The sequence below is a fragment of the Streptomyces sp. NBC_01317 genome (genome assembly GCF_035961655.1).
Taxonomy (GTDB): Bacteria; Actinomycetota; Actinomycetes; order Streptomycetales; family Streptomycetaceae; genus Streptomyces.
The window spans coordinates 5,711,695-5,826,551 of record NZ_CP108393.1 but is presented as its reverse complement, the minus strand read 5'-3'; the positions used below and the strand labels follow the sequence as shown (position 1 = coordinate 5,826,551).

Sequence of the window (114,857 nt, the reverse complement as noted above, 5' to 3'; positions counted from 1 at the left end):
AGGTGGGTGTCGCTGTTGCCCATCGCCGGCCGCCATCGTCCCTGGTGGATGTCGGCCGCCAGGGCGCGGCCCCATTCGGCCAGGGCCGCCTCGCACAGCCCACCGGCTCGGTGGACCTCCTCCACACGCTGGTCGACCCGCCCATCCCGGACTCCGTAGCGCCAATTGACCACCACCCCGGGGTCGAGCCCTAGTGCCAGCCAGTGCCCGGCCCGGGTGGTGACCTCTTCGCCCAGGATCCGCCCGCGTGCCGGGCCCAGGCGCGATGCCCGTCAGCGGAGTTGTGCTCGGTGGTCGCGAGAAAATCGAGCCCTACGGAACGGGCACCGACCGCCAATTGTCCTGTGCGGACAGAGCCTCGTCCGGGGAGCGGGGCCACGGTGTGCCCTCGACCTTGCGGGGGAAGGTTAAAAGGGTCAGCTGCAAATGTAAATAAACCCGGTAGGGGCTGACAAACACCGGCCGCATAACCAGAGGGGACTGCCTCACTCGCCCCTTCCGGCGAGAACTAGTGAGGGGCAAGCGACGATCGGATCAGACCTCGATCACCTTAAGTACTTCGTCGCCAAAGTGGTTGACCACCTTGACTGCGATTTTCCCAGACTCCGGCTTGTCAAAGGGACGAGAGATCGTGGTGTAAAGGGACTCCCATGCCTCTTGGTCGACCTCCGCTTTAAGAGCGACCTTGAGTCGCTTGTACGGGTCAAGCGTGCTGTCACCGGAGAAGTAGACATGACGGACGAAGAATGCCTCTTCGTTGTAATCAGTGTCCAACGACCAGAGCATGATTTCCTTGGCGCCCTCCGCCCGAATATCACCGGTGGTCGGGTTGAAGACGTCCAGGCCCTTGATCTCGGCAATGAGCCGGCCGTCGGAGGTCTCCGTGACCTCGATGTCGGGTTCCCCGAAGACTGTAAAAAGGTTCCCGCTTCCAGTGTTCGCCAGTTCCTCGCCCATCGCGAGGTCGGCGTTCATACGGACCAGCATCACCGGCATCCGACCGACCCGCCGCTCCTTCACGACGGAGGCGAAGTCCTTGGAGATCGGCTTGTGATCGTCGACTGCCTGGACCGCGGTCGGATCGAAGGCGAAGCCCAGTACAAGGAGAAGGTCAATTTTCCTGTCTTCAATTGCCTCGCGCGCGGCCTGCTTGATGTATCTCGAGTCCACCGTCCCGTACTCGGGGCCGAGCGCAATGGCAACACGCGTCGGCGTACCTTCCTCAGCATCCTTGCGGATACCCACAGCCGTCAGAGTGCGACCCGAGATAGGCTCTACGGACTCGAAGCGGAGACGCTCGTTCTTGTAGCCGTTCTGTACACCGGCTTTGGCGATGTGCTCCAGGATAGTCTCGGTGTATGACGCACCGGAGGGCATTTGCTCGGCGGCGCGCTCGGAGGCGGGAAGGTCCGTCTCGAAGGCGATGGCCCGGTGCGGAGACAGTGATTCCACGGTAAACGGGCCGGCGACACGGATGGCCTTCTTATTCTCGTACGGGCGATCAAATAGCGTCTCATAGCCAGCGTGCTTCTGGATCGCCGCATCGATCTCGCTGCGAGACATTCCTTCCTTGATATCTGGGTTGTTAGCGATTGCCTTTAGAGTGATATGAGGGACACGCTCGCAGACAAAACCACGTCGAATATCATTGCCGGAGACCGTTCGATCCGGCACCTGCCGTCTAACCTTAGCTTCCTGAGCTTTTCCCTCCGAAGAATCGGCAAGGAGATATGCGGGATACTTGGCACCCATGATGCGGTGTCGCGCAAGCGCGATAGCAACGCGCGAGGTATCGATTGTGATCCAGCGACGCCCCCACTGCTCCGAGACTTGAGCAGTGGTACCCGAGCCGCACGTCGGGTCGAGAACTAGATCTCCGGGATCCGTACACATGAGTACACAACGCTCGATAACCTTAGTATTTGTTTGAACAACGTAGACCTTGTCTGCACCAAATCCCGCAGTCGTCGTATCATCCCACAAGTTATTCTGCGGAAATGCCGGGAAGTCATTGAAATATCGCACGTAACGGAGCGTCCGCCCCAGTCCAATTAGGCGATTGGCGGCTTTGAGTCGATTCATCCCTACTTGGTTGGTCTTCCACCCACCCTTTGAAGGTCGGTACGTAGTGCCGTCTACCTCAACAGGGAAAACCGTAGTTTGCCCAATGCGAGTGGTCTGGCTAGTCAGATTGTCGGCCGTAAAGACCCGTGCACCTTCAGGGGGATTACCAGAGAAACGTTCGCGTTTCCCATCCTGCAACTCTGCAAAGTTATATCCGCTTGAACCAGCTTCACCGAGCTGCTTCAATGTGTAAAGCTGGCGATATTTTACGCTATCCAAGTTGCGCGCGTACCAAATGATGTAGTTATTGATCGCAGCGAGGACGGTTGTACCTCCTGCAAAACTTCCCGCGCCTGAAGTCGTTTTAAATGTGATCAACGATACGAAATTTTCTGGTCCAAAAACTTCATCCAGTAGAGATCGCACGAGGTGAACATTCTCGTCACCGATCTGCACGAACACCGAACCCGAGTCAGTGAGAAGGTCCCGCGTCGCTACCAAGCGATCGCGCAGGTACGACAGGTACGAGCTGATTCCCAGCTCCCACGTATCGCGAAAGGCCTTGATCTGCTCGACTTCTTTCGTTGCGTCGTCGAGGTTGCCGTCTCGCACCCTTGGTTTATCTGTCTTGGCTTGCCAATTAGATCCGAACTTGATCCCGTATGGTGGGTCCAGATACGCCATCTGCACTTTGCCCCGGAGGTTCTCCCGTTCCGCAAGGCTTCCCATGACCTGCAGTGAATCGCCCAGGATCATGCGATTGGTCCACTTCATCGGGTGGTTGTACCAGTCGATCTTGTCGAACTCGTCGGCGATCCCATCGTCGAAAGCACTCAGTCCGAACAGTGAACCTTCGTCCGGATCCTCATGTACGCCGACCTTCCGTCGCCTGGTCTCAGCCATTAGTTCGTTGACCAGATAATGTGGTTCAATACGCTCCTGCCGATAAATCGGCGGGGCGGGCACCTCTAGGTTGCCAGAATCCTGCTCATCCTTCCCCTGCCAAACTAGCTGTGGGTCGAGTGCGGGATCGCGGCGATACCTGACCATTATCGGGGCTGCGAGCTCGTCTGTCACCAGGTCGGGAGCATCTGCGGTCGGGTTGTTGGGCCTTGTTTCGTCGTGCATTATCGTCTGCACACTGGCGCCATTGGCCGATGTGGAAGCGTTGCTGTTCCTTGAAGTCGCCATGGCGCGTGCTACTTCCCTTCCATGAGGCCTGCGGACTGGGGTGGAGAGTACCCCTGATTGATGAAGAAGTTTGCTTCATTGAAAAGTGCATCGAATTCTACAGGGACATCTCCAGGCAGTGCGTCTGAATACCGGCCTGTCACCGTGCCATCGTTGTAAAGGTCCTCGATTGCTCGGTCAATGTGGTACTTGAACGTTGCCGGGTTCTCGCCGACCTCCACGTAACCCCACACCCCGTAGCCACCATGATTGTTCACGGCCGAACACCACAAGTTGCGCGCCGTCTCCGCCTTAATCGACCGCTTGCCGGCAGACTTGCGAGTGCCGGACACCTCAACAATGAGATACCGGTCAATCTCGCCCTCTTGGCGCGGATTGAGACGGACGATAAAGTCTGGCACATATCGGTGTGACCGAGCAGCATGGTGGTACGGGATGTTGAACTCCAAGTGATCGTTCTTGACGTAGGAGTTGACTGCCTTATGGCCCTCTAGAACGAGCGCCATCACCTGCTCCCAGGTGTTACCGGCCAATCCGTCCAGTACTATGAAATTGACTGGACACTTGTCCGGCTGGGATGCGAAGTGCTGCTTGGTAGTGAAGAAGTCGATCGCATCCGTCGAACCTTCAGGAGCATACCTCTGAAAAATCGGCAGAATCTTCGACTGCGTGTTCGCTTCCTGTCGGTTCAGTGCGGCAAAGAAAAGTTCCACCGCCCGAGCCCTTTCCAAATCGAGTTGGGCAATCACCTCTAGAGCGCGAGTGTTGTCCACTCCCACACAGGCGGCGATCCAATCCTTTGCCAGGGCAACTAGGTTCGGGAACATCCAAGGCTTTGGGGAGCCGAGTGGGTCTGTAAGGTAACGCTGGAGTGTCTCGCCCGCAAGTTTGAAAGCCACCTGTTGTATCCGGACGGCGCTACCGTCGCCGATGCGAAGCGTTTCCTTCTGACCGAAGATGCTTTCGTTTTCGATCTGAGTCGCGACCGCCTCGTTCACCTTAAACTGCGGCGCTTCTGTGAAGTCGGCGAAGAATTCAGCATCAGCCACTTCGACACGATAACCCTCCAAGCGGGGAAAAATGATCCGCTGAAGCTCGCGGTCAACCATCGATTGGATTCGAATTGGCTGGGGTCGTGGCTTGGACTGCAGAGTCTGATTCGGGTCTGTCTGGATGAACTGAAAAGGAATGCCGTAGACGTCAGCGAACTCCGGCTCCAGCAAACCGCTCTGGCCTACCGTGTATGAAACACGCCTGAGCCCACGCCCGACCACCTGCTCGCAGAGCAGGTGACTGCCGAAGGCTCGAACTCCCAGAACATGGGTCACGGTGTTGGCGTCCCAGCCCTCTGTCAGCATGGAGACGGAGACGACGCAGCGCACATGCTGCCCGAGCTTGCCCTTTTTGCCCACAGTGTTGAGGACCTCACGTAGCAGGTCCGCGTCGGTCAGAGCGTCGACGTCTCGGTCAGGGAAGCGTGCGTGGTACTCGGTCTTGAACGCCTCAAGTTCCTCGGCTGCTGCAGCTTTGAATTCCGTGGAGAGCTGTGGATTGCCTGACTCGAGCTGCGCCGAGTCGACGATGATGGTACGTGGGACGGTATACCGCTGACCGTGCTCGTCATAGTTCGAAAAGAGCGGAAGATCACCGCGAGCGCCACTCCGGTTGCCCTGCGCATCAACAACTTCGTGGCCAGCAATGCGGTCGTATACCCATTTGGAGACTGCGGTGTTGTTGCACACCACGATAAACACCGGAGGTGTCGCCCCGAGTTGGGACTCGTCATTGCCCCAACGCTCGAAAGACTTCTCATAATGCCGGTACAGGCTGAGGGCCGCGCCGTTGAGAACCGGGGGGAGTTTCTCGTCCTCTCGATTGACTCCTCTCTGTGTGCGCGAGGGCATGTCGTCCTTGATATGTTCCCAGAGGTTCAGGTACGAGACGTCCTTCTGCTCCGCGTCGTCATCTACTGGCACGCGAGGAATCTTTACGAGGCCGGACTCGATTGCGTCTAGCAGTCCGAAATCGCTCACCACCCAGGGGAAGAGAGTCCCCTCCGGGTAGCCGGAGCCGTTGAGGTAGAACGGAGTGGCAGATAGGTCGTAGACGGTCTTGATCCCCGTCTTCGCCATCACGTGCCGAAGCCCGTCAAACCAGCGACGCGCGTCCTCATTGCTCTCTGCCGCTTCCCGCTTCTCATCGCCCGCGAGGTCGTCGAGAGTAACTGCACCATCCGTGGCTGCCGCGCGCGTTTGGTAACAGTGGTGAGCTTCATCGTTGAAAACGACAATCTGCCCCTTGCCACCTCCCCCGAGATCCTTGAGGACTCGGAGGGCCATCTTCTCCGGGGTCTCAACAAAAGGGTCCTCCGTTTTGCCACGGAGCAGGAGCTTCTTTGTTTTCGAGTTGAGGCCCTGGCCCTCGTGGGTCGTCTTCAGCATGAACGCGTGGTAGTTAGTGATGGCAACCTGGGCCTGGCTGAGGGCCGGCCACAAGTCGGCCGGAATGATGTCGCGCTGATGGTAGTAGTTCTCAGGGTCTGAGGGCATAAGGACCCGCAACCGATCCCGGATGGTGACCCCGGGCGCAATCAGCAGAAAACGCTTGGCGAATCGGGCGTCTTGGGGTGTGGCGCTTTTGTTAAGCGTGTGCCAGGCGATGAGCATCGCCATGACCACAGTCTTTCCGCTGCCGGTCGCCATTTTCAAAGCTACTCGGGGCAAGCCGGCATTATGCTCGGTGTTGGCCAGGTCAAGTTGGTCGCCAATCCATGACTTGCCGAGCTTCACGCCGACCTCGGTGAGGTAGATCGCTGTCTCAACAGCCTCCACTTGGGCGAAGAAGAGCTTTCGCTCACGGTCGACGTTGGTCCAGTACTCCAGCAACCTTCTCGTCGTCGGAGTGACGTTGGGATAGCCGGCTTTGCGCCAACGATCCACCTCGGCGCGAATGTTACCGATGACGCTCTGCCCCTGGCGGGTTTCCAAGATGCCGTCGAAGCCAGAGAGCTCATCCTGTCGGGCGGCATGTCTGGCTGAGCCTCGCTTGCCCCCCTTCCTTGAGCGCGGGATAGGCAACCAGGTCTCGCTCGGCCGGCGCCCCTGGACAAGGTTTCCGGTCGGCTGCCCCCTGTTGTCCAGCTCCCAGTGCTGGGTCGGCTCAGCGAAGGGTGGATTGATAATCGGGTTCTCGATCACACCTGACATCGTCTGCTCTGCTCCCTCACTACCCGAACCGACCCCAGGACCGTACCGCGTGCTACCGACACGTCGCACTCGCACTCGCTATGGATCACAAGATGGGCCCCCTGCGCCAACTGCCCGCCCCTCCACCGCCGCCACAAGTCGGCCCTCGTCTCGTCCGACATCCCGGGCAACCCGATCTCGCTATGCATACCGTCCTCGACCAGCAATGTTGCCTTGACCCCTTTCCTGTAACGTCGTTGCTGCAGGCCGACACGTCTACAGACGAGCTGTCGACCCAGGGCGGTTGCAAGTTCCGGGATCGTGCGGCAGGTCAGGTAGCGGCCGGTTGGGATGCATGGCAGGGCAGTAACGGGCTTCGTGATCACTGTGTGTCCAAGCCCAATGATCATGAGGTTGCGCGCGCCTGCTGCTGCATCTTTTTTCCCCCCACTGCCGTGCTGGTGAACCTAGGTTCACTGGACGCGGTCCGGGTCAAGGACCTACGCCCCTGTTTCGGCTCGGTGTCCGACCGCCCTCGCGGCAAGGCCGGTACTACTCGCTGACAGCGATTCTGCCGGCGTCGTCCGCCGCCTGGGCCAAGGCGCCAATGCGCCGGACTCCACCCTCCGCAGCCGCGTCCCCACAGGCCCAGCACGCTCCTCGCCTACTGGCCCACGCGGCTCCACCACGGCCTACAGCCCCGTCGCCGGAGACCAGCCCCTGACTGCCATCGGGCCCGCACTGGGCATCCGACGACACCCCCGGAGGATCAACGGCCCGACCGAAACTCCTCAGCCCGACCTCGCTGTCCGCCGCCGCCTCGACCTGCCCCCGGGGTGCCAGGTCGCGACGGTGTACCTCCTGCCACCCTGACCGCTATGCGGACTGAGATCCTGCGCGTCACCGTCAGCGAGTCCGCAATGGGCAACGCCATCCTCCTGGTCTCCACCACGCGCATCTGCGTCAAGGTTCGCCACGCAGATGACGCACTCGGGGGGGTGCCTCTATGTTCTTCGTCAACCGTGCGGAGGGCTTCGGTCCGGGTTCGATGTTCTCGGTAGGGCATGAGATTGTCTGGCTGTGCCGGAGTCGATGATCGGGCTGCAGGCGGCCTTGGATAGGGCGTTGTCCCCTTGTTCGTCGCTGCGTGTTCGTGCAGGTCGTGACCTTGCGCCCTTCGCTGCTGCCCCTGAGGCTGCGGAAGTGTTGTTGGGTCTCCTGCTGGACGTCGCGGACACGGCAGTGACTCGATGGACGGCAGAGGCCCTGGCCCGGGCGGGGACGGTGGCTGCGGTGCGAGTCATCGCTCTGGCACTTGCCGAAGCCGACGATAGTCATGCGGATTGGATGCAGACCGGGGTGCAGGACGTGCTCTGGATGCAGACCGGGGTGCCTGATGTCGCGGCAGTCTGCGTGCAGCTTGCTCGGGACGGGGAGACGGCTGTCCGTCAGGGTGCCGCGGAGATCTTGGCGTGGACGGGCGACGCAACACGCTGACGTCGGCTCCGACGGCTGCTGGATTGTTGTGCTGGCGGGCCGGACTGCTGGTGGGCTGGTCATGCGACGGCTGCTTCGGGGGCTCGCTATTCGTAGAAGGTGCCGTCGCGGAGCATGGCGAACAGGACGCTGATGCGTTGGCGGGCGAGGCGCAGGAGTGCTTGGGTGTGGGTTTTGCCGCGGGCGCGGTGCTTGTCGTAGTAGGTCCGGGAGGCTGGATCGGCGTTCATGCAGGCGAAGGCGGAGAGGAACATGGCGCGTTTGAGCTGTCGGTTTCCTCCTCGGGGTGCGTGTTCGCCGTGGATTGAGGTGCCGGAGGACTTGGTGGTGGGGGCGAGGCCGGCGTAGGAGGCGAGGTGGGCGGCGCTGGGGAAGTTGGTGCCGTCGCCGACGGTGGTCAGCAGGACGGCGGCGGTCCTGACGCCGACGCCGGGCATCGAGGTCAGGACCTGGGAAAGAGGGTGGGCCTCCAGCAGGGTGTTGATCTGGGCTTCCAGGGCCCGGCACTGTTCGTGGACGGCTGAGAGGGAGCGGGCCAGGGAGGGGATGACGGTGTCGAGGGTGCCGGTTCCGGGCACGACGACGGTCTGCTCGTCCAGGGCGTCGAAGACGTGGTCGATAAGCCGGGTGGCCATGCGTGGGGCTTTGGGGCGGATGAGCTCGACGAGGCGTCGGCGGCCTGCTTTCCGCAGAGCTGCGGGGGAGCCGTGGCGTTCCAGCAGCCAGGTGACGGCCTGGTGGTCGAGGCGTGGCCCGAGTACGCGTTCCAGGCTGGGGTGGAACTGGGTGAGCAGGCCGCGTATCCGGTTGGAGGTGCGGGTGGCCTCGGCGGCGAGGTCCTGGTCGAAGCCGGTGAGCACGGTCAGTTCGGCGGTGATCTCGTCGGTCAGTTCCAGGGAGCGCAGGGTGTGCGGCATGGTGCGGGCCGCGTCTGCGATCACCGCGGCGTCCTTCGCGTCTGTCTTGGCCTCGCCCGGGTAGAGGTCGGCGATGCGGCGCATGGCCAGGCCGGGCAGGTAGGCGACCTTGCAGCCCGCGTCGCGGGCGACGGTCAGGGGGAGGGCGCCGATGGAGGCGGGCTGGTCGACGATCACCAGCACGGTCCCGAACTTCGCGGCCAGCTTGTCGAAAACGGCCCGGAGCTTGGGCTCGCTGTTCGGGAGCGGCTTGTCGAAGACCTTTTTCCCGGCCGGTGTGAGCCCGTGACCGTGATGAGCACTCTTGCCGACGTCCAGGCCGAGGAACACGCCCACGTCTTCGGCATCGAACATCGCGCCCCTCCAGGCGAGTTGAACGTGCCGGCCTCGGCTGTGGTGTCGTACGCGCGCATCCACGTTATGCAGACCTGCCGCCCGCGAACTATCCGGCATTGCGCCGGACCGGACGGTGGCCGGACCTCTCATTAGCGTCTCCGACGGCACCTCCCGGGCCCGGTGACACCACCCCCCAGGTCATGCCTTCGACAGGGGGACACAGTCATGCCGGGCCCGGAGGCCAGCGGTCCCGTTGCAGGACCGCGAAAAACATAACGGGGAACCCGCCTCCAACTCTTAGACCGTGTCCTATGTGGGGTTGGCTCGTTGGGTCGGGCATGGGGCGGGGCACGTGGAGTTGGATTGTTCCGGACGGACTGTGGGAGATCGCGGAGCCGCTGATCCCTCCGTCGAAGGTGCGGCCGCAGGGCGGCGGGACGCAGGACACGCCTGATGAGACGCTGTTCGCGGCGATCATCTACGTCCTGGTCAGCGGATGCGCCTGGCGGGCGTTGCCACCGTGCTTCGGGATATCGAAGTCCACGGCTCACCGCAGGTTCCTGATCTGGTCGAGAGCCGGCGTCTGGGGCCGGCTGCACGAGGAGATCCTGCACCGATTGGACGACGCCGACCTGCTCGACCTGTCACGGGCCGTGCTCGACTCCGCCCACGTGAGGGCTAAAAAAGGGGCGAACTCACAGGTCCGAGCCCCGTGGACCAGGGCAAGCCAGGTTCCAAGATGCACGTCCTGTCCGACGCGAACGGACTGCCCCTCCTCGTCGGCCTCTCCGCGGCAAACACCCACGACAGCCTCGCCCTGAAGCCCATGATCGAGGGTCACCAAACGAGACACGACCCCCACCGCGGCCGCTACTTCAAGCCCCAACGCCTGCACGCAGATAAGGCATACGACGTCCCCCACCTGCGAAAATGGCTACGGGGCAAACGCATCGGCGTGCGCATCGCCCGTAAAGGCGTCGAGTCCAGCGAACGGTTAGGACGCCGACGATGGGTCATCGAACGCACCATGTCCTGGCTGACCGGCTACCGCCGTCTCAACCACCGTTACGAACGCTACCCCCGCAACTACCTGGCCTTTCTCGGCCTCGCCGCCGCTATCTGCTGCTACAAACGACTCGCCCCCCTCACCACGTAGGACACGGTCTTAACCGTCAATGTCGACGGCGGCGTCACCCGCCTGGTCGGCTCCTAGCGGGGCCCCGGACACCGGCGGATAGTGGATCTCCGGCACCACCTTCACCTGGACGGTGGGAACCGCGAACACGTCATTGGAAAATGGGGCCGCGAACGAGGACGTGGTCCCGAGGCATCTCAGTGCCATGTCCGTGCCGGGCACTGGCATCACAGCGGGAAGTAGAATGTCGGATGCGGCGGACGACGGGTTCACCGGCGAAACCGCAGGGCGCCAGGATGCTGCACCTCGCAGCCGAGGAGAACATCGCGCTCTCACGGACCAGTCCTTCCCCCCCCATGGCCAGGATGGGACCGCAGCGCCCCAAGACCCTCCTCAACCGGCTGGAAGAGGCAGCGGACGCCAAACGCCCGGACCCTCTCGAACCCCGAGACCGGCTCGGGCTGCGCTGCCGCGCGCACTGCCCCCTACAACTAGACACTCGGCCTAGCCCTCGACTACATCGCGGAGGGCAAGATCGCCCCACCGCTGGACCCTGCCGACAACCAGACAGTCTGCAACCACCGCAGCATGAGCCGGGTGAACGGCTCTGCCGACTGGATCGTCGTCACTGAGGGAACCCTGTCCGTCGCACTGTCACAGGACGGCATCGGTGGCTACGACGACACCGTGCCCCTCAACCTAGAAGACATGCGGTTCTTCCCTCTTCGGCAGGGCGGTGAGGCGAACCTGGATGCCCGCGCCGAGCATCTGGGTGCCTTCATGAACTGCTTGACTTCGTGCACGCTCTGCCGTGGCATCAGTTCGATTGGCCGTCAGATTCCGCTGACCATGATCGTCAACGCTTCGGCTGAGCGTGGGCCGAGCAGAACGCCTTCGGCGTGTCTGCCGGGGATGACCCGTTGGCGTGTGCATCCTGGTAACACCTGGTCAAAACGATCCTGCTCGCAGGGCGCGGAGTGGGGCGGGTGGGACTCGAACCCACGGCCGACGGATTATGAGTCCGCTGCTCTAACCGGCTGAGCTACCGCCCCTTACGGCGCGTCGCGCACATTTGTGCGCGCCCGTCAGCCGCAGCATAGCCGCTCATACGATCTCCTGCCTCGGATGGTCGGCAACGCCTGACCTTGAGGACCGCACTCCGCGCCGGACGGTTCCAGGGAAACGAAAAAGGACCCCAAAGGGTCCTTTTTCTTCGCTGCTCCCCCGGCTGGACTCGAACCAGCAACCCTCCGGTTAACAGCCGAATGCTCTGCCAATTGAGCTACAGGGGATCGCGCTCCCCCGACTGGACTCGAACCAGTAACCTGCCGGTTAACAGCCGGCTGCTCTGCCAATTGAGCTACAGGGGATTGCTGTGTTTGCACCGAACGCACCTACCCCGGGCGTCCCGGGCGGCGCACGTTCGCTGCGACACATACATTAGCGCAAGCAGGGGGGTGCTCCGCCAATCGGTATCCCCGGGGTCACGTCGGGTGATGCCCGGTCCTGGCGGGGTACGCGGTAGACAGGGCCCGACGGTCCGACGCTGGGGACTTTGACGCTAGGGAAGGGTGGCAGCCATGCGGTACCGCCTCACGTTCATCGCTGGAGTGGCTCTCGGGTACGTGATCGGCACGCGGGCCGGGCGCGAGCGCTACGAGCAGCTCAAGAAGTCGGCACGTCAGGTGTCGCAGAACCCGGCCGTACGCAACGCCGCCGAGACCGCGAGCACGGTCGGGCGGGAGTACGCGGGCAAGGCGTACCACTCGGTCAGCGCCGTCGTCGGCGACAAGGTCGGGGACAAGATGCCCGGCTCCGTCGCCTCGCGCGTGCGCTCGCTCCGGGAGCGCAGCCAGAACGGCCGCGCGAACGGGAGCGGGCAGGACGACTGGGGTAGCAGCGCCACCTGAGCACCTGAGAGACGTGGGTGGGGCGGTCCCCCGGCCGCCCCCCGATACCCGGCACGTCCCGGGATCGTCCCGAGCGGTGCTCGTGGGGCAGAATCGGGTGCCATGGGAATAGTCGCCGGGTTGGACAGTTCGTCCGGGTTCACACGCATCGTCGTCTGTGACGCGGACACGGGCGTCGTGCTGCGCCAGGGTTTCGCCGCGCATCCCGTCGAACCCAAGGCCACCGAGGTCGATCCGCAGGCCTGGTTGCTGTCGCTCGGCGAAGCCGCGTCCGGCGGGTTGCTGGAGGGGGTCCAGGCCATCGGCGTGGCCGCGCAGCAGCACGGCATGGTCGCGCTGGACCGGCAGGGGAATCTCGTACGGCCCGCCCTGCTCAGCAAGGACAAGCGCGCCCAGGTCGCCGCCGCCGACCTGGTCGACGCCCTCGGCGGCAGACAGGCGTGGGCCGAGGCCGTCGGGTCCGTACCGCAGCACGCGCAGCTGATCTCCAAGCTCCGCTGGATGGCACGGGCCGAGCCGGAGGCGGCGCAGCGCACCGCGCTGGTCCTCCAGCCGCACGACTGGCTCGTCTGGCAGCTCCTCGGCCGGCCGGCTCGCAGGACCACCGACCGGGGCGCGGCCTCCGGGACGGGTTACTGGTCGGCGCGGACCGGTTCGTACCGTCCCGATCTGGTCGAGCTGGCCCTGGGCCATCAGGCCGCCCTCCCCGAGGTGCTCGGCCCCGCCGACTCCGCCGGCACCACCCCGGAGGGGCTCCTGATCTCCGCCGGCACCGGCGAGACCATGGCCGCCGCCTTCGGCCTGGGCGTCGGGGTCGGGGACGCCGTGGTGTCGCTGGGCGCCTCGGGGTCCGTGATGGCCGTCCACCACGAGGCGCTGGCCGATCCGTCCGGGATGATCACGTCGTTCGCGGACGCCACGGGGATGCACCTCCCGGTCGTCCACACGCTCAACGCGGTACGGGCCCTGCGGGGCACGGCGGAGATGGTGGGCGCCGGCGACCTCGCGGAGCTGTCCGCCCTGGCGCTCAAGTCCACGCCCGGCGCCTCCGGGCTGGTGATGCTCCCGTACCTGGAAGGCGAGCGGACCCCCCAGCTCCCGCACACCGCGGGCACGCTGACCGGGCTGCGCCGCGAGTCGATGAAGCCGGAACACCTGGCGCGGGCCGCCTTCGAGGGCATGCTCTGCTCGCTCGCCGACGCGATGGACGTACTGCGCGGGCGTGGGGTGGAGGTCCGGCGGGTGTTCCTGCTGGGGGCTGCCGCCGAGCTGCCCGCCGTACAGGCCGCCGCTCCGGCGATCTTCGGGGCGCAGGTGGTCGTACCGCAGCCCGCCGACTACACCGCGCTCGGCGCGGCCCGTCAGGCGGCCTGGGCGCTGGGGGTCTCGCGGGGGACGCTCGACCCGCGCACCCCGCCGCTCTGGCAGGGCGCGGCGGCGCAGGTCTTCGAGCCGGGCGAGGACGCGGCGGTCGGGACGGCCGTACGGCAGCAGTACGCGGCGACGCGCGAGCAGATCCATCCGGGGGCGTTCGGCCCCGGGATGTGACGGACGTAGGGAAGCAGCAAGGCCGTTCTTGTACGGGGGTCGCGGGGCCCTGTTGTACGGGACCGGCGCCCCGGCGCCTCCAGGTGTGATACACCGCACACTTGGCGCCTGCCCGCGCGCCCCACGCCCAGTACAGCGCGCTTCTTGACCCGGCCTTGGACGTAAATCCATACGGTTCCGCCGCCCGGGTGTCGCAAGATGGGTCCGACCCCCGATCTTGCCGACCCCGAGAGACTCCGCGTGCTGCTACGACTCCTGCGTACCCATCTCGCCCCGTACAAAAGAGCGATAGGTCTGCTGGTCGCGCTCCAGCTGCTCCAGACCGTCGCCACCCTCTATCTGCCCACGCTCAACGCGGACATCATCGACAACGGTGTCGTGAAGGGGGACACGGGCTACATCCTGCGCTTCGGCGGGATCATGATCGCCGTCAGCGTCGGCCAGGTGATCTGCAACATCGGCGCGGTCTACTACGGCGCCCGTACCGCCTCAGCGCTCGGCAGGGACGTCAGGGCCGCCGTATTCGGGCGGGTGCAGAGCTTCTCCGCCCGCGAGGTCGGGCAGTTCGGGGCCCCGTCGCTGATCACGCGTACCACCAATGACGTGCAGCAGGTCCAGATGCTGACGCTGATGTCGTTCACGCTGATGGTGTCGGCGCCCATCATGTGTGTCGGGGGCATCATCATGGCGCTCGGCCAGGACGTGCCGCTGTCGTCCGTGCTGCTGGCCGTCGTGCCGGTGCTCGGGATCTCGGTGAGCCTCATCGTCAGGAAGATGCGGCCGCTCTTCCGGACCATGCAGACCCGGCTGGACTCGGTGAACCGGATTCTGCGCGAGCAGATCACCGGCAACCGTGTGATCAGGGCGTTCGTCCGGGACGACTACGAGAAGAAGCGTTTCGGGGAAGCCAACACCGAGCTGACCGACGTCGCGCTGTCGACCGGCCGGCTGATGGCGCTGATGTTCCCGACGGTGATGACGGTCGTCAACGTCTCGTCGATCGCCGTCGTCTGGTTCGGGGCGCACCGCATCGAGAGCGGCGGGATGCAGATCGGCGCGCTGACCGCGTTCCTCGCGTATCTGATGCAGATCGTGATGGCCGTGATGATGGCCACCTTCATGTTCATGATGGTGCCGCGCGCCGAGGTGTGCGCGGAGCGCATCGAGGAGGTGCTGGACACGCGGTCCAGCGTCGTACCGCCGGAGGCTCCCGTGACGGAGCTGCGGCGGCACGGTCATCTGGAGGTACGGAGCGGGGAGTTCCGCTTCCCCGGGGCCGAGGAGCCCGTGCTGAGGGACGTCTCGCTGGTGGCGCGCCCCGGCGAGACGACCGCCGTCATCGGGTCGACGGGCAGCGGCAAGTCGACGCTGCTGAGCCTGGTCCCCCGGCTGATCGACACCACCGGCGGGGAGGTGCTCGTGGACGGCCAGGACGTACGCGGGCTCGATCCGGCGCTGTTGGCGAAGACCGTGAGCCTGGTCCCGCAGAAGCCGTACCTCTTCTCCGGGACGGTGGCGACCAACCTGCGGTACGGCAAGCCGGACGCGACCGACGAGGAGCTGTGGCACGCGCTGGAGGTGGCGCAGGCCAAGGACTTCGTCTCCGCGCTGGAGGGCGGCCTGAACGCCGCGATATCCCAGGGCGGTACGAACGTCTCCGGCGGGCAGCGCCAACGCCTGGCCATCGCCAGGACGCTGGTGCAGCGGCCGGAGATATACCTGTTCGACGACTCGTTCTCGGCGCTGGACTACGCGACCGACGCGGCGCTGCGGCGCGCGCTCGCGCGGGAGACCGCGGAGGCGACGGTCGTGATCGTCGCCCAGCGGGTGTCCACCATCCGTGACGCGGACCGGATCATCGTCCTGGACGAGGGCCGGGTGGTCGGCAGCGGCCGGCACCACGAGCTGATGGCGGGCAACGAGACATACCGGGAGATCGTTCTCTCCCAGCTGACCGAGGCGGAGGCTGCCTGATGAGCGGTCCTGGCGGACGCATGATGATGGCCGCGGGCCCGACGCAGCGGTCCATGGACTTCAAGGGATCGAGCAAGCGGCTGCTGAAGCTGCTCGCCGTGGAGAGGACCACCCTCTGGTGGATGCTCGGCGCCGGGGTGCTGAGCGTCGCCTTCTCGGTGACCGGGCCCAAGATCCTGGGCCGGGCCACCGACCTGATCTTCGCGGGGGTGGTCGGCGGGCAGATGCGGGAGGGCACCACCAAGGCGCAGGCCATCGACTCGCTGCGGGACAAGGGCGACAACGGTCTCGCCGACCTGCTCTCGGGGGTGGACTTCACCCCGGGCCACGGCATCGACTTCGACGCGATCGGCGAAGTGCTGCTCGTGACGCTGCTGATCTACCTGGGCGCCGGGCTGCTCATGCTGGTGTCCACGCGCCTCTCGATCCGGGTCATCAACGGCACGGTCTTCCGGATGCGCGAGGCGGTGCAGGCGAAGATGTCGCGGCTGCCGCTGTCGTACTTCGACCAGCAGCCGCGCGGCGAGGTGCTCAGCCGGGCGACGAACGACGTCGACAACATCTCGCAGACCATGCAGCAGACGATGGGGCAGCTCATCAACTCCGTGCTGACGATCGTCGGCGTGCTGGGGATGATGTTCTGGATCTCGCCGCTGCTGGCCCTGGTGGCGCTGGTGACCGTACCGGTGTCGATCTTCGTGGCGACGCGGATCGGCAAGCGGTCGCAGCCGCACTTCGTGCAGCAGTGGAAGGTCACGGGCACGCTGAACGCGCACATCGAGGAGATGTACACCGGCCACGCGCTGGTGAAGGTCTTCGGGCGCGCCGAACAGTCCGCGGAGGCGTTCCGCGAAGAGAACGACAAGCTCTACGAGGCCGGGTTCAAGGCGCAGTTCAACAGCGGGATCATGCAGCCGCTGATGCTCTTCATCTCGAACCTGAACTATGTGCTGATCGCGGTCGTCGGCGGGCTGCGGGTCGCCTCCGGCACCCTGTCGATCGGGGACGTACAGGCGTTCATCCAGTACTCGCGGCAGTTCTCGATGCCGCTGACGCAGGTCGCGTCGATGGCGAACCTGGTGCAGTCCGGGGTCGCGTCGGCCGAGCGGATCTTCGACCTGCTGGACGCGCCGGAGCAGGAGGCCGACACCCCGGCCGTGGAGCGGCTGCGGAAGGAGTCGCAGGGCCGGGTGGCGCTGGAGCACGTGTCCTTCCGGTACGACCCCGAGAAGCCGCTGATCGAGGATCTGTCGCTGTCGGTGGAACCGGGGCAGACGGTCGCGATCGTGGGGCCGACGGGTGCGGGCAAGACCACGCTGGTGAATCTGCTGATGCGGTTCTACGAGGTCACCGGTGGGCGGATCACCCTCGACGGGGTGGATGTGGCGCGGATGTCCCGGGAGCAGCTGCGCTCCGGGATAGGCATGGTCCTCCAGGACACGTGGCTGTTCGGCGGGAGCATCGCCGACAACATCGCGTACGGGTCCTCCCGTGAGGTCACGCGCGAGGAGGTCGAGGAGGCCGCGCGGGCCGCGCACGCGGACCGGTTCGTCCGCACGCTGCCCGACGGGTACGACACCGTCATCGACGACGACGGTACGGGCGTCAGCGCCGGCGAGAAGCAACTGATCACCATCGCGCGGGCGTTCCTGTCCGACCCGGTGATCCTCGTGCTGGACGAGGCGACCAGCTCGGTCGACACCCGCACGGAGGTCCTCATCCAGCGGGCGATGGCGCGCCTCGCCCACGGCCGTACGAGCTTCGTGATCGCGCACCGGCTCTCCACGATCCGTGACGCCGACGTCATCCTCGTGATGGAAAACGGCTCCATCGTCGAACAGGGCACACACGAGGAACTGCTGGCGGCGGACGGGGCGTACGCGCGGCTGTACGCGTCGCAGTTCGCGCAGGCGGTCGCCGAGGTCGACTGAGGCAGGACGCGGTACGTGACGGTGCGGCGCCGTACCCGGGTTCACGGGGTGCGGCGCCGCTGTCAGTCCAGGTAGCCGCGCAGTTGATCCGCGTAGGTGTGGTTACGCAGTTTGCCGAGGGTCTTCGCCTCTATCTGGCGTATGCGCTCCCGCGTGACGCCGAAGATGCTGCCGATCTCCTCCAGGGTGCGGGGCCGGCCGTCGTCCAGCCCGTACCGCAGCTGTACGACCTTGCGTTCGCGCTCGCCGAGGGTGGAGAGGACCGCGTTCAGGTGCTGGCGCAGCAGCAGGAAGGCGGCGGACTCGACGGGGGACGCGGCGTCGCCGTCCTCGATCAGGTCGCCGAGCGCCACCTCGTCCTCCTCGCCCACCGGGGTGTGGAGGGAGATGGGCTCCTGGGCGAGGCGCAGCACTTCGCCGACACGCTCGGGCGAGACGTCCAGCTGGGCCGCGACCTCCTCGGCGCTGGGCTCGTAACCCCGTTCCTGGAGCAGCCGGCGCTGGACGCGGACGACCCGGTTGATCAGCTCGACCACGTGGACGGGGACCCGGATGGTACGGGCCTGGTCGGCCAGCGCCCGGGACATGGCCTGGCGGATCCACCAGGTCGCGTACGTCGAGAACTTGAAGCCGCGGGCGTAGTCGAACTTCTCGACGGCCCTGATCAGCCCGAGGTTGCCCTCCTGGACGAGGTCGAGCATGGTCAGGCCGCGGCCGATGTAGCGCTTGGCGACGGAGACGACGAGGCGCAGGTTGGCCTCGATCAGCCGGCGCTTGGCCATCCGGCCCATGACCACGAGGCGGTCGAGGTCCAGGGCGAGGCGGGAGTCCAGGTCAGTGGCGGTGCCGAGCTTCTCCTCGGCGAAGAGCCCGGCCTCGACGCGGCGGGCCAGTTCGACCTCCTCGGCGGCGGTGAGCAGGGGGATGCGGCCGATCTCGCGCAGGTACTGGCGGAACAGGTCGGAGGTGGGGCCGCTGTCGGCGCGGCTGCCCCGGCGGGGCTCGGGCACGTCGTCCACGGGGTCCTCGGTGAGGGTCTCCACGACGGTCACCTGGCGCGGGTGGAGTGGGTGGAGCGGGGGGAGCGTCTCAGGGTGGTGCGCGGCGCGGTTTTGCGCCGGGACGGCCGGTGAGAGGGCCGGGACGGCCGGAGACAAGGCCGGGACGGCCGGTGACAGGGCCGGTTGTTCGGTCAGGTAGGCCGTGAGGTCTTTGGTCAGCGTCAAGGCCGGGCTCACGGACTGGGTCTGGGTCTGCACGGGGGGCGACCTCCAGGGTGATCACTGCCGGTTCGGGGGCGTGCGGCAGCGGGACGCAAACGGCCGGGCCGCATCCGTCCCGTACACGATGAGCGGATCCCGCGGGGGTGCGGCGCCCGACGTGCGTAGCCGGGCCGCGCCCCGGGGACTCAGGGACCGCAACCAGTGTGGGGTACGACACATCACCGCCACGAGGGGCGTGCGGTGTTTTTCTGAGTCCCGTGCGTGACCGGGCCGTTACGGAAGGGGGTCGTCCGGGGGGCGGCCAACGGGCCGCGTGGTGGCGGCCGTACGCGTCAGAGCGCGGCCGCGCCCTGGTTGCGCAGGGACTGGCCGTACTGCTGGAGCACCCACAACTCGTTCTGTACGGCGGCGTAGTGCTCCGGGTCCGAGTGGGTGCCGAGGCGGGTCAGGGTGCCCGTGACGTCGCGGATCCGCAGGTCGACCGCGCGCAGCCGGACCTGGACGAGCTGCTCCCCCGCGTAGGTCTCGTCGATCGTCTTGCCGTGGAAGACCTCGACCGCCAGCTCCGTGACCATCGCGCGCACCGCGTCGTTGGGCGCGGCGTCGCGGACCCGGGCCAGGTACTCGAAGGCGGCCCCCACGCCCTGTTCGGCCCCGCCCGCGTCCTCGATCGCGCGGCGCACGGCCGCGTACGGCTGGGCGGTGAACTCGTCGCCGCCGTACGCGTCGAAGGCCGGGGAGACCAGCTCCGGCCGCTGGAGGGCGAGCTTGAGCAGCTCGCGCTCGGTGCGGTGGGCGGGGCTGCGGAGATTCAGCGCGGGTCCCGAGGGGCCGCGGCCGGCCGGTGCCTGGGCGCCCTGAGGCCCCTGCGGGTCGTTGCGCCGGGCGCCGCGCTCGGGGGGCGCCGCCGGGCCGCGCCCGCCCCGGTCGCGCGCCCAACGCGCCACCTGCGCGACCCGCTTGACCACGAACTGGGTGTCCAGGATGCCGAGGATGCCGGCGAGCTGGACGGCGACCTCGTGCTGCGACGCGCCGTTCTTGATCCGGGCCACGATCGGCGCCGCCTCGTCCAGCGCGGCGGCCCGCCCCGCCGGGGTCTCCAGCGCGTAGCGCGAGACGATCTGGCGGATCGCGAACTCGAAGAGCGGCGTGCGGGGTTCGACCAGGTCCTGGACCGCTTCGTCGCCCTTGGCGAGGCGCAGGTCGCAGGGGTCCATGTTGTCGGGGGCGATGGCGATGTACGTCTCGGCCGCGAACTTCTGGTCGTCCTCGAAGGCGCGCAGCGCGGCCTTCTGGCCCGCCGCGTCCCCGTCGAACGTGAAGATCACGCGTGCGCTGCCGTTGTCCATCAGCAGCCGTCTGAGGATCTTGATGTGGTCGGCGCCGAAGGCGGTGCCGCAGGTGGCGATGGCGGTGGTGACGCCGGCCAGGTGGCAGGCCATGACGTCCGTGTACCCCTCCACCACCACGGCCCTGCTGGCCTTGGCGATGTCCTTCTTGGCCAGGTCGACGCCGTACAGGACCTGGGACTTCTTGTAGATCGCGGTCTCGGGGGTGTTGAGGTACTTCGGGCCGTTGTCGTCGTCGCGCAGCTTCCGCGCGCCGAAGCCGACCACTTCGCCGGAGATGTCCCTGATGGGCCACATCAGCCGGCCGCGGAAGCGGTCGATCGGGCCGCGGCGGCCGTCCTGGGAGAGGCCGGAGAGCAGCAACTCCTTGTCGGAGAAGCCCTTGCCGCGCAGATAGCTCGTGAGGTGGTCCCAGCCGACCGGGCTGTAGCCGACGCCGAAGTGCTCGGCCGCCGCCTGGTCGAACCCGCGCTCGGCGAGGAACGTGCGGCCGATCTCGGCCTCGGCGCCCGACAGCTGCTCGGCGTAGAAGAGCGCGGCGGCCTTGTGGGCCTCCACCAGCCGGGTGCGCTCACCGCGCTGGCCCGCCGGGTTGTAGCCGCCTTCCTCGTACCGCAGCGTGATGCCCGCCTGGGCGGCGAGGCGCTCGACCGTCTCGGAGAAGGAGAGGTGGTCGAGCTTCATCACGAAGGCGATGGTGTCCCCGCCCTCCTGGCAGCCGAAGCAGTGGAAGAGACCCTTGCTCGGACTGACCTGGAAGGAGGGGGACTTCTCGTCGTGGAAGGGGCAGAGCCCTTTCAGGTTCCCGCCGCCCGCGCTGCGCAACTGGAGGTACTCGGACACGACGGCGTCGATCGGGACCGCGTCCCGAACCGCCTTCACGTCGTCATCGTTGATCCTGCCGGCCACGCGTGGATTCTACGGTGGCGCTACGACATCGGCGGACAGTGCGGTCGGGAGGAGGCGCCTCGGAGCGGTCGGGGTCGGGGGCCCTCGGAGTCGTCAGGTGCCGTCGGCCGCCAGCGAGGCGAGCGGCACCGACGGGTCGGCGAGCGCCTCCGGGTCCAGCCGGGCGCCGGAGCGGATCAGGCGCTGGATGTCCTCGGTGACGTCCCACACGTTGACGTTCATCCCCGCGAGGACCCGGCCGTCCTTGGTCCAGAAGGCGATGAACTCGCGCTTTCCCGCGTCGCCCCTGACCACCACCTGGTCGTACGAGCCGGGCGGCGCCCAGCCCGAGTACTCCAGGCCCAGGTCGTACTGGTCGGAGAAGAAGTACGGGATCCGGTCGTACGTGACGTCCTGGCCGAGCATCGCCCGCGCGGCGGCGGGCCCGCCGTTCAGGGCGTTGGCCCAGTGTTCGACGCGCACCCGGTCGACGGGCAGGCCCTCGCCCCAGCCGGAGAGCGGGAAGGCGGCCACGTCCCCGGCCGCGAAGATGTCCGGGTCCGAGGTACGCAGCGAGGCGTCGACCGCGATGCCGCCGCCCGTGGCGCGGTCGGCGAGGGTGAGGCCGGCCGCCTCGGCGAGGGAGACCCGGGGAGCGGCACCGATCGCGGCGAGCACGTCGTGGGCGGGGTGCTCCTCCCCGTCGTCCGTACGGGCCGCCAGGACCATGCCGTCCTGGCCGACGATCTCGGTGAGCCGTACCCCGAAGTGGAAGCGGACTCCGTGCTCCCGGTGGAGGTCGGTGAAGAGCTGGCCCAGCTCGGGGCCGATGACCTGGTGCAGCGGGGTGGCCGCGGATTCGACGACGGTGACCTCGGCGCCGTACTCCCGGGCCGCCGCGGCGACCTCCAGGCCGATCCAGCCGGCCCCGGCGACGACGAGGTGGCCGTTGTCCCGGCCCAGGGCGGAGAGCACCTGGCGCAGCCGGTCGGAGTGGGCGAGGCGGCGCAGGTGGTGGACGCCCGCCAGATCCGTACCGGGGACGTCGAGGCGGCGCGGTTCTGAGCCGGTGGCCAGCAGCAGCTTGTCGTAGTGCACGGAGGTGCCGTCGCCGAGGTGCACGCAGCGGGTGCCGCGGTCGATCGAGGTGACCGTCTGGCCCAGGTGCAGCTCGACCTGGGACCGCGCGTACCAGGCGGGCTCGTGCACGAAGACGCTGTCGCGCTCGTCCTTGCCGGTCAGATAGCCCTTGGAGAGGGGTGGGCGCTCGTAGGGATGGTCGCGCTCGTCGCCGATCAGAATCACCCGGCCGGTGAAGCCCTCCGTCCGGAGGGTCTCCGCGGCCTTCGCCGCGGCGAGCCCGCCGCCGACGATGACAAATGTCCGATGTGCGTCGACCACTTGATGCCTCCTTTTTGCTCAGCCGCCATCTGCGAGCGTCCCGTACGGAGCGTAATGGGGGAAGAGGGGGCGCGCCGGTGCTGTGCGGCGTACGGCGGGCGGGGGGCGTGGCCCGAGCGGGGGGTGAGGGCTGACGGGGCGCCGACAGTGCGTCCCTCTGCCGTCAGTGCCCTCTTCTGTGGAGGCCGCTGTGCAGGGAGCGGGCCGCCGCGTCCGTGAGGGAGGCGATCTGGTCGACGATCACCCGCTTGCGGGCACGGTCGTCCCCGGCCGTGTCGAACAGCGCGCGGAACTGCGGGTCCAGTCCCTCCGGGGCGCCCGCCGTGAGCGCCTCGGCCAGCTCGGCGAGGACGATCCGCTGGTCGGCGCGGAGGGTCTCCTGCTCGGCCCGCTGCATGACGTAACGGTCGGCGACGGCCTTGAGGACCGCGCACTCGTGGCGCGCCTCGCGCGGGACGACCAGCTCGGCGCCGTACCGGGTGAGCGGGCCCGTGCCGTACGCCTCGCGGGTGGCGCCCTCCGCCGCCAGGCAGAAACGGCCGATGAGCTGGCTGGTGGCGTCCTTGAGGCGGCCCTGGGCGACGGCGGAGCCGTCGTAGCCGTGCGGCCACCAGCGCTGTCCCATGAGGCGGTCCAGCGCGGCGGACAGCTCCGCCGGGTCGGTGTCCGCGGGGACGTACCGGCCTATCGCGACCGCCCAGATCGAGTCGCGTTCGGTCTCCGAGGAGAGCGCGGCCGGGTCCACATGGCCGGCGTGCAACCCGTCCTCGAAGTCGTGGACCGAGTAGGCGACGTCGTCGGACCAGTCCATGACCTGCGCCTCGAAGCACGTACGGCCCGCCGGGGCGCCCTCCCGGGCCCAGGCGAAGACCGGCAGGTCGTCCTCGTACACGCCGAACTTCACGGAGGCGGGCTCGGTGGGGTGGGCACCGCGCGGCCAGGGGTACTTCGTCGCGGCGTCCAGGGCGGCCCTGGTCAGGTTGAGGCCGACGCTGACCGGCTCGCCCGTCTCCTCGGACACGACGAACCGCTTGGGCTCGATCCGGGTCAGCAGGCGCAGCGACTGCGCGTTCCCCTCGAAGCCGCCGCAGTCCTTGGCGAAGTCGTTGAGGGCCTGCTCGCCGTTGTGGCCGAAGGGCGGATGGCCCATGTCGTGCGACAGGCAGGCGGTCTCGACGAGATCCGGGTCGCAGCCGAGGGCCGCGCCCAGCTCGCGGCCCACCTGGGCGCACTCCAGGGAGTGCGTGAGGCGCGTGCGCGCGCTGGCGTCCCAGTCCTGGTTACGGGTCCCCGGGGTGACCACCTGCGTCTTGCCCGCCAGGCGGCGCAGCGCGGCGGAGTGCAGCACGCGGGCGCGGTCGCGCTGGAACGCGGTCCTGCCGGGCCTTTTGTCGGGCTCCGTGGCCCAGCGCTCGGTGGCCGCGCTGTCGTAGGGGGTGGAAGGGGTCGAAGGGGTCGAGGGGGCCGGGGAGTGGGATGGGGTCGTACCGGTGGTGCCTGCCATGTATCGAAGGTAACCGGAGGGACCGACAGCGAGTCCCCCCGGGCCACCGCATATCGCCCGGACGGGCCCGGACGGCCCCGGACCGGCCCGGACAGGCCGATCCGGGGGGAAATGGAATAGTGAGTGGATTTCCCCAATACGGCGGTGCGCATGGTGCGTGCATTGTGGCCGAGTTGCGATTTTTAATTTGCGAAAAGATTCCGTAAGTGCTCGAACACGCCGTGTAGTGTGCAATGGACCGCGGTGGGGGCTGCTTCATGGAAAGCCTCACGCTTCACGGGGAAGTCCCGTGGGGGAAGGGGGATATGTGGAGACGACGTTCGCTGCCGCGTTACAGACCCGGCCGATACCTCCCGTGGGCCGCGTGCCCCGTACCACCGTGCCCCGTACCACCGTGCCCCGTACCACCGCTGTGTCCGCGGCTCGCGTCCGTGACACCGGCGTCGCGGGGGGCTGAGCATGGCGGAAGGCGACTGGCGCCCGGTGATGCATCCGGCGGGCTCCGACACCGAGTTGAGGGTGGCCCTGGAGGAGGTCGCGTTCGGCCGGTGGGTGTCCATGCGGACGCTGCTCGCGCGTACGGACACCTCGCGCTCCTGGGCGGCCTGGACGTACCGCAGCCAGGTCCTCGCGGCCTCGGCCGCCGGTACCGACGTCGTCGAGGCGTGGGCGGACGACGAACCCGACGCCACCGCCACGGTGATGCTCGCGCGTGTCGCGTCCGAGCGGGCGCTCCGGGCCTTCCGGGGCGGGCATCCGAACGCGGACAACCTGTGGCACACGGCCCTCGGCGCCTGCCGTACCGCCGTGCACGCGGCGCTGGACAACCCCGTGCCCTGGACCTGTTTCCTGGCCCTCGCCGTCATCGACGAGGACCAACAGGCGGGCGAGCACCGGGTGAAGGCCTCCGACCCCATGCTGCCGGCCGGACCCTGGGGGCTGTTGCGGCGGGCGGACGCCCTGGACCCGTACAACCGCGAGGCGTACCACCGGATGCTCCAGTACTGGCTCAGCCGGCCCGACGCCGCCGCGGTCAGCCACGCGGACGGCTACGCGCGCTGGGTGCTCAGCCGGGCGGAGCAGCCCGCGGCGGCGGCCCTGCTGATGCTGCCGGTGTACGTACGGGTCGAGCGGTGGCGTCGGCTTCCCAGGGAAGCGCTCGACATGCACTGGCTGAACAGCTACGCGATCCAGGACGCGCTGTCCGCCTTTCACGGATGGTTCGCCCTCCGTACGGAGGCGGAGCGTTCCGTACAGGACCTCAACTACCTCGCGCACGCGTTGTGGGCCGGACAGCAGTACAAGGAAGCGGGGAGGGTGTTCCAGGCGATGGGACGTCACATCACGCCGCGTCCCTGGCAGTTCCGGCTCGCCGACCCGGGTGACAGGGATGCCCTCGTCGATCACATCGCGCGCTGCCGCAGCCAGTGCCTGAGTGTCGCCGAGTCCTCCGCGCGGACGAGCCCTGCGCGGTTCGGCAGACACCGGCACCGGCCGGCCACCTGACCGCGCCCGTCCGTCCCCGTACCTCGTCCGTCCCCCGTACCTCGTCCCCCCGTACCCCCTTCGTTCCCTTCGTTCCCGACACCCCCCATCCCCCCACCACCACGGCAGAAGGACGACCGTTGTCTTCCTCGACAGGCACCTCACCGACCGGTTCGCCCACCGGCACCTCAGGGACTTCCGGCTCCTCCCGGACCCCCGCTGTCGGCGACCGGGGCGACACACCGGACGCACAACGCCTCAAGGAGCTGGGCTACCAGCCCGTTCTGGCCCGGCGCATGGGCCCGTTCGGGAACTTCGCCATCAGTTTCAGTGTCATCTCGGTGTTGACCGGTTGCATGACCCTCTACGGATACGGCATGGGCCACGGCGGCCCGGCCGTCATGATGTGGGGCTGGGTCGGCGCCGGGGCCATGGTCCTGATCATCGGGATGGCCCTGGCGGAGGTGACGAGCGCGTACCCCACCTCGGGGGCCATGTATTACATGGCCCGTATCCTCGGCGGACCGCGCTGGGGGTACTACACCGGGTGGATCAACCTGCTCGGCATGCTGGGCGGTCTGGCCGGCAGCGGCTACGGCGCCGCGGCCTTCCTCGGCGCGCTGCTGAGTCTCCAGACAGGCTACGAACCCACACCCGGGTCGACGCTGCTGATCCTCGCGGTCATCCTGACAGCCGTCGCGGCGATCAACCTGTGCGGGGTGCGGATCGCCGCGTTCTTCAACGACCTGAGCGTGTGGTGGCACCTCGTCGGCATCGTGACGATCGTCGGCACGCTGTGGATCCTGCCCGACAGCCACCAGTCGCCCGGTTTTGTCTTCGGTGAGTTCGTCAACGACACGGGCTTCTCGAATCCGCTGTACGTGTGCGCGCTCGGCCTGCTGCTGACCATGTACACCTTCACCGGGTACGACGCCTCCGCGCACCTGTCGGAGGAGACCACCCAGGCCGCCGTCTCGGCGCCGCGCGGCATCATCAAGTCGATCGTGTGGTCGTGGATCGGCGGGTTCATCCTGCTGGCGGGCCTCACGTTCGCGATCCAGGACTACGCCGCCACCCAGGCGACCGCGACCGGGGTGCCGCCCGCCCAGATCCTCATCGACGCGCTCGGCACCGACGGCGCGACGCTGATGCTGCTCCTGGTGATCGGCGCGATGTTCTTCTGCACGATCGCCGTGACCACGTCGGGTTCACGGATGGTCTTCGCCGTCAGCCGCGACGGCGAACTCCCCTTCTCGCACCTCTGGCGCCGCATCAGCCGCCGCACCCTGGTGCCGTACTGGGCCGTGTGCATGACGGTGGTCGCGGCCTTCGCGCTGACCCTGCCGTCGCTGTGGTCGACCACCGCGTACGGCGCGATCACGGCGATCAGCGTCGTCGGGATCACGCCGGTGTACATCATCCCGGTCTTCCTCAAGCTCGTGCGCCCCGAGCGGTTCACTCCCGGGCCGTGGCACCTGGGCCGCTGGAGCAACCTGGTGGGCTGGACGGCGGTGGTCTGGGTGACCTTCTGCACGGTGCTGTTCTGCCTGCCGCAGAGCTACCCCGTCACCATCGACACGATGAACTACGCGGTGGCCGCGCTGGCCGGGGCGCTGCTGCTGGCGACGGCGTACTGGCCGTTCGCGCGCCGCGTCCGGGAGACCCGTACCCACTCCCGCTCGCCCCGGGACATCCAGCAGATGGAGGACATCGTCTGACGCGGGGCCACCTCGGCGTTCCAGCAGCTCACGGGCCCGATCGGGCCGTTGTCAGACCCCCCGCCTAACGTGGTGATCAGTTCGAGAACCAGAAGGTCGGGGAGGGGTCCTGCCATGGGTTGGATCGAAACGGCGGGCGGGTACGCCGTCTCGCTGGAGGGCACGCGGGTGCTGTGCCGCAATGCCGCGGGCAGGGCGCTGAAGCAGGTGCCGCCGAAGCTCAAGGACGACGTCGAGGTGGTCAGGCTCAGGCAGTTGGCCGAGTGGCTGGCGCGGCACGAGAGCGAGTGCCGGGAGCAGGTGGACGCCTGGCTGGTGCGGTCGCTGCCGGTGCCGGTCGCGCTGTTGGCGCGGGTGTGGCCGGACACGGCGTGGCAGGCGGCGCTGCGGGATCTGGTGGTGGCGCCGGTGGGCGAGGACGGGTCGGCGGACACCGCGCGCGCCGGGTTCCTGCGGGACGCGGATCCGGTGAAGGGGCTCGGGATCGTGGATCTCGACGGGGATTCGGTGTGGCTGGACCCGGCGGGAGTGACGTCGGTGCTGATCCCCCATCCGGTGCTGCTCGAAGACCTGGCGGAGCTGCGGGAGTTCGCGGCGGAGCTGAAGGTCGAGCAGGGCGTGGAGCAGTTGTTCCGCGAGGTGTGGCAACGGCCGGAGCCGGAGGGGGTCGCGGGGACGGCCGGCACGGACACGTCCTGGAGCGCGTACGCGAACGGGAAGTTCGCCCAGCTGCGGCATGCCACCGGGCGGGCGCTGACGCTCGGTTACCGGGTGCGGGGCGGCCAGGCGCTGTGCCGGCTGGTCGAGGACGGACGGCAGTTGGAGGCGGCGTACTGGCTGGGGGGCGACTATCCGGACGCGGAGGCGCGGACGGGAGCGCTGGAGTGGCGGGACGGGACGGGGCGGCGGCTGCCGCTCGGTGAAGTGGGGCCGGTCGCCTGGTCCGAAGGTGAGCGGATGGCCGCGCTGGTGTTCGCGGGCCGTGTGGTCGAGAGCGAAGAGGAGGGGGCGCTGTGAGCGGGGGCGTTGTGCGTGGGGGTGTTGTGAACGACGGGCGACCGCTGGAGGCGGGTCTCCCGGCGGGGGATCTGCTGGACGCCGGGGCGGTGCTGCCGCTCGGCGCGGAGGGCGGGGCCGTGGCGGGCGATGTGCTGACGGCCAGGGCGTACGGCCATCCGGTGCTCAACGGGCGCACGGTGGTACGGCTCGTGCCCGGCGCGATCGGGGCCGCCGAGGACCTCTCCGCCGAGTATCTGGGCTTCTCCGCCGCGGAGGTGGCCGAGGTCGGCCGGGTGAAGCGGCAGTCCCTGGGCTTCCCCGCGTGGGCGCTCGTGAACGACCCGGGCAACGGGCATCACGCGCTCGCCGTGGTCAAGGAGATGGAGCGGCTCGCGCGGCTCGTGGCCACCAAGCCGGGGCTGGCGAAGGAGGGGTTCGACGAGATCGGGGAGCGGCTCGACCGTTCCGTACCGCACTTCCTGCCCACCTTCTACGAACAGGTCGCGAGGCTCTTCCTGGCCGTGGAGTCCACGGCGCAGGCGGCGACGTTCTTCGGCAAGGCCAGGACGGCCGAGCAGCGGTACGCGCTGGCGGTGGACGAGGAACGGCTGCGGGAGGTCTTCCTGGAGTTCGCCGCGGCGGGCGCGCTCAGCGGGAAGGCGCTGCGCGAGCATGCCAGGGGGCTGGCGGTACGGCTGTCTCCCGAAGAGGCGCACGCGCAGTTCAGGACCCTGTCCGTGGAGCGGTGCGCGTCCGGACTCGCCCCGTACGCGGGGATGCTGGAGGATCTGCGCCGGCTGTCGAAGGGCGCGGGGCTCGACGCGCGCGCCGAGGAGCGGTCCCTGCTCGCGGAGATCATCCACACGGGGGCGATGAACCGCGCGGCGGTGAGTTTCTGGCAGGCCGCCCTGCCGTCCCTGTCGGACGTGGCGACCGAGGACCGGGCGGTGCGGGAGCGGCTGTTGACGCTGATGCCGGCTCCGGGCGGCGACGCGGCGGCGTTCGACGACTCGTGGCTGGCGCTGCTGGAGCGGTGCGGCGCGGTGGACCTGCTGCTGGACGGCTCGGTCCCGGCGGCCGGCTGGGTGACGTCCTGGGCGGCCCACCGGCAGCGCGGCTGGGGGCAGACCCCGCGGCTCGCCGCCGAACTGACCCTGGTGGAGCGGCTGGTGGACCGCCTGGTCGCGGACGCGGTGCCGGTGCGGCTGAGCAGCGGCACCGGGTGGCGGACCGGGGTGGACCTGGACCTGCTGGACGCCTGTCTGTCCTGGGGCGTGCCGGTCGAGGATCTCTCCGACGAGGGGAGGGAAGTACACCTGGGCAGTTGGGTGTCCGACGAGCGGGAGGGCCGCAGGGATCTGCTGGCGGTGACCTCGGAGCCGCGGTTCGCCCGGGCGCTGCGGGGCGCCGTGGAGCAGGAGGCCGGCCGCGGCGGGGCGCCCGAGCTGCTCGAATCGATGGCCCGTCACCCCGCGCTGCGCACGGTGCTCGCGGGCTGGCTGGAGGAGCGGGCCGACGACCTGGGCCGGCCGTTCGGGCTGCCCGAGCTGAACGACAGGCTGCACCGGTTGTCGCGGTTCTCGTCGCCGTCCGTACTGGCCACCGCGCCCGGGGCGGTCCGGCGGATCACGGCGGTGTCCCCCGCCCCCGCCCTGGCCAGGACCCTGCGCGGCGGGATCCTCGACGAGCTGGGCCATCAGGGGTTGGAGGAGGCCCTGCCCCACCTGGGGAAGACCACGAAGAACGCGGCTCCGGGCGGCAGGGTCAGGGCGGGCGCGGACGAGCCGTACCGGCTGACGGACGCCTGGCCCGCCCTGCTCGTCCGGGTCGGCCCCCAGGTGGCGGCCGTCGGCCCCGACCAGGTGCTCGACCGGCGGACGCTCACGCTGCCCACGGTCTCGAAGACCACGTGGGACACGACCCACATCGCGTACGTGGACGGTCAGTGGCTCGTCGTCAACGGATGGGGTGACGACCGGCGCGGTGTGTGGTCGGGCCGTCCCACCGAGGTCTTCAAGCCCCAGGGCGAGATCAACGGCCAGGGGAACGGCGGCGGCATGCCCTCGCTCCCCCTGGCCGACGGCAGCCGGTGCTACGGCGGCCGGCCGGTCCATCCGGGCGACATCTCGTTCGCGGACGAGCGCAGGCCGGTCGCCTCGGACGGCATCTCCGTCTGGGTCCTGCACGAGAACCAGTGGTGGGAGTACGACCCGGCGTCGGCCCGCCGGGGCCGCGTCTCCGTACCGGCCTTCTTCGCGACGGCCCTGACCGGCGACGCGATCCGGCTGCGGGAGAACGCCTGCCGGCTGCTCCCTGTGCGTCCCGGCCTGGAGTCCTCCCCCTTCGGGACGAAGGACGGACTGCTGGGCTGGTACGTGACGTACGACCCGACCGAGGGGACGCTGACGGCCTGTTCGGTGGACGGCAACCGCGGCCCGGCCGTCCCGGAGCACTCCGGGGTCCCGCTGCCGCCCATGCGGCTGCCGGGCGGAGCCGTCCTGCACCCGCGCGAGAAGGCGTCGTACGGCGGGGCGCAGATCGAGCTGTACGACGGCGAGGGGATCTGCCTCGCTCGCCACACCGCGGGGGGCACGGAGGGGACGTACGGCGCGGGCACCCCGCTCGTCCCGCCGACGTCGCACTGGCACGCGCTGCGGCCCCGCGACGAACGGGGATCGGCCGCGTTGCGCGCGGTGACGGACACGGACGCGGAGGCGCTGCTGTCGGCCGTCGCCGGCGGTGCGGAGCCGGACGCGGCGGTGCGCGCGCTGCTGCCGGAGGTCACCCACCCCGGGCTGGTGGCGGGGGTGGCCGGCGTGGTGAGGGAGGCGGCCCGCCACGCGGAACGCCTCGCGAAGCTCGCGGAGCGGGCGGAGCGGGGTCCCGGGGACCTGGCGGCGGACGGGCCGACGGTGCGTCATGCGTACGACAAGGTGCTGGAGGAGGCGTTCGAGGGCCTGGTGCCCGACGGGTACCACTTCGGCTACCGGCACATGTCCCAGAGCTCGACGGTGATCTTCGACCAGATCGGCCGGTTGTCGGCGCTGCTCGCGGCGGACGGCGTGCCGGGGCGGCCGGAGGCCGCTCCCGAGAGCGTCGGCTGGGTGCCCGTGTACGGATCCACGCTGGTGGCGCTCGCGGTCCGGGCGGCCGTACCGGTGACGCCTGAACCGCATCGGGAGGCCCTGTTGGAACTCCTGGACGCGGCGCTGGACGTACGCGCGGGAGGGGAGGGCGCCGATTCCGGTGAGGGCGTTCCCGGCGAGGACGGCGGCACGGCGATCATGGTCGATCCGCGGGGGCGGCTGCGGATCGTGGAGCTGCGGATGCCGGTCGGCCCCGAGGAGGACGCGGACGAAGACGATGACAATAACGACAATAGCGGCAACGACGACCGACGGCTGCGCGGCGAGGTGCGGCACGCGGGCGCGCGGCGGCTGCTGATCGTCGGTTGTTCGCGGGCCGACGAGAAGGAGGAGTACTGGCAGTGCCTGGAGTACGACCCCGCCGGCGTCTTCGGCGCCTGGGAGGGCACGACGGTCACCGGCTCCACGGTGCTGGGCGCGGCGGACGACCCGGTGCGGGCGCCGGCGGTGCGGCGCCTGGTGGAGTCGGTGCGTGAGCGTGGTCCGCTGCCGTACCGCCCGGAGCTGGGCGTGGAGTTCGCGGAGCGGGTGGGGATCACACCGTCGGCGGGCGTGCTGTTCCAGCTCGGCTGCCCGGGGCTGAACCGCTACCGGGGGAACCAGGTGCCCGCCGAGTACCTGGAGCCGCTGGACGTGAAGAAGCCCGAGCTGGAGTGGGCGGTGTCCCTGCTGAGCGGGCTGGGCAGCGAGCAGCGGCGGTTGTTCACGGCGCTGCTGCTGCCTGCCGACCCGGAGCGCGTGGCCGGCCTGTGGACGGCCGGGTTCCCGGCGGAGCCGCTGGTGGGCGAGTGGATCGCGACGCGCGGCAAGCGGCGGGTCCTGCCTCCTGCCGTGATCCGTGGGGTGGCCGCCGAGTTGCACGCGAGCCAGGCCGTGGACGCGGTGCTCAACCCCGCCTGGCAGGGCGAGCTGACGGGCCGTACGGAACAGCGCCTGGTGGAGGGCGAGCTGGCACCGGTCGACGCGTCGCGGCTGCTCACCGGGAGCACGCTGGGCAGCTGGGTCGAGGCGCTGCGCTGGCTCGCGTACCGGCTGCCGTTCGGCGATCCGCTGCGGGCGGTACTGCCGGAGACGGTGCTGAGGCTGCGGGAGCGGCTCGCCGACCCGGGTCTGCTGATGGACCTGGGGGTGGACCGGGACTTCGCCTACGACCCGGTGTCGCCGCGTCTGCGGGAGGCGTACGGACTGGCGCCGACGCGGGCCGCGGGTGATGCCGAGCTGTTCGAGCTGTCTGCGGCGCTGGTCCTGAAACCGACGCGGTGGGGGACGGGCGAGGAGGTGTGGGTGCGGCCCTCGGCCGTCCTGCCCGAGCCGGGGGTCGACGGCGGAGGCGGCGGGGGTCCCGACCACCCGGACCTCAAGCTGCTGGTGGCCACGGCGGGGAAGGCGTCGGGGCTGGAGGGGCTGCGGGCTGTCCTGAGTGACGAGTTCCTGGCCCTGGTCTCGGCGGACGGCCCGGCCGGCCCGCCGCAGAACCCGCAGCTGAGCGTGGAGGGCCTGGTGGCCGATGTCTCGCGCCGGTCCGGGATCTCGGAGGACGCGTCGGCGCTCTACCTGATGCTGCTGGCGCTGCCCGATCCGACGGACCGGAACCAGGCGGCGTGGACGGGGTGGAAGCCGGCCCGGTTGAAGAAGGCGCGGGCCGAACTGGCCGCCACGGACCTGGTGGTGGAGGGCAGGCGGGCGCGCGCGGGACGCACGGTGTTCCTGCCCGGCGGCTGGCTGGAGGAGAAGGACGCTCCCCGGCTGCCCGTGGAGAGCTGGAAGACGGCGCTGCTGCCGTGGGACAGGCCGGGCTTCGTGGTGCCCGACCTGCCGGTGCCCGCGCTGTTCGAGGCCGCGTGGCGGCGGGTGGGCGACGGCGAGGTGCCGGCGTTCGAGGAGTTCAAGGGCCGTGGCGGCCGGGGAGGCAGACGATGAGGGAACAGACCGTACCGGCGGCGAGGGCGGGCGGCGCCCGGCAGGTGGAGCTGCCGGAGGACCGCTTCGCGGCGGAGCTGGCGTTCCTGGCGTCGTACGACAACGGACCGCGACCGCCGGGCTGGCGGCTGACGCCCCGCGCGGTGGTGCTGTTCGTCTGCGGCACGGACGGCGAACAGCTCAAGGCGCCGGACGGGGGGAAGCTCGCGGTGTCACGGAAGTTCGTAGGCGACCGCTCGCTGGTGGAGCGGTGTGTGGTGACACTCGCGGGCGAGCGCGGGCTGCTGCTCGTGGGCGAGCCCGGTACGGCCAAGTCGATGCTCTCCGAGCTGTTGTCGGCCGCCGTGTGCGGCACGAGCACGCTGACGGTGCAGGGCACGGCGGGCACCACGGAGGACCAGCTCCGTTACGGCTGGAACTACGCGATGCTGCTGGCCAAGGGCCCGAGCCGGGACGCCCTGGTCCCCTCCCCCGTCCTGCGGGCCATGACCCGGGGCGCGGTGGCCCGGATCGAGGAGGTCACGCGCTGTCTGCCCGAGGTGCAGGACGCGCTGGTCTCGCTGCTCTCCGAACGCCGGATGTCCGTTCCGGAACTGGCGGGCGGGGAGGACGGCGACAGCACGGTGCACGCGGCGCCCGGCTTCACGCTGATCGCCACGGCCAACTTGCGCGACAAGGGCGTCTCCGAGATGTCCGCGGCGCTGAAACGGCGCTTCAACTTCGAGACGGTGGGCCCGATCGACGACCTGGACGCGGAGACGGCGCTGGTACGCAGCCAGGCGACGGCGGCGCTGGTGCGCGGCGGGGCGGAGTTCTCGGTGGACGACACCGTGCTGGAAGCCTTGATCACCGCGTTCCGGGACCTGCGGACGGGGAGGAGCTCGGAGGGCTGGGAGGTCGAGCGCCCCTCGACGGTCATGTCGACGGCGGAGGCGGTCCAGGTGGCCACGGCGATGGGCCTGGGAGCGGCGTACCTGAACGACGGCCGCGATGTGCTCCGCATGTTGCCGGGCCACCTGCTGGGGACGGTCCAGAAGGACGACCCGGCCGACCACGCGAGGCTGCTGGGCTACTGGGACGGCCCGATCCGCCGCCGCGCGGAGGCGGGAGCGCCCCTGTGGAGGACGTTGTGGGAGCTGCGCGATGAGCTGGGGTGAGGGGGCGGGGCTTGGGAGGACGGCCCCGCCCGGGAAGGCGTTGAACCGGCTGGCCGACTGTACGGAGCCGTATCTGATCGGGGTAAGGCACCACTCCCCCGCGTTGGCCGCCGCCGTGCCGGCCATGCTGACGCAGGCAGCACCGGAGGTGCTGTTCATCGAACTGCCGGAGGAGTTCGCGCCCTGGCTGCCGTATCTCGCCGACCCGGCGACGGTCCCACCGGTGGCCCTGGCGGGCGGCCGGAGCGACGGAACGGGCGGCGGGCTGGTGTTCCTGCCGTTCGCGGAGTTCTCCCCGGAACTGGCGGCGATCCGCTGGGCGCGGGAGGCGGGGGTGGAGGTGGTCGCGTTCGATCTGCCGCTGGAGGCGCGGGAGGAGCGGGGCCTGGGCGGGGGCGCGGAGGGGGACGGTCGTGGCGGGGCGTTGAGTGCCGCGTTGCGGGCACGGGCCGGGGGGCGGGGCGGGGACGATCTGTGGGATCGGCTGGTCGAGACGATGGCCCCGGGCTCGGGACCGGAGGCCCTGCGGCGGGCCGCGCTGTTGGTGGGCTGGGCGCTGCGGGCGGACGCAGGTGCGGTCGACCCGTACGACCTCCGCCGGGAGGCGAACATGCGCCGCCACCTGGCCGAACGGGTCGGCCGCCGTACGGCCGCGGTGATCGGGGCCTTCCACGCGCCAGCGCTGGTCCGGGGAGGGCCGGACGAGGCGCGGGCCGCAGGGGCCGATGTGGGCCGGTCCGAGGGGGCCGACGTGGCGCGGGCCGCTGGGGCCGACGCGGCCCGGCCTGCGGGGGCCGATGTGGGGCGGGTGGTGGGGGGTGACGCCTCGCCGGCCGCCAAGGGTGGGGGCGTGGTCACCTCGCTCGTGCCGTATTCGTATGCCCTGTTGGACGAGCGGTCCGGGTATCCGGCCGGGATCAGGGATCCGGAGTGGCAGCGTGGGGTGCATCTCGCGGCGGGCGATCCGGTGCTGCTGGACGACCTGTTGACGGCGACCGCCGTACGGATCTGTGCGGCCGTACGGGACGGCGGTCACCCCAGCGGGCCCGCCGACGCCCGTGAGGTGGTCCGGGTCGCCCGGGATCTGGCGTCGCTGCGCGGGCTTCCGGCCGCCGGGCGGGGCGAGGTGGTGGAGGCGGCGCAGACCGTCCTCACGCAGGGGCAGTTGTACGGGCGGGGCCGCGTCGTGGCCGCCTCGATGGAGAAGGTCCTGGTCGGGACCCGGCAGGGACGGCTCGCGCCCGGGACGCCGCGTTCGGGGCTCGGACCGTCCGTCGAGACGCTCCTCGGTGGGCTGTCGCTGCCCACGCCTACCGCGCCGGGCCGCCGCGAGTTGCGTCTCGACGCGCACCGCGGCGACCTGGACCGGCGCCGGGAGCTGGCCCTGCGCCGGCTGGCCGCCTGCCGTGTCCCGTACGGGGAGGAGAGCAGCGTCGCGGGAGTGGGCGACGCCGCCCCGCTGACGACGCGGTGGACGGTGACCTGGTCTCCGTCGACGGCCGCGATGCTCGATGTGACCGGTGTGCGGGGAGTGACGCTGGAGCAGGCCACCGAGGGGACGCTGCGGCAGCGGCGGACGAGGGAGCGCCTGCTCGGCGGCCCGACGGCCCCGGAGGTGCTGGCCGGTCTTGAGGAGGCGGCGCGGTGCGGACTCCCAGACCTCGCCGCGGAACGCCTCTCGGAGACCGCCGAGTTGCTGCCCGCCTCCGGGACGCTGCCCGAACTGCTCACCGGGCTGGCCCTGTTGGACCGGATCAGGTCCGGTCATCTGCCGGGCCTGCCCGGCGGGTGGGAACGGGCCGCGCTCTCCGAGGCGTACGACGACCTCACCGCCGCGGGGGTGCGCGCGCTGGACGGACTGGCGGGTTCCACCGACGCGGAGGACGCGCGGGCGCTGGTCTCCCTGGCGGGGCGGGCCGCGGCGGCGCTCGGTGGCGGTCTGCGGCTCGACGCCGCGCTGGTCCGGCTGGAGGCCGACGCCACGGCGCTGATCAGGGGCGCGGCGGGGGTGGCCCGGGTGTTGCTGGGGAGCGGGGACGCGACGGAGTTCGGCGTCCGGCTGGCGTCCCGCGTGGACGGCGCGACCACGTCCGCGCTCCGTACGGACCTGGGCGGATTCCTGCGCGGCGCGCTGCTCGCGGCGGGTTCGCTGATGGAGACCGGTCCCGCTCTGGACCCCCTGATGGAACGGGTCGAGGCCCTGCCCGACCGGGATTTCCTGGACCGGCTGCCCGCCCTGCGCGCGGGTTTCGACACGCTCTCCCCGGCGGCGAGGAGCCGGCTCCTGGCCACGGTGGAGGACCGCACGGGCCTGGCGGCGGGCACCTTGCCGGGCCCGATGACGGATCCGGCGACGCTGGCGCTCCTGGCGTCGGCGGACCTGGCGGGCCGGGAGGCCCTGACGGCGAGGGGGTTGTTTCCCGGCCTGACGGCCGACCTGGCGACGGGTCTGCCTGCGGGCGCGGGCAGCGGTGAGGCGCGGCCGGCCACGGCGGAGCCGGCCGCAGCCGGACCGGTTACGGCAGGACCGGTTATGGCAGGACCGGTCACGGTCGTCGCAACGGTTGAGGTCGGGGGTGCGGGAGCGGGGACCGTTGCGGTCGGCGTTCCCCGGGATGGCGCGACAGGCGGCGTACTCGCTCTCTCCCCCGGTGAGCGGTGGCGGCTGTTGCTCGGGCGGGGGCGGGAGTTGCGGGGTGGGGCCGGGCGGGTCGGTGCCGCGTTGGACGAGTTGTACGGCTTTGGACGTGGTGAGGGGGCTCGGGGCGAGGAGGGGCGGGGTGGTTCGCGGGGTGGGGACGGGGCGCCGTACCCCGATGTGCGGTCCTGGTCCGAGGAGTTGACCGCGCTGTTCGGGCCCGGCGTCCGCGAGGAGGTGCTCGCCGCTGCCGCCGACGCCGGGCGGATCGACGCCGCCATGGAGCTGGACCCCGCGGCGGCCCGCCCCTCCGTGGAGCTGCTGCGGACCGTCCTGTCGTACGCGGGCGGCCTCCCCGAGCACCAACTCGCCCGGCTCCGCCCCCTGGTGGCGAAGCTGGTGGCCGAGTTGACCGAGGCGCTCGCCCACCGGCTGCGCCCCGCGCTCACCGGCCTCTCCCATCCGCGCCCCACCCGCCGCCCGGGCGGTCCGCTGGACCTGGCCCGTACCATCCGGGCCAACCTGGCGACCGCCCGCCGGGACCCGGACACCGGCGCGTTGACCGTGCTGCCGGAGCGGCCCGTGTTCCGTACCCGCGCCCGCAAGACAGCCGACTGGCGGCTCGTCCTCGTCGTGGACGTGTCCGGCTCGATGGAGGCCTCGACGGTCTGGGCCGCGCTCACCGCCGCCGTGCTGGCGGGGGTTCCCGCGGTGAGTACGCACTTCGTGGCGTTCTCCACCGAAGTCGTCGACCTCACCGACCAGGTCGACGACCCCCTGAGCCTGCTGCTGGAGGTCAGCGTCGGCGGCGGGACGAACATCGCGCTGGGGCTGCGCCACGCCCGACAGTTGGTGTCGGTGCCGTCCCGCACGCTCGTGGTCCTGATCAGTGACTTCGAGGAGGGCGGCCCGGTCTCGCCGCTGCTCGCGGAGGTACGGGCCCTGGTCGACGCCGGGTGCCACGTGCTCGGCTGCGCCTCGCTGGACGACGAGGGCAGGCCGCGTTATTCGACCGGGATCGCGGGCCAGTTGGTCGGGGCCGGCATGCCGGTCGCGGCGCTGAGCCCACTGGAGCTGGCCCGCTGGGTCGGCGAACGCGTAGGAGGTGCGCACCGATGACCCGATCCGCTCCGGTATCCGCTCCGGGACTGCCACCGGTTGCCGCCGACGTGGCGGCCGCCGCGCTCGACCTGCTGCCCGTACGGCTGCGCAAACGCGTGGACGGGGCGGTGGCGAACGTGGCCGGCTGGCCGGTGGAAGCCACCGAGGACGGCGTATTGGTCCGGGTCGCCGAGGACACGGTGGTGACGCTCAGGGTCACGGCGGGAATCGTGGCCGACGCGGCGGACGCCTTGTGCGGCTGCCTGTTGGCGCCCGCCTGTCTGCATCGCGCGGCCGTCCTGTCGAGCGCGCCCCTCGCGGCGGAGGTAGAGGCCGCGAGCGAGACGGTGGCTGAGGCCGGGACGCCGCTGGGGACGGGTCCGGGGACGGGGACGGCTGCGGGTCCGGGTCCGGGGACGGTTGCGGATCCGGGGGCCGACGCGAGACGCGACGGGAGCGACGGGAGCGGTGACGGGGGCGCCGTATCGGCCCCGCCCGGCAACGGCCCCGCTTCCGGCATCGCCTCCGTGGCGGTCACCCCCGTACAGTCCACGGCCCTCGACGCGCTGCGGGAGGCCGCGACGGCCGTGCTGGTCGCCGGTGTCACCGGGTCCGGCGCGGTGCACCGGGCCGAATTGCTCCACGCCGCGCACTCCGCGCGGCTGGCGGGGCTGCACCGCCCCGCCGCCACCGCCGTACGCATCGCGCGGCGGCTGGGTGAGGCCCGCTCGGACGACCCGGCGTTCCGGCTGTCCGATCTCTCCGCCGATCTGGTGGAGTTGCTGGATCTGGTCCGCAGACCGGCGGCGGCCCTCGCCCCCGCGCGCCGGAGTTATCAGCCCGAGGGCCCGCTGCGGCTGCATGGGCTCTTCACCGAAGCGGTGGTGACCGCCTCCGGGTACGCGGGCGCCACGGTCTACGCCCTGGCCCCCGACGGCACGCTCCGGACACTCTCCGACGTGGCTCCGGGCGGTCCGGAGCGGGCGCTCCAGGCGTCGGGGTCGCCCGTGCCCGGCGGCTGCGCGCTGGGGCTGCGTGACCTGGGGGACGGCGGTGGGGTCATCCTCACCTCGCCGACGGTGTCACCGGACGGCCGGATCGGTGGCGGTGGGCAGGTGCGTTCCGTACGGGCGACGGGCGCGGGGTGGCACGAAGCGCCCCTGGCCGCGCTCTGGGAACGGTCACCCGCCGCCCAACTGGCCGCGGCCCTCAGCTGGTCGGCCGAGCCGGCCGACGCCCGGGCGGCGGGCGGCGATCTGCTGTTCCTGGACGGTACGGTCACGGACGCGGGCTTCGTGGTGTCGGGCGGCCCGACGCTCCGCCTGGCCGCCCCGGACGAACGCCCCGATCTCCCGTACGCCGACAACCTCCGGCTCCTGTCCTCCCGGCCGGGGCTCACGCTCCGGCTGATCGCCCGGGCGGTACCCGACCGCCCCGACCGGGTGCACGTCCTGGCCGCGGCCTGGCGGGGGCACGACGACAGGACCGTACGCACGGATCTGGGCCTACGGCTGCTGAACCGTTCGCACCTCGCGCCGGTGGGATCCGCGACGGTCGCGGTGACCGCGCCCGTCGGTGGGGATGGGCCGGTTGCTGAGGGAACGCCGGTTGGAGCGGGCGCGCCCGCTTTGGTGCGTGTCGTCGACGCCGTGCCCCTTGGCCGTCCGCTCCCGGGGCTGCCGGTCGAACTCGACCTGCTGCGGCGGGCGGTGGAGCGCGGGGTCGCGGGTGGGCGGGCGGTGGCCGCGGCGGCAGGCGACGGGGACCTTTCACGGCGGCTGCGGGCCGTGGGGCTCACGACCGGTGCGCAGCGCGTCCAGGCGCTCGCCGAAGCGGCGGCGGACCGGCGCCATGACGCGCTGGGCCGGTTGCTGCCCGCCGATCCCGGGAACTTCGCGCTGGCGTGGCTGGCCGCGGCGGTCTACGCGTCGGCGGCGGCCGAGTCACTGCTGCTCGCCGCATGGGCACCACCGGAGCCGGCGGCGAACTGATCGGCGCCGCCGATCGTCCTGAAGGGAGGGGAACGCACAGACGAACGACCGCACAGCAGAGCACAGCACGATCCATCAGGGAGACCCATGCCACTGCCGAAGCTGCCACGCCTCCCCCGGCCCCCGCGCCTGGCGCGTCCGGTCACTCTGCCGCGCCTGCCGCGCACCCGGCGTGGCCAACGCCTCGCCGTACAGGCCGTGATGGCGGGGTGTGTGCTCGCGCTGGCACCGGTGACCTGGATGTACACGGCGGCCGACAGCCATGTCCGTACGGTCGCGGACGTCCCGGCCACGGACGTCGCCGTGGTGTTCGGCGCCGGGCTGCGGGAGGGCCGTCCGTCGCCGTATCTCGCGCACCGCCTCGACACGGCGGCCGAGTTGTACCGTACGGGCAAGGTACGGGTCGTGCTGGTCACCGGCGACAACAGCCGGGTGGAGTACGACGAGCCGGACGCGATGCGCACGTACCTGACCGGACACGGCGTGCCGGACGGGCGCATCGTCAGCGACTACGCGGGGTTCGACACCTGGGACTCCTGCGCCCGGGCCAAGAAGATATTCGGGGTCGACCGGGCGGTGCTCGTCACGCAGGGGTTCCATGTCCGGCGGGCCGTGGCCCTCTGCCGTTCCGCCGGGGTCGACTCGTACGGGGTCGGGGTCGACGAGCGGCACGACGTGACCTGGTACTACGGCGGCGTGCGGGAGGTGTTCGCGGCGGGCAAGGCGGCGCTGGACGCGGCGCTGCGGCCGGACCCCCACTTCCTCGGGCCGGCGGAACCGGGAGTGGCCGAGGCCCTGGGGTCGGCGTCGCCGAGGTGAGAGGGGTGAAGTGGGGAGGGGCCAGGTGGGATCAGGTGGGCTTGCGCCACACGGAGATGTGCTTGCCGGAGTCCTGGGTGAACGGTGCCCCGTCCCAGTCCGCGACACGACGCTCCAGTTCGAGCCCGGCGATCCGTGCCATCAGGTCGAGCTCCGCCGGCCAGGCGTACCGGTGGCGGGAGTTGTCGCGGCGGTAGCGGCCGTCGTCACCGTCACCGCCGCCGGAGCCCTCGCGGGAGAAGTGGTGCGAGACAAGGATCTGCTCGACCAGGTCGAAGGTGTCGAAGCCGAGATGCCGCTCGGAGACGTCGAACGGCACCGCGACCTGGCCGGGCGGCAGGAACCGCAGCGGCGGCACCCCCAGCTCGATGACAAATCGGCCGCCGGGCTCCAGATGACGTGCGGCGTTGCGGAAGCACTCGACCTGCTCGTCCTGCGTCAGCAGGTTCGAGATGGTGTTGTAGACGAGGTAGACCAGGGTGAATCCGCCGGGGACAACGGTGGTGGCCATGTCCCCGAGGGTCACCGGAAGCGTGTCCTCGTCGACCTTGCGCCGCAGTACCGCCGCCATGTGCTCGGACAGTTCGATTCCCACGACCGGTACGCCGCGTTCCCGGAGCGGGACACCCACGCGGCCGGTCCCGATCGCGAACTCCAGTGCCCGGCCGTCTCCGGCCAGCTCCGCCAGGAAGGCGACGGTCGGTCCGAGAACGGCGGGCGAGGACGTTTCGGTCTCCCCGGCGTCGTAGCGGTCGGCGGTCTCGCGGCTCCACAGTTCACTACTCGTCACGGGCGATCACTCTGCCGGGTGCCGAGGGGTGCTGTCGACACCATTATCGGCCGCTGCCTTCCACCGGCTCCGATCACACGGGCCGTCGCGCTGTCAGGGCCCGGGCGAGCGGTGGGTGACATGCGCGATCCAGTCGCCTCCCGCGATCGGACGGCCCGCCGCTCTCAGCTCGCGGGCCACGCGCGGCGCGGCGAAGTACACCCAGGCCCGGACCGTGGTCCCGTCCGCGCGCCGCACGTCGCGGGGCACCCGCTCGTACAGGTTGCGGGGATCGCCGGGTGTTACGTACTCCTCCAACTCGTCTAGGACGGAGAGCAGTTCGCGGTACGAGCCCGGCCCCGCGCCCACCTCCGCCCCCGGCAGCGCCGAGACGATCTCGCCGACGACCGTCGCTCCCGGGGCCTCGATCGCGTACGGGTAGCCGGGGCCGTCGTACAGCGCCGCGTTCTCCAGGCGGGCCGGCTCCTCGCCGGTGGTACGGCCCCGAAGGAAGAGTTCGTAGTTGTCCTCGCCCGGCCGCAGGGTGCCGTACACGAAGAAGGGCAGTTCTCCGCCCCGGTGGTGGTCGGGCAGTGACACGGGGGCGGCTCCTTCGAGGCGGGCGAGGGGGACGAGGGGAACGGCCGGACTGTACAGCGAGGCCGGTCGCCCGTACCGACGCACGGACGTACGGACGGTTCTACCGCATCCAGCAGCAACGACAGCGGTGCGTCCTGGTGGACGGCCGTCACGATGCCGCCGACACACGTCAGGGATGCGGCCGGTCGCCGAGAAGGCGGATGCTCTGTATGTCATTTCCCGTACGGGCGGGTGGACTTGGCGTCCCGTAGGGCCAGGCCCCACCAGGCGAGCTGGTCGAGCATCGCGGTGGCGGCCGTCTCGGCGGCGGACGGGTCCTTGTGGTGGCCCTCCTCGTCGAAGTGGGCGCCCGCGTTGTGGAAGGAGACCGTGTCCCGGACGGTCACGGCGTGCATCTCCGCGAAGATCTGGCGCAGTTGCTCGACGGCACGCAGACCGCCGGAGATTCCTCCGTACGAGACGAACCCGACCGGCTTGGCCTGCCATTCGCCGTAGTGCCAGTCGATCAGGGACTTGAGGGCGGCGGGGAAGGAGTGGTTGTACTCGGGGGTGATGACGACAAAGGCGTCGGCGTCGGCCAACCGGGGGCTGACCCTGGCCAGTTGGTCCTGTACGGCCGGACCGGGGCGGAAGGAGAGGGCGGTCGGCAGGTCGATGTCGGCGAGGTCGACCAGGTCGGCGGAGAAGCCGGCGTGCCGGTCGGTCCGGCTCAAGAACCAGTCGGCGACGACCGGGCCGAAGCGGCCTTCACGGGTGCTGCCGAGGATGACGGCGAGCTTCAGAGGGATGGAAGGGGCCGGTTCGGGGGCAGCGGAGGCGGCGGAAGCGGCGGAAGCGGTCGGTTCGGATGTGGTGAGTGGCGCCATGGGCTGTGCCGGGGGCTGTGCTGTGTCGAGGTCCATGCGACCAGCCTCATCCCTGAACCTTGGTTGAGGTCAAGTAGGTCTCGTAGGTCCTACGGTGGGGGCATGACGTTCTCCCCCTCACATCCGCTCATCGAGATCGACGGCCGGCCCGCCACCGACGACGGCCTGCGGTTCCGCGCGCTCGATCACTACGGGCACTTCACCGCCATGCAGGTCAGGGACGGCCGGGTGCGCGGCCTCGCGCTCCATCTGGCCCGGCTGGACTCCGCGACCCGGGAGATGTTCGGCGCGGGTCTGGACGGGGAGCGGGTACGGGCCCTGCTCCGGCACGCCCTCGGTGACGTACGGGACGCCTCGGTCAGGGTCCACGTCCAGTGGCCCGAGGCGGCGGAGGAGGCCACGGTCATGGTGACCGTACGGCCGCCCGCGGACCCGGTCGGCGGGAGCCCGGTGGCCCTGATGTCCGTCCCGTACCTGCGGACCGCCCCCCACCTCAAACACCTCGGTGACTTCGGCCAGGCCCACTACGGCCGTCTCGCGGTACGCGCGGGCTTCGACAGCGCGCTGCTCACCGGGGACGGCGGGGTGGTGGCGGAGGGCGCCGTCGCCAACATCTGCTTCTGGGACGGCACTTCACTCGTCTGGCCGGACGCGCCCGTGCTGACCGGCATCACCATGGCGCTGCTGGATTCCCAACTGCCCGGCTCCGGCGTGCCGTCGGTACGGCGCGAGGTCACTCTCGCCCAACTCCTCAGCTTCCAGGCCGCTTTCGTCACCAACTCCCGTGGCATCGCGCCGGTCTCCCGCATCGACTCGACGGAGTTCCCGGGCGAACCGGGGCTGCTCAAGACGGTGACGGACCTGTACGAAGGGGTGGAGGGGGACCGCCTCTGACCGGCCGAGCGCCGGGCCCCGTTCAAGAGCCGCGCGGCCGAGAGCGCCGCCGGGTCACGACGTGTGCAGCCAGATGCGGAGGGGGCCCAGCGCGTCGAAGCCGGTGGCGAGCGCGGGGGTGAGGTCGTCGTCCTGTTCGTAACCGACCAGGGGCAGGCCCGGGTGGTAGTCGGCGGCCGCCGTGACCACCGAGGACCAGACGCCGGCCACCGCCGCGCTGTCCGCGGCGAAGAGGTTCGAGACGCCGACCACCCCCGCCCCCTCGTTCAGGACCACTCCCCCGGCCAGGTCGTCCCCGTCGCGGAAGGCCAGCACCAGCACGGTCGGATCGTCCAGCAGGGCGGGCCGGAACACGTCCGGGGTGTCCTCACCCCCCGCCCAGGCCGCCTGCCACACACACAGTCGGTCGGCCGTCAGGACCCGTTCGGCGGGCAGGCCGGGCCACTCGGGTACGGGCCGCTCGGCCGGACGGTGGATCCACCGCGCGTCCACGATCCCGGTGAAGCCGTCCGAGGCCAGGTCCAGCGCGGCAAAACTGTCCTTGACCGAACACCCCGGCGATCCCCGGTCGACCGACGGAAGGAAGTCGGCGGGCACCGCGTCGGGACGCAGCGTGACGGCGTCCGGATAGTACGGCGGCGTCCTGCGCGGGCTCCACCACACCCGCTCGCCGAGGGTCCCGGCGATCCCGTGGGACCGGGCGACGGACGCGCACCAGTCGGCGTTGTTCCGGGCGGCGGTGGCGCTGAGCGAGGTCATGTCGGTCGTGTTCATCGAGCACAGCGTGACAGCCTCCGGGGGCCGCCGCACGTGGGTAAGGCCGCGTGGCGTCACCCGTTCGGCGCGGGCGGCCGGCCGGACCGGCGATCCGGCCGCCGCTCCCGTATGACCTGCGACAACACCCTCCCGGGGTGTCCGGCGGCGGTCCGTGTACGGCGAATCTGATCGGCCATCAGCAGGCGTACGCGCCGGGCTGCGCCTTACCTCGGAGAAGAAGACCGTCCCGCGCCGCTCCGGAGGACCGCCATGCGCACCACCGCCCGCCTGCTCACCGGTACCGCGCTGGCGGCCGCCGCGACCGTACTGTCGGCGGGAGGAGCGGCTGCCGCGTTCGCGAGCGGTGGTACGGCTCCGTCCGCGCTCGCCGCGGCCTGCGAGGCCGTGGACACGCGGCTCGGTACGGCGGACACGGACACGGGCGCGGACGACATAGGTACGACCGACGCGGGTACGGCCGATGCGGGTACGGCCGACGCAGGTACGGCCGACGCAGACGCAGCCGAGCCACTCGGTACGTACGGCGTCCCCATGAACTGCGAGAACGGCCCGGCGGCCACCGGGGACACCCTCGCCGACCGGAGCGAGCCGGCCGACCTGGACCTCCAGGAAGAAGACCCGGGCGCGCCCGGCGACCCGTACGCCGACGACCCCACCGGCGCCGACCCGAACGCCCACGACCGGGGCGGCCGGGAGCCGGAATGGGAGCACGGGCGCGACGACCACGGGCGCGACGACCCGGGCCGGGAGGGCCACGAGCCGGACGGCCGGACGCCCCGGGGCCATGTGAACACCGGTGTCGGCGGCAGCGTCGCCCCCGACACCACCCAGATCGCGGTGGGCACGGCCGTTCTGGCCATGGCCGCCGTCGGCGGGGTCACGCTCCTGCGCCGCCGGGCGAGCGGCGCGCAGGGCAGCTGACAGGGCCGGTCTCCACCGCCCCGTACCCCGCCCTCGTCCCCGCCCCCGTCACGCTCATCGCTGACGGGGGCGGGGGCACCTTCATCCGGAACAGCCGAAAGGCGAGCCGGAGCAACCCGAACGACCGGAAGGCGAGCCGGAGGACCGGAGGACCCGCCCCATGAACGCGCAGGTCAAGGGCCAGGCCTGGCTGCTGGTGATCGCCGTCTTCGCCGGGATCTGGCTCATCAGGACCGGATCCGAGCCGGTCACCCCACCCACTCCCCCGCCCTCCGAAGCCTTCGCGGCCGGCCCAGGCCCAGGCCGAGGCCCAGGCCCGGGCTCGTCCCCACCCCCGCACCAGCGCCAGAAGTCACCGGGGCCCCAACACACCACAACAGCAACCCCCCTCCCACCCTCCACCCCCGTACGGCTGCGCATCCCCGCCCTCCGCGTCGACACACCGCTGACCGACCTGGCCCTGACGCCGGACGGCAGCCTGGAGGTCCCGCCCGCCGACAACACGAACCTCGCGGGCTGGTACCGGGACGGACCATCCCCCGGCGCCAAGGGCACGGCGATCGTCGCGGGCCACGTCGACAACGCGCGCGGACCCGCCGTCTTCTACGCCCTGGGCTCGCTCAGGAAGGGCCACCGGATCGAGGTCACCCGGCAGGACGGCCGTACGGCGGAGTTCACGGTCGACGCCGTGGAGGTCTACACGAACGAGGACTTCCCCGACCGCAAGGTGTACGGAGCCGCCGACCGGGCCGAGCTACGGCTGATCACCTGCGGCGGCGGCTTCTCGAAGCGAACGGGCTACCAGGGCAACGTGGTGGCGTACGCCCACCTCACCCACACCCACTGACCTCACCGACCCCCACGAGCAACCCCCGTACCCCCCTCACCCCGTCCACTGATCGAACGCGAGCTTCGCCACCAGCGAGAACACCACCACCAGCAGCACCCCCCGCACGAACTCGCTGCCCTTCCTGAGCGCCATCCGGGCCCCGAACATCCCGCCCGCCAGGTTGAACACCGCCATCAGCCCCGCCAGCTGCCACATCACCGTGCCCTGGTACGCGAACATCGCGAGCGCCCCGGCATTCGTGCACACGTTCACGATCTTCGCGGTCGCCGACGCGGTCACCAGATCCAGGTGGAGGACGGCGGTCAGGGCCAGCACGAGAAACGTTCCCGTACCAGGCCCGAAGAGCCCGTCGTAAAAGCCGATCCCCCCGCCGACCAGCACGATCGCCGTGACGGTACGGCCCCGGGTGACCGGTCCCCCCGCCTCCGCGCGGCCAAAGGAGGGCCGCAGCATCACAAAGGCCGCCACCCCCAGCAGCACCACCATGATCACGGGCCGCAGCACGTCACTGCTGATCCCGGCCGCGAAGAACGCCCCGGTCATCGAGCCCACCAGCGCCGCGCCCCCGATCCTGACAGCGGTCCGCACGTCGACCGGGGCCTTGCGCAGGTACGTCACCGCCGCCCCCGAAGTGCCGACGATCGCGACGGCCTTGTTGGTCCCGAGGATGTGCGCGGCCGGGACGTGCGGCAGCCCGAGCAGCATCGCGGGCAGAAGAAGCAGCCCGCCCCCGCCCACCACGGCGTCGATCCACCCGGCCCCGGCGGCGGCGAGGCAGAGCAGAAGGAGCGTGGTCACGGATATGTCGGGCACGCCCGCGACCTTACGACGCAGGTGAGCGCGCGACACCTCCCGGGTGGGCCCGCCCCGGCCAAAGGCCGGTCGAGCGCCGACCACTGCACCTCAACTCCCGTTCAACACAAGGCCATTCAGAACCCCTAGGATTCGTCGGCGTGCGACCCCGCGTCGCCGGCCGGCGTCGCGGGGCGGTCACGACACCCCCATGGAGCGACCAGTGGAACGTCGCAGTTTCCTGCGCGGAGCCGTCATCGGCACGTCGGCCGCCGCTCTCGGCGGCACCTTGTGGCGCGGCGCCGCCTTTGCCGCGCCCGCCCAGCCGGGCGCCGGGCCCTACGGGGCCCTCGGCGCGGCGGACGGCAACAACATCCGGCTGCCCGCCGGGTTCACCAGCCGCGTGATCGCGCGGTCCGGGCAGCAGGTGTCCGGTACGGCGTACACCTGGCACAACGCGCCCGACGGCGGGGCCTGCTACGCGGACGGCACCGGCTGGATCTATGTCTCGAACTCGGAGATCGATCCGTCGGGCGGCGCGGGCGCGGTCCGCTTCTCCTCGACCGGGGCGATCACCGGCGCGTACCGGATCCTCTCCGGGACGCACCAGAACTGCGCGGGCGGCAAGACCCCGTGGAACACCTGGCTCTCCTGCGAGGAGGTCGACCGCGGGTATGTGTACGAGACCGATCCGTGGGGTGTGAAGGCGGCGGTACGGCGGGACACGATGGGCCGGTTCAAGCACGAGGCCGCCGCCGCCGACCCCGTACGGCGGACGATCTACCTCACCGAGGACACCACCGACGGGTGCTTCTACCGCTTCACGCCCTCGACGTGGGGCGATCTGTCGGCGGGGCGGCTGGAGGTGCTCGTCGCGGGCACGGCCACCAGCGGGCCCGTCACGTGGAAGACCGTTCCCGACCCGAGCGGCGCCACCGCGACCCGTAACCAGGTGTCGGGCGCCAAGCGGTTCAACGGCGGCGAGGGCTGCTACTACGCCAACGACACCTGCTGGTTCACCACCAAGGGCGACAACCGCGTCTGGCAGTACAACGCGGCCGCCTCGACCCTCGAACTCGCCTACGACGACTCGCTCGTGTCCGGTACGGCGCCGCTCACCGGTGTCGACAACGTCACCGGGTCGGCGTCCGGGGACCTGTTCGTGGCGGAGGACGGCGGGAATCTGGAGATCTGCGTGATCACCCCGGACGACGTCGTCGCGCCGTTCCTGCGGGTCGGCGGGCAGTCCGCCTCGGAGATCACCGGGCCCGCCTTCTCCCCCGACGGCAGGCGGCTGTACTTCTCCAGCCAGCGCGGTACGAGCGGGAGTTCGTCCGGCGGCATCACCTACGAGGTGACGGGCCCGTTCCGGGCGTAACACCCGTCGGTGGGGGCGCCGCCCCGCAGGAGGGCGGCGCCCAGGGGGGTCAGCGTGTGCAGTACGGAACTGCCGTGCCGCAGCGTGACGACCAGGCCGGCCTCCCGCAGGACGGAGGCGTGCTGGCTCGCCGAGGCGAGGGACACCGCGGTTCTGCGGGCCAGTTCGCTGGTCGTGCAGCCGTGCTCGATGGCTTCGAGGACGGCGGAGCGGGTGTGGCCGACGAGCCGGCCCAACGAGAGGCGCGCGTCCGGCCGTTCGTGGGGCACCGGTACGTCGGAGTGGGTGACGGGATAGACGAGGACGGGCGGCAGCGCCGGGTTGTGGAGGACCACCGGGGTGCTGCGGCAGAAGAAGGACGGTTGGAGCCTTAACCCCCGGCCGTTCAAGTGCAGTTCGCGGTCGACCGGGTAGTCCGCCTCCAGGACCGGGGCGCGCCAGCGCAGCATCGGCGGGAGGGTGGCGAGCAGTTCGTCCGCGCCCCCGTCGAGCAGGGCCCGGCCGCGCAGCGCGCGGTCCGCGTCGGCCCTGGCCCTGATGTGCGGCCAGTACGGCTCGACGGCGGCCCGGTGGTAGACACGCAGCACCTCCACGAGGCGGGCCAGCGGGGCCGGTTCGCCGTCGGCGAGGTCGGCGAGGCGGGTGGAGTCGGTGAGCCGGGCGGCGTCCTTGCGCGCCGGGCGGGACTTGCGCCCGCCCCGGCCCGAGGCGAGCAGGGCCAGTTCCGCGCGGATGCGCTCGGGGGTGGTCGCGCGCAGGGCCTCCAGGCCGGCGTCGAGCCCGTACCGGCCCTCGGACGGGGTCAGGAAATCGGGGAAATAGCCGCGCTGGGGAACGAGCGCGGAGAGCAGCCGTGTTTCACCATTCAGCCGGCTGCGGGTTTCCGTTCGCCATTCGCCGAAGACGAGCGGGCCGCGCCGATCCCGTATTCGGTGAAAGCTGAGAATCGTTTCCCACAGGGGGTCGGGTCCTCCGGCCATCCGGACCCCGCCGAGATCCTTCCCCGTGAAATGAATACGCAGCACTCAAATCCCACCCGTTCACCGCTGGTTGCATCCGCAATTATCCCCACCACCGAGTATGCACGCCATCACAGGCGGTCACCACGGAGTTTCAGCCACAGTTGAAACCTATCGCGGAGGTACGGTCCCAAGCGAAAAGCTATACCCCGTCGGGCATGAAACCTGAACGAGCGTAAAGCGCAGTGAAGGCCGTGGGGGGCTTTCTGCGCTCGGCGGCGGTCGTTCGCGGTTGCGGCTCCATGTCCGGCCCGGGTAATGGAGCGCGGTCTGTGGGTGGGGATCCGCAGGCCGCGCTCCGCCCGCTGTCAATTTCCATGGTTCCTCGATAATTCTCGGCGCCCGCGAAGAAAGATGACGCGGCCATGACGAGAGTAGGGCGGCCGGACGCCCGGGGGCCGGTGCGCACGACGTACGTGGCGCCGGCGCACGACGAAGGGGCGGGCGTCTCCGCACGGGACGCCCGCCCCTTCTCTGTGCCCCGGAACCGCCCCCCGGGTCGGCGAGGGTGGGTGAACCGAAGGGCGGTTCCGGTGTTCTGGGGTGTGCCAAACGGTGGTTCGGTGGTTCGGAAGGCCCTGGAATATGTCGGAAAGCGGACCGTTACCGGGAGTCACTCCCGGCCGAGGCCGCCGCCGCGCGCCCCGCTTCGAGGCGGGCGACGGGGATCCGGAAAGGCGAGCAGGACACGTAGTCCAGGCCCACCTCGTGGAAGAAGTGCACCGACTCCGGGTCACCGCCGTGCTCGCCGCACACGCCCAGCTTGAGGCCGGGACGTGTGGCGCGCCCCGCCTCGCACGCGCTGCGGACGAGCGCGCCGACGCCGTCCCGGTCGATTGTCTCGAACGGGGAGACCCCGAAGATGCCCTTCTCCAGGTACGCGGTGAAGAAGCTCGCCTCGACGTCGTCACGGGAGAAGCCCCAGACGGTCTGGGTGAGGTCGTTCGTACCGAACGAGAAGAACTCCGCCGCCTCCGCGATCTGACCCGCCGTCAGCGCGGCCCGGGGCAGCTCGATCATCGTGCCCAGCGCCAGGCGCAGTTCGACCCCCGTGGCCCGCTCGACCTCGGCGATGACCAGCAGCGCCTCGTCCCGGACGATCTCCAGCTCCTGGACCGTACCGACGAGCGGGATCATGATCTCGGCGCGCGGGTCGCCCTTGGCGAGGGTCCGGGCGGCCACCGCCTCGGCGATGGCCCGTACCTGCATGGCGAACAGCCCGGGGATGACCAGCCCGAGCCGTACCCCGCGCAGGCCGAGCATCGGGTTCTGCTCGTGGAGCTTGTGGACGGCCTGGAGGAGCCGCAGGTCGTTCTCGTTGTGGTCCTCGCGGGCCTCGGCGAGCGCGACCCGTACCGACAACTCCGTGATGTCCGGCAGGAATTCGTGCAGGGGCGGGTCCAGCAGCCGTACGGTGACGGGCAGTCCGTCCATCGCCTCGAACAGCTCGACGAAGTCCTTCTTCTGGAGGGGCAGCAACGCCCCCAGCGCGTGGTCCCGTTCGTCGTCCGTGTCCGCGAGGATGAGCTTCTCGACCATCGTCCTGCGCTCGCCGAGGAACATGTGTTCCGTACGGCACAGGCCGATCCCCTGGGCGCCGAAGCGGCGGGCGCGCAGGGCGTCCTCGGCGTTGTCCGCGTTGGCGCGCACCCGCAGCCGGCGGCGCCGGTCCGCGTACGCCATCATCCGGTGGACGGCCCCGACCAGTTCGTCGGCCTCGTCGGCGCCCGCGTGCATGCGCCCCTCGAAGTACTCGACCACGGGCGAGGGGACGACGGGCACCTCGCCCCGGTAGACCTTGCCGGTCGAGCCGTCGATGGAGACCACGTCCCCCTCCTCGATGACGATCTGACCGGCCGTCATCCGGCGGCGTTTGGTGTCGACCTCCAACTCCTCCGCGCCGCACACACACGTCTTGCCCATGCCCCGGGCCACCACCGCCGCGTGCGAGGTCTTGCCGCCCCGCGAGGTCAGGATGCCCTCGGCGGCGATCATGCCTTCCAGGTCGTCGGGGTTGGTCTCGCGGCGGATCAGGATGACCTTCTCGCCGGAGCGGGACCACTTGATCGCGGTGTACGAGTCGAAGACGGCCTTGCCGACGGCCGCGCCGGGCGAGGCGGCGATCCCGCGCCCGAGCAGCTCGCCCTTCGAGTCCTCCGCGAAGCGCGGGAACATCAGCTGCGCCAACTGGGCGCCGTTGACACGCTGGAGGGCCTCGGCCTCGTCGATCAGTCCCTGGTCGACCAGTTGGGTGGCGATCCGGAAGGCGGCGCCCGCTGTGCGCTTGCCGACGCGGGTCTGGAGCATCCACAACTGCCCGCGTTCGATGGTGAATTCGATGTCGCACAGATCCCGGTAGTGCGTCTCCAGGGTCTCCATGATCGCCATCAGCCGGTCGTACGACTTCTTGTCGAGGGTCTCCAGCTCGGCGAGGGGCACGGTGTTGCGGATGCCCGCGACGACGTCCTCACCCTGCGCGTTCTGGAGGTAGTCGCCGTACACCCCCTGGTGTCCGCTGGCGGGGTCCCGGGTGAAGGCCACGCCCGTACCCGAGTCGGGGCCGAGGTTGCCGAAGACCATCGAGCAGATGGTGACGGCGGTGCCGAGGTCGCCGGGGATGCGCTCCTGGCGGCGGTAGAGCTTGGCGCGGCCGGTGTTCCAGGAGTCGAAGACCGAGCGGATCGCGAGGTCCAGCTGCTCGCGGGGCTCCTGCGGGAAGTCCCGTCCCGCCTCGCGGGAGACGATCTTCTTGAACTGCTTGACCAGCTTCTTGAGGTCCCCGGCGTCCAGATCCACGTCGGTGGCGGCCTTCTTGGCGTGTTTGATCTCTTCGAGCGCCTCCTCGAAGAGGTGCCCGTCGACGCCGAGCACGGTGGCGCCGAACATCTGGATCAGGCGGCGGTACGAGTCCCACGCGAAGCGTTCGTCCCCGGACTGGGTGGCGAGCCCCGCGACCGAGTGGTCGGAGAGCCCGACGTTCAGAACGGTGTCCATCATGCCGGGCATGGAGAACTTGGCGCCGGAGCGTACGGAGACGAGCAGCGGGTCGTCGGACTGGCCGAGCTTCTTGGCCATCCGCCGCTCCAGGGCGTCGAGATGGGCGCTGACCTCGTCGCGCAGGGCGGCCGGTTCCGTACCGCTGTCGAGGTAGACGTTGCACGCGTCCGTGGTGATGGTGAAGCCCGGAGGGACGGGCAGCCCGAGGTTGGTCATCTCGGCGAGGTTGGCACCTTTGCCACCGAGGAGACCCTTCATGTCCTTGTTGCCCTCGGTGAAGTCGTAGACGTACTTCTCCGTCTTTTCGGTCTTCTCCGTGCGCTCGCCCCGCTCGGGGTGGGCTTCGTGGTCTTCGTTTTCCGACACGGGTCTCGACTCCTCGACGACGCGGTGGCTGCCCTGACGTGGAGGGAACATACCCAGATCGAAGGTGTGGGGGTACGTCCACCTGACCGTCGTACGGCCTTAACCACCCGTCCGCCAGCAGATCGAAAGCGAACTACGGAACGCGCCCCCGTCCGCGCCCCTTCACAGTCCGAAGCGGGCATGACCTGCCCATGACCTATTACGCTCATGCGAGCGTGACTCGGATCGTTTGAGTTCGAGAAGTGAACGAGAAAAGGGTGGCACGGCGTGCCACCCTTTCGGAAGTACAGCCACCCGCGGCGATCTTGATTTCGCTCTTCTGAGCGAGTGCCGCATCAAACGTGGCAAGAATCACTCTGCCGCAGGGCCGTGAGGACCGCCGTCGGGAGCGTTTCCGGCCGCGCAGGCGCGCAGCACCCCCAGATCCACGTCCTCCAGGCTCCGTGCGAAGTACCGCCGGTCCGCCGGGGGCACCGGCAGCATCGACGGCACCACCAGGACCGCGCACCCGGCCGCCTGGGCCGAGGCGCTGCCGTCGGGCGAGTCCTCCACGGCCACACACGCCCCGGTGGGCACACCGAGGCGGTCGGCCGCCTCCTGGTACGGGTCGGGGTGCGGCTTGGTCCGTACGGTGTCGTCGGCCGACAGCGTGAAGGCGAAGCGCACCTCGGCCAGGGCCCCGGCGACCACGGAGTCCACGACGGCCCGGGGCGACGCGCTCACCAGGGCGAACGGCACACCGGCGCGCTCCAGCTCGGCCAGCAGCCGCTGGGCGCCGGGGCGCAGCGGGGCGCCCTTCTCGACGCGCCGGAAGAAGGACCCGGCCAGCTCGTCCGCGACGCGCCCGGCGTGGCCGGTGCCCGCCACCCGTACGAGATGGGCGGCGGTGTCCTGGACGGCCCGCCCCACGACCTCGGGCGCGTCGGCGTCACCGAGCCGGTGGCCGAGCCCGGAGGCGACCTCGTCGGCCGTCTCCCACCAGAGCACCTCGGTGTCGACGAGGGTGCCGTCCATGTCGAAGAGGACGGCGGCGGGTGAGGGGACGGGCGACGGGGCCGCCGGGGGAACGGCGGGTGGTGGTGGGGCCGGCGTGTTCACGCCGCCTTCCCGGCGGACGGGGTGGCGGCTGCCACGACCAGCACCGGCCGGTCGGCCGGGCGGACGGACGCCCGTACCCCGGGCACCAGCTCGCCCGCGTCACGCGATGCCACGTCGGCCTTGACCGTGCCCCCGCCGGGCAGGTCGAGCAGGACCCGGGTCACCGAGCCGAAGAAGGACGCGGAGACGACCGTGGCGGTGCCGTCCGGGTCCGGCGTCGCCGTGACGTTCTCGGGACGGAGCAGGACCTCCACCTCGCGCCCGGCCGGGATCTCGCCGTCCACGGGCAGGACACTGCCCGCGACCTCGACCCGGCCCCCGTCGGTGAGCCGTCCGGGCAGCCGGTTCATGGTGCCGACGAACTCCGCGACAAACGCCGTCGCGGGCCGCTCGTACAGCTCCGAGGGCGCCGCGCACTGCTCCAGCTTCCCCGCGTTGAGCACGGCCACCCGGTCGGCCATGGACAGCGCCTCCTCCTGGTCGTGCGTGACGAAGATGGTGGTGATGCCCAGCGACAGCTGGAGCCGGCGGATCTCCTCGCGCAGCGAGAGGCGGACCTTCGCGTCGAGCGCCGACAGCGGCTCGTCCAGCAGCAGGACACGCGGCCGCAGGGCCAGCGCGCGGGCGAGCGCCACGCGCTGCTGCTGACCGCCGGACATCTGGTGCGGGAAGCGGCCGGCGTGGGTGGGCAGGCCGACCAGTTCGAGGAGTTCGTCCGCGCGCTGGTGGCGCTCGGCGGTCGACACCTTCCGTACCCGCAGGCCGAAGGCCACGTTGTCGCGGGCGTTGAGATGCGGGAAGAGGCTGTACGACTGGAACACCATGCCCGCGTCACGGCGGTTGGCCGGCACCCCGGTGATGTCCTTCCCGTCCACGAGCACTTCGCCCGCGTCGGGGTGTTCGAAGCCGGCGAGGACGCGCAGGGCGGTGGTCTTGCCGCAGCCCGACGGGCCCAGCAGGGCGAGGAGTTCGCCCGGCCTGGCCGTCAGGTCGAGGCCGTCGAGGGCGACGGTGGGGCCGAACTCCCGGCGCAGGCCCCGGAATTCGACCAGGGCGCCGGGAGCGCCCGGCTCCCCGGGCCGCTCGGCGGTCGCGGTGGACGTGGAAGACATGGCTACTCCTTGGCGGCGGACGAGGCGGACGGGGCAGTGGGCGAGCTGCTGGTCCCGGGTGCGGAGCCGCCGGCGGGCGCGGACCCCGCGGCGGCGGCACCGGCGCCGGCCCCCGAGCGGGACCCCACACGGGACAGCACCAGCAGCAGGAGCCAGGTGATCAGCAGGCTGAGCAGGGACACCGCGACCGAAGTCTGCGCCTCGGAGCCGGAGATCGAGACGATCCACACCGCGAAGGGCCGGAATCCGAGCAGCGCGGCGATGGTGTACTCGCCGAGCACCAGCGCGAGGGTCAGGAAGGACGCGCTGGCGAGCGCGGAGCGCAGGTTGGGCAGGATGACGCGCAGGACGGTGTACGGGACGCGCGCCCCGCAGTTGCGGGCGGCCTCCACGAGCGTCGTGACGTTGATCGCGCTCAGCCCGGCGTCCAGCGAACGGTAGACGAACGGCAGCGCCAGCACGGTGTACGCGAACACCAGCACCAGCGGGAACGACTCGTCCTGGACGGCGATGAACGTCTGGTAGAGCGGGGTGGTGGACAGGTGGTCCGGGCCCCAGCGCAGTACGGTCGTGATCCCGCTGACCAGCGCGATCGGCGGCACCACCAGGGGCAGCATGCAGACGACCTCGACGACGGACCGCAGCCGGGGCGCGCCGAGCCGTACCGCGATCAGCGCCGGCACGGTCAGCAGCAGGACGAGCGCGATGGTCGCGGCTGCCAGGCCCAGGGAGAGGAACAGGCTCTGGGTGAAGCCGTCGGCGGACAGGATGCCGGTGTACGCGTCGAACGAGACGCCCTGTCCGGGGGTGTGGACGGTGAAGACGAACGAGGCCAGCAGCGGGACGACGAAGTAGACGCCCGCCAGGGCCAGGACCACACCGCGCCAGATACGGCGGCGGGGGCGCCGGGCCCGTACCGTACCGCCCCCGTCCGACGGCGTGTCGTCGCGCGGGGCGGCGGTCGCGGTGGGGGTCAGTGCAGCCATCGGGTGCTCCGTCGCTGGAGGGGCAGATAGACCGCCATGACCAGTCCGGCGATCACGATCATGTCGAGGCTCAGCGCGAGCGCCACGTTCTCCTGACCGACCTGGACGTTGCCGGACAGCGCGTCCGCGATCTTGAGGGTGACGAGCGGGACGGAGCCGCCGACCAGCGCGGCGGCGGTGGCGTACGCGGCGAAGGCGCTGCCGAAGAGCAGCACGAATCCGCCGAGCAGGGTGGGCGCGAGGACGGGCAGGCCGACGTGGCGCCAGAACTGCCCGTCGGTGGCGCCGGCGTTCTGCGCGGCCTCGCGCCACTGCGGGCGCAGCCCGTCCAGCGCGGGGACGCTGATCAGGACCATCAGCGGGACGAGGAAGTAGAGGTAGATCACGGACAGGCCGGTGAAGGAGTAGAGGTTCCAGCCGAGCGAGTCGAGGTGCACGAGCTGGGTGACCACACCGGAGATGCCGAGGGTGGCGACGAAGGCGAAGGCGAGCGGGATGCCGCCGAAGTTGGCGAGCACCCCGGACGCGGTGAGGACGGACTCCCGCAGCGCGCCGCCGCGCGAGGTGACGACGGCCTGGGCGATCAGCATGCCGAGGACGGTGCCGACGAGGGCGGTGAGGGCGGACAACTCCACGCTTCCGGCAAGGGAGTTGAGGTAGGGCCCTTGGAGGGTCGTGGTGATGTTCTCGCCGGTCAGCGAGGTGGCCCGGCCCGGCTCCTTATGGGTGACGGCCCCGTACAGCAGGGCGCCGACGGGAAGTCCGAAGCACAGTCCGGCGAAGACGAGCAGCGGCAGCGTACCGAGCCAGGCGCGCGGCGCCCGCCGCCGACGGCGTGTGCCGTCGGCGGCGCCCGGTGCGGGCAGGGTCTGGGTGGGCATCAGGAGACGGCCTTGTCCCAGTTCTTGGCGAGGACGGCCTTGACGGCGTCGAGGTCGGCGGACTTGGGGAACGTCGGCGTGCCGGCGACCTGGGGGAGGTTGGCGACGAGGGTCTTGTCGACCGTGCCGTCGGCGGTCATCGAGGGCAGCAGGACCGGCCGGGCGAAGCCCTTGAGCCACAGGTTCTGGCCCTCGGCGCTGTACAGGTACTCCATCCACAGGCGGGCGGCGGCGGGGTGCGGCGCGTCCTTGTTGATGGCCTGGGAGTAGTACTGGGCGTAGACGCCGTCCGTGGGGACGGAGACCTTCCAGTCGAGGCCCTTGGACTTGAACTCGCCCGCGTAACTGGCGTTCAGGTAGTCCCAGTCGATGGAGATGGGCGTCTCGCCCTTCTCGACCGTGGCCGGGGTGGACTCGACGGGGATGAAGTTGCCGTTCTTCTTCAGCTTGCCGAAGAAGTCGATGCCGGGCTGGATGTCCGTGAAGGAGCCACCGTTGGCGAGGGCGGCCGCGTACACGCCCCCGAAGGCCGAGCCGGACTTGTTCGGGTTGCCGTTGAGGGCGACCTTGCCCTTGTACTCGGGCTTGAGGAGGTCGGCGAAGGTCGTGGGGCAGACCTTGATGCGCGAGGCGTCGCAGCCGATGGAGATGTAGCCGCCGTAGTCGTTGTACCAGCGGGCCTGCGCGTCCTTCTGCTCGGCCGGGATCTTGTCGTACGAAGCGACCTTGTACGGCGCGAAGAGGCCTTCGGCGGCGCCGCTCTGGTTGAACGGGACACCGAGGTCGACGACGTCGGGGGCGCGGTCCTGGCCCTTGCGGGACTTGACGGCGTTGATCTCGTCGGCGCTGGCGGCGTCCGGGGTCTCGTTCTTGATCTTGATCTTGTACTTGGCCTCGAAGGCCTTGATGATCTCGCCGTAGTTCGCCCAGTCCGGCGGGAGCGCGATCGTGTTGAGCGTCCCCTCCTTCTCGGCGGCGGCGACCAGGTCGTCCATGCTGCCGAAGTCGGCCACGGAGGTGGCGGCCCCGGCCTTGACGCCGCCGGCCGTGGTGGCGTCGGCGGTGTCGGACTTGGCGCCACAGGCGGTGAGGGCGGTGAGCGCGGCGGTACTGAGCGCCACGGCGGCTATCAGCCTGCCGTGGGGACGGACGCGGAGTCGGGTCACGCTGGGTCTCCCGGGGAGCGAGGGTGGGTCTCACTTGTTCATACAAGCTGGCATCAGTTCGCACGGTTCAGGTGTCGCGTGAGTGAACGTCCGGTGTCTGCGGCCACACGACCCGAGGAAGACACAAATACCCATAACGACCTGATCACGGCCGCGAGGGAGGAACTTTTCGGGATCTTACGAGCCATCTCCTCCCTGGACACGCAGGTTTCACGTGCGGTTAGAGTGAAGAGCGGGTGCGCGACGGGTGGGCGCATCTGCGCACAGTTCATGAAGCCCGGTTCATGGAGCCCAGCCCACTGAGCACAGCTCATCGGGTACGGCTCACCGAGTACAGCTCATCGACCGAGGGGGCAGGCGTGCCGAGTTCGCGCTATCTGGAGATCGCGGAGGCGCTGAGGCAGGCGATCCTGGCGGGTGAGCATCCGGTGGGGGCGCGGCTGCCGTCGGAGAGCGACCTGGCGGCCCGCTGGTCGGTCTCGCGCGGCACGGTACGGCAGGCGGTGGGCCTGCTCGCCTCGGAGGGCCTCATCGGCTCCCGGCAGGGGGCGAGACGCGTCGTACTGCGGCAGGAACTGCGGCACAGCTTCCAGCAGTTGAACAGCTTCGCGCAGTGGGCCCACGCGATGGGCCGCGAACCGTCGAGCCTGATCCTCAGCCGCGTCACCCGCCCCGCGAACCCGGAAGAGGCGTCCCGGCTCGGGACGACGGCGGGGGCCGAAGTCCTGTACGTGCTCCGCCTGCGGCGCCTGGACGGCGAACCGGTCCTGGTGGAGCGGACGGCGTACACGGACTGGGTGGCCCCCGCCGTACGGGAGTTGCCCGACGACTGCGTCTCGATCATGAACAGCATCGCGGAGAACGCGGGCATCGTGGCGCACTACGGCGAGCACCTGATAGACGCGGTGGCAGCAGGCAGCGAGGACGCCCGCCTCCTCCACGTCCGCCGCGGCAGCCCCCTCCTGCGCCAGCGCTACCTGACCTACACGGCGGCGGGCCGCACGATCGAATGGACGGACGACCGCTACCGCGCGGGCACGGTGGCCTTCAGCGTCTCCAACTCGGCGGCAGCGGCCCCGCTGGCCCGGACGGCGGGGCCGGACATGCCGTTGGCTACAGAGTCCTGACCTGCGGCGAGTTGCCGCCGGTTGTCACGGAGATGACTCCGTCGACCTGGAGGTCGCCGTGGACGCTCAGTCCCTTGGACGCCTTGCTGATCCAGACGGAGCCTGTCTTGCTGTAGGTGACCGCCAGGCCGTCGGCGAACGTCACCCATTTCTTGAAGTCGTTGATCCCCTCGAAGACGATCCGGTCGGGAAGAGTGAGGAACAGCGACTGGCCTTCGTGGCTCAGCTTCATCCCTCCCTCCACGATGAAGTGCCCCCGCACCTTTCCCTCGCCGGTGATCAGGTCGTCCAGATCGGCCTTGCCGGCCTTGAGGGTGCCCCATTCGTTCTGCCCGTCCGCGAATACCCGTACCCCGGACTTCGGGAAGTCGATCCAGCCGTCGCCGGTGTCGCGCCCCTGCACCCACTTGGTGTTGACGCCGTTCACGTCGGCCTTGTCGGCGTGGACGTTCCCCCATTCCCGCCCCGACCCGTGGAAGACATTGAGCCCGGTGTCCGGGAACTCGATCCACCCGTCGTTGGTGTCACGCCCCTGCACCCACTTCGTATTGACACCGTTCACGTCCGCCTTGTCGGCATGGACAGTCCCCCACTCCCGCCCCTGCCCGTGGAAGACGTCGAGCCCGGTGTCGGGGAACTCGATCCGACCGTCGTTGGTGTCACGCCCCTGCACCCACTTGGTGTTGACGCCATTCACGTCGGCCTTGTCGGCGTGGATCGTCCCCCACCCTCCGCTGCCGTTACGGATCTCCGCGCCGTCGGCGGAGAAGGTGACGCGGCCCTGGTTGACCGTCCCCTCGACCCACGGCGTACGGGTCCCGCTCCCGAACTCGGGGACGAGTGCGTGGACGGTGGTGGTGAGGAAGTACCCCTGCTCCGGCTGTCCCGTGCCCCGCACCCCCGCCACCAGGGTGTACGTGGTACCTCGCTTCGGCGGGACGATGGGCGACCACATGTAGGGCTGTTGCCTCACCGGAGATCCCTGGGCCGCCGCCGTCGCGACCACCGTCTCGTTTCCTTCCGGATCACGGATCCAGTAATCGAGGTTGTCGGGCCCGTCCCACTTCAGAACGACACTCCCACCGGCATCCACATCCACCAACGAATTCTTCTCCGGACGGAAGTTGCGCGGAATCCTCGGGGCGGCCTGCTTCACCAATCCGAGCGTGGTGGTGAAATGATCCCGCCGCATCGGTACGTTGTCGTCACCGCCACCGGACTTCTCCAGTATGCGCAGCCGGATCAGCCCCGCCGTACCGGAAACCGGTATGCCGTCCAGCTTCAGGATCAACGACTGGTCGTAAGGCAGGGTTAATCTGCCGCCCCCTTGGGGGTGATGGGCCCGAAAGCGCCCGAGGCCGGCGTTCCAGCTGAAATCGGGTGCCGGCTCAAGCCATGCCGTGTAGTCCAGGTCGGCACTCGCGCTGATCACCGTGGGATCGTCCGTCAGGTCGGACGGACCGGTGCCGACCGGTATCTCCACATCGATGTATTCCCACCTCACATCGGACTGGTGGGTGTTGGAGACGATGACGTACACCGTCCCCACGGACGGCGCCCCGGGCTGCGAGGCGGGTAGCGAGGTCGGATCGGTGACGACGGCGTAGTGCAACAAGGACGGCACGGACAGGACTCCCTTGTTCGGCGTTCGGTGACGGTCCCGGGTCGGAAGCCGACAGACCCGGCAACAGCACTGTCCCGCCCACCGCCCACCGAATCGCCTTTCAGGGACATCTGACGCAAACCTCTGCCCTGCTGTCCGGATCGCCGACGGCCCCCAGAACCGGACGAACCCGTTCAGCCCACCCCGGCCACACATCCCCCACACGGCTCGTCGAGCACCAACCTGACGTGCTCAAGCTCGCCGTACCAGACCGTGTCGGTACGCCGGAAGCCGAGTCTCTCCAGCAGTCGCACCGAGCCGGTGTTCCCGACGAACGAATCCGCGTACAAGGGGCGGGCCTTCTCCTGTTCCAAGAACAACGCCACCGCCCGCGTGCCGATCCCACGCCCCCAGTACCGCCTGCCCAGCCAGTACCCGATGGAGCGGCGCCCCTCGTCCCACCAAGCCATCACGTTGCCCGCCAGCTCTCCGTCCACGGTGACGGCCTGCACAAAGCCCGTAGGATTCCCCAGGATGTTGGTGGTCCAGTGGGCCATGAAGGCTTCCCGTTCCCGGGGCGGGAAGTTGGCCCGCCGCACGGCCTCAGGATCGTGCTCGTACGCGAAGAACGCTTCCAGATCGGCCGGTTCGACGCCCCTCAAACACACCTGCTCAGACATACCGGCGGAGTATGCCACCAGCCACTGACACACCAGCAGGCCCACGGTTTTCCTCGGATGTCACCCCCCACGTGCCCAACTGCCACGCGGGCGCCGCGCTCACCGTGCCAGCTCCAGCTCGCCGACGCGCTCGTCGCCGCTCGTCTCGCCGGTCGGGTGGAAGCCGAGGCCCAGGTAGAAGCCCTCGGGGCCGTCGTCGCCAGGGTGCCAGGTGACCGTCAGGCGGGTGCCGCCGCGGCGGCGGATCTCGGTGGCCACCGCCTCGACCGCGAAGCGGCCGTACCCGTGGCCCTGTTCGCCGGCGGCGATGTTGAGGCGCCAGAGGCCCGAGCGGATGTCCTTGCCGGTGCCGTCACCGGCGAAGTCGATGTCGAAGAACGCCATCAGGAAACCGACGATCCGGTCGCCGTCCAGGATCAGGCGCGGCCACGCGATGCCCGGGTGGACGTACGCCTCCGCCAGGGACTTCACCACCGGCGCGACCAGATGCTCCTGATCGGGGCGGACCTTCACTGCGATCGCGTCTTCGAAGTTCGCGGCGGTCACCTCGGCGAGGCGGAGAGTTGTCGTCATACGGAAACCGTAAGCAGGTGGTTCAAGTGGTTTTTCCCAGCCGGTGAACAGGGGCTTGGAAACCGCGCGTTCGCCGCTCAGCGGTGAGTGCCACGAGGGATCGTGCCACGATCCGCTCGTCAGACAGCCGAGCAGATACTCCGCGATGCTGGGGGCGGAGGACTGGGGGACCCCCACCGCAGTGAGCGCCGCGCTGATCCTCGCCGGTGCTCCCTCCGGAACGTCCGGGTCGTTGAGGAGGGGCAGGATCAGGAGGAGGCGGGCGTCGGGGTCATGGACCCCCTCGGCCGTGGGCGCCGCGTCGTTCGCGATCGCCAGCAGGTTCTGCCAGGTCAGGCCCGTTCCCGACACCTCCCCCTCCCCGCCCGCGATCCGCCGCGCGCCGCTCGGTCCGGCGGAGGTGAGGAGGAAGTCGATGCCGTAGTCACCGACCAGGTTGCGGGAGACCACCACAACTCCGGGGCCCTCCGAGGCGGGCACCCGGAACACCGGCCACCGCTCGGGGTCCAGGAGGATCTCCGACAAGGCGTCGGCATCGGCGCCGTCTTCGCCGAACCGGTGTGGTCCAGGACGCTCGGTGCCTGTCCCACCCGCGCACATCGCTAGTAGGTAGTTCGACCAGAAACCCGAGCGGGACAGCAGCGGCTCCCCGGCGGCCAGTGGGCCGTCCTCGTATCCCTCGATCAGCATGTCGTAAGCCTGACACCTGGTACTGACAACGCCCGGTGAGATGTCAGGGGGCTTCTCTACTCTCCTCCCATGGACGTGGACGATCTTGCGTGGCAGGCGGGCAACTATCGCGGTATCTCGCCGAGAAGGGTGGGGCTCCTGCTGGAACACGGTCACCTGGACCTGGCCGCGCAGGTGGCAGTCGAACGCGGCGAGTGGTTCTGCGCCGAGGGAGCGGTGGAGACGCTGTGCCGGGCCGGGGAGTTCGGGCGGGCGCTAGCCGTCATGGAGCCGTTCGCCGCGACCGGATGGCGGACCGCCCTGCGGGCGAAGGCCAGGATCCTGCTCCGGTCGGGCCGGACGGAGGACGCCCTGGATCTGGTCCGCCCGGACGAAGCCGGCCCGGCCTCCGAGGCCGAGGCCGAGGCCGAGTGCCGTGACTTCGCCGAGATGCTCGCCGAGGCGGGGCGCGTGGACGAGGCCATCGACCTGCTCATCCCGTATCTCGACGGCACCTCGTGCCCGTCCGTCCTGCCCGTCCTGTCCGTCCTGGTGGAGATCACCGCAGGGTACGACCGTGACCAGCGGGTGCTGGAGCTGATCGCCCCCCACGATGCGCGGGAATCGCAGGCCCAGGTGCTGGAACGCGCGGGCCGCGCCGACGACGCGATCCGGGTTCTCGGCCAGGACATAACCGGGCGCCGCTCCCTCACCCAGAACACCCTCACCGCCTACGCCGAACTGCTGGCACGTCACGGGCGGCTGGAGGAGTTGCGCGACCTGGCCACCGGTCAGGACGCGCACGCCGTCCTGGACATCTACGCCGACGCCCTGCGCCGCCACGGCCGCGCCGAAGAGGCCGAGGCCGTGATGCGAGACGCCATCACCTCCGACGACTGGGTCGGGTACCGCGCGTGGCTCTCCGCCACATTGCTGGCAGACGGCCGGCTGGACGACGCGATCGCCGTCGCCGAACCCGGCTTCGGCTGGTACGACTGCTCCAACCTCCTGGCACCCCTCGTCGCGCTTCTCGACCGCCCCGAGGAACTGCTCCACCTGGTCGAGCACCCCAGCGTCGTGCCCCACCACGGCCACGAGGAGTTCCAGCACGGGTGGCGGGCCTGGGCCCTCGCCGGCCTGGGCCGCGTCGACGAGGCGATCGCCGTGGCCGAAGCCGATCCGCGTCCCTGGACCGACCCACGTATCGTCAAGGCCGACCTCCTCACCAGGGCCGGCCGTCTTGACGCCGCCGCCGACGAACTGCGCGCCGTGGGCACGATCAGGGCGCGTGAGCACCTGTACGAGGTCCTCGTCCGGCAGGGCCGAGCCGCCGAGGCGATCGCGGTCCACCCCACCGTGGCCGAACAGCGTGCCGCCGAACCGAAGCCCGCCCCTCTCGGCGAGAACGGGTACTCCTTGGAGCCGCCCTTTTAGGAGTTGCCCCGCGCGGACGGCTCTTTGTAGTCCGGGCAGAGGGAATTGCCGCATTCGCAGGGGGGCCAGCGGAGGGCGGAGCCGGGGATGAGATCCGCCCCTTCGGCGCCGGGGTCGGGCTTGGGGACGATCAGGACGCCGTCCTTGCCGAATTCCTCTGTCAGCCGCGCGAGAACTCGCCGTGCGTTGCTCTTGTCCGTCATTCCGCCAACCGCCTCAGTCCATGGAGCACCCGCTCCAACAGTTCGTCCGTCACCGGGGCGTAGGCCGCCCCGTCGTCCGGTACGAGGCGATGGAAACCCCGGCCGTCCACGGTGGCCTCAAGCTGGGCCGATCCGTCGGGGGCCGGGGGTTCCAGGGCTCGGTCACACATGGGGGTTGGGCCCTCCGTCATCGCTTCATCACCGTCTGTGCAACAAGAATCGGTGTCTGCGGTTAGGCTCAACAGGGGGTAGCCCTTGACGGTCTGAGCGTAAAGAGCGGTGATTCCTTTGGCGGGCAAAGAGTTGGACCCGTACACCAGTCCGGAGGCGTTCCTGGGTGCGGAGTTACGTCTCCGTAGAGAGGCCCGGGGATGGAGCCAGACGAAATTGGCGGCGGTTGCGCATATGACGGGGAGTCGTATCGCTCAGATCGAACTCTGTTTGGTACCGGCGACCTTGGCGAACGCGACGGCGCTTGACGTCGCGTTGGAGACGGGTGGGTTGTTCGAGCGGCTGTACCGGTTCGCCGCTCACACGCCCGTAGTCGCCGACTGGATGGAGCTGTACATCGAGTTCGAAGCGACCGCGTCGTCCATCAGCACCTACACGACCTCGTTCGTCCCCGGCCTGTTGCAGACGGAGAGGTACATGACCGCGCTCATGAAAGGAGCGCGGTCCCGGGCCGGCGACGGCCTGTTGGGGCACCGCATCGAGACCCGGCTCAAGCGACAGGACATCCTCCGCCGCGCGGAACCCCCCGCCATGTGGTTCATCCTGGAGGAGGACCTGCTGCGGCGCCCCATCGGCGGAACCAAGGTCATGGCCGAGCAGTTGAGTCATCTGGCCGAGATGGCGGAGCACCCGGCCATGGTCATCCAGGTCGTCCCGACAGCCGTGGGCGAGCACCCCTGTCTGGGCGCCACCGTGTGTCTTCTCGACCTCCCGGACAGGCCCCGGATCGCCTACATGGAAGGGAACTTCACCGGCCAGCTCTTCATGGATCCTGATCGGGTCACGAAGTGCGCGATGTCCTACGATCTGACACGGATCAACGCGTGCAGCCCCGTCGAGTCGGCCCGGATGATCCGTACCGCGCTGAAGGAGATGCAGTCATGAGCAACGTCCGACCCGATCTCAGCGCCGCCCGCTGGCGCAAGAGCAGTTACAGCAGCGGCGACGGCGGGGAGTGCCTCGAAGTCGGCGACGGCTTCGCCGGGCTCGTTCCCGTCCGCGACAGCAAGGACCCCGCCCGGGCAACGCTCACGGTCTCCGCCGCCGCCTGGGGCGACTTCGTCGCGTACGTCGCGCGCTGAGGGCCGTACCAACGCAAAGGCGGCGTCAGCCGCCTGACGTGTCCAGTTCCGCGTCCGCGCTCACGCCCGAGCAGTCGTACGGGTCCTTGAGCCAGCCGTCCGGCAGGACCACCCGGTTGTTGCCCGACGTGCGGCCCCGGGGGCCGTCCGCGCCGTCCGGCCAGGGCTGGTCCAGGTCCAACTCGGAGAGCAGCGCGTCCAGTTCGGCCAGGGACGAGGTGATCGCCAGGCGGCGGCGCATCTCGGAGCCGACCGCGAAGCCCTTCAGGTACCAGGCCACGTGCTTGCGGAAGTCGATCACGCCGCGTGCCTCGTCGCCGATCCACTCCCCCAGCAGTTCCGCGTGACGCAGCATCACGACCGACACCTCGCGAAGGCCGGGGCGCGCCGGGGCCCCCGTACCCTCGAAGGCGGCCACCAGGTCGCCGAACAGCCACGGGCGGCCCAGGCAGCCGCGCCCGACGACCACGCCGTCGCAGCCGGTCTCGCGCATCATCCGCAGCGCGTCGTCCGCCGACCAGATGTCGCCGTTGCCGAGGACCGGAATCTCCGGCACGTGCTCCTTGAGGCGCGCGATCGCGTCCCAGTCCGCCGTACCGCCGTAGTGCTGCGCCGCCGTCCTGCCGTGCAGGGCGATCGCCGTGACGCCCTCCTCGACCGCGATCCGCCCCGCGTCGAGGTAGGTGATGTGGTCGTCGTCGATGCCCTTGCGCATCTTCATCGTGACGGGGAGGTCGCCGGCGTTCGAGACCGCCTCGTGGAGGATCGCGCGGAGCAGCGGCCTCTTGTACGGGAGCGCCGAGCCGCCGCCCTTGCGGGTGACCTTGGGGACCGGGCAGCCGAAGTTCAGGTCGATGTGATCCGCCAGGCCCTCGTCCACGATCATGCGGACCGCCTTGCCGACGGTGACCGGATCGACTCCGTACAGCTGGATCGAGCGCGGGGTCTCGGACGCGTCGAAACGGATCAGCTGCATCGTCTTCTCGTTGCGTTCGACGAGCGCGCGTGTGGTGATCATCTCACTGACGAACAGCCCTTTGCCCCCGCTGAACTCGCGGCACAGCGTCCGGAAGGGCGCGTTGGTGATCCCGGCCATGGGCGCGAGCACCACCGGCGGACGCACCCCGTACGGGCCGATGGCCAGCGGAGACAGCGTCGCGAGCGGGGCGGCGGACGGAGGCGCGGAGAGTGGGAGTGCTGCGGTCATCTCACCATTGTGGCCCACCACCCCCTCCCGCCGAGAATGGTTAGTTAGACGTACTATCGTGCGCATGCCTGAGCTGAGCCCCCGGCGGCGGACGCTGGTGCTGGTGATCTGCTGCATGAGCCTGTTGATCGTCAGCCTCGACAACACCATCCTGAACGTCGCCCTGCCCACGTTGCAGAAGGAACTGCACGCGTCGGTGGCGGGGCTCCAGTGGACGATCGACGCGTACACCCTCGTCCTGGCGTCGCTGCTGATGCTCGCGGGCTCCACGGCCGACCGGATCGGGCGGCGCAAGGTCTTCATGACCGGGCTGGTGATCTTCACGGTCGGCTCGGCGCTCTGCTCGGCCGCGCCGAACCTGGAATCGCTCGTCGCGTTCCGGATCCTCCAGGCCATCGGCGGCTCCATGCTCAACCCGGTCGCGGTGTCGATCATCACCAACACCTTCACCGAGCGGCGCGAGCGCGCCCGCGCCATCGGGGCGTGGGGCGCGGTGGTCGGGATCTCGCTGGCGCTGGGGCCGATCATCGGCGGCCTGCTGGTGGACACCATCAGCTGGCGGGCGATCTTCTGGCTCAACATCCCGATCGGGATCACCGCGCTGATCCTGACCTGGCGGTACGTCCCCGAGTCCCGCGCCCCCAAGGCCCGCAGGCCCGATCCGGTGGGCCAGCTGCTGGTCATCGGGGTGCTCGCCACCCTCACGTACGCGATCATCGAGGCGCCCAAGGCCGGCTGGACCTCGCCGGAGATCCTGTCCTTCGTGGGCTTCTCGATACTCTCGCTGGTCGCGCTGATCCTGTACGAGCCGAGGCGCGACGAGCCACTGATCGACCTGCGGTTCTTCAGCAGCGCGCCGTTCAGCGGCGCGACGCTGATCGCCGTGTGCGCGTTCGCCGGGCTGAGCGGGTTCCTCTTCCTGAACACGCTCTACCTCCAGGACGTGCGGGGGCTGTCCGCCTTGAAGGCCGGGCTGTACATCCTGCCGATGGCGGCCATGACCTTCGTGTGCGCGCCGCTGTCGGGGCGGCTGGTGGGCAACCGGGGGCCCCGGCTGTCGCTGCTGGTCGCCGGGATCGCGATGACGGCGAGCGGGGTGCTGTTCGCCGTATTCAAGGCGGAGCAGCACACTCCGCTGCTCTTCACCGGGTACGTGATCTTCGGCATCGGCTTCGGCATGGTGAACGCGCCGATCACCAACACCGCCGTCTCCGGCATGCCCAACGCGCAGGCGGGGGTGGCCGCCGCCGTCGCCTCGACCAGCCGTCAGATCGGTCAGACGCTGGGGGTCGCGGTGATCGGGGCCGTACTGGCGGGTGGGGTGGCCCTGTCGACCACGGGCCGGATGGCCTCGGCGGCGGGTAAGCACGACTTCGCGGACGCGAGCCGGCCGGCGTGGTGGATCATCACGGGGTGTGGTCTCGCCGTGTTGCTGGTGGGGCTGCTGAGCAGCGGGCGGTGGGCGCGGGGTACGGCGGTGCGTACGGCACAACGGCTGGACCCGGCGGGGGCTCAGGCGGCGGAGGCGCGGGCGTAACGAATCTCCTCGGATTCCGGGAGTCTTCTCGGACCCCGGGAGCGGCCTCTCAGACCGCCGCCGGCTGCCGCGCCTCCAGCGTCTTCAGCATCAGGAGCTTCTCCAGCCGGGCCTGGGACTCGTCGTCCTCGGGGACGTAACTGACCAGCCGGGGCCCGGACGTCGGTCCGAGCCAGAGGTTCGTGTGGACCACGTTGAGCGTGCCGACACGCGCGTTCACGAAGCGCTTGCTCCGGCCCGTGTTGCCGATCACCTCGTGCCGCTCCCAGATCTCGCAGAACTCCGGCGAAGCGTTCCGCAGCCGCGCGAGCAGGGCCTTCCAGGGCGGCTCGGCGAGGTGCTCGGCCATGTCGGAGCGGAAGCGGGCCACCAGGGTCTGCTTGGTCTCGCGGGGACTGGTGAGAGCGGCCTGCCACTGCGCGTTGGTGAAGGCGAGCCAGATGCAGTTGCGGTCCTCGGGCGGCAGGGCGTCCATGTCGCACATCATCACGGCATAGGTGCGGTTGTACGCGAGGATGTCGTACCGGCTGTTCTGCACACAGGCCGGGAAGGGCTCCAGGCGCTCCAGCATCCGCCGTACCGATGGAGTGATGGTGGGGCTCGGCGCGCCGGGCGCGGGGTCCACGGCACCGGCCAGCGCGAAGAGGTGGGAACGCTCGCTGGGGTCGAGGAGCAGGGCGCGGGCGAGGGCGTCGAGCACCTGGGCGGAGACCTGGATGGGCCTGGCCTGTTCGAGCCACGTGTACCACGTGACGCCCACGGCGGAGAGCTGGGCGACCTCTTCGCGGCGCAGTCCTGGCGTACGGCGGCGGATGCCGCGCGGCAGGCCGACCTGTTCGGGCATGATGCGCTCGCGGCGGCTGCGCAGGAAGCCGGCCAGTTCGTGGCGGCGGATGTCGGGCTCCCGGAGGGCGGGGCCGGGGGTGGATCCGCCCGGTACCGCTGCCTGGGGGAGCGTCGTGCCGCGTTCCTGCACCATCGTTACCATTCCTCCAGGTTGCAGGAGGGCTCAGCCCATTGCCAGGTACTCCTTGTACCAGGATAAAGACACTCTGGTACCAGGCTTCGTCCGGGGTGACTCTGGCTCTCGTGAGTACAGCATCCCGTCCTCAGTCCGGCGTTCCGGCCCCGGCTCCTCTTGTTTCCTCTGTTCCCGCTCCGGGTCCCGCTCCGGCCATCCATGACCATGGTCCGGTCCTCGGCACCCTCGGCCTCTTCACGGTGCTCCTCGGAGCGGCCCTCCCCCTGATCGACTTCTTCATCGTCAACGTCGCCCTGCCGACCATCGACAAGGACCTGTCGGCGGGCCCCGCCCTGCTCGAACTGGTCGTGGCCGGTTACGGCGTCGCGTACGCCGTCCTGCTCGTCCTCGGCGGACGGCTCGGCGACACCCTCGGCCGCAGGCGCCTGTTCATGGCCGGCATCGCGGCCTTCGGCATCACCTCGCTGGCCTGCGGCCTGGCGCCCGACGCCTGGACACTGGTGGGCGCGAGGGTGGCCCAGGGCGCGGCGGCGGCGCTGATGCTGCCGCAGGTCCTGGCCACCATCCACGCGACGACGGCCGGGGAGCGGCGGGCGAAGGCGATCAGCCTGTACGGCGCGACCGCGGGGCTCTCCATGGTGGCGGGCCAGATCCTGGGCGGCGTGCTGGTGGCGGCGGACATCGCGGGCAGCGGCTGGCGGGCGATCTTCCTGGTGAACGTACCGGTCGCGCTGGTCGGTCTCTTCCTGGCGTTCCGTACGGTGCCCGAGACGAAGTCGCAGAAGCCCGCGCCGATCGACGTACCGGGCACGCTGCTGCTGACCACCGCGCTCGTGACGCTGCTGGTGCCGCTGACCGAGGGCAGGGCGGCGGGGTGGCCGCTGTGGACGTGGGTCACGCTGGGGGTCTTCCCGGTGGCCACGGCCGCGTTCCTGTGGGTGGAGCGGCGGGAGGACCGGCAGGGGCGGATACCGCTGCTGCCGCCGAGCCTGTTCCGGCTGGTGTCGCTGCGGCGCGGGGTGGGACTGACCGTGCCGTTCGCGATCTGCTTCGGCGGGTTCATGTTCGTGCTGGCGATCGCCCTCCAGCAGGGCCTCCGCATGAGTGCCATCGGGTCGGGGCTGGCGCTGGTGCCGCTGGCGGTGACGTTCTTCGCGGCGTCGCTGGCGGGGCCGCGGCTGCTCGGGCGGTTCGGGACGCGGGTGCTGACGGTCGGCGCGGCGATTCAGTTCACCGGGCTGGGGCTGCTGGCCCTGCTCGTCTGGCGGGACTGGCCGTCGGTCGGCGCGCTGGACCTGCTGCCGGGGGTGGCCGTGGCCGGTCTGGGCGGTGGTCTCCAGCTGCCGAACCTGTTCCGGATCGTGCTGTCGGACGTGCCGCCCGAGCGGGCGGGGGTGGGCAGCGGCGTGATGGTCACGGCGCAGCAGGCCTCGCTGGCGCTGGGGGTGGCCACGCTGGGGACGCTGTTCCTGAGCCTGACGGACTCCGGCGGCATGGGGGACGCGCTGACGGTGACCCTGGTGGCGATGATGGGGCTGATCCTGCTGACGGGGCTGCTGAGCTTGCGGTTGCCGCGGACGGTGAGCTGAGGGCTTGGGGCTGGGGCTTGCGGCTGGGGCTTGCGGCCGGGGACGGGGGCTGAGGACGCCCCCGTCCTCGTACCCTCACCACCCGAGTCGGAAATTCGGACTCACCCTATAAGGTCCATTTCATGACACAGCTCACTGTCACCAAGTCCTCCCCGTCCCTGTGGCGGGTGACCTTCGACAACCCTCCGGTCAACCTGGTCGGGTCGCAGTTCATCATCGAGCTGCGCGCGCTCCTCGAAGCCGCCGAGAACGACCCGGACCTCGCGGTGGTCCTTTTCGAGAGCGCCGATCCCGAGTACTTCATCGCGCACTGGGACCTCGCCGACGACGGTTCACTGCTCGCCGACCAGCCGTCGCTGCTGGAGGGCATGTCGCCGTTCACGGACGTGCTGATCCGGCTGAGCAGGCTTCCCGCGCTCACCGTGAGTGCGATTCGCGGGCGGGTACGGGGGGCGGGAAGCGAGTTCGTCCTCGCCACCGACATCCGGTTCGCGAGCCTGGAGCGCGCCGTGCTGGGCCAGTTCGAGATCACGGGCGGCGCCATCCCGGGCGGCGGCGCCGTCGCACGCCTGCCGCGTCTGGTGGGGCGGGGGCGGGCGTTGGAGATCATGGCGGGTGGCGAGGACTTCGACGGGGCGCTCGCGGAGCGGTACGGATACGTCAACAGGGCGGTGCCCGACGCCGAGTTCGACGCGTTCATCGATGAATTCGTGCGGCGCGTCTCGGGGTTCTCGGTCAGCGCGATCCGGGAACTGAAACGGGAGGTCGATCCGCGGACGCTCCCGAAGGCGGACGAACTCGCCACACAGGCCAACCTGTTCTTCGCGGCACTGGCGACTCCTGAGGTGCAGGAGTGGGCGAGGCAGGCGTTCGAGAACGGTCTTCAGAAGGACGGGCCGTTCGAGGAGAACCTCGCGGAGTACTCGGCGAGGTTCGCCCCGAAGCGCTGAGCCGGCCGGAGTCCGGGTCGTAGGGCGGTGGCGGCGGCCGGGAGGTCACGGGAGGCCACCGTCTCGTCTCCTCAGACTGCGGTCCGGGGGTCCGTCGGCTGGGCGGTGCGCCGGTACTCGGCGTTGATGCGCCGGGCTTCTTCCAACTGGTCTTCGAGGATGACGATGCGGCAGGCGGCCTCGATGGGGGTGCCCTGGTCGACGAGTTCCCGGGCACGGGCGGCGATGCGCAGTTGGTAGCGGGAGTAGCGGCGGTGTCCGCCCGCGGAGCGGAGCGGGGTGATGAGGCGGGCTTCGCCGATGGCGCGCAGGAAGCCCTGGGTGGTGCCGAGCATCTCGGCGGCCCGGCCCATGGTGTAGGCGGGGTAGTCGTCGTCATCAAGACGGCCGAACGAGTCGTCCGCGGTCATTGCACCTCTCTCGTGGAACTCTCATGGAACGCGTGGAGGGGCCTTGGTGCCACTTGGCACCAAGGCCCCGAAGGAACTGCTACACCATCTGCCGACCGCGGTTCCGCGTCGGCCTTCTGTGTCCGCACACCCACCCGGGAGAGGACGGGAACTGCGGGGATCGCGGTTGCTCGACCGGAGACCACCTCACTATCGATGTCCTGCGGTACCCGGGCTCTGTGACTCCGCCCGGGCGATCCTGATGGCGCTCGGCCCCTCCGTTCTTCCCTCTGGGATCAGTTACTTACCTACTGCCGGTGACGCGTACTGCTGGTGATACGTACTGCTCGGTGGCCTGCGGTAGCGCCACGTCTTCGGCAGCCAGCCCCGTCGCCCGTCCTGCGTCTGCCCTGGCTTAGAACCCCACTGCCGAACCTCCCGATGCGCGCGCCCGCAGCCGACGCCTTCACCGAGGTGCTGCTCACCTACCCGCACTGCTGTGCTACTGCTCACGGCGGCCCCTGATCACCGCGGGCCACCCGGTCCGGTCGTCAGCCTCGTCGCCGTCCTGCTACCGCGCTGGCTTCGCGACTCCACCACCGAACCGTCCTACATATCGCAACTGCTGTACCGCTGACCGGCAGTTCGTGTCTGCCAGGCCCTGCTGTCCTTCTGGCTACGAGAGAAACCATAACCACATCACCACCCAATGTCTACTCCAGCCGACAGAGATTTCCGCGTGTCCGGCCATGAGGCAATCGGGGCCTGCCGGGCCGGGAAGCGCGGGGCCGGGAAGCGGGGGGCTGGGGAACGAGCGACGACACGTAGCGGAAGAAGGTGACAGGCGCCTGTGGTCATTCTTCGGCGCCTGTGCTCATTCTTCGACGAGCAGCCCGGCGCGGAGGCGGGCCAGGGTGCGCGACAGGAGACGTGAGACGTGCATCTGGGAGACGCCCAGGCGTTCACCGATCTCGGCCTGGGTCAGTTCCTGGCCGAAGCGCAGTTCCAGGATGAGGCGTTCCCGGTCGTCGAGGGTGGCGAGGAGCGGGGCGAGGCTGTGGAAGTCCTCCACCAGTTCCATGGCGGGATCGCAGGCGCCGACGAAGTCGGCGAGCGAGGTGGTCCTTGTGCCGCCCCGGGCGTCCGTGCCCGAGTCGGCGGGTAGGTCGAGCGAGTCGCTGTTGTAGCCGTTCGAGGCGATCAGGCCCTCGATGACCTCGTCCTCGGTCAGCTCCATGTGCGCGGCGAGTTCGCGGACGGTGGGGTCGCGGTCCAGGGCGAGCGCCAGGTGGTCCTTGGCCCGGGCGAGGCCGACCCGTAGCTCCTGCAACCTCCGTGGCACGTGCACGGCCCAGCTGGTGTCACGGAAGAACCGCTTGATCTCGCCCACGATGTAGGGGATCGCGAAGGTGGTGAACTCCACCTCACGGGAGAGTTCGAACCGGTCGATCGCCTTGATCAGCCCGATCGTTCCCACCTGGACGATGTCTTCCATCTGGTCGGCCCGGCTGCGGAAGCGGCGCGCGGCGAAGGCGACCAGGGACAGGTTCATCTCGATCAGTGTGTTGCGGGCGTACTGGTGGGCGTGCGTGCCCTCCTCCAACTCCCGCAACCGGTCGAAGAACAGCTTCGACAGGTCCCGGGCGTCCTTGGGCGCGATCTTCTCCGCGTCCTCGATCCACGGCAGCCCGCCGGTCCGGGCGTCACCGTCGGATGTTCCTGCCGCTTCCCGGAGCAGCGTCGCGGACGGGCGGTGCATGGACATGTTTTCTCTCCCGAGAGGATGAGCCGGGGCGAAAGATGGGGGACGGCCGAGGCGGCTGCTGCCCTCTCCTCCCCGCGTTACACCTGAAAATCAGCTGAAGACACGTCAAGGCGCGTGAGGACGTGCGACGGAACGGGGGTGGGAGCGTCTCAGCCGGGCGGGCGGGCGACGGAACCGCGCGGGGAATCGCGGAGGGCCGGTCGGGGACGGGCAACCGCCGACGGGGGAAGAGGCGGCCGTGGTCGCGCCGGCCGGGGAGCCGCGCCGGACGCGGGGGCGGGGAGGCGGGAGGCGGAACCCCGCCTCCAGCCCCGGGGCCCGGTTCAGCCGGAGATCTCCCGGGCGCCGGACGGCCCGTTGACGCTGATCCTGCGAGGCTTGGCACGCTCGGCGATCGGGATGCGCGGTGGCGGCACGCCCGCGTCGTAGTAGGCCTCGATGCGTTCGGTGTCCAGGGTGTCGGCCAGGACGATCTGCCGGGAGAACACCCTCAGCGGGTGCTCGGCCGGCTCCGTCTGGACGGTGTCCGCCCTCGGCACCGGGCGCTGCTCGGCCCTGACCGTGGGCAGGTTCCGCTCGACGTCGACGTCGAGCGCGTCCGGCGCCACACCGGGGATCGAGCGCCACCATGTACTCGTCACCGTCACCGTCACGACAGGCGTCCACCTGCGTCGCGGCCGGCCGCGACCACGCGCCAGGGCCCATCAACTGCTGGGTGAGCCGGTCGAGTTCACGGAACGGGGTCAGTGCGCATCAGCATCGCGACGCCTGACAGCGGCCGACCAGCCCGATCCCGGCCCGGCTCAGGTGCCGGGTCCGGCGTCCTGCGGACGGCCCGGAGCCACGCGCCGGACGCACCCGAGGACGGGCGCCGCTACCTGGGACAACGCCCCGGAGCCGCCGGAAGCACCGGCGAACAACGCGTCCGAGCCACCCGCGACCGCCGCGCCGCCCATCGCGACCTCACGGACCGGGCCCGCAACAACGGCGCCGACCTGCGCGGCCTCGCCGGCCAGGTCACCGCCCTCACCGGCCGACTCGACCACGGAGAGCGCGGCGAAGCCGATGTCGATGCGATGGGCACCCCGGGGACCCTTCCCCAGCATCGGCCCGCCCGTGAACGGTCCACGACCGTGGACGACCGTCCCCATCGGCACGGCGACGCTCGGTCAGGACGCGGGTGTTTCCGTCGCCCCGCCCGCCGTGCCGGCCTCGCTGTCGGTGCCGGTGGCACCGGTGGTGCCTTCGGTGTCGGTCTGCTGGTCGTCGCCGCCGGCGCGCTCGCGCATCTTGCGCAGCAGCTCCTGCTTCTGGTCGGCGGCGACCGCGCGGTCGGCGTTACGGGCGGGGCCGTTGCCCTGCTGGTCGGCGCGGGACAGCTTCTTGCGCTGCCCGCCGACGCCGAGAAGGTTGTTGCGGCTCTTTGCCACGGGGTTCTCCCGAAGTGATGTGAAGTGATCTGCGGAATCGTCGGTGGGGGGCGGGCCGTGGCCGCCGCGCTCTCACTCGTAGATCTGGAAGAACATGCCCGTGACGCTACCACCGGGTGGGGGGCGGTCGTCACACGGTTATTCGCCCACATCGGCCGAAACCCCTGAGGGGGTCCCTCGAAGTAGTGAATGACAGTTATTGAAATCTGTCATCGGTCATGCCAAGCTTGTCGCATGACATCTTCCGAGGAGCTCGCCATGACCACCACGCCCGACAGCACCACCTCAGGTACCCCCGTTTCCGTCCCCACCCGCGCGCTCGGTTCGACCGGCCCCCGGGTCTCCGCGCTCGGCCTGGGCGCGATGGGCATGTCCGCGGTGTACGAAGGGGGTGACCGCGCCGAATCCCTCGCCACGCTGCATGCCGCGCTGGACGCCGGGGTCACCCTGATCGACACGGGCGACTTCTACGGCATGGGCAGCAACGAGATGCTGATCAACGAAGGCCTTCGCACCGCCCCCGCCGGCGCCCGTGAGCGCGCGGTGATCAGCGTGAAGTTCGGCGGCATGCGCGACCCGGACAACGGATGGGGGCCGATCGACGGCCGTCCGGCCGCGGTGAAGAACTTCGCGGCGTATTCGTTGCAGCGCCTCGGCACGGACCACATCGACGTCTACCGGATCGCGCGCGTCGACCCGACCGTGCCCATCGAGGAGACGGTCGGCGCCATCGCCGAGCTGGTCCAGGCGGGGCATGTACGGCACATCGGCCTCTCGGAGGCGGGCGCGGACACGATCCGCCGAGCGGCGTCCGTCGCCCCGATATCCGACCTCCAGATCGAGTATTCGCTGATCTCGCGCGGCATCGAGGACACGATCCTGCCGACCGTCCGGGAGCTGGGCATAGGCATCACGGCGTACGGCGTGCTGTCGCGCGGCCTCATCAGCGGACACTTCGCCCCGGACCGCGAGCTGGCGGCGACCGACTTCCGGGCGATCAGCCCCCGCTTCCAGGGGGAGAACCTCCGCCACAACCTCGATCTGGTCGAGTCCCTGCGCAAGGTCGCCGAACAGAAGGGAGTCACGGTCGCGCAGATCGCCATCGCCTGGGTGCTGTCCCGCGGGGAGGACATCGTGCCGCTGGTCGGTGCCCGCCACCGCGACCGGCTGGCCGAGTCCCTCGGCGCGCTCGACGTGACGCTCGACGCCGGCGACCTGGCCGCGATCGAGCGGGCCGTCCCGGTCGGCGCGGCCCGGGGCGACCGTTACCCGAGCGCCCAGATGGCGCACCTGGACAGCGAACACTGAGCGGCGGGCGGCGCGGACCGGACACCGACCCGGCGGGGTGGACGGCGGGTAATGTCAGTGGGTAAGGGCCGCCGCACCAGCCAGAAAGGTCGCTCCCCGATGACCACCGAGACCCTGACCGCCGAGCGCATCCTCGAAGCGACCGAAGAGGTCCTGCGCCGTTACGGTCCGGCGAAGGCCACGGTGGTCGACGTGGCACGGCTGCTCGGTGTCAGCCACGGCAGCGTGTACCGCCACTTCCGTACGAAGGCGGCGCTGCGCGAGGCGGTCACCCAGCGCTGGCTGGAGCGCACGGAGATCACCCTGGAGGGCATCACCGACGCCACGACCCCCGGGGGCGCGGAGAAGCTGCGCGGCTGGCTGCTGGCGCTGTTCGACGCCAAGCGGCACAAGGCGGGCGACGACCCGGAGTTGTTCGCCACGTACAACACGCTGGCCCGGGAGAACAGCGGGGTGACGGAGACTCACCTGTCGATACTGACCGGCCAGCTCACCCGGATCGTCGAAGAGGGCGTGCGCGCGGGCGAGTTCACCGCCCCGGACCCGCAGCGGGTGGCCGTCGCGGTCTTCGCGGCGACGGCCCGGTTCCACGACCCGACGTACGCCCCGGAGTGGCAGAAGCCCTCGATGGACGACGAGTTCACCGCCGTGTGCGACTTGGTGGTCCGGGGCCTGCGGACCTGATCGTGTCCGCCGGGTCCGGGGCTCTGGGTGCTGGGCTCTGGGTGCTGGGTGCTGGGTGCTGGGTGCTGGGTGCTGGGTGCTGGGTCTCAGTGTGGTGCGAGTCGGGCCACTGTTCCAATCTCCAGGGCCGTCCAGATCGCGCCCTCCGGTCCTTGTGCGATGCCGTGCGGTTCGGAGGAGGGGCTGGGGAGGTCGTACTCGTCGATCCGGCCGTCGGGGGTGATCCGGCCGACGCGGTTGGCGCCCCACTCGGTGAACCAGCAGTTCCCGGCGGAGTCGGTGGTGATCGCGTGGGGACGTGAGTCACGATCGGGCAGGGCGAACTCCTCGATCTTCCCGTCCGGGGCGATCCGTCCGATCCGGCCCGCGCCGATCTCCACGAACCACATGGCGCCGTCGGCCCCCGCGGTGATCCCGACCGGAGCGGCGGCGGGGGTGGGGAGCGGATGGAGGGCGATGTCGCCGCCGAGTCCGATCGAGCCGATCGCGTTGGCCTGGTTCATCGTGAACCAGAGCCTGTCGCCGGGGCCACCGGCGATGGCCGAGGGAAAGGCTCCCGACACCGGGAGCGGAAATTCGGTGACCTGACCGCCGGTCGTGATCCGCCCGATGCGGTCGGCACCGGCCTCGGTGAACCAGAGCGCACCATCGGGCCCGGTCGTGATCCCGAACGGGCCGGCGTCCGGGGTCGGCAGGGTGAACGACGTGACGTCTCCGGTCGTGGTGACACGGCCGATCCGATGAGCGCGGAACTCCGTGAACCACAGGGCGTCATCGGGTCCGGAGGTGATGATCGACGGTCCGGAGGAGGCGGGGTCGAGGGGGTAGGAGGTGACGTCACCGCCGGGGGTGATCCTCCCGATCGCTCCGTGGTGGACCATCGTGAACCACAGCGCGCCATCGGTACCGCAGGTGATCCCGTAGGGCCCGGCGTCCTTGCCGGACACGGGGAATTCCGTGATCGACACGGTCGGAGGACGTGGCATGGGCAGGCTCCTTCGCAGCGCGTGGGGGGAGATCGGCGACTGCGGATGCTACCCAGCCCACCCCGGTCACCGCCTCTGGTTAAAGCCGCTGCGAGCGGCCTGAGCCGGTGTCAGTCCTTCGCCGGGTTCACCGTGGCCTGGTGGGCCTCGGTCAGGTGTTCCTCGGCCTTGAGCCAGGGCAGGAACTGCGCGTTGATGCGCCAGTCGCAGGTGTCACATATCAACGAGCGCAGGACACCTGACTTCTGGACGCGTACGACATGCTCGCGTCCGTGCTGGTCCCATCGGCGGACGGTGCTGGTGGTCGTGGACGGCATCCGAGCCTCCTGTTGTGACGCGTGGGGCGTGGGGCATGGGGCGTTGGCGTACCGCCAGTGTGCGACGAAGCCCCCGGCTCCGTAACGGAACCGGGGGCTTCGAGCTGGGACCGTGATGCGTCAGCAGCCGAGGAGACGGCCGCCGAGGTACGCCTGGATCTGGTCCAGGGAGACGCGCTCCTGCTGCATGGTGTCGCGCTCGCGCACGGTCACCGCGTTGTCGTCCAGGGTGTCGAAGTCGACGGTGACGCAGAACGGCGTACCGATCTCGTCCTGGCGCCGGTAGCGGCGGCCGATGGCGCCCGCGTCGTCGAACTCGATGTTCCAGTTGCGCCGCAGGTCCTCGGCGAGGCCCTTGGCCTTCGGCGAGAGCTGCGGGTTGCGGGACAGCGGGAGGATCGCGACCTTGACCGGCGCGAGGCGCGGGTCGAGGCGGAGCACGGTGCGCTTCTCCAGCACGCCCTTCGCGTTGGGCGCCTCGTCCTCGTTGTACGCGTCGAGGAGGAAGGCGAGCATCGCGCGGCCGACGCCGGCGGCCGGCTCGATGACGTAGGGGGTCCAGCGCTCGCCGGCCTCCTGGTCGAAGTACAGCAGGTCGTGGCCGGAGGCCTTGGAGTGCACGGTGAGGTCGTAGTCGGTGCGGTTGGCCACGCCCTCCAGCTCACCCCACTCGCTGCCGCCGAAGGAGAAGCGGTACTCGATGTCCACGGTGCGCTTCGCGTAGTGGGCGAGCTTCTCCTGGGCATGCTCGAACCAGCGCATGTTCTCCTCGCGCAGGCCGAGGTCGCGGTACCAGTTCCAGCGCTGCTCCATCCAGTACTCGTGCCACTTCTCGTCCTCGCCCGGCTTGACGAAGAACTCCATCTCCATCTGCTCGAACTCGCGGGTGCGGAAGATGAAGTTGCCCGGAGTGATCTCGTTCCGGAAGGACTTGCCCATCTGCGCGATGCCGAAGGGCGGCTTCTTGCGCGACGTCTGGAGGACCTGGCCGAAGTTGGTGAAAATGCCCTGCGCCGTCTCGGGGCGCAGGTAGGCGACCGAGCCGGTGTCCTGGGTCGGGCCCAGGTGGGTGGAGAGCAGACCCGAGAACGACTTGGGCTCGGTGAAGGTGCCCTTGTTGCCGCAGTTGGGGCAGTTGATGTCGGCGAGGCCGTTGACCGGCGGCTTGCCGTGCTTCTCCTCGTACCCCTCCTCCAGGTGGTCCGCGCGGTAGCGCTTGTGGCAGGAGGTGCATTCGGTCAGCGGGTCCGTGAAGGTCGCGACGTGGCCGGACGCCTCCCAGACCTCTGTGGCAAGGATCACTGACGAGTCGATACCGACGACGTCCTCGCGCGAAGTGACCATGGAGCGCCACCACTGGCGCTTGAGGTTTTCCTTCAGCTCGACTCCGAGCGGCCCGTAGTCCCAGGCGGCCCGCTGACCACCGTAGATCTCACTGGACGGGTAGACGAAGCCACGGCGCTTGCTCAGGTTGACGATGGTGTCGATCTTGTCGGCGGCCACGGTGCTCTCTTCATTACGACGGCGACGAACGGCGAATGCCCCAGATTAGCGGCGGCCGCACCCCCTGTATCAAATCGGTGTGCGGGAACGACCTGGAGCGCACCTTGTTGACAATCGTTTCCACTTTTGTTGAAAATGACTGTCATGAACGTACGACGCCTGATACCCACCGCCGCCACGGCCGGAGCGGTCACGCTCGGCCTGCTGGCGCTGTCCGCCTGCTCCTCCTCCGACACGGCCGGGGGGAAGGGCGACGGCAGGCTGGCGGTGACGGCGTCGTTCTATCCCATGCAGTTCCTGGTCCAGCAGATAGGCGGCGATCATGTCTCCGTCACGACGCTGACCAAGCCGGGCACCGAGCCGCACGACCTGGAACTGAGCCCCCGGGAGACCGCCCGGCTCAGCCAGGCGGACGTCGTCCTGTACCTCAAGGGCATCGCCCCCGCCGTGGACGACGCCATCGGCCAGTCCGGCGCACGGCAGATCGTCGACGCGACCTCGCTCACCACGATGGAGCGGCACGGCACCGAGGCCGGCCACGGCCACGAAGGGGACGACGACCACGGGGACGAGGAGTCCGCGGGCGGCAACGACCCGCACATCTGGCTGGATCCGGTGAAGTACGCCGAGGTCGCGAAGGGTGTCGGCGCGGCCCTGGAGAAGGCGGACCCGGACCACGCCGCCACGTACCGTACGAACACCGGCACCCTCGTCGGCAAGCTCGGCGCCCTCGACACCGCCTTCGAGCAGGGCCTCGCCCACACCACCACCAGGACGTTCATCACCACCCACGCCGCCTTCGGCTACCTCGCCGAGCGGTACGGCCTGGAGCAGGAGGCGATCGCCGGGGTCGACCCCGAGGCGGAGCCGAGCCCCGCGCGCGTGAAGGAGCTGGGGACCATCGCCCGGCAGGACAAGGTGAGCACCGTGTTCTTCGAGACGCTCGCCAGCGACAGGACCGCGAAGACCATCGCCGGGGACACAGGCCTGCGAACCGACGTCCTGGATCCGCTCGAAGGAATCACGGCGAAGTCCAAGGGGTCGGACTACCTCCAGGTCATGAAGGCCAACCTGGCCGCGCTCCGGAACGCGCTGGGCGCCAAGTGAGCGCCCCCGGCACCCCCGGCACCCCCGTCATCGCGCTCCGGGGCGCGACAGCCACCCTCGGCGCCCGCCCCGTGCTGCGCGGCATCGACCTCACCGTGCACCACGGCGAGGTGGTCGCCCTGCTCGGCGCCAACGGCTCCGGCAAGTCCACGGCCGTCCGCGCGGTGATCGGCCAGGTCCCGCTCACGAGCGGCGAGGTCTCGCTGTTCTCGACGCCCCTGCGCCGCTTCCGCGACTGGTCGCGCGTCGGATACGTACCGCAGCGCACCACGGCGGAGGGCGGGGTGCCCGCGACGGTCCGCGAGATCGTCGCCGCCGGGCGCCTGTCCCGTACGAAGCTGCGCCGGCCCGGCAGGGCCGACCGGGCGGCCGTCGAGCGGGTCATCGAGCTGGTGGGCCTCGGGGACCGCGCCAAGGACTCCGTGAACGCGCTGTCCGGCGGCCAGTACCAGCGCGTGCTGATCGCCAGGGCGCTCGCCTCCGAGCCCGAACTCCTGATCATGGACGAGCCGATGGCCGGCGTCGACCTCGCCAGCCAGGAGATCCTCGCGGCGACCCTGCGCGAACAGGTCGCGGCCGGTACGACGGTGCTGCTCGTCCTGCACGAACTGGGCCCGCTGGAGCCCCTGATCGACCGCGCGGTGGTCCTGCGCGAGGGCTGTGTCCTGCACGACGGGCCGCCGCCCCCGGCCCTCGGCCAGCACGCCCTCCCGGGCCACGACCACGTCCACCCCCACGCGGCCGGCGAGCCGCTCCGTACAGGACTGCTGAGCTGACCATGGAAATGCTCCAGGCCCCTTTCATGCAGCGCGCGCTGATCGCCGCCGTGCTGATCGGCGTCACCGCCCCCGCCATCGGCATCTACCTCGTACAGCGCCGCCAGGCGCTCATGGGCGACGGCATCGGCCACGTGGCCCTCACCGGCGTCGGTCTCGGCTTCCTGCTGTCCTGGAGCCCCGTGTGGACGGCGACGCTGGTCTCGGTGGCGGGCGCGATCACGATGGAACTGATCCGGGCGTACGGCCGCACCCGCGGCGACATCGCCCTCGCCATGCTCTTCTACGGCGGGATGTCCGGCGGGGTCCTGCTGATCAACCTCGCGCCGAACGGCTCCAACGCCAATCTGCTCTCGTTCCTCTTCGGCTCGCTGTCGACGGTCTCGTCCCAGGACGTGATCTCGATCTCCGTGCTCGCCGCCTTCGTGGTGCTGGTCACGGTGGGGCTGCGGCGCCAGTTGTTCGCGGTCAGCCAGGACGAGGAGTTCGCCCGGGTGACCGGGCTGCCGGTGCGGACCCTGAACCTGCTGGTGGCCGTCACGGCGGCCGTGACCGTCACCGTCGCGATGCGGGTCGTGGGGCTGCTGCTGGTGAGCGCGCTGATGGTGGTGCCGGTGGCGGCCGCCCAGCAGGTCACGCGGTCGTTCGCGGTCACGTTCGTGCTGGCCGTGGTGATCGGGACGACGGTCTCCGTGGGCGGCACGGTCACGTCGTACTACCAGGACGTGCCGCCGGGAGCGACCATCGTATTGCTGGCCATCGGGCTGTTCGTGGTCCTGACCGTCCTCGCCGCTCCGCTGGCGAGACGGCGGGCGGGGGGCCTGGGCGGTGACCACTCGGAACCGGCCGCGGAACCGTCCGTACCGGCCACGAAACCGTCCGTACCGGGTCTCCCCGCCGCCCGGCGGACCGGCGATGACCTCGCGGTGTGAGCGCGAGCTGGCAGAATGGCCCGACGTAAGCGGGCGACGCCCGGCGGTACGGGCAGAGGCAAGGAGGCACCTGTGACGACTGCGACCGGCGATGGAGCGGGCACGGCCCCCGTGCGCGGCCGATCCACCCGCCAGCGGGCCGCGGTGGCGGCGGCGCTGGACCAGGTGGAAGAGTTCCGCAGCGCGCAGGAGCTCCACGACATGCTCAAGCACCGCGGTGACTCGGTCGGCCTGACGACCGTCTACCGCACCCTCCAGTCCCTCGCCGACGCCGGCGAGGTGGACGTCCTGCGGACGAACGACGGGGAGTCGGTCTACCGGCGCTGCTCGACCGGCGACCACCACCACCATCTGGTGTGCCGGATCTGCGGCAAGGCGGTGGAGGTCGAGGGCCCCGCCGTCGAGCAGTGGGCGGAGACGGTCGCCGCGCAGCACGGTTATGTGGCGGTGGCGCACACGGTGGAGATCTTCGGCACCTGCGCGGAGTGCGCGGCGGCGGCGGTGAAGAACTAGAAGCGGGCCCGGGACGCCGTACGGGCCTGTCGGCTCGTACGGCGTTCCCGCGCCGGTCGGCGTTCCCGCGCCGGTCGGCGTTCCCGCGCCGGTCGGCGTTCCCGCGCCCGTCGCCGCTCAGTTGTCCTGCGGCTCCTCGATCTCGTCGTCCTCGCCCGTCGACAGGTTGGGCAGCGCGCCGCCGAACCGCCGGTCCCGGGAGGCGAATTCCAGACAGGCCCGCCACAGGTCCCGCCGGTCGAAGTCGGGCCACAGCACGTCCTGGAAGACCATCTCGGCGTAACTGCTCTGCCAGATCAGGTAGTTGGACGTACGCTGCTCACCGCTCGGACGCAGGAAGAGATCCACGTCCGGCATGTCCGGGTAGTACAGGTACTTGGCGAAGGTCTTCTCGTTGACCTTGGACGGGTCGAGCTTGCCCGACGCGACGTCGGCGGCGAGCGCCCGCGCCGCGTCCGCGATCTCCGCCCGGCCGCCGTAGTTGACGCAGAAGTACAGCGTCATGGCGTCGTTGTCCTTGGTCTGCTCCTGGGCTACCTGAAGCTCCTGGACGACCGACTTCCACATCTTCGGCATCCGGCCGACCCAGCGGATCCTGATGCCCAGCTCGTCCATCTCGTCGCGGCGGCGGCGGATGACATCGCGGTTGAAGTTCATCAGGAACCGCACCTCGTCGGGGGTGCGCTTCCAGTTCTCCGTGGAGAACGCGTACAGCGACAGGTTCTTGACGCCCATCTCCAGGCAGCCCTTGAGGACGTCGAGCACCACACCCTCGCCGACCTTGTGCCCCTCGGTGCGCGGCAGGCCGCGCTCCTTGGCCCAGCGCCCGTTGCCGTCCATCACGCACGCCACGTGCTTCGGCACCAGCTCGCTCTGGATGTGCGGCGGTACCGCGCCGGAGGGGTGCGGCTCGGGCGTCTTGTACTCGCGGCGGGTACGTCCCAGGATTCCGCGTCGTGCCATGCGCTCTTGTCTCCTCGTGCTGCCGTGCTCTTCGGTCTTCTCTACGCACTCTTCACACTGTTCGTACTCTTCGTACGGTTCAGTTCTTCTCTACGTATCTGAGCGAGCGCAGACCGCGCTCCAGGTGCCAGTGCAGATAGGCGGACACCAGCCCGCTGCCCTCCCTGACATGCCGCGCCTCGCACGCGTCGGCCGTCTCCCAGTCGCCGGTCAGCAGCGCGCTGAGCAGGACGACGGCCTCCGCAGAGGGTACGACGCTGCCCGGCACCCGGCAGTCGCCGCATATCACTCCGCCCGCCGCGACCGAGAAGAAACGGTTCGGCCCGGCAAGCCCGCACTTCGCGCAGTCGTCAAAACTCGGCGCGTAGCCGTTGACCGCGAGGGAGCGCAGCAGGAAGGCGTCCAGGATCAGATGCGGGGCGTGCTCCCCGCGGGCGAGCGTGCGCAGCCCGCCGACGAGCAGCAGGTACTGCTGGACGGCCGGCTCGCCCTCGTGGTCCGTGAACCGCTCCGCGGTCTCCAGCATGGCCGTGCCGGCGGTGTAGCGGGCGTAGTCGGTGACGATGCCGCCCCCGTACGGGGCGATGGTCTCGCTCTGCGTGCAGAGCGGCAGCCCGCGCCCGATCAGCTCGCTGCCGCGCGCGAAGAACTGCACGTCGACGTGGGAGAACGGCTCCAGCCGGGCCCCGAACTTCGACTTGGTGCGCCGCACCCCCCGGGCGACGGCCCGGACGCGCCCGTGGCCGCGGGTCAGAAGCGTGATGATGCGGTCGGCCTCACCGAGCTTCTGGGTGCGCAGCACGACGCCGTCGTCCCGGAACAGACTCATGGGCCCCATTGTCCCGCATGGCCGGCGCGCTCCCCCACGCCCGCCGTCAGGACGGGGTACGGGCCGCCGCCAGCAGCAGTCTCTCGGTGTCCGCCACACACAGCCGCAGCGCGCGGCCGACCGTGGACAGCACCTCGCGCTCCGCCGGGATGTACGGGCCGTCGGCGAGGGCGATCCTGGCGCCCTGGACGAGGATCGACTCCCGGCCCGCCGGGGCCAGGTGCGGGGCCAGCGGCTCCAGCGCCTCGTGCAGCTCGATGGCGAGCGCGGCGCCGCACGGTCCGGGGTCGATGATGAACCGGCCGGTGTCGGCGGCCAGCGCCTCCACCAGCTCCGTCAGCCGCTCCTCCGTACAGTCGTCGAAGCCCGCCGCCCGGACCGCGTGGACGGCCGTCTCGCGCACGGTGGAGGAGGAGGTGCCGCCGGCCACCAGGACGGCGAGCGCGACCGTGTGGACGGCGTCACGCAGCATCGCCGAGAACCGGACCGTGGTGGGGTGGTCGAGCGTGTCCGTACCGAAGTGGCCGTGGCAGGCGGCGCATTCGATCACAGGACCGGCGGTCCCCCGGTTCAGGAGCGGCACGCCGAGGAGCGTGAAACGGCGACGGCCGGTACGGCGGCGGTAGTTGCGGTCGCCTCCGCAGCCGGGGCAGAAGAACTCACCGTCGCCCACCGTGTTCCAGGACGTACGAATGCCACAGATGCGCACTTTTCGGCCACTTGATCCCTGAGCTGGCAGCACGTCGCGCACCTCCGTAACGCTCCGGCAACATTGCCGCGTTGACGTGATGTTAGCCACATCTTCGAAGCGGCGTCAGCACCCCGGCGCGAGATCGCCGTGAATGGCTGAACCCCGCCCACCGGTTCAGGTGGGCGGGGTTCGCAAAACCTCAGGTCAGCGGGGTCCGGAGGGAGGATCAGCGGGTGGCGCGGTTCACCGCGGAAATGACCGCCTTGAGTGACGCGCGAGTGGTGTTCGCGTCGATCCCGATGCCCCACAGCACCTTTCCGTCGATCGCGCACTCGATGTACGAGGCGGCCTGCGCGCTCGCGCCCTCGCTCATCGTGTGTTCCTGGTAGTCCAGCAGCCTGGCGTCCACGCCGACCGCCGCCAGGGCGTCGAAGAAGGCCGAGATCGGCCCGTTGCCGGTGCCGCTCAGGACCGTTTCCGTACCGTCGACCACGGCTCGTACGGTCAGCGTGTCCTGTCCGTCGGTGCCGGTCGTGGTCTGGCCGGACGTGAGCTGGATCCGGCCCCAGGCGTTGTCGGCGTTGGGCAGGTACTCGTCCTGGAAGACCGACCAGATCTGGCCGGGCGTGATCTCGCCGCCCTCGGCGTCGGTCTTGGTCTGGATGATCCGGGAGAACTCGATCTGCATGCGGCGCGGCAGGTCCAGCTTGTGCCCGTTCTTGAGGACGTACGCGACCCCGCCCTTGCCCGACTGCGAGTTGACCCGGATGACCGCCTCGTACGAACGCCCCACGTCCTTCGGGTCGATCGGCAGGTACGGCACCGCCCACTCGATCTCGTCCACCGTGACCCCGCGCGCCCCGGCGTCCGCCGCCATCGCGTCGAAGCCCTTCTTGATGGCGTCCTGGTGGGAGCCGGAGAAGGACGTGTAGACCAGGTCGCCCACGTACGGATGGCGCGGGTGGATCTCCATCTGGTTGCAGTACTCGCTGGTACGGCGGATGTCGTCGATCTGCGAGAAGTCGATCTGCGGGTCGACACCCTGCGAGAAGAGGTTCATGCCCAGGGTCACCAGGTCGACGTTGCCCGTACGCTCGCCCTGCCCGAACAGGCAGCCCTCGATCCGGTCGGCCCCGGCCATCAGCGCCAGTTCGGCGGCGGCGACGGCCGTACCCCGGTCGTTGTGCGGGTGCACGGACAGGCAGACGAACTCACGGCGGGACAGGTTCCGCGACATCCACTCGAAGCGGTCCGCGTGGGTCGACGGCGTCGAACGCTCCACGGTGGCGGGCAGGTTGAGGATGATCTCGCGGCCGGCCTCCGGCTGCCAGACGTCCATGACCGCCTCGCAGACCTCCAGCGCGAAGTCCAGCTCGGTGTCCGTGAAGATCTCCGGGCTGTACTGGTAGCCGAAGATCGTCTCGGGGCCGAGGATCTTCTCCGCGTACTCCATCACCAGCCGCGTCCCGTCCACGGCGATCTGCTTGACCTGCTCCTTCGTCCCCCGGAAGACCACGCGGCGGAAGGTCGGCGCGGTCGCGTTGTACAGGTGGACCGTCGCGCGGTGGGCGCCGCGCAGGGACTCCACCGTGCGCTCGATCAGCTCCTCGCGCGCCTGCGTCAGGACGGAGATCGTCACGTCCTCGGGGATCGCGCCCTCTTCGATGATCGACCGTACGAACGCGAAGTCGGTCTCGCCGGAGGACGGGAAGCCGACCTCGATCTCCTTGTAGCCCATGCGCACCAGCAGGTCGAACATCTCACGCTTGCGCGCCGGTGACATGGGGTCGATCAGGGCCTGGTTGCCGTCCCGCAGGTCGGTGGAGAGCCAGCGCGGCGCGGTGGTGACCCGCTTCTCGGGCCAGGTGCGGTCCGGGATGGCCACGGCCTCGTACGGGCCGTACTTGTGGATCGGCATTCCGGAGGGCTTCTGGGTGTGGGTCGCGTTGGTCAGGGGCGTGGGGCGACCGACAGAAGTGACGGAGGGGTCAGACATGGCGCAGGGCTCCTCGTGTGTCCGCTGGGACGGCCGACGGGGCGGGAAAACCGCAACACCAGACTCCGCGGGGAGGGGGTCGGCCTGCGACTACAGACCCTCGCCGCGGCAGCTAAGGAGAAGCAGCCCGAAACGCATGATGCGTGGCACTGTAGCCGAGCCCGGGTGTCCCGGACCGTCCGTATCAGTATGCGGGACCGAATACCGGCAGATCACTGCATTTCAGCCATCATGGTGGCTTTGAGTGACATCGGTGCTACGCAGTGCCACATTCTTCTTATGGATGCCACCCGTTCAGCAGCCCCGCACCCCGTCTTCTGCACGATCGTGCCGCCGCACGTGCTCGACAAACTCGCCAGGTCCGACGACCCGGCCCTCTCCGGACCCGCCCGCCGCACGCTGGAGGCGGACTCCGCGCGCCGTACGCGCCGCGCGCTCACGACCACCCTGGGGGCCCCGGCGGCCTCCGACGCGCCGACCGGCCGGCCCGCGCGCACGATCCACGACTGCGGGCACCGTACGGCCCTGCCGGGCAGGAAGGTCAGGTCCGAGGGCGACGAGCCGGGCGCGGACGCCACCGTCAACCGCGCGTACGGCGGGCTCGGCGCCACGTTCGAGCTGCTGCTGTCGGCGTACGGACGGGACTCGCTGGACGGCGCCGGGCTGCCGCTCGTCGCGAGCGTCCACTACGACCGGGACTACGGCAACGCGTTCTGGGACGGCGAGCAGATGGTCTTTGGCGACGGGGACGGCGAGATCTTCCTCGACTTCACGCTGCCCGTCGACGTGATCGCGCACGAACTGGCCCACGGCCTGACGCAGTACACCGCCAACCTCAGCTACTACGGCCAGCCGGGCGCCCTCAACGAGTCCGTGTCGGACGTCTTCGGCTCCCTGGTCAAGCAGTACACCCTGGACCAGACGGCCACCGAGGCGGACTGGCTCATCGGTGCCGGACTGCTCGCCCCGCGCGTCACGGGGGTGGCCCTGCGCTCGATGAAGGAGCCGGGGAGCGCGTACGACGACGACGTCCTCGGCAAGGACCCGCAGCCGGGGTCGATGGACGACTACGTGCGTACGGGGCGCGACAACGGCGGCGTGCACATCAACTCCGGCATCCCCAACCGGGCGTTCCACCTGCTCGCCACGCAGCTCGGCGGGAAGTCCTGGGAGCGGGCGGGCCAGATCTGGTTCGACGTGCTGACCGGCGGCGGCCTGGAGGTCGACGCGAACTTCACGGCCTTCGCCGGGCTCACGGTCGCGGCGGCGCGCACCCGCTTCGGGGACGGCACGGCGGAGCACGAGGCCGTGGTCAAGGCATGGGCGGAGGTGGGCGTCCCCACGGCGTGAGCCGCCCTCCTACGGGCCGGGGTCCGGGCGCTCGTGCGTCGCCCTCCCGCGAACGGCCGGTGTGCGTTAGACAGGACCCATGCGGATCGACGTACGGCGCACAGGCGGTTTCGCGGGCATCGAACGCGGGGCCGGGATCGACATCTCGGCCCTGCCCGACGCGGCCGCCTGGCGCGCCCTGGCGGAGCAGGCGGCCGCGGACGCCCAGGAAGCGCCCGCGCCGGTGGTGCCCGACGGTTTCAGCTATACGGTCACGGTCGACGGCCGGGTCTTCCACTGCGCGGACCCGCACCTGTCCGAGGCACAGCGCACGCTCGTCTCACGTGTCCTCAAGGAAGGCGCCTGAGGCGGTCGCCGCCTCGAAGGTGTCGCCCGCGCCGACCGCGAAGTCCCGTACGGCCGCGTCCAGGAAGGCCCGGTGGCCGTAGCGCCCCGGCAGGTAGCCGGTCCGCTCCAGCTCGGCCATGCCGTGCAGCAGGCACCACAGGCGGCGGACGAGCAGCCCCTCGTCGGCCGGCCGGAACCGGCCCGCCGCCACGGCCCGCTGGATCGCGCCGTTCGGCACGCGGAGCACGTACAGCCCCATCTCCCGGTGCGCGACGCCCGGTTGGAAGCCGGACAGTCCGGAGCCACCGAACAGCACGGCGTAGACGTCGGGTTCGGCGAGGGCGAACTCCCGGTACGCGCGGCAGAGCGCGAACAGCTCGGCGACCGGGTCGTCCTCGTCCTCACCGACCTCTCGGAGCCGTTCCAGGAAACGTGCGAACCCCTCACGCAGGACGCCGGTGTGATCAGTGGTCGACACGACAAGAAGAATAACGGCGTGACGGGGCGATCACGGGGTGTCGGCCGGACCTGAGAGGTGTGGGCCCGACCTCAGAAGCCCAGCTTGCGCAGCTGCTTCGGGTCGCGCTGCCAGTCCTTGGCGACCTTCACGTGCAGGTCGAGGAAGACCGGCGTACCGAGCAGCGCCTCGATGTGCTTGCGGGACTTCGTCCCGACCTCCTTGAGCCGCTTCCCCTTCGGGCCGATGATGATGCCCTTCTGGCTGGGCCGCTCGATGTAGACATTGGCGTGGATGTCGAGCAGCGGCTTGTCCGCCGGGCGGTCCTCGCGCGGCAGCATCTCCTCGACGACCACCGCGATCGAGTGCGGCAGCTCGTCCCGTACGCCTTCGAGCGCGGCTTCCCGGATCAGCTCGGCGACCATGACCATCTCGGGCTCGTCCGTGAGGTCGCCCTCGGGGTAGAGCGGCGGGCTCACCGGGAGCAGCGGGACGAGGAGGTCGGCCAGGAGGCCGACCTGCTGGTCGCCGACCGCCGACACCGGGACGATCTCGGCCCACTCCAGGCCGATCTCCTTGCCCAGCTGGTCGATGGCGATGAGCTGCTCGGCGAGCGTCCTGGACTCGACCAGGTCCGTCTTGGTGACGACGGCGACCTTCGGCGTCTTCTTGATCGCCGCCAGTTCCTTGGCGATGAACCGGTCACCGGGGCCGAGCTTCTGGTCGGCGGGCAGGCAGAAGCCGATCACGTCGACCTCGGACCAGGTCGCGCGCACGATGTCGTTGAGGCGCTCACCGAGGAGCGTGCGTGGCTTGTGGAGGCCGGGGGTGTCGACCAGGATCAGCTGCGCCTCGGGCCGGTGGACGATGCCCCGGACGGTGTGACGCGTGGTCTGCGGCCGGTTCGAGGTGATGGCCACCTTCTGACCGACCAGAGCGTTCGTGAGGGTGGACTTGCCCGCGTTGGGGCGGCCGACGAAGCAGGCGAAGCCGGCCCGGTGGGGGGCTTCCGCCGCTTCGGCTGCCTCGGACGAAGAGGGGGTACGAGCGCTCATGGCGCCCATTCTCCCCGATCGTTCACGCCCCGCCGACCAGATGGACGCCGATCCGGCCGCGGCAGGCCGGGGCGGCGGGCCGCCGGGCCCCCGTCAACCGGCCTGGACGGTCGTGCGCGGGACCCCGTCGGGGCCCGCCAGCAGCACGGGGGTCAGGTCGCCGCCGAGGTCACGTACGGCGGCGCGGTCGTCGTCCGCGACGGCGGCGGCCTCCGAGACGACCGCCGCCGCCTCCAGGGAGCCTGCCCCGCTGGCGACGGCCATCGCGACGGCCGTCCTGAGGGCGCTGAGCTTGAGGGAGGGCAGGTCGACCGTCCCGGCGGCGTACGTCCTGCCGGTGTCGTCCCGTACGGCCGCGCCCTCGGCGACTCCGTTGCGGGCGCGGGCGCTGCGGGCCAGGGTGATGATCTTGCGGTCCTCGGGGTCGAGTTCGGGACCGGGGCCGGTGCTCTGCGTCATGGGGTGAGCATAGGAGCCGTACGACAGAGCCCGCGACGGCCCCCGGCCGGTCGGGCGCCCACCGGGTCGGCGGCCCCCCGCCGCGTCAGCCCGCGAGCGGGTACAGCGAGCCCCGTACGCCCTCCGGGCTCGCCAGCCACTCCAGCTTCGCCGCCGTGTCCGTCTCGGGCAGCGGCGTCTGGAGGACGATCGCGAGGTCGGGCCTGGCGGGCACCCTGAGGTGCGTGGACTCCACGTACAGCGTGCCGACCACCGGGTGCTCCAGCTCCTTGCGGACCTGCCCGGCGGGCGCGATGTCCCGCTGGTTCCAGAGCACCGCGAACTCCTCGCTGGACGCCATGACCTCCTCGACCACCGCCTGGAACCCCTCGTCGTCGGGGCACTCCGAGCAGGCCGCCCGGAACTGCGCCACGACGAGCGGCGCGATCTTCTCCCACTGCTTCTGCCGGGCGCGGTAGACCGGGTCGGTGAAGAACGTGATCAGGCAGTTCCAGGGACCCCCCGCCCGCATCCCGAGCACCGCGCCGGCCGCGCCGTTGAACATCACCGTGTTCCAGTAGCAGTCCATGATGTGCGCGGGGTACGGCATCCACGCGTCGATCATCCGGCGCAGCCCGTCACACATGTCCGCCGCCTCCGGATGCACCTGCGGCGCGGGCGGGTTGAGGCCCGCCAGGACGTACAGGTGCCGGCGCTCGATGGCGGTCAGCCGCAGCACCCGGGCCACCGAGTCCAGGACCTGCGGCGAGACGGTGATATCCCGTCCCTGTTCGAGCCACTGGTACCAGGAGACGCCGACGCCCGCGAGGACGGCGACCTCCTCGCGCCGCAGTCCCGGTGTACGGCGCCGGGCCCCGCCGTCCGGCAGGCCCGCCTCGCCCGGGGTGACCCGGGCGCGCCTGCTCATCAGGAACTCGCGCAGCTCGCCGAGGCGACGCGTCCTGCCGGTCTCCGTGGTCACGAAGAACTCCCCCTGCCGCCCTGCTGTCTGGTGGTGCCGCCAACAGGATAAGTACCCGCTCCCCACGGCTATTCCGGCGACCGCAGGCTGAGGGCATGCCGACCGAGACCTCCGCCCCGACCCCGCCGGACCGCACGGGCACCTCTGCCCGGACCGCCGCCCCTGACCCCGACCGGGCCGCCACCCGACCCGCCGTCCCCACCTTCGACCACCCCCCGGCGCCCGCTCCCGCGCGGCTCACCGGCCGCGCCCGGCTGATCCTCTTCGTGCTCTGCGCCGCGCAGTTCATGGTGGCGCTCGACTTCTCCGTACTGAACGTGGCCCTGCCGGTCCTCGGCAAGGACCTGGGAATGAGCCCGTCCGCCCTCCAGTGGGGCGTCACCGCCTTCGCCCTGCCGTCCGGCGGCTTCCTGCTGCTCTTCGGCCGGATCGCCGACCTCTACGGACGCCGCAGGCTCTTCCTCACCGGCCTCGCCGTCTTCGGCTCCGCCTCGCTGCTCGCCACCCTCGCCTGGAGCCCCGAGGTGTTCCTGGCCGGACGGGCGCTCCAGGGCCTCGGCGCCGCCGTCATCGTGCCGACCGGGATGTCGCTCCTCACCACCACGTTCCCCGAAGGCCCGCAGCGCGACCGGGCGCTGGGCATCAGCGGCACGCTGCTCTCGCTGGGCTTCACCGTCGGGATGGTGCTCGGCGGGGTGATGACGGACACGCTGGGCTGGCGCTCCACCATGGGGCTGCTGGCGGTCGCCGCGGTGATCGTGCTCGCCCTGGCGCCCGGGCTGCTGCCCGAGTCCCGTACCCCCGAGCGGCCCCGCCTCGACGTCCCCGGCGCGGTGACCGTCACCGGCGGTCTGCTCGCGCTGATCTACGCCCTGTCGACCGCCGCCGAGCGCGGCTTCGGCGGCGCCGACGTCCTGACGGCACTCGTCGCGGGCGTCGCGCTGCTGGTGGCGTTCGCCGTGGTCGAGTCCCGCAGCGCCGCTCCCCTGGTCTCCCTGCCCATGCTGCGGCGGCGGACCGTGGCGTGGGGCAATCTGGGCGGGCTGGTCACCTTCTCGATGATGAGCACGGTGGTGTTCGTCCTCACCCTCTACTTCCAGGAGACCCTGGGTCTCAGCTCGTTCGAGACGGGTCTGGTCTTCGGCTTCCAGGGGCTGATGTCGGTGGTCGCGGGCGTGCTGGCCCCACGCGTGATCGGCCGCCTCGGCGCCCGCCGGACGCTGGCGGTATCCCTGGTGGGCCAGGGGCTGTTCACCGCCGCGCTGCTGGGCGTCGGCGCCAACTCGGGGGTGGCCCTGGCCACGGTGGCGATCTCGCTGGCGAGCATGTGCCACCTGGGCGCGATCATCTCGTACGGTCTGACCGTGACGTCCGGCGTCCCGGACGGGGAACAGGGCCTCGCCACCGGCCTGGTGACCACGACCCAGCAGGTCGGCCTCACCGTCGGGATCCCGCTGCTGGGCGTCCTCGCCACCACCCACGGCGGGCTGTACGACGGGGTCAGGCTGGTCCTCGCCACGGACGCGGCGATCGTGGTCGCGGTGGGGCTCCTGGTGGCGGCGGGACTGCGCGGACGCCGTGCGGCGGGCCCGCACGGGCGTCCTGAGGAACGGCTGTGAAAGGCCGTGCCGGGCTCTGCCCAAAGCACTCCATAACGTGAAATAGTCTGGCCTTCCCTTGTTTGACCTGGGGTATCGTCCCGTTCACCCCCTGTTCAAGGTTTCCTTGACCGGCGCCGCGAGCAGCGTTCGCTCTCCCCCCTCCGCCGGTGAGCCGAGCAAGAGAGACAAGGCCCATGAAGCGCATACTCATCCGCTCCGGCAAGAGCCCGTTCCGTGTCGCGTCGCGCGAGGAGTTCCTGCACCAGGATCTGATCGGCACGAACTCGGGCAACCTGCTGTTCAGCGACGCCACGCACAAGATCCTGCTCACGGAGCACACCGAGATCACGTCCAACGGTCTGCCGACCGACACGAGCGCCGCGCGGGCGAAGGAGATCAACGAGCGGTACGACGTTTTTGTCGTCCCCCTCGCCAACGCCTTCCGCCCGTCCTTCAAGACCTCGCTGGACCGGCTGTCCACCCTCATCGAGCAACTCACCATTCCCGTGGTGGTCCTGGGCGTCGGGGCCCAGGCCAACGAGAAGTTCGACGTCAAGCGGCTGGGTCCCATCGAGGCGTCCGTGAGACGGTTCTGCCGGGCGGTGCTGGAGAGATCGGCGTCCATCGGCGTCCGCGGTGAACTGACCGCCTCGTACCTCCACAACCTGGGCTTCTCCGAGGACGAGGTCGACATCATCGGCTGTCCTTCGATGTTCCTGCACGGGGAGACGTTCCCCGCCCTGAGCCGGCCGGGCACGATCGACGCGGCGTCCCGGATAGCGATCAACCTGTCGCCCGGGGCCGTCACGGTGGGCGACGTGGCCGGGCTCGCCGATCACGCGTACCGGCGCTTCCCCCACCTCACGTACTTCGCGCAGAACATGTCCGACGCCCAGCTGCTCTTCTGGGGCGACACCTCGGAGGCCTCGGGGAACGACGAGGCGCTGCCGCGCCGGCTGTCGCACCCGCTGTTCCAGGAGAACAAGGTCAGGGTCCCGCTGGACCCCAGGACGTGGCTGGAAGAGCTGTCCACGTTCGACTTCGCGTACGGCACCCGCATCCACGGCAACATCGCGGCGCTCCTGTCCGGCACCCCCGCCGTCGTCCTGGTGCACGACTCGCGGACCCTGGAGCTCTGCCGGTACTTCGACATCCCGCACCGGATGCTCCGGGGACTGCCCGGCGACATCCACCCGGCGGACCTGTACGAACAGGCCGACTACCGGCCGCTGGTGGACGGGCACCCGGAGCGCTTCCGCCGCTTCCGGGAGTTCCTCGACCGGAACAACCTCCAGAACACCTTCACCCACGGGGACGGCGGCGCGGCCTACGAGACCCGTCTCGCCGCGCTGAAACTGCCGTCGCCGATCGGTGTCTGGGACGGCTCCGACGACGGGGCGTTCCAGTACCGCATCAGCCGGCTGCACGAGCGGGCGGAGCGGAGCGAGCGCGCCGTGACCTCGCTCACCAAGCAGAACAAGGAACTCCAGAAGCTGGTCGCCGATCTGGAGAAGCGGCTGTCGGGCGTCGAGCGCCGGGCGGCGGTACGGATCGGCCCGGCGATACGGCGCCGCGTCCGCCGCGCCAAGACCGACAACGCGTAGCGGGGCGGCGGCCGTTCGGAAGCGGCCTCCCGGGGGCGGCCGCTCAGGGGCGGTCGAGCCGGAGCCGGTCCGCCCTCGGCAGGCCGGCCACCACCAGGTCGTACGAGTCCTCGATCAGTTCGCGGACCATCCGGGCGGGCAGGCCCGCGACCGTCACCGTGTTCCAGTGGCGCTTGTTGAGGTGCCAGCCCGGGACGATCTGCGGATGGGCCGCCCGCAGCCGGATCGCCTCCTCCGGGTCGCACTTGAGCGAGACCTTGAGCGGGCGCTCCTCCGGCGCGCAGAACGCGAAGATCCTGCCGCCGACCCGGAACACCGTCAGGCCGGGGCTGCCCGGGAACGGGACGTCGTGCGACGTCCCGTTCAACTCCAGGCAGCAGGCCCTCACTTCGGCCGCCGTCATCTCCCCGGCCGCCGCACCGGCGGCCGCGGGCTCCCCCGGGGCCGTCACGGATGCGGCTGCCGCGCGGGCTCCGGCTCCGCCAGGACCGTCACGATCTTGTTGCGGCGGCCCGCCGGGGACTCCGCCGTCAGCCGCAGCGTCCGGCCGTCCGGCAGGTCGACCTTGGCGCTGGCCCCGGCGATCGGCACCCGGCCCAGCGCCTTCGCGAGCAGCCCGCCGACCGTCTCCACGTCCTCGTCGTCGAACGCGTCGAGCCCGAACAGCTCCCCGAGGTCCCCGATGTCCAGCCGGGCCGTGACCCGGTAGGAGCCGTCGCCGATCTCCTCGACCGGGGGCAGCTCACGGTCGTACTCGTCGGTGATCTCGCCGACAATCTCCTCCAGGATGTCCTCGATCGTGACGATGCCGGCCGTACCGCCGTACTCGTCGATGACCACGGCGACATGGCTGCGCTCCTGCTGCATCTCCCGCAGCAGGTCGCCCGCGTTCTTCGTGTCCGGGACGAAGGCCGCCGGGCGCATCGCCGTGGAGACCAGGTCGGCCTCCGAGTCCCGGTTGATGTGGGTCTTCCTGACCAGGTCCTTGAGGTAGACGATGCCGACGATGTCGTCCTCGTTCTCCCCCGTCACCGGGATGCGGGAGAAACCGGAGCGCAGCGCCAGGGTCAGCGCCTGACGGATCGTCTTGGACCGCTCGATGGCGACCAGATCCGTACGCGGCACCATCACCTCGCGCACGAGCGTGTCGCCCAGCTCGAAGACGGAGTGCACCATCCGGCGCTCGTCGTCCTCGATCAGGGACTCCTGCTCGGCGAGGTCGACCATCGCGCGCAGCTCCGCCTCACTGGCGAACGGCCCCTTGCGGAACCCCTTGCCGGGCGTGAGCGCGTTGCCGAGGAGGATCAGCAGCTGCGGGACCGGGCCCATGATCCTGGCCAGCGGCAGCAGGACGTACGCGGACGCCGTGGCCACGTTCAGCGGATGCTGGCGGCCGATGGTCCGCGGCGAGACCCCCACCGCGACGTACGACACCAGGACCATGACGCCGATGGCGACGACCAGCGCCACCCATGTGTCGTCGAACCCGTTCAGGCAGACGTACGTGACCAGCACCCCGGCGGCCATCTCGCAGGCGACCCGCACCAGCAGGGCCACGTTCAGGTAGCGCGTGGGGTCGGCGGCGATCTGGGCGAGCTTGGCCGCGCCCCGGCGCCCGGACCTGACGGCCTCGGCCGCACGGAAGCTGGAGACGCGGGCCAGCCCCGCCTCGGCCGACGCCGCCAGCCAGGCGACGACGACCAGGGCGACGGCCCCGACGATCAGTTGGGCGGTCACGAGACGGTCGGCGCGGGCGAGGGCCCTTCGAGCCCGTGCTCGGCCCGCCACCCGTCGACGATCGCGGCCTGGAGGCCGAACATCTCGGCCTTCTCGTCCGGCACCTCGTGGTCGTACCCGAGGAGATGCAGCACTCCATGGACGGTGAGGAGCTGGAGCTCCTCGTCCATGGAGTGCCGCGTCGGGGCTTCCTCGCCCTGCCTCTTGGCGACCTCGGGGCAGAGCACGATGTCACCGAGGAGCCCCTGCGGGGGCTCCTCGTCGTCCTTCACCGGCGGACGCAGCTCGTCCATCGGGAAGGACATGACATCGGTCGGACCCGGCAGGTCCATCCACTGGAGGTGCAGCTGCTCCATGGCGGCCTCGTCCACCACGATCACCGACAGCTCGGAGAGCGGGTGGATGCGCATCCGGGTGAGCGCGTAGCGGGCGACGTCGAGAATCGCCTGCTCGTCGACCTCGGTGCCTGACTCGTTGTTGACGTCGATCGACATGGTGCGGTGTGACTCTCCCGATTAGTGCCGCGCGCTTCGTTCAGCGGTGCTGTTCGTTGCCGTTGCGGCTGTCGTACTGCTCGTAGGCGTCGACGATACGGCCGACGAGCTTGTGCCGTACGACATCCTCCGACGTCAGCCGGGAGAAGTGCACGTCGTCGACCCCTTCCAGGATCTCCTGGACCTGCCGCAGACCGCTCTTCGTGCCGCCCGGGAGGTCGACCTGGGTCACGTCACCGGTGATGACGATCTTCGATTCGAAGCCGAGGCGGGTGAGGAACATCTTCATCTGCTCGGGGCTGGTGTTCTGCGCCTCGTCCAGGATGATGAAAGCGTCGTTCAGCGTACGACCACGCATGTACGCCAGCGGCGCGACCTCGATCGTGCCCGCCGCCATCAGGCGGGGGATCGACTCGGGGTCGAGCATGTCGTGCAGCGCGTCGTAGAGCGGGCGCAGGTACGGGTCGATCTTCTCGTAGAGCGTCCCCGGCAGGAAGCCGAGCCGCTCCCCCGCCTCGACGGCGGGCCTGGTCAGGATGATGCGGCTGACCTGCTTGGACTGGAGGGCCTGGACGGCCTTGGCCATGGCCAGGTAGGTCTTGCCGGTACCGGCCGGGCCGATCCCGAAGACGATCGTGTTCTTGTCGATCGCGTCGACGTACCGCTTCTGGTTGAGGGTCTTGGGGCGGATCGTGCGTCCACGGCTGGACACGATGTTCTGCGTGAGCACCTCGGCGGGGGTCTCCTCGCCGTCGGCCCCGCCGCTCTCGCTCGCCCTGAGCATGGCGATGGAACGTTCCACTGCGTCCTCCGTCATCGGCTGACCGGTGCGGAGCACCAGCATCATCTCGTCGAGCAGGCGCTGGACGAGCGCGACGTCCGCCGCGCTGCCTGTCGCACTGATCTCGTTTCCCCGGACATGGATGTCTGCGGCCGGGAACGCCTTCTCGATCACACGCAGCAGGGAATCCCTCGAACCCAGGACCGTCACCATGGGGTGGCTGTCGGGGACGGTGAACTGGGCACGCGCCTGCGCCGGTGCGGGGGTCCGGTCTGTAGGTGTCTGAGTCATGGGCCGGCACTGTGGCCTGCACATACCTCCCGTTGCAGGGTTCTCGCCGCTCGACAACCTCTGGGCCACCAGCCTACGACTCCGCACCGACAACACCGTAGGACTTTTCCGCGCGCCTTCCCCGCGCCCTTCCCCCGCGCCCCGCCACGCCCCCGGGCGGCGTGCCGCCGGACCCGCCGGCCGGTTCAGCCGACGCGGCCGAATCCGATGGTCGGTACGGCCCTGCGCAGCGGCCACGGCCTGCTCGGGGCGGGCAGCAGGCCCTCCAGGAAGCCGTACCGCCGCAGCGCCGCCGGATCCTGGTCGGGGACCCTCTGCACCGACCGCCACCAGGTCGCGACCTCCGACCAGCCGGGCGCGGAGAGCGACCCGCCGAACTCCTGGACCGACAGCGCGGCGGTCAGCCCGGCGAAGGCCAGCCGGTCCGCGAGCGGCCAGCCGGCGAGCGTCCCGGTGACAAATCCGGCCACGAAGACGTCCCCCGCGCCGGTCGGATCGAGGGCCTCCACCGCGATGGCCGGGACCTGCGCGCTCTCCCCGGTGCGACCGTCCACGGCGTACGCGCCCTCCGCGCCCAGCGTGACGACCGCCAGCGGCACCTTCTCGGCCAGCTTCCAGGCGGCCTTCCTGGGGTCGTCGGTGCGCGTGTAGCGCATCGCCTCCTCGGCGTTGGGCAGGAACGCCTCGCAGTGCTCCAGGTCGACGAGCCCGGCGAGGTCCCAGCGGCCCGAGTCGTCCCAGCCGACGTCGGCGAAGATCAGCGACCCGTGGGAGGCGGCCCGGCCGATCCAGGGGTCGCCCCGGCCCGGCAGCAGGGCGGCGATGGCGGCCCGCGCGCGCGGCGGGCACTCCGGCAGGGCGCCCTCGGGCGGCGGGGCCTCGTGGCCGTGCGAGACCATCGTCCGCTCGCCCTCGTACGCCATGGAGACGGTCACCGGCGAGTGCCAGCCGGGGACCTTGCGGGAGCCTGACAGGTCGATGCCCTCGCCCTGCTCCAGCGCGTCCCAGCAGTACTCCCCGTAGTGGTCGTCGCCGAAGGCGGCGGCGAGCGAGGTCCGCAGACCGAGGCGGGCCAGGGCGGTGGCCATGTTGGCGATCCCGCCGGGGCTGGAGCCCATCCCCCGGGCCCAGGACTCGGTGCCGCGCACGGGGGCGGCGGCCAGGCCGGTGAAGATGATGTCCAGGAAGACCGTGCCCGTGAGGTAGACGTCGCACCGCGGATCGTCCGGGGCGCGCAGTCCGCCCAGCGGGTCGACGGCGGCGGTCCGGTCCTGCGGCTCTCCGTCGGGTGGGGTGAATGTGGTCACGGCGGGCTCCCCGATCGCGTGCGGATCAAGACAGTCTGCCCGATGCGCGGCGCGGTGGCAGGTCGGCAGGTCGGAGGCCTTTCCGTGTCCCGGACGACCGGACGAACCGTACCTTTCAGGCCGTCCGGGCCGGGTCAGGCACCGCGCGGGGGCAGCGGCACCCGCACCAGGTCGGCGGCCACGGTCAGTTCGCCCGTGAAGCCCGCCGCCCGCGCCTGCCGTTCGAACGCCTCCGGGTCCCCGTACCGCTGCGAGAAGTGGGTGAGCACCAGGTGCCGTACGCCCGCGTCCCGCGCGACCCGCCCCGCCTGGCCCGCCGTGAGGTGGCCGTGGTCGGTGGCGAGCGTCTCGTCCTCGTCCAGGAACGTCGATTCGATCACCAGCATGTCGCACCCCTCGGCGAGCGCGTGCACGCCGTCGCAGAGCCGGGTGTCCATGACGAACGCGAAGCGCTGTCCGGTACGGATCTCACTGACCTCGTCCAGCGTGACCCCGCCCAGGACCCCCTCCCGCGCGAGGCGGCCGACGTCCGGGCCCGCGATGCCGTGGGCGGCCAGCCGCTCCGGCAGCATGCGGCGCCCGTCGGGCTCGGTGAGGCGGTAGCCGTACGACTCGACGGGGTGCGAGAGGAGGTGCGCCTCCAGCGTGTACGCGGCGGTCCGCGCGAGGACTCCGTCGCCGGTGACCGGCGCCTCGGTCAGCCGGACGGTCTCGCGGTAGGCCGTCGCGTACCGCAGCCGCTCGAAGAAGTGCTGTCCGCTCGCCGGGTAGTGCGCGGTGACCGGGTGCGGCACCCGGTCGAGGTTGATGCGCTGGATCACCCCGGCCAGCCCGAGCGCGTGGTCGCCGTGGAAGTGCGTGACGCAGAGGCGGTTGATGTCGTGCGCGGCGACCCCGGCCCGCAGCATCTGCCGCTGCGTGCCCTCCCCCGGGTCGAAGAGCAGGCCTTCGCCGTCCCAGCGCAGCAGATAGCCGTTGTGGTTGCGGTGGCGTGTGGGCACCTGGCTGGCGGTCCCCAGGACGACCAGTTCCCGTACGGACAAGGCGCTTATCCAGGAGGCCAGTTGAGGCCCCGGCCGCCCAGCAGGTGGGCGTGCGCGTGGAAGACGGTCTGACCGGCGCCGCTGCCGGTGTTGAAGACGATCCGGTAGCCGGTGGAGTCGGCGCCCTCCTCGGCGGCGATGGTCCCGGCCTCGGTCAGCAGGTCGGCGGCGATCCCCGGCTCGGCGGCGGCCAGCGAGGCCGCGTCGGGGTAGTGCACGCGGGGGATGACGAGGATGTGGGTGGGGGCCTGCGGGTGGATGTCCCGGAAGGCGACGGTGGTCGCCGTCTCGCGGACGACGGTGGCCGGCACGTCCCCCGCCACGATCTTGCAGAACAGGCAGTCGGCCTGTGGTTCTCCGGCCATGGTCCTGGCCCTCCTCGAATCCGGCGATGACAGTGATGACGGTGACGATGACGAGACGCGGTGATCACAGCGATCACGCCCGGCCATGCTAGCGGCCGGGGGCCGTACGGATCAGGACCAGCGGCCGGTGCGGGCCATCACCACGGCCACGGCCGCCGTCCCCGCCGTGGACGTACGCAGCACGCTGTGGCCCAGCCGGTACGGCTTCGCGCCCGCCGCCGCGAAAGCCGCCAACTCCTCGGGGGACACGCCCCCTTCGGGTCCGACGACCAGCACGACGGAACCCTCGTGCGGCAGTTCGGCCGACGCGAGCGCGGCGCTCGCCGCGTCCCGGTCCTCGTGCAGGACGGCGGCGAAGTCGGCCGTCGCCAGCAGCGCGGCGACCTGCTTCGTACTCATCGCGTCCGCCACCTCGGGGAACCGCACCCGCCGCGACTGCTTCCCCGACTCCCGTGCCGTGGAACGCCACTTGGCGAGCGCCTTCGCGCCCCGCTCCCCGTTCCACCGGGTGACGCACCGGGAGGCCGCCCACGGGACGACGGCGTCCACACCGGTCTCCGTCATGGTCTCGACGGCCACCTCGCCCCGGTCGCCCTTGGGCAGGGCCTGTACGACGGTGATGTGCGGGGTCTCCGGCGGTTCGTCGGCGTACGAGTCGAGCTGGACGATCAGCCGGTCCTTGCCCTCGGTCCCGAGGACCACGCCGTCCGCCCAGCGGCCCTTGCCGTCGGTCAGGACGACGTCCTCGCCGGCGTGCAGCCGCTTCACGGACACCGCGTGCCGCCCCTCGGCGCCCTCCAGGACGAACCGCCCGGCCGGTCCCGCGCCGAAGCAGTCCACCACGAACACCGGCGCGGTCACGAGGCGTTGCCCGGCCGGCCGAGGCCCGCGCCGGCCACCTCGAACTCGGTGACGAGGACGTTGACCAGGGTCGCGGCCGGCAGGTCACGGGCCAGCCGGTGGCCCTGCCCGGCCCACAGCGCCATGCCCTGCGCGTCACCGACCTTCGCGGCGGCCTTGCGCAGCCCGGCGGTGACGTGGTGCACCTCCGGGTAGGCGGCCGGGGCGTACTTGCCGTGCTCGCTCATGAAGCGGTTGACGAGGCCCCGGGCGGGGCGGCCGGAGAACGCGCGCGTCAACTGGGTCCGTACGAACAGCGGGTTGGTCATGGCGTCCTTGTGCAGCGCGCTCGCCCCGGACTCCGGGCACACCAGGAACGCCGTGCCGAGCTGCGCCGCGTCCGCGCCCGCCGCCAGCACCCCGGCGATCTGGCCGCCGCGCATGATGCCGCCGGTCGCGACGATCGGGAGGTCGACGGTCTCCTTGACCAGCCCGAGCAGCGCGAGCAGCCCGAGGCCCACGCCGTCGTTCTCCGGGTCGTCGCGGTGGGTGCCCTGGTGGCCGCCGGCCTCGATGCCCTGGACGCAGACGGCGTCGGCGCCGGACCACTGGGCGGTCTGGGCCTCTTCGGGGGTGGTGACGGTGACGACGGTGAGCGTGCCGACCTTGGCGAAGGCGTCGAGGGTCGTACGGGTGGGGCAGCCGAAGGTGAACGAGACGACCGGGACCGGGTCGTCCAGCAGGATCGCCAGCTTCGCCTCGTACCCGTCGTCCCGGCCGCTCTCCGGGTCGCCGAGCGGGGTCTCGTACCAGGTGGCCTCACCGGCGAGCTGGTTGCGGTAGACCTCGACGGCCGCGCTGTCCGCGTAGTGCGGCTGGGGCATGAAGAGGTTGACGCCGAAGGGGCGCGAGGTGAGACCGCGGAGGTGCTTGATCTCCTCGTACATCACATCGACCGATTTGTACCCGGCGGCGAGGAACCCGAGCCCGCCGGCGTCGGAGACGGCCGCGGCGAGCTGCGGGCAGGAGGCACCGCCCGCCATGGGGGCCTGCACGATGGGATACCGGCAGAGATCGGTCAGTGCGGAGGACATGCGAAGCATGGTGCCATGTCGCTCGCCGCTCGGGGGATCCGGGGGCGCGGCCTGCGGCCGCAGTGTGTCCTCAATCGCCGGACGGGCTTGATTTCAGCCCGCCCGGCGATCAAGGGCAGCGGTCAAAGCTGATCAAGGACGTCTGTCAACGGCCGTTGAACGCGTCCTTCAATCTGGAGAAGAGGCCCTGCTGTCCCGGCTGGAACTGGCCCAGGGGGCGTTCCTCGCCGCGCAGCACCGCCAGCTCCCGCAGCAGGCGTTCCTGCTCGGCGTCCAGCTTCGACGGGGTCGTGACCTCGACATGCACGATGAGGTCGCCGCGCCCGCCGCCGCGCAGGTGCGTGATGCCCCGCCCGTGCAGCGGGATCGACTGCCCCGACTGCGTGCCGGGCCGTACGTCGATGTCCTCCACCCCGTCCAGCGTCTCCAGCGGGCACTTGGTGCCCAGGGACGCCGCCGTCATGGGGACGGTCACCGTGCAGTGCAGGTCGTCGCCGCGCCGCTGGAACACCGCGTGCGGCAGCTCGTGGATCTCCACGTACAGGTCACCGGCGGGGCCGCCGCCGGGGCCGACCTCGCCCTCGCCCGCGAGCTGGATCCTCGTGCCGTTGTCCACACCCGCCGGGATCTTGACCGTGAGCGTGCGGCGCGAGCGGATCCGCCCGTCACCGGCGCACTCGGGGCACGGCGTCGGGACGACCGTACCGAAGCCCTGGCACTGCGGGCAGGGCCGCGAGGTCATGACCTGGCCCAGGAAGGACCGCGTGACCTGCGAGACCTCGCCGCGACCGCGGCACATGTCGCAGGTCTGCGCCGAGGTGCCCGGCGCCGCCCCCTCGCCCGAGCAGGTCGTGCAGACCACGGCCGTGTCGACCTGGATGTCCTTGGTGGTGCCGAAGGCCGACTCGTTGAGGTCGATCTCCAGCCGGATCATCGCGTCCTGGCCCCGCCGCGTCCGCGAGCGCGGCCCGCGCTGCTGCGACGTACCGAAGAACGCGTCCATGATGTCCGAGAAGTTGCCGAAGCCACCGGCTCCGAAACCGCCCGCACCGCCTCCGCCGCTCGCGGACAGCGGGTCCCCGCCGAGGTCGTAGACCTGCTTCTTCTGCGGGTCCGACAGCACCTCGTACGCGGCGTTGATCTCCTTGAAGCGCTCCTGCGTCTTGGGATCGGGATTGACATCCGGGTGCAGCTCGCGGGCGAGCCTGCGGAATGCCTTCTTGATCTCGTCCTGAGACGCGTCGCGGCGCACGCCGAGAACGGCGTAGTAGTCCGTGGCCACTTACGACTCCGCCAGGATCTGTCCGACGTAACGTGCCACTGCGCGTACCGCTCCCATCGTTCCGGGGTAGTCCATGCGGGTCGGTCCGACCACGCCGAGTTTGGCGACTGCCTCGTCGCCCGAACCGTAGCCGACCGCGACGACGGACGTGGAGTTGAGGCCCTCATGGGCGTTCTCGTGCCCGATACGTACGGTCATGCCCGGGTGCTCCGCCTCACCCAGCAGCTTGAGGAGCACGACCTGCTCCTCCAGCGCCTCCAGCACCGGCCGGATGGTGAGCGGGAAATCGTGTCCGAAGCGGGTGAGATTGGCCGTACCGCCGATCACCAGCCGCTCCTCGGTCTCCTCGACCAGCGTTTCGAGCAGGGTCGCGAGCACCGTCGTGACGACCCCGCGGTCCTCCTGCTCGAACGAGTCGGGAAGGTCCTGCACGAGCTGCGGGACGTCCGAGAAACGGCGTCCGACGACCCGGCTGTTGAGCCGGGCCCGCAGGTCCGCGAGGGCGGTCTCCCCGAAGGGCGCGGGGCAGTCGATCATGCGTTGTTCGACCCGGCCGGTGTCCGTGATCAACACGAGCATCAGCCGGGCGGAGGCCAGGGCGAGCAGCTCCACGTGCCGCACCGTCGAGCGGGTCAGCGAGGGGTACTGCACCACCGCGACCTGCCGGGTCAGCTGCGCGAGCAGCCGTACCGTACGGCCCACCACGTCGTCGAGGTCGACCGCGCTGTCCAGGAAGTTCTGGATGGCCCGGCGCTCCGGCGACGACAGGGGCTTGACCCCCGCCAGCCGGTCCACGAAGAGCCGGTAGCCCTTGTCGGTCGGGATACGGCCGGCGCTGGTGTGCGGCTGGGCGATGAAGCCCTCGTCCTCCAGCACCGCCATGTCGTTGCGGACCGTCGCCGGAGACACGCCGAGCTTGTGCCGCTCGGTGAGCGCCTTGGAACCGACCGGCTCCTCGGTGCCGACGTAGTCCTGGACGATCGCGCGGAGCACTTCGAGTCTGCGTTCACTGAGCATCGCGCACACCTCCCGCTGTCGTCCGTCGGATCCGGCTTGGCACTCACCCGGAGGGAGTGCCAGCATTCCCCCCGACAGTGTACGGCTGTGGGGTACGCCCCTAGCAAGGGTGACCGACCACGCTACCGCGCGAGGCCGCGCGTCATTGCGGATAGCGTCCTCGCATGGACATCCGTTGGGAAGAGCGCGGGTGGGAGCGGCTGTCGCCGCGGGCGGGCCGGTGCCGGCTGCCCGGGTGGGACGCGACCGCCGGACTCGTGGCCGGTGACACCGGCGTCCTGCTGTACGACACGGGCTCGACGCCCAGTGAGGGCGCGGCGCTGCGGGCGGACGTGGCCGCCCTGCTGGGCCCCGGGCGGCCCGTCACGCACGTCGCGCTCAGCCATCCGCACTTCGACCACGTGCTGGGGACGGCGGCGTTCACGGACGCGGAGGTGTACGGGGCGGTGGGCCTGGCGGAACTGCTGGCGCGGGGCGGCGGCGCGCTGTACGAGGACGCCGTGCGCGAGGGGGTGGACGCGGCGGAGGCGGCTCTCGCGCGGGACGCGCTCGTCCTGCCGGGGCACGCGGTGTCGGGCGAGCTGACCCTGGACCTCGGCGGCCCCCGGGTGCTGCTGGCGAACGCGGGGCCCGGCCACACGGCCCACGACCTGGCCCTGCTGGTCCCGGCCGGGGACGGCTCGGCGCCGGTGCTCTTCTGCGGCGACCTGGTGGAGGAGTCGGGGGAGCCGCAGGCGGGGCCGGACGCGATCACGTCACGGTGGCCGGCCGCCCTGGACCGGCTGCTGGCGCTGGGCGGGGAGGACGCGGTGTACGTGCCAGGTCATGGAGCGGTGGTGGACGCGGCGTTCGTACGGGCACAGCGGGACGCGCTGGCGGTACGTTTCGGCGTGTCGCTGTAGCGGGCCTCCCGTCCGTTTATCGTCTTGGCCATGCGCAGCTACAGCCCCGACCTGACCCCTCCGTGGAAGAAGCCGACCTCGGCGCCGGAGGTGCCCGCCGAGCCGGATCTGGTGGTCGAGGAGGTGGCGACCGGGTTCTGCGGCGCGGTGATCCGCTGCGAGAAGACGGCGGAGGGGCCGACCGTGACCCTGGAGGACCGCTTCGGCAAGCAGCGCGTCTTCCCGCTGGCGGTCCGGGGCTTCCTGCTGGAGGGCCGGGTGGTGACGCTGGTCCGCCCCACGGCCGGGGGTCCGGTACGGCCCACCCGTACGGCCTCCGGATCGATCGCGGTCCCCGGGGCGCGCGCCCGCGTCGCCCGGGCCGGGCGGATCTATGTGGAGGGCCGGCACGACGCGGAGCTGGTCGAGCGTGTCTGGGGCGACGACCTGCGGATCGAGGGGGTGGTGGTCGAATACCTGGAGGGTGTGGACGATCTCCCGGCGGTGGTCGCGGAGTTCGCCCCGGCGCCGGACGCGCGGCTGGGCGTCCTGGTCGACCACCTGGTGCCGGGATCGAAGGAGTCCCGGATCGCGGCGGCGGTGACGGGCGCGGACGTCCTGGTGGTGGGCCACCCGTACATCGACGTCTGGGAGGCCGTGAAGCCGTCCTCGGTGGGCATCGCGGCGTGGCCCCGGGTGCCGAGGGGCGAGGACTGGAAGACGGGCGTGTGCCGGGCGCTGGGCTGGCCGGAGAACACCGGGGCCGCATGGCAGCACATCCTGTCCAGGGTCCATTCGTACCGCGATCTGGAGCCGGCGCTGCTGGGCTCGGTGGAGCGCCTGATCGACTTCGTCACGGAACCGGCCCCCTGAACGACAGGCCTCCGCGAACGTCAGGCCTGCGCCGCCGCGTACCGCCAGAAGTCACGCATCAGGGCGGGCGGGGTCGGACTGGCCATCGCCCGCTGGGTGAGCAGGATGCTGACCGCGCCGGTCGACGGGACGAGGTGCGCGGCGGTGCCCGTACCGCCGACCCAGCCGTACCGCCCCGGCACGTTCCACGGATCGGCGGCCTTCACGTCGACCGAACCGCCGTAGCCCCAGCCCTGGCCCTCCAGGAACAGCTCACCGGCGGTGCGCTGGGCGGGGGTCAGGTGGTCGGTGGTCATCAGCCGCACCGACTCGGTGGACAGCAGCCGCTTGCCGCCCGCGCTCCCGCCGCCGAGGAGCAGCCGGGCAAAAGCATACAAATCATCAACAGTGGAGACGAGCCCGCCCGCGCCGGAGGGGAACGGTGGCAGCTCGTTCCACTGCCCGCCGGGGGCGTCGACCAGGGTGAGGTCGTCGCGGTAGTAGCTGGTGAACCGGTCGAGTCCGCCGGCCGGCAGGGAGAAGCCGGTGTCGTTCATGGAGAGCGGCTCGAACAGCCGCTCGGCCAGGAACTCGCCCAGGGGCCGGCCGGTGACGCGGGCGGCCAGGACGCCCTGGATGTCGGAGCAGATGTTGTACAGCCACGCCTCGCCCGGCTGGCGCAGCAGGGGGACGCGGCCGAGCCTGGCCATCCACTCGTCCGGCTCGGGGACGGCCTGCGGCTGCGGCGGGCCTTGCAGCAGCTCGCTGAAGAGCAGCGCGACGGCTGGCAGGGAGAAGTCGTCGGGGAAGCCGTATCCGGCACGGGAGGAGAGCAGGTCGGCGACGGTGATGGGCCGGTCGGCCGGCACGACGTCGTCGACGGGACCGCCGGGCGTACGGACCACCACCGGCTCGGCCAGCTCGGGCAGCCACCGCCGGACCGGGTCGCCGAGGGCGATCAGCCCGTCGTCGACCAGCATCATGACCGCCGCGGCGGTGATCGGCTTGGTGAGCGAGGCGATACGGAAGACCGAGTCCCGGGCCATCGGCGAGGTGCCCTCGGTGTCGACGGCCCCGGCGACGGCCACCTCGACGTCTCCGTCCCGGGCCACCAGGCCCACGGCGCCGGGCACGGTTCCGTCCTCGACGCGGGCGAGCAGCAGGTCGTGCAGCGTGGTCATGGGTCCACCTCTCCGAAGTCACGGTTTCAGAAGGAGGGACCGGCCAAGCCCCGGAAATTCATCGGCGCCCCGTCTAGTCCACCAGATCCCGCACCACGGCGTCGGCGAGCAGCCGGCCCCGCAGGGTCAGAACGCCCCGGCCCTGGTCGTACGGCCCCGGCTCCAGCAGGCCGTCGGCGACCGCGCGGGCGGCGGCGGCGAGGCCTGCCGTGGCCAGCAGCGAGAGCGGCACTCCGTCGGACAGCCGCAGCTCCAGCAGGATCCGCTCGACGCGGCGGTCCTCCGCCGTCAGGATCTCCCGCCCCGCGCCGGGCGAGCGGCCCTCGGCGAGCGCGGCGGCGTACGCGCCCGGGTGCTTCACGTTCCACCAGCGGACCCCGCCGACGTGGCTGTGGGCGCCGGGGCCCGCTCCCCACCAGTCGGCACCGCGCCAGTACAGCTCGTTGTGCAGGCAGCGGCCCGCTTCGGTCGTGGCCCAGTTCGACACCTCGTACCAGGAGAACCCGGCCTTCGCGAGCACCTCGTCCGCGATCAGGTACCGGTCCGCGTGCTCGTCGTCGTCCGTCATCGGGACCTCGCCGCGCCGGATGCGGCGGGCGAGCTGGGTGCCCTCCTCCACGATGAGCGCGTAGGCGCTGATGTGGTCGGGTCCGGCGCCCACGGCGGCGTCGAGCGAGGCGCGCCAGTCGTCGTCGCTCTCGCCGGGGGTGCCGTAGATCAGGTCGAGGTTGACGTGCTCGAACCCGGCGGCCCGCGCCTCGGCGACGCACGCCTCGGGGCGGCCGGGGGTGTGGGTACGGTCCAGGACCTTGAGGACGTGCTGCCGGGCGCTCTGCATCCCGAAGGAGATCCGGTTGAACCCTCCGTCGCGGAGGGCCGCGAGGTATTCCGGGTCCACGGATTCCGGGTTCGCCTCGGTGGTGACCTCGGCGCCGTCCGCGAGCCCGAACTCGTCGCGGACGGCGTTGAGCATCCGCACGAGGTCGTCGGCGGCCAGGAGCGTGGGCGTGCCGCCCCCGACGAAGACCGTGCGGACGGGGCGGAGGTCGTCGCCCAGGACCTTCCTGGCCAGCCGTATCTCGTCGATCAGGGTGTCGGCGTAATTGTCCCGGGAGGCCAGCACGCCGCCGCTGCCGCGGAGCTCGGTGGCGGTGTAGGTGTTGAAGTCGCAGTATCCGCAGCGGGTGGCGCAGTAGGGGACGTGCAGGTAGAACCCCAGGGGGCGCGCGGCCGCGCCGTCGAGGGCGGGTGGGGGGAGTGCGCCGGTCTCGGGCATGGGTTCGCCGTCGGGCAGTACGGATGGCATGGCCCTAGTGTCCCGCACCTGGGGCCGTTGGCCTTGCGGCCGGCTTTTGTCCTCAATCGCCGGACGGGCGGTCTGGGGCCGGGGGGCCGCGGGTTCTCGGTGACCGGGTTGCGGTTCGTGTTGTCCTCAATCGCCGGACGGGCTTGATTTTGCCCGCTGCGGGCCGGTGGTTTGGGTGCGGGTTGTTGCCGGGGGCCGGGCAGGGGTCGTGTCCTGCACTGCATGTTTTACGTCGCGTTCGGCGGGTCGTTTGGTTCACCGGGGCCTTGCGACACAAAACACGCTTTACGTTCCGGACACGACCCCTGCCCGTCCCCCTTTCACGCCCGCGTCAAGGCAAATCAAGCCCGTCCGGCGTTTGAGGACGCGGTAACCCGCACCCGGCACCGGGCAGAGGCCAAAATCCAGCCTGTCCGGCGTTTGAGGACATCGGTAACCCGCGCCCGTGTACCGGGCAGGGCCACAATCAAGCCCGTCCGGCGATTGAGGACGTTGGTAAGCGGCACCGTCCACCGGGCAGAGGTGAGGCTCCCCGGGCGAACGCAGCCGTTGAGCTCACCCTCGGCGTGAGGGGGGTGGGGTCGGAGGAGGTGCGTGTGTCCGGACGTAAAGCGTGTTTTGTGGCGCATGACTACCGGTGAACCAAACAAGTCCCTGAGGCGCCGTAAAACATGCAGTCCGGACATACGTACCTCCGCAGGCCCCACCCCCCGTCACCACGACAAACCCAGCCCGTCCGGCGCTTGAGGACATCAGTAAGCCGCGCCCGCGCACCGGGCCGAGGCCAAACCCAAGCCCGTCCGGCGATTGAGGACAAGCAGGAAGCGCAACGGACACCGGGCAGAGGCCACACGCAACGGACACCGGGCGAAAGGCCACCTCACCCCGCAGGCGCGCGCTCCGCCTGGAAGACCAGGAGCGCCACGTCATCCCCCGGCGGCGCCCCGTCAAAGTCATGCACCGCCCGCCGTATCCTCTCCGCCACCCCCTCCGCGGAAAGCCCCACGCACCCCTCCAACGCCCGCGCCAACCCATCCCCGTCATCCAGCATCCGCCGCCCCGAGCGCCGCTCGGTCACGCCGTCCGTGACGCAGAGGAGCGTGTCCCCGGGGCGCAGGTCGAACGTGCGGCTCTGGTACGAGACGTTCTCCTCGACCCCCAGCAGCAGCTGCGGCGACGCGGCGGACGTCACCGTCCCGTCGGGCCGCAGCAGCAACGGCAGGGGATGCCCCGCGCTCGCGAGCGTGCACCTGGCGCCCCCGCGGGGCCCCGGCAGGGGCGCCAGCTCGCCGTACAGGAGTGACAAGAACCGCGGCCGGTTCTCCTCCCGAGGCCCACCCTCCGGCAATGCCGCGACTGCGGCGGCCGCCTCCGTCGCGTCGTCCAGGAGCAGCCGGTTCAGCCGGTCGAGGACCGCGCCCACCCGGTACCCCTCCCGGGCCAGCAGCCGCAGCCACGGGCGGGCCAGCCCGGTGACGACGGCGGCCTCGGGGCCGCTGCCCTGGACGTCGCCGAGCATGAAGCACCACCGGCCGCCGGGCGGGCAGGGGAAGATGTCGTAGAAGTCGCCGCCCGCGAGCCCCTCGTCGCTGGGCTCGTAGACGAGGGCGCTCTCGACGCCGGGGATACGCGCCACCTGGCTCGGCAGCAGTCCGCGCTGGAGGACCCGGCTGATGGTGGCCTGCCGGGTGTACCGGCGCGCGGCGCCGATCGCCAGGGCGACGCGCCGCGCGAAGTCCTCGATGAGGGCGGACACCTCGTCCGGCACACGCGTGCGGCCCGCCCCGCCGAGCAGCAGCGTGCCGAGCGGACGCCCGTTGGCGACGAGCCGGCAGGCAAGGGCGGCGCCCTCGTCCTCCGTACCGCCGGCGCCATCGCCGTCGTCGTCCCCGCCCGCCGGCCACGGCAAGGGCACGGACACCGGGACCGGCCCGCCCCGTAGGGACTCCGGCAGCCGGGGCAGTTCCTTCCGCAGGGACTCCTGCTCCAGGACCGTGCGCAGCTCGTCGATACGGGACTCCTCGGCGTGCCAGACCCGCGCGAGCCTCGGCGCCGCCCCGGCCTGTCCGCCCTCGGCGTCGAGCCAGACCGCGCACCAGTCCGCGAGCCTGGGCACGAGCAACTGGCAGGCGAGCGCGGCGACCAGGTCCTCGTCGAGCTGCCCGGCGAGCAGGTCGGAGGCCTCCGCGAGGAAGGAGAGCGCGGCGCGGCCGACCCAGTCGGGGTCGTCCCGTACGGCGCGGCGGGGCGCGGGGGTCAGGATCTCGGCGGCGCGCAGTTCCCGTCGTACCACCGGCTCGGCCCCGGGCCCACCGGCGCCCACACCTACACCGGTGCCCTCAGGGGCCTCAGCGGCCCCGGAGGCCTCTCCGTCCGCCCCGGCGTCCCCGGGACTCTCCCCAGCCGTCACAGGCGCCCCAGGGGCCGCTCCTGCCCCGTCCCTCACGTCGAGCGGCAACCGCGCCCACACCGTCTTTGTCCCCGACCGGTACGTGATGCCCCAGCGCTCGGCAAGCGCGGCGACCAGTTCGAGGCCCCGCCCGTACTCCGGCGTTCCCGCCGGCGCACGCCCCCGTCCGTCGCTCTGCACGCCACGGGCGGGATGGTGGTCGGACACCTCAAGGACCAGCGCCGCGCCCACCTCGTCCGGCCCGTCGTCGCCCGCGGAGGGGTCCTGCGCGGGGTCTTCGAGCCGGCAGAGCAGCTCGACGTCGGTGCCCGCGTGCACCACCGCGTTGGTGACCAGTTCGTCGACGATCAGCACCGCGTCGTCGGCGAGCAGGTCCGTGCTGTGCTGTCCGGGGGAACAGCCGCTCTCCCCCTGGCAGAAGATGCAGGTGGCCAGTAGCCCGATGCTCGTCCAGTCCGCCAGCGCGGCCCGCGCGAAACGGCGGGCGGCGGCCGGGGCGAGCGGGTTGCCGGGCAGGCTGGTGCGTGACGTGGACCGCGCGTCCTTGCGTAACGGCACCTGGGGTGCCGGTCGACGTGTCGTCTCGCGCGGGATCGGAATGCGACCCACTGTGCGGCTCCTGGTCCGGTTCCGGTTCTGGCGTTGCGCCGCTTACGATCCCGACAGAGTGACAGACGGAGGCCGTCCGTACGCGCCGAGTCATGGAAGTGACACCGACCGGCCGCGACCAAACCGCCGGAACGGCGTGCGAACACGCCCCGGACAGAGCATTCTTGCCTCGCTGGCCGAACAGGGGCCGGACAAGGAGCCCGGAATGAGCAGAACCGCGCCCGCCGAGGATCGCGCGAGCATCCTCCTCGTGGACGACATGGAGGACAACCTCGTCGCGCTGGAAGCGGTCCTGGCTTCCCTCGACGAGCCTCTCGTACGGGCCCGTTCGGGCGAGGAGGCGTTGGCGGCGCTGGGGCGGCAGCCGTTCGCGGTGATCCTGTTGGACGTCAGGATGCCGGGCATGGACGGCTTCGAGACGGCCACCGCCGTCAAACGGCTCGACCACGCGAAGGACATCCCGATCATCTTCCTCAACGGGTCGGACTCCGACGGCGGTTACGCGTTCCGGGGATACGCGACCGGGGCCGCCGACTTCCTCACCAAGCCCTTCGACCCGTGGGTGCTGCGGGCCAAGGTCCGGGTCTTCCTCGAACTGCACCGGGGGAAGCGCCAGTTGGAACGGCTGCTGGCCCGGGAGCAGGAGCAGCTGGGCCGGATCGGGGACCGGCTGGCGGCGATCGAGAAGGAACTGGCGCAGGGCGACCCGAACGACCTCGCGGTCCTGGGCCATCAACTGAGGCGCATCGAGGACACATTGGGCGAGCTGCGGCGCGAACGGGGTCAGTGAACGAGGCGGATGCGGGACGGCCGTACCGGGAATCCGGCCGGCCGCCCCGCCCGCGTCAGAACGCCTTGGCTCCCGCGTACATCTCCTCCAGCAGGTCCTTGTACTCCTGCTCCACCACCGGCCTCTTGAGCTTGAGGCTCGGCGTCAGCTCGCCGTGCTCGATGTCCAGGTCGCGCGGCAGCAGCCGGAACTTCTTGACCGTCTGCCA

95 protein-coding genes, 3 tRNA genes and 1 pseudogene (2 of these 99 only partly in view) are annotated in these 114,857 nt (G+C 70.5%); 38 read left to right on the top strand and 61 right to left on the bottom strand.

Features of this window, described 5'->3' with window-relative positions:
• From OG349_RS25295 to OG349_RS25285, 3 genes are all read right to left on the bottom strand, one after another.
• Positions 1–23: the start of a hypothetical protein gene (locus OG349_RS25295; protein ID WP_327236766.1), read on the bottom strand. It extends 403 nt beyond the left edge of the window; only the first 23 of its 426 coding nucleotides appear in the window; the start codon lies at positions 21–23; the stop codon falls past the left edge of the window.
• A gap of 511 nt (positions 24–534) precedes the next feature.
• Positions 535–3,255 (bottom strand): site-specific DNA-methyltransferase, encoded by a 2,721-nt coding sequence (locus OG349_RS25290; protein ID WP_327236765.1) that lies wholly within the window; start codon positions 3,253–3,255, stop codon positions 535–537.
• An 8-nt stretch (positions 3,256–3,263) separates the two neighbouring features.
• A complete protein-coding gene (locus OG349_RS25285; protein ID WP_327236764.1) occupies positions 3,264–6,452 on the bottom strand; it encodes a BPTD_3080 family restriction endonuclease in 3,189 nt (1,062 codons plus the stop codon).
• Positions 6,453–7,520: 1,068 nt separating this feature from the next.
• Here OG349_RS25285 and OG349_RS25280 point away from each other — a divergent pair.
• Positions 7,521–7,937, top strand: coding sequence for a hypothetical protein (locus OG349_RS25280; RefSeq protein WP_327236763.1), 417 nt, complete (start codon positions 7,521–7,523; stop codon positions 7,935–7,937).
• An 86-nt stretch (positions 7,938–8,023) separates the two neighbouring features.
• Here OG349_RS25280 and OG349_RS25275 read toward each other — a convergent pair whose 3' ends face one another.
• Positions 8,024–9,208, bottom strand: coding sequence for an IS110 family transposase (locus OG349_RS25275; protein ID WP_327236762.1), 1,185 nt, complete (start codon positions 9,206–9,208; stop codon positions 8,024–8,026).
• Between the two features lie 320 nt (positions 9,209–9,528).
• Here OG349_RS25275 and OG349_RS25270 point away from each other — a divergent pair.
• Positions 9,529–10,346 (top strand): IS5 family transposase gene (locus OG349_RS25270; protein ID WP_327236761.1). Its coding sequence is split into 2 segments (ribosomal slippage): positions 9,529–9,877 and positions 9,877–10,346, totalling 819 coding nucleotides; the frame shifts between segments, so codons are not numbered across the junction.
• 957 nt (positions 10,347–11,303) lie between these two features.
• Here the strand turns inward: OG349_RS25270 and OG349_RS25265 are convergent.
• The 3 genes from OG349_RS25265 to OG349_RS25255 form a co-directional block, all read right to left on the bottom strand.
• Positions 11,304–11,377, bottom strand: a tRNA-Ile gene (locus OG349_RS25265).
• Between the two features lie 167 nt (positions 11,378–11,544).
• Positions 11,545–11,617: transfer RNA gene (locus OG349_RS25260), tRNA-Asn, on the bottom strand.
• A 5-nt stretch (positions 11,618–11,622) separates the two neighbouring features.
• A tRNA-Asn gene (locus tag OG349_RS25255) sits at positions 11,623–11,695 on the bottom strand.
• A 210-nt stretch (positions 11,696–11,905) separates the two neighbouring features.
• Here OG349_RS25255 and OG349_RS25250 point away from each other — a divergent pair.
• The 4 genes from OG349_RS25250 to OG349_RS25235 all read left to right on the top strand — a co-directional run bounded on the left by OG349_RS25250 (position 11,906) and on the right by OG349_RS25235 (position 17,688).
• Entirely contained in the window at positions 11,906–12,235 is a 330-nt protein-coding gene (locus tag OG349_RS25250; protein ID WP_327238719.1) for a YtxH domain-containing protein, read from the top strand.
• Between the two features lie 102 nt (positions 12,236–12,337).
• A complete protein-coding gene (locus tag OG349_RS25245; RefSeq protein WP_327236760.1) occupies positions 12,338–13,783 on the top strand; it encodes an FGGY family carbohydrate kinase in 1,446 nt (481 codons plus the stop codon).
• A gap of 240 nt (positions 13,784–14,023) precedes the next feature.
• Positions 14,024–15,757 (top strand): ABC transporter ATP-binding protein, encoded by a 1,734-nt coding sequence (locus OG349_RS25240; protein ID WP_327236759.1) that lies wholly within the window; start codon positions 14,024–14,026, stop codon positions 15,755–15,757.
• On the top strand, positions 15,757–17,688 hold the full coding sequence (locus tag OG349_RS25235; protein WP_327236758.1) for an ABC transporter ATP-binding protein: 1,932 nt from the start codon (positions 15,757–15,759) through the stop codon (positions 17,686–17,688). The genes OG349_RS25240 and OG349_RS25235 overlap by 1 nt, the downstream gene beginning before the upstream one ends.
• Before the next feature lie 62 nt (positions 17,689–17,750).
• Here the strand turns inward: OG349_RS25235 and OG349_RS25230 are convergent, their stop codons facing one another.
• The 4 genes from OG349_RS25230 to OG349_RS25215 all read right to left on the bottom strand — a co-directional run bounded on the left by OG349_RS25230 (position 17,751) and on the right by OG349_RS25215 (position 24,053).
• Positions 17,751–18,947, bottom strand: a complete 1,197-nt coding sequence (locus OG349_RS25230; RefSeq protein ID WP_442806309.1) for an RNA polymerase sigma factor — start codon at positions 18,945–18,947, stop codon at positions 17,751–17,753.
• 296 nt (positions 18,948–19,243) lie between these two features.
• The gene (gene dnaG, locus OG349_RS25225; protein WP_327236757.1) at positions 19,244–21,169 is read right to left on the bottom strand and encodes a DNA primase; all 1,926 of its coding nucleotides are present in this window, start codon (positions 21,167–21,169) and stop codon (positions 19,244–19,246) included.
• A 93-nt stretch (positions 21,170–21,262) separates the two neighbouring features.
• Positions 21,263–22,549 carry an NAD(P)/FAD-dependent oxidoreductase gene (locus tag OG349_RS25220; RefSeq protein WP_327236756.1) on the bottom strand — a complete coding sequence of 429 codons (1,287 nt, stop codon included), beginning with the start codon at positions 22,547–22,549 and terminating at the stop codon, positions 21,263–21,265.
• A 163-nt stretch (positions 22,550–22,712) separates the two neighbouring features.
• A complete protein-coding gene (locus OG349_RS25215; RefSeq protein ID WP_327236755.1) occupies positions 22,713–24,053 on the bottom strand; it encodes a deoxyguanosinetriphosphate triphosphohydrolase in 1,341 nt (446 codons plus the stop codon).
• Positions 24,054–24,512: 459 nt separating this feature from the next.
• Between OG349_RS25215 and OG349_RS25210 the strand changes: the two genes are divergently transcribed.
• From OG349_RS25210 to OG349_RS25175, 8 genes are all read left to right on the top strand, one after another.
• Positions 24,513–25,559: a hypothetical protein gene (locus tag OG349_RS25210; RefSeq protein ID WP_327236754.1), complete on the top strand. Its 1,047-nt coding sequence runs from the start codon at positions 24,513–24,515 to the stop codon at positions 25,557–25,559.
• A gap of 245 nt (positions 25,560–25,804) precedes the next feature.
• Positions 25,805–27,256, top strand: coding sequence for an amino acid permease (locus OG349_RS25205; protein WP_327238717.1), 1,452 nt, complete (start codon positions 25,805–25,807; stop codon positions 27,254–27,256).
• 114 nt (positions 27,257–27,370) lie between these two features.
• The gene (locus OG349_RS25200; RefSeq protein WP_327236753.1) at positions 27,371–28,273 is read left to right on the top strand and encodes a DUF4132 domain-containing protein; all 903 of its coding nucleotides are present in this window, start codon (positions 27,371–27,373) and stop codon (positions 28,271–28,273) included.
• Positions 28,274–28,299: 26 nt separating this feature from the next.
• Positions 28,300–33,321: a hypothetical protein gene (locus OG349_RS25195; protein ID WP_327236752.1), complete on the top strand. Its 5,022-nt coding sequence runs from the start codon at positions 28,300–28,302 to the stop codon at positions 33,319–33,321.
• On the top strand, positions 33,318–34,478 hold the full coding sequence (locus OG349_RS25190) for an AAA family ATPase (protein WP_327236751.1): 1,161 nt from the start codon (positions 33,318–33,320) through the stop codon (positions 34,476–34,478). The genes OG349_RS25195 and OG349_RS25190 overlap by 4 nt, the downstream gene beginning before the upstream one ends.
• The gene (locus tag OG349_RS25185; RefSeq protein WP_327236750.1) at positions 34,465–38,235 is read left to right on the top strand and encodes a DUF5682 family protein; all 3,771 of its coding nucleotides are present in this window, start codon (positions 34,465–34,467) and stop codon (positions 38,233–38,235) included. The genes OG349_RS25190 and OG349_RS25185 overlap by 14 nt, the downstream gene beginning before the upstream one ends.
• Positions 38,232–40,208 (top strand): hypothetical protein, encoded by a 1,977-nt coding sequence (locus OG349_RS25180; RefSeq protein ID WP_327236749.1) that lies wholly within the window; start codon positions 38,232–38,234, stop codon positions 40,206–40,208. The genes OG349_RS25185 and OG349_RS25180 overlap by 4 nt, the downstream gene beginning before the upstream one ends.
• A gap of 87 nt (positions 40,209–40,295) precedes the next feature.
• Positions 40,296–41,027, top strand: a complete 732-nt coding sequence (locus OG349_RS25175) for a SanA/YdcF family protein (protein ID WP_442806308.1) — start codon at positions 40,296–40,298, stop codon at positions 41,025–41,027.
• Positions 41,028–41,058: 31 nt separating this feature from the next.
• On the opposite strand, the gene OG349_RS25170 is transcribed toward OG349_RS25175, so the two are convergent.
• The 3 genes from OG349_RS25170 to OG349_RS25160 all read right to left on the bottom strand — a co-directional run bounded on the left by OG349_RS25170 (position 41,059) and on the right by OG349_RS25160 (position 43,262).
• Positions 41,059–41,817, bottom strand: coding sequence for a class I SAM-dependent DNA methyltransferase (locus OG349_RS25170; RefSeq protein WP_327236748.1), 759 nt, complete (start codon positions 41,815–41,817; stop codon positions 41,059–41,061).
• A gap of 93 nt (positions 41,818–41,910) precedes the next feature.
• On the bottom strand, positions 41,911–42,396 hold the full coding sequence (locus OG349_RS25165; protein ID WP_327236747.1) for a gamma-glutamylcyclotransferase family protein: 486 nt from the start codon (positions 42,394–42,396) through the stop codon (positions 41,911–41,913).
• Positions 42,397–42,608: 212 nt separating this feature from the next.
• Positions 42,609–43,262 carry an NADPH-dependent FMN reductase gene (locus OG349_RS25160; protein ID WP_327238715.1) on the bottom strand — a complete coding sequence of 218 codons (654 nt, stop codon included), beginning with the start codon at positions 43,260–43,262 and terminating at the stop codon, positions 42,609–42,611.
• A gap of 102 nt (positions 43,263–43,364) precedes the next feature.
• On the opposite strand from OG349_RS25160, the gene OG349_RS25155 reads away from it, so the two are divergent.
• Complete coding sequence (locus tag OG349_RS25155; RefSeq protein ID WP_327236746.1) at positions 43,365–44,156, top strand: aminotransferase class IV; 792 nt, start codon at positions 43,365–43,367, stop codon at positions 44,154–44,156.
• Between the two features lie 54 nt (positions 44,157–44,210).
• On the opposite strand, the gene OG349_RS25150 is transcribed toward OG349_RS25155, so the two are convergent.
• A complete protein-coding gene (locus OG349_RS25150) occupies positions 44,211–44,930 on the bottom strand; it encodes a hypothetical protein (protein WP_327236745.1) in 720 nt (239 codons plus the stop codon).
• Positions 44,931–45,182: 252 nt separating this feature from the next.
• On the opposite strand from OG349_RS25150, the gene OG349_RS25145 reads away from it, so the two are divergent.
• Both OG349_RS25145 and OG349_RS25140 read left to right on the top strand, forming a co-directional pair.
• On the top strand, positions 45,183–45,854 hold the full coding sequence (locus OG349_RS25145) for a hypothetical protein (RefSeq protein ID WP_327236744.1): 672 nt from the start codon (positions 45,183–45,185) through the stop codon (positions 45,852–45,854).
• A 160-nt stretch (positions 45,855–46,014) separates the two neighbouring features.
• The gene (locus tag OG349_RS25140; protein ID WP_327236743.1) at positions 46,015–46,701 is read left to right on the top strand and encodes a class F sortase; all 687 of its coding nucleotides are present in this window, start codon (positions 46,015–46,017) and stop codon (positions 46,699–46,701) included.
• Positions 46,702–46,737: 36 nt separating this feature from the next.
• On the opposite strand, the gene OG349_RS25135 is transcribed toward OG349_RS25140, so the two are convergent.
• On the bottom strand, positions 46,738–47,517 hold the full coding sequence (locus OG349_RS25135) for a sulfite exporter TauE/SafE family protein (RefSeq protein ID WP_327236742.1): 780 nt from the start codon (positions 47,515–47,517) through the stop codon (positions 46,738–46,740).
• 202 nt (positions 47,518–47,719) lie between these two features.
• On the opposite strand from OG349_RS25135, the gene OG349_RS25130 reads away from it, so the two are divergent.
• Positions 47,720–48,874 (top strand): alkaline phosphatase PhoX, encoded by a 1,155-nt coding sequence (locus OG349_RS25130; protein WP_327236741.1) that lies wholly within the window; start codon positions 47,720–47,722, stop codon positions 48,872–48,874.
• Here the strand turns inward: OG349_RS25130 and OG349_RS25125 are convergent.
• The 7 genes from OG349_RS25125 to OG349_RS25095 all read right to left on the bottom strand — a co-directional run bounded on the left by OG349_RS25125 (position 48,844) and on the right by OG349_RS25095 (position 58,499).
• Positions 48,844–49,899 (bottom strand): ArsR/SmtB family transcription factor, encoded by a 1,056-nt coding sequence (locus OG349_RS25125; RefSeq protein ID WP_327236740.1) that lies wholly within the window; start codon positions 49,897–49,899, stop codon positions 48,844–48,846. The two genes, OG349_RS25130 and OG349_RS25125, sit on opposite strands and share 31 nt — an antisense overlap.
• Positions 49,900–50,496: 597 nt before the next feature.
• Entirely contained in the window at positions 50,497–53,148 is a 2,652-nt protein-coding gene (ppdK, locus tag OG349_RS25120; RefSeq protein WP_327238714.1) for a pyruvate, phosphate dikinase, read from the bottom strand.
• Positions 53,149–53,607: 459 nt separating this feature from the next.
• Positions 53,608–54,354 (bottom strand): HAD family hydrolase, encoded by a 747-nt coding sequence (locus OG349_RS25115; protein ID WP_327236739.1) that lies wholly within the window; start codon positions 54,352–54,354, stop codon positions 53,608–53,610.
• On the bottom strand, positions 54,351–55,466 hold the full coding sequence (locus tag OG349_RS25110) for an ABC transporter ATP-binding protein (RefSeq protein WP_327236738.1): 1,116 nt from the start codon (positions 55,464–55,466) through the stop codon (positions 54,351–54,353). The genes OG349_RS25115 and OG349_RS25110 overlap by 4 nt, the downstream gene beginning before the upstream one ends.
• 2 nt (positions 55,467–55,468) lie before the next feature.
• The gene (locus OG349_RS25105) at positions 55,469–56,452 is read right to left on the bottom strand and encodes an ABC transporter permease (RefSeq protein WP_327236737.1); all 984 of its coding nucleotides are present in this window, start codon (positions 56,450–56,452) and stop codon (positions 55,469–55,471) included.
• Positions 56,440–57,333: an ABC transporter permease gene (locus OG349_RS25100; RefSeq protein ID WP_327236736.1), complete on the bottom strand. Its 894-nt coding sequence runs from the start codon at positions 57,331–57,333 to the stop codon at positions 56,440–56,442. Before OG349_RS25100 ends, OG349_RS25105 begins: the two co-directional genes overlap by 13 nt.
• Positions 57,333–58,499, bottom strand: coding sequence for an ABC transporter substrate-binding protein (locus OG349_RS25095; RefSeq protein ID WP_327236735.1), 1,167 nt, complete (start codon positions 58,497–58,499; stop codon positions 57,333–57,335). The genes OG349_RS25100 and OG349_RS25095 overlap by 1 nt, the downstream gene beginning before the upstream one ends.
• Before the next feature lie 359 nt (positions 58,500–58,858).
• On the opposite strand from OG349_RS25095, the gene OG349_RS25090 reads away from it, so the two are divergent.
• Entirely contained in the window at positions 58,859–59,626 is a 768-nt protein-coding gene (locus tag OG349_RS25090; protein WP_327238713.1) for a GntR family transcriptional regulator, read from the top strand.
• Here the strand turns inward: OG349_RS25090 and OG349_RS25085 are convergent.
• The 3 genes from OG349_RS25085 to OG349_RS25075 form a co-directional block, all read right to left on the bottom strand.
• A complete protein-coding gene (locus OG349_RS25085; protein WP_327236734.1) occupies positions 59,613–61,250 on the bottom strand; it encodes a hypothetical protein in 1,638 nt (545 codons plus the stop codon). The genes OG349_RS25090 and OG349_RS25085 overlap by 14 nt on opposite strands.
• A gap of 173 nt (positions 61,251–61,423) precedes the next feature.
• Positions 61,424–61,909, bottom strand: a complete 486-nt coding sequence (locus tag OG349_RS25080; RefSeq protein WP_327236733.1) for a GNAT family N-acetyltransferase — start codon at positions 61,907–61,909, stop codon at positions 61,424–61,426.
• A gap of 99 nt (positions 61,910–62,008) precedes the next feature.
• Positions 62,009–62,482, bottom strand: a complete 474-nt coding sequence (locus OG349_RS25075; protein ID WP_327238712.1) for a GNAT family N-acetyltransferase — start codon at positions 62,480–62,482, stop codon at positions 62,009–62,011.
• Positions 62,483–63,241: 759 nt separating this feature from the next.
• Here OG349_RS25075 and OG349_RS25070 point away from each other — a divergent pair.
• Positions 63,242–64,585 (top strand): hypothetical protein, encoded by a 1,344-nt coding sequence (locus OG349_RS25070; RefSeq protein ID WP_327236732.1) that lies wholly within the window; start codon positions 63,242–63,244, stop codon positions 64,583–64,585.
• Here the strand turns inward: OG349_RS25070 and OG349_RS25065 are convergent.
• Positions 64,582–64,788, bottom strand: a complete 207-nt coding sequence (locus OG349_RS25065; protein WP_327236731.1) for a hypothetical protein — start codon at positions 64,786–64,788, stop codon at positions 64,582–64,584. The genes OG349_RS25070 and OG349_RS25065 overlap by 4 nt on opposite strands.
• Positions 64,785–64,958, bottom strand: coding sequence for a hypothetical protein (locus OG349_RS25060; RefSeq protein WP_327236730.1), 174 nt, complete (start codon positions 64,956–64,958; stop codon positions 64,785–64,787). The genes OG349_RS25065 and OG349_RS25060 overlap by 4 nt, the downstream gene beginning before the upstream one ends.
• A gap of 109 nt (positions 64,959–65,067) precedes the next feature.
• Here OG349_RS25060 and OG349_RS25055 point away from each other — a divergent pair, with 109 nt between their 5' ends.
• Complete coding sequence (locus OG349_RS25055) at positions 65,068–65,904, top strand: helix-turn-helix domain-containing protein (protein WP_327236729.1); 837 nt, start codon at positions 65,068–65,070, stop codon at positions 65,902–65,904.
• Positions 65,901–66,101, top strand: coding sequence for a DUF397 domain-containing protein (locus OG349_RS25050; RefSeq protein WP_327236728.1), 201 nt, complete (start codon positions 65,901–65,903; stop codon positions 66,099–66,101). Before OG349_RS25055 ends, OG349_RS25050 begins: the two co-directional genes overlap by 4 nt.
• A gap of 25 nt (positions 66,102–66,126) precedes the next feature.
• Here the strand turns inward: OG349_RS25050 and dusB are convergent, their stop codons facing one another.
• On the bottom strand, positions 66,127–67,308 hold the full coding sequence (gene dusB, locus OG349_RS25045) for a tRNA dihydrouridine synthase DusB (protein WP_327236727.1): 1,182 nt from the start codon (positions 67,306–67,308) through the stop codon (positions 66,127–66,129).
• 64 nt (positions 67,309–67,372) lie between these two features.
• Between dusB and OG349_RS25040 the strand changes: the two genes are divergently transcribed.
• Positions 67,373–68,845 carry an MFS transporter gene (locus OG349_RS25040; RefSeq protein WP_327236726.1) on the top strand — a complete coding sequence of 491 codons (1,473 nt, stop codon included), beginning with the start codon at positions 67,373–67,375 and terminating at the stop codon, positions 68,843–68,845.
• Between the two features lie 49 nt (positions 68,846–68,894).
• Here OG349_RS25040 and OG349_RS25035 read toward each other — a convergent pair whose 3' ends face one another.
• Positions 68,895–69,833 carry a helix-turn-helix transcriptional regulator gene (locus OG349_RS25035; protein WP_327236725.1) on the bottom strand — a complete coding sequence of 313 codons (939 nt, stop codon included), beginning with the start codon at positions 69,831–69,833 and terminating at the stop codon, positions 68,895–68,897.
• A 101-nt stretch (positions 69,834–69,934) separates the two neighbouring features.
• On the opposite strand from OG349_RS25035, the gene OG349_RS25030 reads away from it, so the two are divergent.
• Positions 69,935–71,416 (top strand): MFS transporter, encoded by a 1,482-nt coding sequence (locus OG349_RS25030; RefSeq protein ID WP_442806307.1) that lies wholly within the window; start codon positions 69,935–69,937, stop codon positions 71,414–71,416.
• 122 nt (positions 71,417–71,538) lie between these two features.
• The gene (locus tag OG349_RS25025; RefSeq protein ID WP_327236724.1) at positions 71,539–72,366 is read left to right on the top strand and encodes an enoyl-CoA hydratase/isomerase family protein; all 828 of its coding nucleotides are present in this window, start codon (positions 71,539–71,541) and stop codon (positions 72,364–72,366) included.
• 71 nt (positions 72,367–72,437) lie between these two features.
• On the opposite strand, the gene OG349_RS25020 is transcribed toward OG349_RS25025, so the two are convergent.
• The 5 genes and pseudogenes from OG349_RS25020 to OG349_RS25000 all read right to left on the bottom strand — a co-directional run bounded on the left by OG349_RS25020 (position 72,438) and on the right by OG349_RS25000 (position 75,950).
• Entirely contained in the window at positions 72,438–72,776 is a 339-nt protein-coding gene (locus tag OG349_RS25020) for a MerR family transcriptional regulator (protein WP_327236723.1), read from the bottom strand.
• An 853-nt stretch (positions 72,777–73,629) separates the two neighbouring features.
• Complete coding sequence (locus OG349_RS25015) at positions 73,630–74,520, bottom strand: SigB/SigF/SigG family RNA polymerase sigma factor (RefSeq protein ID WP_327236722.1); 891 nt, start codon at positions 74,518–74,520, stop codon at positions 73,630–73,632.
• 323 nt (positions 74,521–74,843) lie between these two features.
• Positions 74,844–75,280: pseudogene (locus tag OG349_RS25010) on the bottom strand (Hsp20/alpha crystallin family protein).
• Positions 75,281–75,323: 43 nt separating this feature from the next.
• On the bottom strand, positions 75,324–75,626 hold the full coding sequence (locus tag OG349_RS25005) for a hypothetical protein (RefSeq protein WP_327236721.1): 303 nt from the start codon (positions 75,624–75,626) through the stop codon (positions 75,324–75,326).
• Between the two features lie 63 nt (positions 75,627–75,689).
• Positions 75,690–75,950 carry a DUF6243 family protein gene (locus OG349_RS25000; RefSeq protein ID WP_327236720.1) on the bottom strand — a complete coding sequence of 87 codons (261 nt, stop codon included), beginning with the start codon at positions 75,948–75,950 and terminating at the stop codon, positions 75,690–75,692.
• Between the two features lie 258 nt (positions 75,951–76,208).
• On the opposite strand from OG349_RS25000, the gene OG349_RS24995 reads away from it, so the two are divergent.
• Together OG349_RS24995 and OG349_RS24990 are read left to right on the top strand one after the other, a co-directional pair.
• Positions 76,209–77,258 carry an aldo/keto reductase gene (locus tag OG349_RS24995; protein ID WP_327236719.1) on the top strand — a complete coding sequence of 350 codons (1,050 nt, stop codon included), beginning with the start codon at positions 76,209–76,211 and terminating at the stop codon, positions 77,256–77,258.
• 99 nt (positions 77,259–77,357) lie between these two features.
• Complete coding sequence (locus tag OG349_RS24990) at positions 77,358–77,942, top strand: TetR/AcrR family transcriptional regulator (protein WP_327236718.1); 585 nt, start codon at positions 77,358–77,360, stop codon at positions 77,940–77,942.
• Positions 77,943–78,028: 86 nt separating this feature from the next.
• Here OG349_RS24990 and OG349_RS24985 read toward each other — a convergent pair whose 3' ends face one another.
• The 3 genes from OG349_RS24985 to OG349_RS24975 form a co-directional block, all read right to left on the bottom strand.
• On the bottom strand, positions 78,029–78,928 hold the full coding sequence (locus OG349_RS24985) for a Vgb family protein (protein WP_327236717.1): 900 nt from the start codon (positions 78,926–78,928) through the stop codon (positions 78,029–78,031).
• Positions 78,929–79,038: 110 nt separating this feature from the next.
• Positions 79,039–79,245 carry a hypothetical protein gene (locus OG349_RS24980; protein ID WP_327236716.1) on the bottom strand — a complete coding sequence of 69 codons (207 nt, stop codon included), beginning with the start codon at positions 79,243–79,245 and terminating at the stop codon, positions 79,039–79,041.
• Between the two features lie 120 nt (positions 79,246–79,365).
• Positions 79,366–80,748, bottom strand: coding sequence for a glycine--tRNA ligase (locus OG349_RS24975; protein WP_161308944.1), 1,383 nt, complete (start codon positions 80,746–80,748; stop codon positions 79,366–79,368).
• A 144-nt stretch (positions 80,749–80,892) separates the two neighbouring features.
• On the opposite strand from OG349_RS24975, the gene OG349_RS24970 reads away from it, so the two are divergent.
• From OG349_RS24970 to OG349_RS24955, 4 genes are all read left to right on the top strand, one after another.
• Positions 80,893–81,855: a metal ABC transporter substrate-binding protein gene (locus OG349_RS24970; RefSeq protein ID WP_327236715.1), complete on the top strand. Its 963-nt coding sequence runs from the start codon at positions 80,893–80,895 to the stop codon at positions 81,853–81,855.
• On the top strand, positions 81,852–82,631 hold the full coding sequence (locus OG349_RS24965) for a metal ABC transporter ATP-binding protein (protein WP_327236714.1): 780 nt from the start codon (positions 81,852–81,854) through the stop codon (positions 82,629–82,631). The genes OG349_RS24970 and OG349_RS24965 overlap by 4 nt, the downstream gene beginning before the upstream one ends.
• Before the next feature lie 2 nt (positions 82,632–82,633).
• Positions 82,634–83,563 (top strand): metal ABC transporter permease, encoded by a 930-nt coding sequence (locus tag OG349_RS24960; RefSeq protein WP_327236713.1) that lies wholly within the window; start codon positions 82,634–82,636, stop codon positions 83,561–83,563.
• 72 nt (positions 83,564–83,635) lie between these two features.
• On the top strand, positions 83,636–84,076 hold the full coding sequence (locus tag OG349_RS24955) for a Fur family transcriptional regulator (protein WP_327236712.1): 441 nt from the start codon (positions 83,636–83,638) through the stop codon (positions 84,074–84,076).
• 117 nt (positions 84,077–84,193) lie between these two features.
• Here OG349_RS24955 and OG349_RS24950 read toward each other — a convergent pair whose 3' ends face one another.
• From OG349_RS24950 to leuA, 4 genes are all read right to left on the bottom strand, one after another.
• The gene (locus OG349_RS24950; protein ID WP_327236711.1) at positions 84,194–85,039 is read right to left on the bottom strand and encodes an isoprenyl transferase; all 846 of its coding nucleotides are present in this window, start codon (positions 85,037–85,039) and stop codon (positions 84,194–84,196) included.
• A 79-nt stretch (positions 85,040–85,118) separates the two neighbouring features.
• The gene (gene recO, locus OG349_RS24945; RefSeq protein ID WP_327236710.1) at positions 85,119–85,868 is read right to left on the bottom strand and encodes a DNA repair protein RecO; all 750 of its coding nucleotides are present in this window, start codon (positions 85,866–85,868) and stop codon (positions 85,119–85,121) included.
• A 46-nt stretch (positions 85,869–85,914) separates the two neighbouring features.
• Positions 85,915–86,610, bottom strand: coding sequence for a TerB family tellurite resistance protein (locus OG349_RS24940; protein ID WP_327236709.1), 696 nt, complete (start codon positions 86,608–86,610; stop codon positions 85,915–85,917).
• 175 nt (positions 86,611–86,785) lie between these two features.
• The gene (gene leuA / locus OG349_RS24935; protein ID WP_327236708.1) at positions 86,786–88,555 is read right to left on the bottom strand and encodes a 2-isopropylmalate synthase; all 1,770 of its coding nucleotides are present in this window, start codon (positions 88,553–88,555) and stop codon (positions 86,786–86,788) included.
• Positions 88,556–88,834: 279 nt separating this feature from the next.
• Here leuA and OG349_RS24930 point away from each other — a divergent pair, with 279 nt between their 5' ends.
• Both OG349_RS24930 and OG349_RS24925 read left to right on the top strand, forming a co-directional pair.
• Positions 88,835–89,905 (top strand): M4 family metallopeptidase, encoded by a 1,071-nt coding sequence (locus OG349_RS24930; protein ID WP_327236707.1) that lies wholly within the window; start codon positions 88,835–88,837, stop codon positions 89,903–89,905.
• Positions 89,906–89,984: 79 nt separating this feature from the next.
• The gene (locus OG349_RS24925) at positions 89,985–90,251 is read left to right on the top strand and encodes a protealysin inhibitor emfourin (protein WP_327236706.1); all 267 of its coding nucleotides are present in this window, start codon (positions 89,985–89,987) and stop codon (positions 90,249–90,251) included.
• Here the strand turns inward: OG349_RS24925 and OG349_RS24920 are convergent.
• The 4 genes from OG349_RS24920 to OG349_RS24905 form a co-directional block, all read right to left on the bottom strand.
• On the bottom strand, positions 90,225–90,710 hold the full coding sequence (locus OG349_RS24920; protein WP_327236705.1) for a TetR-like C-terminal domain-containing protein: 486 nt from the start codon (positions 90,708–90,710) through the stop codon (positions 90,225–90,227). The genes OG349_RS24925 and OG349_RS24920 overlap by 27 nt on opposite strands.
• A gap of 71 nt (positions 90,711–90,781) precedes the next feature.
• Entirely contained in the window at positions 90,782–91,753 is a 972-nt protein-coding gene (gene era, locus OG349_RS24915; RefSeq protein WP_327236704.1) for a GTPase Era, read from the bottom strand.
• A gap of 84 nt (positions 91,754–91,837) precedes the next feature.
• Entirely contained in the window at positions 91,838–92,203 is a 366-nt protein-coding gene (locus tag OG349_RS24910; RefSeq protein ID WP_327236703.1) for a cytidine deaminase, read from the bottom strand.
• 85 nt (positions 92,204–92,288) lie between these two features.
• Positions 92,289–93,110 carry a helix-turn-helix transcriptional regulator gene (locus OG349_RS24905; protein WP_327238710.1) on the bottom strand — a complete coding sequence of 274 codons (822 nt, stop codon included), beginning with the start codon at positions 93,108–93,110 and terminating at the stop codon, positions 92,289–92,291.
• Positions 93,111–93,259: 149 nt separating this feature from the next.
• Between OG349_RS24905 and OG349_RS24900 the strand changes: the two genes are divergently transcribed.
• A complete protein-coding gene (locus OG349_RS24900) occupies positions 93,260–94,783 on the top strand; it encodes an MFS transporter (protein WP_327236702.1) in 1,524 nt (507 codons plus the stop codon).
• A gap of 176 nt (positions 94,784–94,959) precedes the next feature.
• Entirely contained in the window at positions 94,960–96,369 is a 1,410-nt protein-coding gene (locus tag OG349_RS24895) for a polysaccharide pyruvyl transferase family protein (RefSeq protein WP_327236701.1), read from the top strand.
• A gap of 43 nt (positions 96,370–96,412) precedes the next feature.
• Here OG349_RS24895 and OG349_RS24890 read toward each other — a convergent pair whose 3' ends face one another.
• The 11 genes from OG349_RS24890 to hrcA form a co-directional block, all read right to left on the bottom strand.
• On the bottom strand, positions 96,413–96,772 hold the full coding sequence (locus tag OG349_RS24890) for an MmcQ/YjbR family DNA-binding protein (protein ID WP_327238709.1): 360 nt from the start codon (positions 96,770–96,772) through the stop codon (positions 96,413–96,415).
• A 44-nt stretch (positions 96,773–96,816) separates the two neighbouring features.
• The gene (locus tag OG349_RS24885) at positions 96,817–98,106 is read right to left on the bottom strand and encodes a hemolysin family protein (RefSeq protein WP_327236700.1); all 1,290 of its coding nucleotides are present in this window, start codon (positions 98,104–98,106) and stop codon (positions 96,817–96,819) included.
• Complete coding sequence (gene ybeY, locus OG349_RS24880; RefSeq protein ID WP_161312613.1) at positions 98,103–98,600, bottom strand: rRNA maturation RNase YbeY; 498 nt, start codon at positions 98,598–98,600, stop codon at positions 98,103–98,105. The genes OG349_RS24885 and ybeY overlap by 4 nt, the downstream gene beginning before the upstream one ends.
• Positions 98,601–98,640: 40 nt before the next feature.
• Complete coding sequence (locus OG349_RS24875; protein WP_327236699.1) at positions 98,641–99,672, bottom strand: PhoH family protein; 1,032 nt, start codon at positions 99,670–99,672, stop codon at positions 98,641–98,643.
• Positions 99,673–99,857: 185 nt separating this feature from the next.
• Positions 99,858–100,979 (bottom strand): carbohydrate kinase family protein, encoded by a 1,122-nt coding sequence (locus OG349_RS24870; protein ID WP_327236698.1) that lies wholly within the window; start codon positions 100,977–100,979, stop codon positions 99,858–99,860.
• Between the two features lie 134 nt (positions 100,980–101,113).
• Positions 101,114–102,022, bottom strand: coding sequence for a ribonuclease Z (locus OG349_RS24865; RefSeq protein WP_327236697.1), 909 nt, complete (start codon positions 102,020–102,022; stop codon positions 101,114–101,116).
• 5 nt (positions 102,023–102,027) lie between these two features.
• Entirely contained in the window at positions 102,028–102,387 is a 360-nt protein-coding gene (locus tag OG349_RS24860) for a histidine triad nucleotide-binding protein (protein ID WP_327236696.1), read from the bottom strand.
• Between the two features lie 111 nt (positions 102,388–102,498).
• Complete coding sequence (locus tag OG349_RS24855; RefSeq protein WP_327236695.1) at positions 102,499–103,248, bottom strand: 16S rRNA (uracil(1498)-N(3))-methyltransferase; 750 nt, start codon at positions 103,246–103,248, stop codon at positions 102,499–102,501.
• Positions 103,245–104,321, bottom strand: coding sequence for a nitronate monooxygenase (locus tag OG349_RS24850; protein WP_327236694.1), 1,077 nt, complete (start codon positions 104,319–104,321; stop codon positions 103,245–103,247). The genes OG349_RS24855 and OG349_RS24850 overlap by 4 nt, the downstream gene beginning before the upstream one ends.
• Before the next feature lie 145 nt (positions 104,322–104,466).
• Positions 104,467–105,603 carry a molecular chaperone DnaJ gene (gene dnaJ / locus OG349_RS24845; protein WP_167033196.1) on the bottom strand — a complete coding sequence of 379 codons (1,137 nt, stop codon included), beginning with the start codon at positions 105,601–105,603 and terminating at the stop codon, positions 104,467–104,469.
• Complete coding sequence (gene hrcA / locus OG349_RS24840; protein WP_161307882.1) at positions 105,604–106,620, bottom strand: heat-inducible transcriptional repressor HrcA; 1,017 nt, start codon at positions 106,618–106,620, stop codon at positions 105,604–105,606.
• Between the two features lie 164 nt (positions 106,621–106,784).
• Here hrcA and OG349_RS24835 point away from each other — a divergent pair, with 164 nt between their 5' ends.
• Together OG349_RS24835 and OG349_RS24830 are read left to right on the top strand one after the other, a co-directional pair.
• Positions 106,785–107,522 carry an MBL fold metallo-hydrolase gene (locus OG349_RS24835; protein WP_327236693.1) on the top strand — a complete coding sequence of 246 codons (738 nt, stop codon included), beginning with the start codon at positions 106,785–106,787 and terminating at the stop codon, positions 107,520–107,522.
• Positions 107,523–107,552: 30 nt separating this feature from the next.
• Positions 107,553–108,374, top strand: coding sequence for a DUF3097 domain-containing protein (locus tag OG349_RS24830; RefSeq protein WP_327236692.1), 822 nt, complete (start codon positions 107,553–107,555; stop codon positions 108,372–108,374).
• 20 nt (positions 108,375–108,394) lie between these two features.
• On the opposite strand, the gene OG349_RS24825 is transcribed toward OG349_RS24830, so the two are convergent.
• The 3 genes from OG349_RS24825 to OG349_RS24815 all read right to left on the bottom strand — a co-directional run bounded on the left by OG349_RS24825 (position 108,395) and on the right by OG349_RS24815 (position 113,859).
• Positions 108,395–109,534, bottom strand: coding sequence for a serine hydrolase domain-containing protein (locus OG349_RS24825; RefSeq protein ID WP_327236691.1), 1,140 nt, complete (start codon positions 109,532–109,534; stop codon positions 108,395–108,397).
• A 73-nt stretch (positions 109,535–109,607) separates the two neighbouring features.
• The gene (gene hemW / locus OG349_RS24820) at positions 109,608–110,840 is read right to left on the bottom strand and encodes a radical SAM family heme chaperone HemW (RefSeq protein WP_327236690.1); all 1,233 of its coding nucleotides are present in this window, start codon (positions 110,838–110,840) and stop codon (positions 109,608–109,610) included.
• A gap of 880 nt (positions 110,841–111,720) precedes the next feature.
• Positions 111,721–113,859 carry a SpoIIE family protein phosphatase gene (locus OG349_RS24815; protein ID WP_442806306.1) on the bottom strand — a complete coding sequence of 713 codons (2,139 nt, stop codon included), beginning with the start codon at positions 113,857–113,859 and terminating at the stop codon, positions 111,721–111,723.
• A 205-nt stretch (positions 113,860–114,064) separates the two neighbouring features.
• Here OG349_RS24815 and OG349_RS24810 point away from each other — a divergent pair, with 205 nt between their 5' ends.
• Positions 114,065–114,649 (top strand): response regulator, encoded by a 585-nt coding sequence (locus OG349_RS24810; protein WP_327236689.1) that lies wholly within the window; start codon positions 114,065–114,067, stop codon positions 114,647–114,649.
• 55 nt (positions 114,650–114,704) lie between these two features.
• Here the strand turns inward: OG349_RS24810 and OG349_RS24805 are convergent, their stop codons facing one another.
• A protein-coding gene (locus OG349_RS24805) for an AMP-dependent synthetase/ligase (protein ID WP_327236688.1) crosses the window boundary here: on the bottom strand, positions 114,705–114,857 show its end. 1,737 nt of this gene lie beyond the right edge of the window; only the last 153 of its 1,890 coding nucleotides appear in the window; the start codon falls outside the window, past its right edge — the gene reads right to left on this strand; the stop codon is at positions 114,705–114,707.

What these genes read in the sequence shown, in the direction of transcription:
- OG349_RS25290 (WP_327236765.1), bottom strand. Translation starts at nt 3,255, where the DNA reads ATGGCGACTTCAAGGAACAGCAACGCTTCCACATCGGCCAATGGCGCC.
- OG349_RS25275 (WP_327236762.1), bottom strand. Translation starts at nt 9,208, where the DNA reads ATGTTCGATGCCGAAGACGTGGGCGTGTTCCTCGGCCTGGACGTCGGC.
- OG349_RS25250 (WP_327238719.1), top strand. Translation starts at nt 11,906, where the DNA reads ATGCGGTACCGCCTCACGTTCATCGCTGGAGTGGCTCTCGGGTACGTG.
- OG349_RS25245 (WP_327236760.1), top strand. Translation starts at nt 12,338, where the DNA reads ATGGGAATAGTCGCCGGGTTGGACAGTTCGTCCGGGTTCACACGCATC.
- OG349_RS25235 (WP_327236758.1), top strand. Translation starts at nt 15,757, where the DNA reads ATGAGCGGTCCTGGCGGACGCATGATGATGGCCGCGGGCCCGACGCAG.
- OG349_RS25215 (WP_327236755.1), bottom strand. Translation starts at nt 24,053, where the DNA reads ATGGCAGGCACCACCGGTACGACCCCATCCCACTCCCCGGCCCCCTCG.
- OG349_RS25210 (WP_327236754.1), top strand. Translation starts at nt 24,513, where the DNA reads ATGGCGGAAGGCGACTGGCGCCCGGTGATGCATCCGGCGGGCTCCGAC.
- OG349_RS25200 (WP_327236753.1), top strand. Translation starts at nt 27,371, where the DNA reads ATGGGTTGGATCGAAACGGCGGGCGGGTACGCCGTCTCGCTGGAGGGC.
- OG349_RS25190 (WP_327236751.1), top strand. Translation starts at nt 33,318, where the DNA reads ATGAGGGAACAGACCGTACCGGCGGCGAGGGCGGGCGGCGCCCGGCAG.
- OG349_RS25185 (WP_327236750.1), top strand. Translation starts at nt 34,465, where the DNA reads ATGAGCTGGGGTGAGGGGGCGGGGCTTGGGAGGACGGCCCCGCCCGGG.
- OG349_RS25180 (WP_327236749.1), top strand. Translation starts at nt 38,232, where the DNA reads ATGACCCGATCCGCTCCGGTATCCGCTCCGGGACTGCCACCGGTTGCC.
- OG349_RS25175 (WP_442806308.1), top strand. Translation starts at nt 40,296, where the DNA reads ATGCCACTGCCGAAGCTGCCACGCCTCCCCCGGCCCCCGCGCCTGGCG.
- OG349_RS25160 (WP_327238715.1), bottom strand. Translation starts at nt 43,262, where the DNA reads ATGGCGCCACTCACCACATCCGAACCGACCGCTTCCGCCGCTTCCGCC.
- OG349_RS25155 (WP_327236746.1), top strand. Translation starts at nt 43,365, where the DNA reads ATGACGTTCTCCCCCTCACATCCGCTCATCGAGATCGACGGCCGGCCC.
- OG349_RS25150 (WP_327236745.1), bottom strand. Translation starts at nt 44,930, where the DNA reads ATGAACACGACCGACATGACCTCGCTCAGCGCCACCGCCGCCCGGAAC.
- OG349_RS25145 (WP_327236744.1), top strand. Translation starts at nt 45,183, where the DNA reads ATGCGCACCACCGCCCGCCTGCTCACCGGTACCGCGCTGGCGGCCGCC.
- OG349_RS25140 (WP_327236743.1), top strand. Translation starts at nt 46,015, where the DNA reads ATGAACGCGCAGGTCAAGGGCCAGGCCTGGCTGCTGGTGATCGCCGTC.
- ppdK (WP_327238714.1), bottom strand. Translation starts at nt 53,148, where the DNA reads ATGAAGGGTCTCCTCGGTGGCAAAGGTGCCAACCTCGCCGAGATGACC.
- OG349_RS25110 (WP_327236738.1), bottom strand. Translation starts at nt 55,466, where the DNA reads ATGTCTTCCACGTCCACCGCGACCGCCGAGCGGCCCGGGGAGCCGGGC.
- OG349_RS25105 (WP_327236737.1), bottom strand. Translation starts at nt 56,452, where the DNA reads ATGGCTGCACTGACCCCCACCGCGACCGCCGCCCCGCGCGACGACACG.
- OG349_RS25100 (WP_327236736.1), bottom strand. Translation starts at nt 57,333, where the DNA reads ATGCCCACCCAGACCCTGCCCGCACCGGGCGCCGCCGACGGCACACGC.
- OG349_RS25080 (WP_327236733.1), bottom strand. Translation starts at nt 61,909, where the DNA reads ATGTCTGAGCAGGTGTGTTTGAGGGGCGTCGAACCGGCCGATCTGGAA.
- OG349_RS25075 (WP_327238712.1), bottom strand. Translation starts at nt 62,482, where the DNA reads ATGACGACAACTCTCCGCCTCGCCGAGGTGACCGCCGCGAACTTCGAA.
- OG349_RS25070 (WP_327236732.1), top strand. Translation starts at nt 63,242, where the DNA reads ATGGACGTGGACGATCTTGCGTGGCAGGCGGGCAACTATCGCGGTATC.
- OG349_RS25065 (WP_327236731.1), bottom strand. Translation starts at nt 64,788, where the DNA reads ATGACGGACAAGAGCAACGCACGGCGAGTTCTCGCGCGGCTGACAGAG.
- OG349_RS25060 (WP_327236730.1), bottom strand. Translation starts at nt 64,958, where the DNA reads ATGTGTGACCGAGCCCTGGAACCCCCGGCCCCCGACGGATCGGCCCAG.
- OG349_RS25050 (WP_327236728.1), top strand. Translation starts at nt 65,901, where the DNA reads ATGAGCAACGTCCGACCCGATCTCAGCGCCGCCCGCTGGCGCAAGAGC.
- dusB (WP_327236727.1), bottom strand. Translation starts at nt 67,308, where the DNA reads ATGACCGCAGCACTCCCACTCTCCGCGCCTCCGTCCGCCGCCCCGCTC.
- OG349_RS25040 (WP_327236726.1), top strand. Translation starts at nt 67,373, where the DNA reads ATGCCTGAGCTGAGCCCCCGGCGGCGGACGCTGGTGCTGGTGATCTGC.
- OG349_RS25035 (WP_327236725.1), bottom strand. Translation starts at nt 69,833, where the DNA reads ATGGTAACGATGGTGCAGGAACGCGGCACGACGCTCCCCCAGGCAGCG.
- OG349_RS25025 (WP_327236724.1), top strand. Translation starts at nt 71,539, where the DNA reads ATGACACAGCTCACTGTCACCAAGTCCTCCCCGTCCCTGTGGCGGGTG.
- OG349_RS25020 (WP_327236723.1), bottom strand. Translation starts at nt 72,776, where the DNA reads ATGACCGCGGACGACTCGTTCGGCCGTCTTGATGACGACGACTACCCC.
- OG349_RS25015 (WP_327236722.1), bottom strand. Translation starts at nt 74,520, where the DNA reads ATGTCCATGCACCGCCCGTCCGCGACGCTGCTCCGGGAAGCGGCAGGA.
- OG349_RS25005 (WP_327236721.1), bottom strand. Translation starts at nt 75,626, where the DNA reads ATGCTGGGGAAGGGTCCCCGGGGTGCCCATCGCATCGACATCGGCTTC.
- OG349_RS24995 (WP_327236719.1), top strand. Translation starts at nt 76,209, where the DNA reads ATGACCACCACGCCCGACAGCACCACCTCAGGTACCCCCGTTTCCGTC.
- OG349_RS24990 (WP_327236718.1), top strand. Translation starts at nt 77,358, where the DNA reads ATGACCACCGAGACCCTGACCGCCGAGCGCATCCTCGAAGCGACCGAA.
- OG349_RS24985 (WP_327236717.1), bottom strand. Translation starts at nt 78,928, where the DNA reads ATGCCACGTCCTCCGACCGTGTCGATCACGGAATTCCCCGTGTCCGGC.
- OG349_RS24980 (WP_327236716.1), bottom strand. Translation starts at nt 79,245, where the DNA reads ATGCCGTCCACGACCACCAGCACCGTCCGCCGATGGGACCAGCACGGA.
- OG349_RS24970 (WP_327236715.1), top strand. Translation starts at nt 80,893, where the DNA reads ATGAACGTACGACGCCTGATACCCACCGCCGCCACGGCCGGAGCGGTC.
- OG349_RS24960 (WP_327236713.1), top strand. Translation starts at nt 82,634, where the DNA reads ATGGAAATGCTCCAGGCCCCTTTCATGCAGCGCGCGCTGATCGCCGCC.
- OG349_RS24950 (WP_327236711.1), bottom strand. Translation starts at nt 85,039, where the DNA reads ATGGCACGACGCGGAATCCTGGGACGTACCCGCCGCGAGTACAAGACG.
- recO (WP_327236710.1), bottom strand. Translation starts at nt 85,868, where the DNA reads ATGAGTCTGTTCCGGGACGACGGCGTCGTGCTGCGCACCCAGAAGCTC.
- leuA (WP_327236708.1), bottom strand. Translation starts at nt 88,555, where the DNA reads ATGTCTGACCCCTCCGTCACTTCTGTCGGTCGCCCCACGCCCCTGACC.
- OG349_RS24930 (WP_327236707.1), top strand. Translation starts at nt 88,835, where the DNA reads ATGGATGCCACCCGTTCAGCAGCCCCGCACCCCGTCTTCTGCACGATC.
- OG349_RS24925 (WP_327236706.1), top strand. Translation starts at nt 89,985, where the DNA reads ATGCGGATCGACGTACGGCGCACAGGCGGTTTCGCGGGCATCGAACGC.
- era (WP_327236704.1), bottom strand. Translation starts at nt 91,753, where the DNA reads ATGGGCGCCATGAGCGCTCGTACCCCCTCTTCGTCCGAGGCAGCCGAA.
- OG349_RS24910 (WP_327236703.1), bottom strand. Translation starts at nt 92,203, where the DNA reads ATGACGCAGAGCACCGGCCCCGGTCCCGAACTCGACCCCGAGGACCGC.
- OG349_RS24905 (WP_327238710.1), bottom strand. Translation starts at nt 93,110, where the DNA reads ATGAGCAGGCGCGCCCGGGTCACCCCGGGCGAGGCGGGCCTGCCGGAC.
- OG349_RS24900 (WP_327236702.1), top strand. Translation starts at nt 93,260, where the DNA reads ATGCCGACCGAGACCTCCGCCCCGACCCCGCCGGACCGCACGGGCACC.
- OG349_RS24895 (WP_327236701.1), top strand. Translation starts at nt 94,960, where the DNA reads ATGAAGCGCATACTCATCCGCTCCGGCAAGAGCCCGTTCCGTGTCGCG.
- OG349_RS24890 (WP_327238709.1), bottom strand. Translation starts at nt 96,772, where the DNA reads ATGACGGCGGCCGAAGTGAGGGCCTGCTGCCTGGAGTTGAACGGGACG.
- ybeY (WP_161312613.1), bottom strand. Translation starts at nt 98,600, where the DNA reads ATGTCGATCGACGTCAACAACGAGTCAGGCACCGAGGTCGACGAGCAG.
- OG349_RS24875 (WP_327236699.1), bottom strand. Translation starts at nt 99,672, where the DNA reads ATGACTCAGACACCTACAGACCGGACCCCCGCACCGGCGCAGGCGCGT.
- OG349_RS24860 (WP_327236696.1), bottom strand. Translation starts at nt 102,387, where the DNA reads ATGGCCGGAGAACCACAGGCCGACTGCCTGTTCTGCAAGATCGTGGCG.
- OG349_RS24850 (WP_327236694.1), bottom strand. Translation starts at nt 104,321, where the DNA reads ATGTCCTCCGCACTGACCGATCTCTGCCGGTATCCCATCGTGCAGGCC.
- hrcA (WP_161307882.1), bottom strand. Translation starts at nt 106,620, where the DNA reads ATGCTCAGTGAACGCAGACTCGAAGTGCTCCGCGCGATCGTCCAGGAC.
- OG349_RS24835 (WP_327236693.1), top strand. Translation starts at nt 106,785, where the DNA reads ATGGACATCCGTTGGGAAGAGCGCGGGTGGGAGCGGCTGTCGCCGCGG.
- OG349_RS24830 (WP_327236692.1), top strand. Translation starts at nt 107,553, where the DNA reads ATGCGCAGCTACAGCCCCGACCTGACCCCTCCGTGGAAGAAGCCGACC.
- OG349_RS24825 (WP_327236691.1), bottom strand. Translation starts at nt 109,534, where the DNA reads ATGACCACGCTGCACGACCTGCTGCTCGCCCGCGTCGAGGACGGAACC.
- hemW (WP_327236690.1), bottom strand. Translation starts at nt 110,840, where the DNA reads ATGCCATCCGTACTGCCCGACGGCGAACCCATGCCCGAGACCGGCGCA.
- OG349_RS24810 (WP_327236689.1), top strand. Translation starts at nt 114,065, where the DNA reads ATGAGCAGAACCGCGCCCGCCGAGGATCGCGCGAGCATCCTCCTCGTG.